At 63.0% G+C, this 112,283-nt stretch carries 108 protein-coding genes and 3 pseudogenes (2 of these 111 only partly in view); 62 read left to right on the forward strand and 49 right to left on the reverse strand.

The features are described from left to right. Nucleotides 1-949, reverse strand: partial view of an aminotransferase-like domain-containing protein gene (locus tag NLY37_RS06975; protein WP_023743134.1) — the 5' portion only. It extends 461 nt beyond the left edge of the window; only the first 949 of its 1,410 coding nucleotides appear in the window; its start codon is at nt 947-949; its stop codon lies beyond the left edge, outside the window. Nucleotides 950-1,042: 93 nt separating this feature from the next. Here NLY37_RS06975 and NLY37_RS06980 point away from each other — a divergent pair, with 93 nt between their 5' ends. Next, complete coding sequence (locus NLY37_RS06980) at nt 1,043-1,288, forward strand: DUF1127 domain-containing protein (protein WP_023743133.1); 246 nt, start codon at nt 1,043-1,045, stop codon at nt 1,286-1,288. Between the two features lie 15 nt (nt 1,289-1,303). On the opposite strand, the gene NLY37_RS06985 is transcribed toward NLY37_RS06980, so the two are convergent. The 5 genes from NLY37_RS06985 to purC form a co-directional block, all read right to left on the reverse strand. Beyond that, nucleotides 1,304-1,948 carry a Pr6Pr family membrane protein gene (locus tag NLY37_RS06985; RefSeq protein ID WP_023743132.1) on the reverse strand — a complete coding sequence of 215 codons (645 nt, stop codon included), beginning with the start codon at nt 1,946-1,948 and terminating at the stop codon, nt 1,304-1,306. A 4-nt stretch (nt 1,949-1,952) separates the two neighbouring features. Continuing rightward, nucleotides 1,953-2,363, reverse strand: a complete 411-nt coding sequence (locus tag NLY37_RS06990) for a hypothetical protein (RefSeq protein ID WP_023743131.1) — start codon at nt 2,361-2,363, stop codon at nt 1,953-1,955. Nucleotides 2,364-2,404: 41 nt separating this feature from the next. Further along, a complete protein-coding gene (purQ, locus tag NLY37_RS06995; RefSeq protein ID WP_023711489.1) occupies nt 2,405-3,073 on the reverse strand; it encodes a phosphoribosylformylglycinamidine synthase subunit PurQ in 669 nt (222 codons plus the stop codon). A gap of 1 nt (nt 3,074) precedes the next feature. After that, on the reverse strand, nt 3,075-3,317 hold the full coding sequence (gene purS, locus NLY37_RS07000) for a phosphoribosylformylglycinamidine synthase subunit PurS (protein ID WP_023669092.1): 243 nt from the start codon (nt 3,315-3,317) through the stop codon (nt 3,075-3,077). Between the two features lie 88 nt (nt 3,318-3,405). Next, a complete protein-coding gene (purC, locus tag NLY37_RS07005) occupies nt 3,406-4,200 on the reverse strand; it encodes a phosphoribosylaminoimidazolesuccinocarboxamide synthase (RefSeq protein ID WP_013532127.1) in 795 nt (264 codons plus the stop codon). A gap of 275 nt (nt 4,201-4,475) precedes the next feature. On the opposite strand from purC, the gene NLY37_RS07010 reads away from it, so the two are divergent. After that, nucleotides 4,476-4,796 carry a DUF1476 domain-containing protein gene (locus NLY37_RS07010; RefSeq protein WP_023669091.1) on the forward strand — a complete coding sequence of 107 codons (321 nt, stop codon included), beginning with the start codon at nt 4,476-4,478 and terminating at the stop codon, nt 4,794-4,796. A gap of 185 nt (nt 4,797-4,981) precedes the next feature. Then, a complete protein-coding gene (locus tag NLY37_RS07015) occupies nt 4,982-5,755 on the forward strand; it encodes an HpcH/HpaI aldolase family protein (RefSeq protein WP_023715987.1) in 774 nt (257 codons plus the stop codon). Between the two features lie 19 nt (nt 5,756-5,774). Here NLY37_RS07015 and NLY37_RS07020 read toward each other — a convergent pair whose 3' ends face one another. Next, on the reverse strand, nt 5,775-6,329 hold the full coding sequence (locus NLY37_RS07020) for an RBBP9/YdeN family alpha/beta hydrolase (protein WP_023708637.1): 555 nt from the start codon (nt 6,327-6,329) through the stop codon (nt 5,775-5,777). Between the two features lie 194 nt (nt 6,330-6,523). Here NLY37_RS07020 and NLY37_RS07025 point away from each other — a divergent pair, with 194 nt between their 5' ends. Continuing rightward, nucleotides 6,524-7,339: a VOC family protein gene (locus tag NLY37_RS07025; protein ID WP_023743130.1), complete on the forward strand. Its 816-nt coding sequence runs from the start codon at nt 6,524-6,526 to the stop codon at nt 7,337-7,339. Nucleotides 7,340-7,354: 15 nt separating this feature from the next. On the opposite strand, the gene NLY37_RS07030 is transcribed toward NLY37_RS07025, so the two are convergent. From NLY37_RS07030 to NLY37_RS07045, 4 genes are all read right to left on the reverse strand, one after another. Beyond that, nucleotides 7,355-8,083: a metallophosphoesterase family protein gene (locus NLY37_RS07030; RefSeq protein ID WP_023743129.1), complete on the reverse strand. Its 729-nt coding sequence runs from the start codon at nt 8,081-8,083 to the stop codon at nt 7,355-7,357. A gap of 8 nt (nt 8,084-8,091) precedes the next feature. Beyond that, nucleotides 8,092-9,393 carry an adenylosuccinate lyase gene (gene purB / locus NLY37_RS07035; RefSeq protein ID WP_023743128.1) on the reverse strand — a complete coding sequence of 434 codons (1,302 nt, stop codon included), beginning with the start codon at nt 9,391-9,393 and terminating at the stop codon, nt 8,092-8,094. A 59-nt stretch (nt 9,394-9,452) separates the two neighbouring features. Next, entirely contained in the window at nt 9,453-9,872 is a 420-nt protein-coding gene (locus NLY37_RS07040) for a hypothetical protein (protein WP_245261354.1), read from the reverse strand. A 101-nt stretch (nt 9,873-9,973) separates the two neighbouring features. After that, nucleotides 9,974-10,699: a DUF2259 domain-containing protein gene (locus NLY37_RS07045; RefSeq protein WP_023694137.1), complete on the reverse strand. Its 726-nt coding sequence runs from the start codon at nt 10,697-10,699 to the stop codon at nt 9,974-9,976. 137 nt (nt 10,700-10,836) lie between these two features. Here NLY37_RS07045 and NLY37_RS07050 point away from each other — a divergent pair, with 137 nt between their 5' ends. Further along, entirely contained in the window at nt 10,837-11,091 is a 255-nt protein-coding gene (locus tag NLY37_RS07050; RefSeq protein ID WP_023743127.1) for a DUF2171 domain-containing protein, read from the forward strand. A gap of 7 nt (nt 11,092-11,098) precedes the next feature. Here the strand turns inward: NLY37_RS07050 and NLY37_RS07055 are convergent, their stop codons facing one another. Together NLY37_RS07055 and NLY37_RS07060 are read right to left on the reverse strand one after the other, a co-directional pair. After that, nucleotides 11,099-12,118 (reverse strand): P1 family peptidase, encoded by a 1,020-nt coding sequence (locus NLY37_RS07055; protein WP_023739382.1) that lies wholly within the window; start codon nt 12,116-12,118, stop codon nt 11,099-11,101. Next, nucleotides 12,118-13,188 carry a branched-chain amino acid ABC transporter substrate-binding protein gene (locus NLY37_RS07060; protein WP_023743126.1) on the reverse strand — a complete coding sequence of 357 codons (1,071 nt, stop codon included), beginning with the start codon at nt 13,186-13,188 and terminating at the stop codon, nt 12,118-12,120. Before NLY37_RS07060 ends, NLY37_RS07055 begins: the two co-directional genes overlap by 1 nt. A 180-nt stretch (nt 13,189-13,368) precedes the next feature. Between NLY37_RS07060 and NLY37_RS07065 the strand changes: the two genes are divergently transcribed. The 8 genes from NLY37_RS07065 (at nt 13,369) to NLY37_RS07100 (ending at nt 21,181) form a co-directional block, all read left to right on the forward strand. Beyond that, nucleotides 13,369-13,896: a flavin reductase gene (locus tag NLY37_RS07065; protein WP_023743125.1), complete on the forward strand. Its 528-nt coding sequence runs from the start codon at nt 13,369-13,371 to the stop codon at nt 13,894-13,896. Then, the gene (locus NLY37_RS07070; RefSeq protein ID WP_023743124.1) at nt 13,893-14,822 is read left to right on the forward strand and encodes an AAA family ATPase; all 930 of its coding nucleotides are present in this window, start codon (nt 13,893-13,895) and stop codon (nt 14,820-14,822) included. Before NLY37_RS07065 ends, NLY37_RS07070 begins: the two co-directional genes overlap by 4 nt. Before the next feature lie 4 nt (nt 14,823-14,826). Then, a complete protein-coding gene (locus tag NLY37_RS07075) occupies nt 14,827-16,092 on the forward strand; it encodes a vWA domain-containing protein (protein ID WP_286441947.1) in 1,266 nt (421 codons plus the stop codon). 59 nt (nt 16,093-16,151) lie between these two features. Further along, nucleotides 16,152-16,490, forward strand: a complete 339-nt coding sequence (locus NLY37_RS07080) for an XdhC family protein (RefSeq protein WP_023669077.1) — start codon at nt 16,152-16,154, stop codon at nt 16,488-16,490. Between the two features lie 2 nt (nt 16,491-16,492). Then, nucleotides 16,493-17,197 carry an XdhC family protein gene (locus tag NLY37_RS07085; protein WP_023743122.1) on the forward strand — a complete coding sequence of 235 codons (705 nt, stop codon included), beginning with the start codon at nt 16,493-16,495 and terminating at the stop codon, nt 17,195-17,197. Then, entirely contained in the window at nt 17,194-18,804 is a 1,611-nt protein-coding gene (locus tag NLY37_RS07090; RefSeq protein WP_023743121.1) for an NTP transferase domain-containing protein, read from the forward strand. The genes NLY37_RS07085 and NLY37_RS07090 overlap by 4 nt, the downstream gene beginning before the upstream one ends. A 185-nt stretch (nt 18,805-18,989) precedes the next feature. Beyond that, nucleotides 18,990-19,901 (forward strand): alpha/beta hydrolase, encoded by a 912-nt coding sequence (locus NLY37_RS07095; protein ID WP_245271017.1) that lies wholly within the window; start codon nt 18,990-18,992, stop codon nt 19,899-19,901. 74 nt (nt 19,902-19,975) lie between these two features. Then, nucleotides 19,976-21,181: an epoxide hydrolase family protein gene (locus NLY37_RS07100; RefSeq protein ID WP_245271016.1), complete on the forward strand. Its 1,206-nt coding sequence runs from the start codon at nt 19,976-19,978 to the stop codon at nt 21,179-21,181. 36 nt (nt 21,182-21,217) lie between these two features. Here NLY37_RS07100 and NLY37_RS07105 read toward each other — a convergent pair whose 3' ends face one another. Then, entirely contained in the window at nt 21,218-22,276 is a 1,059-nt protein-coding gene (locus NLY37_RS07105) for a DUF1176 domain-containing protein (RefSeq protein ID WP_023697587.1), read from the reverse strand. Between the two features lie 124 nt (nt 22,277-22,400). On the opposite strand from NLY37_RS07105, the gene NLY37_RS07110 reads away from it, so the two are divergent. Continuing rightward, nucleotides 22,401-22,907: a DUF1993 domain-containing protein gene (locus NLY37_RS07110; protein WP_023743118.1), complete on the forward strand. Its 507-nt coding sequence runs from the start codon at nt 22,401-22,403 to the stop codon at nt 22,905-22,907. 58 nt (nt 22,908-22,965) lie between these two features. On the opposite strand, the gene NLY37_RS07115 is transcribed toward NLY37_RS07110, so the two are convergent. After that, nucleotides 22,966-23,130 (reverse strand): hypothetical protein, encoded by a 165-nt coding sequence (locus tag NLY37_RS07115; protein ID WP_023706483.1) that lies wholly within the window; start codon nt 23,128-23,130, stop codon nt 22,966-22,968. A 326-nt stretch (nt 23,131-23,456) separates the two neighbouring features. Here NLY37_RS07115 and NLY37_RS07120 point away from each other — a divergent pair, with 326 nt between their 5' ends. The 3 genes from NLY37_RS07120 (at nt 23,457) to NLY37_RS07130 (ending at nt 26,497) form a co-directional block, all read left to right on the forward strand. Continuing rightward, nucleotides 23,457-23,999, forward strand: a complete 543-nt coding sequence (locus tag NLY37_RS07120) for a hypothetical protein (RefSeq protein WP_023706484.1) — start codon at nt 23,457-23,459, stop codon at nt 23,997-23,999. Nucleotides 24,000-24,114: 115 nt separating this feature from the next. Continuing rightward, nucleotides 24,115-25,182, forward strand: a complete 1,068-nt coding sequence (locus NLY37_RS07125; RefSeq protein WP_023743116.1) for an aldo/keto reductase — start codon at nt 24,115-24,117, stop codon at nt 25,180-25,182. A gap of 52 nt (nt 25,183-25,234) precedes the next feature. Continuing rightward, nucleotides 25,235-26,497 carry a cysteine desulfurase-like protein gene (locus NLY37_RS07130; protein WP_023743115.1) on the forward strand — a complete coding sequence of 421 codons (1,263 nt, stop codon included), beginning with the start codon at nt 25,235-25,237 and terminating at the stop codon, nt 26,495-26,497. Nucleotides 26,498-26,501: 4 nt separating this feature from the next. Here NLY37_RS07130 and NLY37_RS07135 read toward each other — a convergent pair whose 3' ends face one another. The 5 genes from NLY37_RS07135 to NLY37_RS07155 all read right to left on the reverse strand — a co-directional run bounded on the left by NLY37_RS07135 (nt 26,502) and on the right by NLY37_RS07155 (nt 32,186). After that, complete coding sequence (locus NLY37_RS07135; protein ID WP_023743114.1) at nt 26,502-27,530, reverse strand: histone deacetylase family protein; 1,029 nt, start codon at nt 27,528-27,530, stop codon at nt 26,502-26,504. Then, nucleotides 27,527-28,030 (reverse strand): GNAT family N-acetyltransferase, encoded by a 504-nt coding sequence (locus NLY37_RS07140; RefSeq protein WP_031193711.1) that lies wholly within the window; start codon nt 28,028-28,030, stop codon nt 27,527-27,529. The genes NLY37_RS07135 and NLY37_RS07140 overlap by 4 nt, the downstream gene beginning before the upstream one ends. Nucleotides 28,031-28,239: 209 nt before the next feature. Then, on the reverse strand, nt 28,240-29,169 hold the full coding sequence (kce, locus tag NLY37_RS07145; RefSeq protein WP_023743112.1) for a 3,5-dioxohexanoate:acetyl-CoA acetone transferase: 930 nt from the start codon (nt 29,167-29,169) through the stop codon (nt 28,240-28,242). Between the two features lie 10 nt (nt 29,170-29,179). Further along, complete coding sequence (locus tag NLY37_RS07150; RefSeq protein WP_023743111.1) at nt 29,180-30,553, reverse strand: aminotransferase family protein; 1,374 nt, start codon at nt 30,551-30,553, stop codon at nt 29,180-29,182. Nucleotide 30,554: 1 nt separating this feature from the next. Next, on the reverse strand, nt 30,555-32,186 hold the full coding sequence (locus NLY37_RS07155; RefSeq protein WP_023743110.1) for a N,N-dimethylformamidase beta subunit family domain-containing protein: 1,632 nt from the start codon (nt 32,184-32,186) through the stop codon (nt 30,555-30,557). 169 nt (nt 32,187-32,355) lie between these two features. On the opposite strand from NLY37_RS07155, the gene NLY37_RS07160 reads away from it, so the two are divergent. The 6 genes from NLY37_RS07160 (at nt 32,356) to NLY37_RS07185 (ending at nt 36,575) form a co-directional block, all read left to right on the forward strand. Then, nucleotides 32,356-32,604 carry a ParB N-terminal domain-containing protein gene (locus NLY37_RS07160; protein WP_023694150.1) on the forward strand — a complete coding sequence of 83 codons (249 nt, stop codon included), beginning with the start codon at nt 32,356-32,358 and terminating at the stop codon, nt 32,602-32,604. A gap of 115 nt (nt 32,605-32,719) precedes the next feature. Further along, on the forward strand, nt 32,720-33,676 hold the full coding sequence (locus tag NLY37_RS07165; RefSeq protein WP_023756447.1) for an alpha/beta fold hydrolase: 957 nt from the start codon (nt 32,720-32,722) through the stop codon (nt 33,674-33,676). Nucleotides 33,677-33,863: 187 nt separating this feature from the next. Next, nucleotides 33,864-34,262, forward strand: coding sequence for a GFA family protein (locus NLY37_RS07170; RefSeq protein WP_023743108.1), 399 nt, complete (start codon nt 33,864-33,866; stop codon nt 34,260-34,262). 116 nt (nt 34,263-34,378) lie between these two features. Beyond that, nucleotides 34,379-34,570 (forward strand): hypothetical protein, encoded by a 192-nt coding sequence (locus NLY37_RS07175; RefSeq protein WP_023669058.1) that lies wholly within the window; start codon nt 34,379-34,381, stop codon nt 34,568-34,570. A gap of 280 nt (nt 34,571-34,850) precedes the next feature. After that, complete coding sequence (locus NLY37_RS07180; protein ID WP_023684920.1) at nt 34,851-35,915, forward strand: glycoside hydrolase family 25 protein; 1,065 nt, start codon at nt 34,851-34,853, stop codon at nt 35,913-35,915. A 153-nt stretch (nt 35,916-36,068) separates the two neighbouring features. Further along, the gene (locus tag NLY37_RS07185; protein WP_023669056.1) at nt 36,069-36,575 is read left to right on the forward strand and encodes a DUF2314 domain-containing protein; all 507 of its coding nucleotides are present in this window, start codon (nt 36,069-36,071) and stop codon (nt 36,573-36,575) included. Here NLY37_RS07185 and NLY37_RS07190 read toward each other — a convergent pair. Next, nucleotides 36,565-37,523: pseudogene (locus NLY37_RS07190) on the reverse strand (LysR family transcriptional regulator). The gene NLY37_RS07185 and the pseudogene NLY37_RS07190 sit on opposite strands and share 11 nt — an antisense overlap. 104 nt (nt 37,524-37,627) lie before the next feature. On the opposite strand from NLY37_RS07190, the gene NLY37_RS07195 reads away from it, so the two are divergent. From NLY37_RS07195 to NLY37_RS07205, 3 genes are read left to right on the forward strand one after another with little or no spacing between them, the layout of a single operon-like run. Then, nucleotides 37,628-37,801 carry a hypothetical protein gene (locus tag NLY37_RS07195; protein WP_198024961.1) on the forward strand — a complete coding sequence of 58 codons (174 nt, stop codon included), beginning with the start codon at nt 37,628-37,630 and terminating at the stop codon, nt 37,799-37,801. A gap of 28 nt (nt 37,802-37,829) precedes the next feature. Further along, on the forward strand, nt 37,830-38,438 hold the full coding sequence (locus tag NLY37_RS07200; RefSeq protein WP_023743106.1) for a class I SAM-dependent DNA methyltransferase: 609 nt from the start codon (nt 37,830-37,832) through the stop codon (nt 38,436-38,438). Beyond that, nucleotides 38,435-39,319 carry a DMT family transporter gene (locus tag NLY37_RS07205; RefSeq protein WP_023697600.1) on the forward strand — a complete coding sequence of 295 codons (885 nt, stop codon included), beginning with the start codon at nt 38,435-38,437 and terminating at the stop codon, nt 39,317-39,319. The genes NLY37_RS07200 and NLY37_RS07205 overlap by 4 nt, the downstream gene beginning before the upstream one ends. A 20-nt stretch (nt 39,320-39,339) precedes the next feature. On the opposite strand, the gene NLY37_RS07210 is transcribed toward NLY37_RS07205, so the two are convergent. Next, nucleotides 39,340-40,281 carry a phosphoribosylaminoimidazolesuccinocarboxamide synthase gene (locus tag NLY37_RS07210; protein WP_023743105.1) on the reverse strand — a complete coding sequence of 314 codons (942 nt, stop codon included), beginning with the start codon at nt 40,279-40,281 and terminating at the stop codon, nt 39,340-39,342. A gap of 163 nt (nt 40,282-40,444) precedes the next feature. Here NLY37_RS07210 and NLY37_RS07215 point away from each other — a divergent pair, with 163 nt between their 5' ends. From NLY37_RS07215 to NLY37_RS07235, 5 genes are all read left to right on the forward strand, one after another. Beyond that, nucleotides 40,445-41,416 (forward strand): DUF3592 domain-containing protein, encoded by a 972-nt coding sequence (locus tag NLY37_RS07215; RefSeq protein ID WP_023743104.1) that lies wholly within the window; start codon nt 40,445-40,447, stop codon nt 41,414-41,416. 27 nt (nt 41,417-41,443) lie between these two features. Then, on the forward strand, nt 41,444-41,965 hold the full coding sequence (locus NLY37_RS07220; protein ID WP_023743103.1) for a hypothetical protein: 522 nt from the start codon (nt 41,444-41,446) through the stop codon (nt 41,963-41,965). A gap of 4 nt (nt 41,966-41,969) precedes the next feature. Further along, complete coding sequence (locus tag NLY37_RS07225) at nt 41,970-42,575, forward strand: hypothetical protein (protein WP_245271015.1); 606 nt, start codon at nt 41,970-41,972, stop codon at nt 42,573-42,575. A 130-nt stretch (nt 42,576-42,705) separates the two neighbouring features. After that, entirely contained in the window at nt 42,706-43,170 is a 465-nt protein-coding gene (locus tag NLY37_RS07230; protein ID WP_031246558.1) for a DUF488 domain-containing protein, read from the forward strand. After that, the gene (locus NLY37_RS07235) at nt 43,171-43,956 is read left to right on the forward strand and encodes a DUF8758 domain-containing protein (protein WP_156933979.1); all 786 of its coding nucleotides are present in this window, start codon (nt 43,171-43,173) and stop codon (nt 43,954-43,956) included. A gap of 70 nt (nt 43,957-44,026) precedes the next feature. Here the strand turns inward: NLY37_RS07235 and NLY37_RS07240 are convergent, their stop codons facing one another. Next, nucleotides 44,027-47,791, reverse strand: a complete 3,765-nt coding sequence (locus tag NLY37_RS07240; protein ID WP_023743098.1) for a vitamin B12-dependent ribonucleotide reductase — start codon at nt 47,789-47,791, stop codon at nt 44,027-44,029. Between the two features lie 730 nt (nt 47,792-48,521). Between NLY37_RS07240 and gltX the strand changes: the two genes are divergently transcribed. Continuing rightward, complete coding sequence (gene gltX / locus NLY37_RS07245; RefSeq protein WP_023743097.1) at nt 48,522-49,895, forward strand: glutamate--tRNA ligase; 1,374 nt, start codon at nt 48,522-48,524, stop codon at nt 49,893-49,895. Here gltX and NLY37_RS07250 read toward each other — a convergent pair. Then, nucleotides 49,813-51,009, reverse strand: a complete 1,197-nt coding sequence (locus NLY37_RS07250; RefSeq protein WP_023706503.1) for a DUF2865 domain-containing protein — start codon at nt 51,007-51,009, stop codon at nt 49,813-49,815. The genes gltX and NLY37_RS07250 overlap by 83 nt on opposite strands. Nucleotides 51,010-51,213: 204 nt before the next feature. On the opposite strand from NLY37_RS07250, the gene NLY37_RS07255 reads away from it, so the two are divergent. After that, nucleotides 51,214-51,852 (forward strand): DUF1287 domain-containing protein, encoded by a 639-nt coding sequence (locus tag NLY37_RS07255; RefSeq protein WP_023706504.1) that lies wholly within the window; start codon nt 51,214-51,216, stop codon nt 51,850-51,852. On the opposite strand, the gene NLY37_RS07260 is transcribed toward NLY37_RS07255, so the two are convergent. Together NLY37_RS07260 and NLY37_RS07265 are read right to left on the reverse strand one after the other, a co-directional pair. Beyond that, the gene (locus NLY37_RS07260; protein WP_023743096.1) at nt 51,840-54,164 is read right to left on the reverse strand and encodes an NADP-dependent malic enzyme; all 2,325 of its coding nucleotides are present in this window, start codon (nt 54,162-54,164) and stop codon (nt 51,840-51,842) included. The genes NLY37_RS07255 and NLY37_RS07260 overlap by 13 nt on opposite strands. Nucleotides 54,165-54,323: 159 nt before the next feature. Beyond that, on the reverse strand, nt 54,324-55,103 hold the full coding sequence (locus NLY37_RS07265) for an SDR family oxidoreductase (protein ID WP_023706506.1): 780 nt from the start codon (nt 55,101-55,103) through the stop codon (nt 54,324-54,326). Between the two features lie 120 nt (nt 55,104-55,223). Here NLY37_RS07265 and NLY37_RS07270 point away from each other — a divergent pair, with 120 nt between their 5' ends. Together NLY37_RS07270 and NLY37_RS07275 are read left to right on the forward strand one after the other, a co-directional pair. Continuing rightward, on the forward strand, nt 55,224-56,039 hold the full coding sequence (locus NLY37_RS07270; RefSeq protein ID WP_023709329.1) for a UDP-2,3-diacylglucosamine diphosphatase: 816 nt from the start codon (nt 55,224-55,226) through the stop codon (nt 56,037-56,039). Nucleotides 56,040-56,143: 104 nt separating this feature from the next. Continuing rightward, nucleotides 56,144-57,358, forward strand: coding sequence for an MFS transporter (locus NLY37_RS07275; protein WP_023694172.1), 1,215 nt, complete (start codon nt 56,144-56,146; stop codon nt 57,356-57,358). Here NLY37_RS07275 and dgcA read toward each other — a convergent pair. Continuing rightward, nucleotides 57,329-58,312 (reverse strand): N-acetyl-D-Glu racemase DgcA, encoded by a 984-nt coding sequence (gene dgcA, locus NLY37_RS07280; RefSeq protein WP_023706508.1) that lies wholly within the window; start codon nt 58,310-58,312, stop codon nt 57,329-57,331. The two genes, NLY37_RS07275 and dgcA, sit on opposite strands and share 30 nt — an antisense overlap. Before the next feature lie 77 nt (nt 58,313-58,389). Between dgcA and NLY37_RS07285 the strand changes: the two genes are divergently transcribed. Genes NLY37_RS07285 through NLY37_RS07300 form a run of 4 tightly spaced genes read left to right on the forward strand, consistent with a single transcriptional unit; the run spans nt 58,390 to nt 62,464 of the window. Then, nucleotides 58,390-59,577 carry an MlaE family ABC transporter permease gene (locus NLY37_RS07285; protein WP_023708615.1) on the forward strand — a complete coding sequence of 396 codons (1,188 nt, stop codon included), beginning with the start codon at nt 58,390-58,392 and terminating at the stop codon, nt 59,575-59,577. Nucleotide 59,578: 1 nt separating this feature from the next. Next, nucleotides 59,579-60,397 (forward strand): ABC transporter ATP-binding protein, encoded by an 819-nt coding sequence (locus NLY37_RS07290; protein WP_023706510.1) that lies wholly within the window; start codon nt 59,579-59,581, stop codon nt 60,395-60,397. Nucleotides 60,398-60,411: 14 nt separating this feature from the next. Further along, entirely contained in the window at nt 60,412-61,785 is a 1,374-nt protein-coding gene (locus NLY37_RS07295; protein WP_023743095.1) for an MlaD family protein, read from the forward strand. A 37-nt stretch (nt 61,786-61,822) separates the two neighbouring features. Beyond that, complete coding sequence (locus tag NLY37_RS07300) at nt 61,823-62,464, forward strand: ABC-type transport auxiliary lipoprotein family protein (RefSeq protein ID WP_502882097.1); 642 nt, start codon at nt 61,823-61,825, stop codon at nt 62,462-62,464. 168 nt (nt 62,465-62,632) lie between these two features. Here NLY37_RS07300 and NLY37_RS07305 read toward each other — a convergent pair. Both NLY37_RS07305 and NLY37_RS07310 read right to left on the reverse strand, forming a co-directional pair. Next, a pseudogene (locus NLY37_RS07305) lies at nt 62,633-63,121 on the reverse strand (RNA ligase family protein); the annotation flags it as partial. 135 nt (nt 63,122-63,256) lie between these two features. Then, the gene (locus NLY37_RS07310) at nt 63,257-69,466 is read right to left on the reverse strand and encodes a kinesin (protein ID WP_286441968.1); all 6,210 of its coding nucleotides are present in this window, start codon (nt 69,464-69,466) and stop codon (nt 63,257-63,259) included. Nucleotides 69,467-69,779: 313 nt separating this feature from the next. Here NLY37_RS07310 and NLY37_RS07315 point away from each other — a divergent pair, with 313 nt between their 5' ends. From NLY37_RS07315 to NLY37_RS07325, 3 genes are all read left to right on the forward strand, one after another. Continuing rightward, nucleotides 69,780-70,118: an Hpt domain-containing protein gene (locus NLY37_RS07315; protein ID WP_023688665.1), complete on the forward strand. Its 339-nt coding sequence runs from the start codon at nt 69,780-69,782 to the stop codon at nt 70,116-70,118. 157 nt (nt 70,119-70,275) lie between these two features. Continuing rightward, nucleotides 70,276-70,596 carry a 2Fe-2S iron-sulfur cluster-binding protein gene (locus NLY37_RS07320; protein WP_023673507.1) on the forward strand — a complete coding sequence of 107 codons (321 nt, stop codon included), beginning with the start codon at nt 70,276-70,278 and terminating at the stop codon, nt 70,594-70,596. Between the two features lie 104 nt (nt 70,597-70,700). After that, nucleotides 70,701-71,732, forward strand: a complete 1,032-nt coding sequence (locus NLY37_RS07325) for an NAD(P)/FAD-dependent oxidoreductase (protein WP_023673506.1) — start codon at nt 70,701-70,703, stop codon at nt 71,730-71,732. Between the two features lie 20 nt (nt 71,733-71,752). Here the strand turns inward: NLY37_RS07325 and NLY37_RS07330 are convergent, their stop codons facing one another. Together NLY37_RS07330 and NLY37_RS07335 are read right to left on the reverse strand one after the other, a co-directional pair. Continuing rightward, nucleotides 71,753-73,237, reverse strand: a complete 1,485-nt coding sequence (locus tag NLY37_RS07330) for an MDR family MFS transporter (protein ID WP_023742510.1) — start codon at nt 73,235-73,237, stop codon at nt 71,753-71,755. A 234-nt stretch (nt 73,238-73,471) separates the two neighbouring features. Next, entirely contained in the window at nt 73,472-74,092 is a 621-nt protein-coding gene (locus NLY37_RS07335) for a DUF922 domain-containing Zn-dependent protease (RefSeq protein WP_031208961.1), read from the reverse strand. Between the two features lie 148 nt (nt 74,093-74,240). Here NLY37_RS07335 and folP point away from each other — a divergent pair, with 148 nt between their 5' ends. The 3 genes from folP to folK are packed head-to-tail and all read left to right on the forward strand — an operon-like array spanning nt 74,241 to nt 75,965. Next, nucleotides 74,241-75,086: a dihydropteroate synthase gene (gene folP, locus NLY37_RS07340; protein ID WP_023742509.1), complete on the forward strand. Its 846-nt coding sequence runs from the start codon at nt 74,241-74,243 to the stop codon at nt 75,084-75,086. 17 nt (nt 75,087-75,103) lie between these two features. Further along, nucleotides 75,104-75,463, forward strand: a complete 360-nt coding sequence (gene folB, locus NLY37_RS07345; protein ID WP_023673502.1) for a dihydroneopterin aldolase — start codon at nt 75,104-75,106, stop codon at nt 75,461-75,463. Continuing rightward, the gene (gene folK / locus NLY37_RS07350; RefSeq protein ID WP_023685987.1) at nt 75,447-75,965 is read left to right on the forward strand and encodes a 2-amino-4-hydroxy-6-hydroxymethyldihydropteridine diphosphokinase; all 519 of its coding nucleotides are present in this window, start codon (nt 75,447-75,449) and stop codon (nt 75,963-75,965) included. The genes folB and folK overlap by 17 nt, the downstream gene beginning before the upstream one ends. Here the strand turns inward: folK and NLY37_RS07355 are convergent. Beyond that, nucleotides 75,962-76,510, reverse strand: a complete 549-nt coding sequence (locus NLY37_RS07355) for a DUF924 family protein (RefSeq protein WP_023673500.1) — start codon at nt 76,508-76,510, stop codon at nt 75,962-75,964. The genes folK and NLY37_RS07355 overlap by 4 nt on opposite strands. Then, entirely contained in the window at nt 76,510-78,357 is a 1,848-nt protein-coding gene (locus NLY37_RS07360) for a monovalent cation:proton antiporter-2 (CPA2) family protein (RefSeq protein WP_023742508.1), read from the reverse strand. The genes NLY37_RS07355 and NLY37_RS07360 overlap by 1 nt, the downstream gene beginning before the upstream one ends. 160 nt (nt 78,358-78,517) lie before the next feature. Here NLY37_RS07360 and NLY37_RS07365 point away from each other — a divergent pair, with 160 nt between their 5' ends. The 3 genes from NLY37_RS07365 (at nt 78,518) to NLY37_RS07375 (ending at nt 81,226) form a co-directional block, all read left to right on the forward strand. Next, a complete protein-coding gene (locus NLY37_RS07365; protein ID WP_023706171.1) occupies nt 78,518-79,507 on the forward strand; it encodes an AraC family transcriptional regulator in 990 nt (329 codons plus the stop codon). Nucleotides 79,508-79,567: 60 nt separating this feature from the next. Next, the gene (locus NLY37_RS07370) at nt 79,568-80,776 is read left to right on the forward strand and encodes an MFS transporter (RefSeq protein WP_023688655.1); all 1,209 of its coding nucleotides are present in this window, start codon (nt 79,568-79,570) and stop codon (nt 80,774-80,776) included. A 183-nt stretch (nt 80,777-80,959) separates the two neighbouring features. After that, the gene (locus NLY37_RS07375) at nt 80,960-81,226 is read left to right on the forward strand and encodes a hypothetical protein (RefSeq protein WP_023673496.1); all 267 of its coding nucleotides are present in this window, start codon (nt 80,960-80,962) and stop codon (nt 81,224-81,226) included. Nucleotides 81,227-81,568: 342 nt separating this feature from the next. Here NLY37_RS07375 and NLY37_RS07380 read toward each other — a convergent pair whose 3' ends face one another. The 4 genes from NLY37_RS07380 to NLY37_RS07395 form a co-directional block, all read right to left on the reverse strand. Continuing rightward, entirely contained in the window at nt 81,569-82,117 is a 549-nt protein-coding gene (locus NLY37_RS07380) for a hypothetical protein (protein WP_023742507.1), read from the reverse strand. Between the two features lie 82 nt (nt 82,118-82,199). Continuing rightward, nucleotides 82,200-83,264, reverse strand: a complete 1,065-nt coding sequence (locus NLY37_RS07385) for a YcjF family protein (RefSeq protein WP_023742506.1) — start codon at nt 83,262-83,264, stop codon at nt 82,200-82,202. After that, entirely contained in the window at nt 83,261-84,739 is a 1,479-nt protein-coding gene (locus tag NLY37_RS07390) for a YcjX family GTP-binding protein (RefSeq protein ID WP_023742505.1), read from the reverse strand. Before NLY37_RS07390 ends, NLY37_RS07385 begins: the two co-directional genes overlap by 4 nt. An 87-nt stretch (nt 84,740-84,826) precedes the next feature. Further along, complete coding sequence (locus NLY37_RS07395; RefSeq protein WP_023742504.1) at nt 84,827-85,330, reverse strand: SixA phosphatase family protein; 504 nt, start codon at nt 85,328-85,330, stop codon at nt 84,827-84,829. A gap of 255 nt (nt 85,331-85,585) precedes the next feature. Here NLY37_RS07395 and dksA point away from each other — a divergent pair, with 255 nt between their 5' ends. Next, nucleotides 85,586-86,002 (forward strand): RNA polymerase-binding protein DksA, encoded by a 417-nt coding sequence (dksA, locus tag NLY37_RS07400; protein ID WP_023673491.1) that lies wholly within the window; start codon nt 85,586-85,588, stop codon nt 86,000-86,002. A gap of 176 nt (nt 86,003-86,178) precedes the next feature. Here dksA and NLY37_RS07405 read toward each other — a convergent pair whose 3' ends face one another. Then, nucleotides 86,179-86,895: a flagellar biosynthetic protein FliO gene (locus tag NLY37_RS07405; RefSeq protein WP_023742503.1), complete on the reverse strand. Its 717-nt coding sequence runs from the start codon at nt 86,893-86,895 to the stop codon at nt 86,179-86,181. A 205-nt stretch (nt 86,896-87,100) separates the two neighbouring features. Between NLY37_RS07405 and cckA the strand changes: the two genes are divergently transcribed. Both cckA and NLY37_RS07415 read left to right on the forward strand, forming a co-directional pair. Further along, entirely contained in the window at nt 87,101-89,671 is a 2,571-nt protein-coding gene (cckA, locus tag NLY37_RS07410) for a cell cycle histidine kinase CckA (protein WP_023742502.1), read from the forward strand. A gap of 84 nt (nt 89,672-89,755) precedes the next feature. Continuing rightward, entirely contained in the window at nt 89,756-90,466 is a 711-nt protein-coding gene (locus tag NLY37_RS07415) for a purine-nucleoside phosphorylase (RefSeq protein WP_023742501.1), read from the forward strand. Nucleotides 90,467-90,471: 5 nt separating this feature from the next. On the opposite strand, the gene NLY37_RS07420 is transcribed toward NLY37_RS07415, so the two are convergent. Then, nucleotides 90,472-90,774, reverse strand: a complete 303-nt coding sequence (locus tag NLY37_RS07420) for a ribbon-helix-helix domain-containing protein (RefSeq protein ID WP_023670924.1) — start codon at nt 90,772-90,774, stop codon at nt 90,472-90,474. A gap of 220 nt (nt 90,775-90,994) precedes the next feature. Here NLY37_RS07420 and NLY37_RS07425 point away from each other — a divergent pair, with 220 nt between their 5' ends. The 3 genes and pseudogenes from NLY37_RS07425 to NLY37_RS07435 all read left to right on the forward strand — a co-directional run bounded on the left by NLY37_RS07425 (nt 90,995) and on the right by NLY37_RS07435 (nt 93,619). Continuing rightward, the gene (locus tag NLY37_RS07425) at nt 90,995-91,390 is read left to right on the forward strand and encodes a VOC family protein (protein WP_023684616.1); all 396 of its coding nucleotides are present in this window, start codon (nt 90,995-90,997) and stop codon (nt 91,388-91,390) included. Nucleotides 91,391-91,471: 81 nt separating this feature from the next. Then, nucleotides 91,472-91,996: a twin-arginine translocation pathway signal gene (locus NLY37_RS07430; RefSeq protein ID WP_023670927.1), complete on the forward strand. Its 525-nt coding sequence runs from the start codon at nt 91,472-91,474 to the stop codon at nt 91,994-91,996. A 50-nt stretch (nt 91,997-92,046) separates the two neighbouring features. Then, nucleotides 92,047-93,619, forward strand: a pseudogene (locus NLY37_RS07435) (GMC family oxidoreductase). A 65-nt stretch (nt 93,620-93,684) separates the two neighbouring features. Here the strand turns inward: NLY37_RS07435 and NLY37_RS07440 are convergent. Together NLY37_RS07440 and NLY37_RS07445 are read right to left on the reverse strand one after the other, a co-directional pair. Further along, nucleotides 93,685-95,598: a PhoX family protein gene (locus NLY37_RS07440; RefSeq protein ID WP_023742500.1), complete on the reverse strand. Its 1,914-nt coding sequence runs from the start codon at nt 95,596-95,598 to the stop codon at nt 93,685-93,687. Nucleotides 95,599-95,715: 117 nt separating this feature from the next. Next, a complete protein-coding gene (locus NLY37_RS07445; protein WP_023742499.1) occupies nt 95,716-96,111 on the reverse strand; it encodes a hypothetical protein in 396 nt (131 codons plus the stop codon). A 313-nt stretch (nt 96,112-96,424) separates the two neighbouring features. Here NLY37_RS07445 and urtA point away from each other — a divergent pair, with 313 nt between their 5' ends. From urtA to NLY37_RS07475, 6 genes are all read left to right on the forward strand, one after another. After that, complete coding sequence (gene urtA, locus NLY37_RS07450) at nt 96,425-97,735, forward strand: urea ABC transporter substrate-binding protein (protein ID WP_023684621.1); 1,311 nt, start codon at nt 96,425-96,427, stop codon at nt 97,733-97,735. A 112-nt stretch (nt 97,736-97,847) separates the two neighbouring features. Continuing rightward, the gene (urtB, locus tag NLY37_RS07455) at nt 97,848-99,464 is read left to right on the forward strand and encodes an urea ABC transporter permease subunit UrtB (protein WP_023742498.1); all 1,617 of its coding nucleotides are present in this window, start codon (nt 97,848-97,850) and stop codon (nt 99,462-99,464) included. After that, on the forward strand, nt 99,461-100,693 hold the full coding sequence (gene urtC / locus NLY37_RS07460; protein ID WP_023670933.1) for an urea ABC transporter permease subunit UrtC: 1,233 nt from the start codon (nt 99,461-99,463) through the stop codon (nt 100,691-100,693). The genes urtB and urtC overlap by 4 nt, the downstream gene beginning before the upstream one ends. A 4-nt stretch (nt 100,694-100,697) precedes the next feature. Beyond that, nucleotides 100,698-101,444 carry an urea ABC transporter ATP-binding protein UrtD gene (urtD, locus tag NLY37_RS07465; protein ID WP_023730167.1) on the forward strand — a complete coding sequence of 249 codons (747 nt, stop codon included), beginning with the start codon at nt 100,698-100,700 and terminating at the stop codon, nt 101,442-101,444. A gap of 69 nt (nt 101,445-101,513) precedes the next feature. Then, nucleotides 101,514-102,209, forward strand: coding sequence for an urea ABC transporter ATP-binding subunit UrtE (gene urtE, locus NLY37_RS07470; protein WP_023688639.1), 696 nt, complete (start codon nt 101,514-101,516; stop codon nt 102,207-102,209). Nucleotides 102,210-102,739: 530 nt separating this feature from the next. Further along, nucleotides 102,740-102,916 (forward strand): hypothetical protein, encoded by a 177-nt coding sequence (locus NLY37_RS07475; protein ID WP_023670936.1) that lies wholly within the window; start codon nt 102,740-102,742, stop codon nt 102,914-102,916. 91 nt (nt 102,917-103,007) lie between these two features. Here the strand turns inward: NLY37_RS07475 and NLY37_RS07480 are convergent, their stop codons facing one another. From NLY37_RS07480 to NLY37_RS07515, 8 genes are all read right to left on the reverse strand, one after another. Further along, complete coding sequence (locus NLY37_RS07480) at nt 103,008-104,153, reverse strand: GGDEF domain-containing protein (RefSeq protein WP_023742497.1); 1,146 nt, start codon at nt 104,151-104,153, stop codon at nt 103,008-103,010. 315 nt (nt 104,154-104,468) lie between these two features. Next, nucleotides 104,469-105,272, reverse strand: coding sequence for a DUF72 domain-containing protein (locus tag NLY37_RS07485; protein WP_023742496.1), 804 nt, complete (start codon nt 105,270-105,272; stop codon nt 104,469-104,471). A gap of 28 nt (nt 105,273-105,300) precedes the next feature. Continuing rightward, nucleotides 105,301-105,765 carry a GNAT family N-acetyltransferase gene (locus tag NLY37_RS07490; RefSeq protein WP_023726687.1) on the reverse strand — a complete coding sequence of 155 codons (465 nt, stop codon included), beginning with the start codon at nt 105,763-105,765 and terminating at the stop codon, nt 105,301-105,303. 34 nt (nt 105,766-105,799) lie between these two features. Next, nucleotides 105,800-108,721: an excinuclease ABC subunit UvrA gene (uvrA, locus tag NLY37_RS07495; RefSeq protein WP_023739983.1), complete on the reverse strand. Its 2,922-nt coding sequence runs from the start codon at nt 108,719-108,721 to the stop codon at nt 105,800-105,802. A gap of 783 nt (nt 108,722-109,504) precedes the next feature. Further along, on the reverse strand, nt 109,505-109,726 hold the full coding sequence (locus NLY37_RS07500; RefSeq protein WP_033003135.1) for a hypothetical protein: 222 nt from the start codon (nt 109,724-109,726) through the stop codon (nt 109,505-109,507). A gap of 146 nt (nt 109,727-109,872) precedes the next feature. Beyond that, nucleotides 109,873-110,481 carry an ATP-dependent Clp protease proteolytic subunit gene (locus NLY37_RS07505; protein ID WP_023734315.1) on the reverse strand — a complete coding sequence of 203 codons (609 nt, stop codon included), beginning with the start codon at nt 110,479-110,481 and terminating at the stop codon, nt 109,873-109,875. Nucleotides 110,482-110,510: 29 nt separating this feature from the next. Then, nucleotides 110,511-110,978: an SRPBCC family protein gene (locus tag NLY37_RS07510; RefSeq protein ID WP_023734316.1), complete on the reverse strand. Its 468-nt coding sequence runs from the start codon at nt 110,976-110,978 to the stop codon at nt 110,511-110,513. Further along, on the reverse strand, nt 110,975-111,289 hold the full coding sequence (locus NLY37_RS07515) for an ArsR/SmtB family transcription factor (RefSeq protein ID WP_023670944.1): 315 nt from the start codon (nt 111,287-111,289) through the stop codon (nt 110,975-110,977). Before NLY37_RS07515 ends, NLY37_RS07510 begins: the two co-directional genes overlap by 4 nt. Nucleotides 111,290-111,422: 133 nt before the next feature. Here NLY37_RS07515 and NLY37_RS07520 point away from each other — a divergent pair, with 133 nt between their 5' ends. Both NLY37_RS07520 and ssb read left to right on the forward strand, forming a co-directional pair. Further along, nucleotides 111,423-111,824 carry a hypothetical protein gene (locus tag NLY37_RS07520; protein ID WP_023734317.1) on the forward strand — a complete coding sequence of 134 codons (402 nt, stop codon included), beginning with the start codon at nt 111,423-111,425 and terminating at the stop codon, nt 111,822-111,824. Between the two features lie 210 nt (nt 111,825-112,034). Next, nucleotides 112,035-112,283, forward strand: the 5' end (the start) of a protein-coding gene (gene ssb, locus NLY37_RS07525) for a single-stranded DNA-binding protein (RefSeq protein WP_023670946.1). Its footprint extends 285 nt past the window's final position; 249 of the gene's 534 nt are visible here — the first part of the coding sequence; the start codon lies at nt 112,035-112,037; the stop codon falls past the right edge of the window.

Here is a 112,283-nt window from a genome sequence, read left to right on the forward strand (position 1 = left end):
AGCCGCCGCGAACACCTGCCGCGACCGATTTCGACAGACCGCCGGCGACAATGGTGCGCTCGGGCGCATATTCGGCAATGAGCGGCGTCGGATCTTCGGTCAGGCCGCCATAGAGATCGTCCTCGATGACGATGACATTGTACGCGCGCGCGACCCGGGCGATCGCCTCGCGGCGCGAAACCGACAGGATCGCCAGGGTCGGGTTCTGCACCGTCGGCATCAGGAAGATCATCTTCGGGTGCTTTTGCGCGCAGACGCGTTCGAAATCCTCGGGATCGAGGCCTTCCACGTCCGATGCGACAAGTGCAATGCGCCGCCCGATCAGCCCGGCGCTGCGGGCGATCTGCGAATAGGTGAGGTGCTCGAAGGCGACATAGTCGCCCGGTGTGGTCAGTGCCGCAATCGCCGCCATCACCGCGGCATGTGTGCCAAGCGTGGGAACGATGGTGTCGGCTGCCGGACGGAACGAATTGCGCGACAGCCAGCGGGCGCCGGCCTCGAACCAGCGCTCCGGAAAATCCCTGGTGTAGCTCGAAATCTCGTGCGGGTGATCCTGCACCGTGCGAAGCAACATGTCGGCGACAATGGCGCCCTGGCCGATGTCGGGCGCGGCAGTGCTGTCAAAACGCAGCTTGCCGGGCGGCGCATCGACATAGCGCGTGCCTTGCACGGCAGGCTCGGCGAATTCGGGTGACGCTTCCGATTGCTGCGGCAGCACATAGGTCCCGCGACCGACTTCGCCGCTCACCAGGCCGCGCTCGCGCAGCAGCTGATAGGCTCGGCCGATCGTGCCGACCGTCGTGCCGATATCATAGGCGAGATCGCGCTGCGGCGGCAATTTTGCCCCGGCATCGATGACGCCCTTGTCGATGTCCGACTCGATGCTGTCGGCAAGGCGCTGGTAAAGCGGGCCGGAACCGATGGTGAGGTCAGGGAGCCAATTTGTCATGGTGACAATTCTGTATATTGCACCAGATCGGGTGTCAATGCATATCTGAACCGTACCAAGATGGGTACAATTTGCAAGGTTGGCAGAAAGACAATGGATACAATCGAGACAATCCGCTGCGCGGGCATTGAATTGGTCGGGCCGCGCCCGTCCAGCCGGCGAGGCTTTGTCGGCCGGATCGTGCATGTGGTCAGATCGCTGGCGCGATGGATCGACGTGCTGATCGAGCGCCGTCGCGGCCGCCTGGCCTTGCTGGAAATGACCGACGAGCAGCTCAGGGATATCGGTGTTTCGCGTGGCGACGCCTACCGTGAAGGGATCCGACGGCTCTGGGACTGACCCGGAGCCGGTTCGTCAACGACGGGTGCGCGGAGCCCTGACGCGTGAGACGCCCTTATCGGCAAGCACGGCGAGGATGCACAGCACCAGGAAAACACCGGTGACGGCCAGCGCCGCAAGGGCGACGTTGGCCGCGCCGTTTTTCGCAACGTCGAGGAACGGGTAGGGCACTTCGCCTGCGATCGGTGCGCGCGCCAGCGCATAGGCGAGATAGGCGATCGGATAGGCCATCCACCACGAAATGTCGCTCCAGCGTGTCCTGCCGTCAGCGCCTGCAACAAGCCACCACAGCACGAACAGCACCGGCGTCACATAGTGCAGCAGCACGTCACAGAGCAGGAACAGCCCCTGCGGCTGCCAGAGCTGCGCTAGAACTGTCGCGTAGACGATGAAGACCAGGGCGATGGAAGCCGCCACGCCCGCCCGCATCCGCGGCCCGGCAAAGGCCGGCAGCCAGGCGTAGCCCGAAGGCGACAGCAGCGAGACATGGACCAGCACTGCACCGATGTTGGTCAGGATGGTGAAGAAGCTGAACAGAAAGACGATGGAGCCGAGAAAACTGCGGCCGGCTTCCATCGATGCCGGGATGGTGATGCACGCTTGCAGGACAAGCCCGGCCAGACCGATGATCAATCCCGCAAACTGCAGGAAGCGGCCCATGGCGTCAGGCGGCCGCGTTGCAGGAGGGGTTGCCCGTTTGCCAGCGCGCAATGTCGGATCCGATGCGCGCGCCGAGCGGATCGTCCATCAGCGGACCGAACACGTCGACGCGGCTGGAATTGCCTTGCGCCTGGACGACCAGCAGCGGCTTGCCGCCATAATGCTTGGCCGGCACCAGCAGGAAGCGGGGCGTGCCGCTGAACGAATTCAGCTCATTGGCCATCTGATAGGATTTGAAGGCGGGATCCTTGCTGGCGATCCAGCATTTGTGGGCCGATATCGCCACCTGTTCCATGACCAGCAGCGAAGCGCTCTTGCCCGTGGCGACCGGCGCGCTCTTCGGGCTGGACTGGCAGGACGCCAACGCCAAGCCGGCAGCAGCCAGGAGACCTAGGCGAACAGTCGTCAGTCTCATGGTCAACCGCCCCCGCGTTTTTAAAGGAATTCGAAGAGATATCAGGCGGCGATGCCGAGCGCGCCTTCGAACAGGGCGCGGCCGTCGCTTCCGCCATGCGCTGCCTCGATCAGGTTTTCGGGATGCGGCATCAGGCCGAGCACATTGCCCTTCTCGCTGACGATACCGGCAATGTCGTTCATCGAGCCATTGGGATTGCTGCCCTCGGCATAGCGAAACACCACCTGTCCTTCGCCTTCGAGACGGGCAAGCGTGTCGGCGTCGGCGAAATAATTGCCGTCGTGATGCGCCACCGGCGTGCGGATGATCTGACCCGGCTGGTAGCGGCGGGTGAACATGGTGTTGGCGTTGGCGATTTCGAGCTTCACCTCCCGGCAGACGAATTTCAGCGAGGCATTGCGCATCAGCGCGCCGGGCAAAAGGCCAGCCTCGACCAGGATCTGGAAGCCGTTGCAGACGCCGATGACCATGACGCCCTTGGCCGCCTTTTCCGCCACCGCCCGCATGACCGGCATGCGCGCCGCAATGGCGCCGCAACGCAGATAGTCGCCGAACGAGAAGCCGCCGGGAATGGCGATCAGGTCCACATCAGGGATTTCGGTGTCGGTCTGCCAGACGGTCGCCGGCGCCTGCCCGGAAATCTTGGTCAGCGCCGCAATCATGTCGCGGTCGCGGTTGAGGCCGGGGAGAAGAACGACAGCTGATTTCATATCAAGCGATCTCCACCGCGTAATTCTCGATCACCGTGTTCGCCAGTAGCTTGTCGCACATGGCTTTCAGATCGGCTTCGGCCTTGGCCTTGTCGGTCTCTGAAAGTTCGAGGTCGAAGACCTTGCCTTGCCGCACCTGGCCGACGCCGCCGAACCCCAGTCCGGACAGAGCGTGCTCTATGGCTTTTCCCTGCGGGTCGAGCACGCCGTTCTTGAGGGTGACGGTGATACGGGCCTTGATCATGCTGGACAGGTTCCTGTTCGAAGACTTAGCAATTCCAGGAAAAGTCTGAAGCGGTTTTTCGTCCGGAATTGCGTCAAGAAATGAAGACTTAGTGCGGCTTGCCTTTGAGTCCATCGGTCGAGGCGACGAGCACCGGGCCGGTCGGGCGCGGCGGCTCGTTCTCGTTCATGATGCCAAGGCGGCGGGCAACTTCCTGATAGGCTTCGACGAGGCCGCCCATATCGCGGCGGAAACGGTCCTTGTCGAGCTTGTCCTGCGTTGCCACGTCCCACAGCCGGCACGAATCCGGCGAGATCTCGTCGGCAACGACGATGCGCATCATGTCGCCCTCGAACAGGCGGCCGCATTCGATCTTGAAATCCACGAGTTGGATGCCGACACCCATGAACAGGCCGGAGAGGAAGTCGTTGACGCGGATGGCCAGCGCCATGACGTCGTCGATCTCCTGCGGGCTTGCCCAGCCGAAAGCGGTGATGTGTTCTTCCGACACCATCGGATCGTCGAGCGCATCGGCCTTGTAATAGAATTCGATGATCGAGCGCGGCAGAACGGTGCCTTCCTCGATGCCGAGGCGCTTGGACAGCGAGCCGGCGGCCACATTGCGCACCACCACTTCGAGCGGAATGATCTCGACTTCCTTGATCAGCTGCTCGCGCATGTTGAGCCGGCGGATGAAGTGGGTCGGAATGCCCATGCGGTTCAGATGGTTGAAGATGTACTCCGAAATGCGGTTGTTGAGCACACCCTTGCCGTCGATGACCTCATGTTTCTTCTTATTGAATGCGGTCGCATCATCCTTGAAGAACTGGATGAGTGTGCCCGGTTCCGGTCCCTCATAGAGGATCTTGGCCTTGCCTTCATAAATGCGGCGGCGATTTTTCATCTCATTTTTCTCTGGATTTGCGGGCAGGCGGCAAGCGACCAGTTCCTGTCCGTCTGCCTAAATTGGTGCGGCGACGGGTGGGGTTCAATGCCGGGTCTATCCCAATCACAGCGTTTGCTCAATCGGCAAATCCTTCCCATCTACCGCTTTCAGGAATGAAATGCCGCAGCGCAGCAAGTGATGTAGCATATTGACCGGCCCGCGCCCTTTTGGTTTGTGCTGCGGCAGCACACATATCCATCGCCAACGCGAATCGAATTCATCGGAGGGAAGCCATGAGCAGCATGAAAGACCGCGAAGAGGGTTTTGAGCGCAAATTCGCCTTCGACGAAGAACTTCGCTTCAAGGCTTCGGCACGCCGCAACAAGGCGCTTGGCCTGTGGGCAGCCGAAAAGCTGGGCAAGTCCGGCACTGACGCCGACGCCTATGCCAAGGAAGTTGTGGTTTCCGACATCGAGGAAGCCGGCGATCACGACGTATTCCGCAAGATCCGCAAGGATTTCGACGCCGCCGGCGTCGACCAGTCGGATCACCAGATCCGCCGCACCATGGACGAACTGATGGCGCAGGCGATCGAGCAGATCAAGAACACCTGACCGGACCGAAGCAGGTTCCGCAAAAGTGTCCTGCGTTTTGCGACAGAACCTGCGACAAACCTGGAATGACTGGACCAATCGACCGCCCGGCTCAGCCGGGCGGTTTTTCTTTGCCTTTTCAGCCTTTTCCGGCTGAAACTGTGCGTAGGCCTGTTACAAGGCTCTACCCAACGAGGAAAGCACCCATGTCCCTGAAGTCACGCCTGGCGGCGGATGAAACGCTGTTCACCGCCTGGTCCGGCGTTCCGGACGCTTTGACGGTCGAAATCATCGCCAAGCAGGGTTTTGACGCCGTCACCCTCGATATGCAGCATGGCGGACACCACGAAGACTCGGTCTTGCGCGGCCTGGTGCCGGTGCTGGCCGCCAACAAGCCGGCGCTGGTGCGCATTCCGGTCGGCCGCTTCGACATGGCCAGCCGCGCCCTCGATTTCGGTGCCGAGGCGGTGATTGCACCGATGGTGAATTCGGTGGCCGATGCAAAACTCTTTGCCGCAGCGATGAAATATCCGCCGATGGGCGAGCGCTCCTGGGGCCCGACCTATGCCTTTCCGCGCCACGGCAAGGGCGACCATGCTGAATGGCTGCGCGACACCAATCAACGCACCATGGCCTTCGCCATGGTCGAAACCCGCGCCGCGCTCGATGCGCTGGACGGCATTCTCGACACGCCGGGCATTGACGGCATCTTCCTCGGTCCATCGGATTTCTCGATCGCCTGGTCGAACGGCGCCACAGTCAATTCGACGCTGGAAAGCATGATGGAAACCGTCGCCTCGATCGCCGAGCGGACGCGCAAGGCGGGCAAGCATGCGGCGATCTACGTCGTTGAGCCGGCGATTGCCGGCCGCGTCGTGGCGATGGGCTACCGGCTGCTGGCCATGGGCTCGGACCATGCGCTGATTTCGCTCGGCGCAAAGACACTTATCAAAAGCATGAACGATTCGATAAAGGGCTGAGGCGTGGTGCCTTGCCCGGTCAGGCCTTGAGGTCGGTCAGGAACTTGGCGAAGGTCATCGACCCTTCCGGCCACGGGCCGAAGCCGGCATCCTCATTGAGGTGACCGGTTTCGCCGGCATCGATGAACAGCGAGCCCCAGGCGGCGGCAATGTCCTCGGCAACCTCGAAGGCGCAGAACGGATCGTTGCGGCTGGCGATGACGATGGACGGGAAGGGCAGCGGTTCGCGCGCATAGGGACCAAAGGTCATCAGGTGACGCGGCCTTATCTCCGGGTTGGCGACGTCGGGCGGCGCGACAAAAAACGCGCCGGCGACCGGCTTCCTGAACTGCGGAATGGCCTGCACCGCGGCCGCCACGCCCAGGGAATGGGCAACGATCACCACCGGCCGCTCGGCCTCGTTGACAGCGTTCGCCACGCTCGCCGTCCAGTCCTCGCGCACCGGCTTCGACCACTCCGCCTGCTCGACCCGGCGCGCCGTCGACAGTTTCGACTGCCAGCGTGTCTGCCAGTGTTCGGGGCCGGAATTGGTGTAGCCCGGCACGATCAGAATATCTGCGTCTTTGACTTTCATGGCGCTGAGATAGCGAGCGGCCGTGTCTCGTGCAACCCGCGCTGACGCATGCGGTGCATCACAATCGTGAACAACCTGTTCGATTCTTTCCATCTTGTGTGAACGATCAGGATCGACGATTTGAGGCAGGAAGAGATGGACAACAGAATAGACTGGTGGCGCGGCCTGGGATAATGCGCTGAACGGAGAGTTTTATGAGCGAACTGCCTTTTGCCGCGACGACCCCCGTCAGCGTGTCACGCGTGGGCCTGAAGGCGCGCGACGCCGAAGGACTTGCCGATTACTACCGGGCTGTTGTCGGCCTGCAGGAATTGAGCCGCGCCGATGGCGCCATCACGCTGGGCGCTGCCGAGCGCCAGCTGCTGGTCATCGAGCCTGACGCAGCGGCCAAGCCCGACGATCCGCGCAGCGCCGGCCTTTTCCACACCGCTTTCCTTCTGCCCAGCCGCGCCGATCTCGGCCGTTGGATAAACCATGCCGCCGCCAACAAGATCCGCATCGAGGGCGCCTCCGACCATCTGGTCAGCGAGGCTTTGTACCTGACCGACCCCGAAGGCAACGGCATTGAAGTCTATAGGGACCGTCTGCCGCAGGAGTGGAAGTGGAACGGCGACAAGATCGCCATGGCGACCGAGCGGCTGAATCTGGCCGCCGTGGTTGGCAGCGTGCCGGCCGGTGACGCCGGCTGGCAGGGCGCGCCGCAAAACAGCATTATCGGCCATGTCCATCTGCGCGTCGGCCGGCCGGAAGATGCCGAGGCCTGGTGGCACGACGAATTTGGCTTCGACACGGTCGCTAAGTATGGAGGGCAGGCGGTGTTCCTGTCGTCGGGAGGCTACCACCATCATATCGGTGGCAATTCGTGGCACAGCGCCGGCGCCGGGCGCCGCGATCCGTCCCGCTCAGGGCTGGCCTGGGTCGAGATGCGCTCGGACAAGACAACCGCTGACATCACACGGGAAGATCCGTGGGGCACGGTGATCCGCACCGTACCAGGCGCCCCAGGCTGAGCGTCTGCTCGGTTCTTACAAGGAATTGGCGGCGTAGCCCGTCAGCAGCCCATGCGCCCAGCTGTCGAATCCGGTCGCCGTGGCGCGGCCGGATGCTTCGGTCCAGTCATAGCTGACCGTATGATGGCTGAACGACCATTGTCTGTCCTTGCGCGTGGCAAGGGCATAGCGGGCATCCGGACTGCCGGTCACAGTCAAACCTGGGAATGCCTGGACGCCGACACTGCCGGGATTGAGGATTGTCCGGTTGTCCGACAAGCGCACAACGCGCGGCGTATGTGTATGGCCGCACAAGGTCAGCCCGGCGCCGGCGCTGCCCAGCTTGTGCCTGATCTGCTTTTCATTGGACGGGTGGAAGTGGCTGCCTCCGTCTTCCTCGAGCAGGAACACGTCGTCGTCACTGGGGCTGCCATGGCAAAGCAGGATGTCCTGGGCAGGCGACAGGGTGACCGGCAATGCGGAGAGCCAGGTCAATGACGCCTGGGACAGGCGTTGGTGGGTGAAAGCATCGACGTCTTCCAACCCGGAAGCAGGCGGCTCGACCAGCACACGGTCGTGATTGCCGCGCACGGTCGGCCAATTCTGCGCCATCAGATATTGCGCGGTTTCTTCAGGCCATAGCGGCCCGGAAAGACAATCGCCCAGATTGACGATGATGTCGGGAGAAGCGTCTTTGATCTGCGCATGAACCGCCTCAAGCGCGCGCAGATTCCCATGGATGTCGGAAAGGACGGCCAGCCGCATCGAAAAACCTATCCGAAAACCCGCTTGAAGATCGTGTCGACATGCTTGGTGTGATAGCCCAAGTCGAATTTCTCGCGGATCTCGGCTTCGGGCAGCGCTGCGGTGACTTCCCTGTCGGCCAACAGTTCCTCAAGGAAATCAGCTCCATGTTCCCATACCTTCATGGCGTTGCGCTGCACCAGGCGGTAGGCATCCTCGCGACTGACGCCGGCTTGCGTCAGCGCCAAAAGCACGCGCTGCGAATGCACAAGGCCACGGAACTTGTTCATGTTCTTCAGCATGTTGTCGGGATAGACCAGCAATTTGTCGACGACGCCGGTGAGCCGCGACAGCGCGAAATCCAGCGTTACCGTGGCGTCCGGCCCTATCATGCGCTCGACCGAGGAATGCGAGATGTCGCGCTCGTGCCAGAGCGCCACATTCTCCATCGCCGGCAGCGCCATGGAGCGCACCATGCGGGCAAGGCCGGTGAGGTTTTCGGTCAGCACCGGGTTGCGCTTGTGCGGCATTGCCGACGAGCCCTTCTGGCCCGGCGAAAAATACTCTTCCGCTTCCAGCACCTCGGTGCGCTGCAGATGGCGGATCTCGGTCGCCAGCCGCTCGACCGACGAGGCGATGACGCCGAGCGTGGCAAAGAACATGGCATGGCGGTCGCGAGGGATGACCTGCGTCGACACCGGCTCCGGCTTCAGCCCAAGCTTTTTCGCCACATGTTCTTCGACATAGGGATCGATGTTGGCGAAGGTGCCGATCGCGCCCGATATGGCGCAGGTGGCAATATCCTCTCGCGCGTGCACCAGCCGCTCGCGGCAGCGTGAGAACTCGGCATAGGCCTGCGCCAGCTTGACGCCGAACGTGGTCGGCTCGGCATGAATGCCGTGGCTGCGGCCGATGGTGACGGTGTCCTTGTGCTCGAAGGCCCGGCGCTTCAGCGCGGCGAGCAGGCCGTCGAGGTCGGCCAGCAGGATATCGCTGGCGCGGCCGAGCTGCACCGCAAGGCAGGTGTCGAGAACATCCGATGAGGTCATGCCCTGGTGGATGAAACGCGCATCCGGCCCGACGAATTCGGCGAGATGGGTGAGGAAGGCGATGACGTCGTGCTTGGTGACGGCCTCGATCTCGTCGATCTTGCCGACGTCGAATTGGGCGGCGCCGCCTTTTTCCCAGATGGTTTTGGCGGCTTCCCTGGGAATGACGCCGAGCTCGGCCAGCGCATCGCAGGCATGGGCCTCGATCTCGAACCAGATGCGGAAGCGGGTTTCCGGCGACCAGATGGCGACCATTTCCGGCCGGGAATAGCGAGGGATCATCCGTCAGTCCTGATATGTCGGTGGTTAAGTGCGCCTCCTATCAGAGGCGGACCGAATGCTCAACGCTGCTGGCGTGCAAACCAAACGCTGGCGGCGGCAAGCGCGATGAATCCGAGCGGAAAATAGAGCCTGATACCCAGCACCACGAACTGGTAGAGCGCCGTCAGCGAGGTGAAGACCAGTTCGAACGCCCACCGGGCGGTGAAGGCCTCCGCGTGCCATTCGGCATAATAGGAGCGGTATTGCAGCGCAAACAACCCGCCGGTGAAGGCGAGCGTCGTGGCAAGCAGGCAGACGAAGGCGGCGGCGAACGCCACCTCCCAATGCCGGTCGAGCGAGACCAGCCGCGCCGCGAACAACCCGACGGGAAAGGCCAATGCCGCGCCGGTCGCAAACAGCAGGGCGACGAAGCGGATCTTTTCCGGGGTCTCCCAATTGTCGAGCCAAAGACCGGTCAGCGCGCTGGCGCCCATGGCCATCGCCCACAGCAAGGCGCCGAGAAGCGCGGTGCCCGTCGATGGTACGGCGCGGCTGACGCGATTTCCGGCGCGCTTGCGCCAACTGGATTGATCGAGCGATGTCACAGGCGTCCGGTCACGGCGATCCAGCGAAAATCCGGCCCTTCGAAGCCGTATTGGCGCACCGCGATCAGCACCGCATAGGCGCTGATGCCGTCCATCGAAAATGTCTGCACCGCGCCGATCCTGTAGCCGTTCGGGCAGCCACGGCTTTTCGGGATCGATTTATCCTCATGCAGCAGATGGGTCTGGCCGCCATCCCTGGCCTCGATCCGCAGCAAGCGAAAACCGTTGATCTCGCCTTGGCTCTGGCAGCTTTCGGTGTCGTTCATGCCGATCTCGTCCAGCCGGAATTCCAGCGGCGGGTCGACCGGCGAAAAGATCGGCCGTGGGTTGACCACCATGCGGAACGGGTCGGCCGACAATTCGGTCACCGGGTTGAAGCCGGCGGTGATGCCGCGGTTGGCGGTAAGCTCGGCCTGGGCAATGATTGCTTCGCCTTTTTGCCTGGCTTGCTGACGGGCCGTCTCGAGCGAGGCGGTCTCATCCTCCAGCCGGACCCGGATTGGCGTGCCCTTCAGGAACGTGTCGTCGGCGGTGTTGATGTAGTGGCGATTGGCATAGGGAAAGCCCGAACCGTCTGCCACACCATATTCCTCGAAGGCGAAGACGCTGCCATCCTTGCTGAAGCCGAGGATTTCAAGCTCGGCGACATCGCCCGCTTGGGCGGCCATGGCGGATGCCAGATGGACCAGCAGGCAAACGCCAATCAGGACGAGATTTCGCATCGGGGTTCCGCTCCGCCTGCCGTGGTTCGATCGTTCCCTATCACGAGACAGTCAAAACATCGTGCTATTCGAAAGGCGATGCATCCAATTTCGCCTCTGTTTGTTATCGTCGATCGTTTTCAAAAGGAGAACACCCCATGACTGAGGCCAGCAAGATTCGCGAGCATATGGAAGTGGTCGGCGCCGACGGCGTTCACATCGGCACCGTCGACAGGGTCGATGGCGAGCGGATCAAGTTGACCAAGGCCGACCGCGGCGAGGGCGCCCATCAGGGGCATCACCACTACATTCCCTTGAGCCTGCTTGCCGAGGTCGAGGGCCAGAAAGTCTGGCTGTCGGCAAATTCGGATGTCGCGGTCAGCTTCGAGGAAGAAGAGTCCGACCCGACCTGACTGAAAATCAGCGCGACGACCACACCGCAAACAGGTCGCCTTCGGCCGGCGTCGCGGCATGGATGCCGCGGCTGATTGCGCGCGCCATGGTGGCGCCGGCAGTGGCAAAGAAATCGACGGCATCGTCGGCGCTGAGTTCTATGCCGCTCTTCCCCGTCGCCAGCGCGAACACCAGATCGCCGTCGGCCGGCGTGTGCACCGGCCAGATGGCGCGCACGAAGCCGTCATGCGCTGAAATGGCCAGCCGCTTGGCTGCCGCCTTGGTCAGCACGGCATCGGTGGCGATGACGGCGATGGTGGTGTTACCACCGGCCTCGACTTGTCCACCGACACGCTTGTCGCGGTATTTCAACAGGATCCGCCTGGCGTCGTCCGGCATCGGCGAGGGATAGCCGAGGCCTCCGAACTCATCGCCGATCTCGAAGGGTGCCGCCCAGAAATAGCGTGTACGCGCAATCGTCACCGAGCCGGTCGGGTTGGCGGCGGCGAGCGCGCCGATGGTGATGCCGCTGTCGAGCGCGGTCGAGGCCGAGCCGAGGCCGCCCTTCAGCCCGGAGCTTAGCGCGCCGGTGCCGGCGCCGATTGTGCCGAGCGGAAAGTCGACTGTTGCCGCCTGGGCGGCTTCGTAGCCGAGGTCGCGGTAGGGAGGATAACGGCCCCAATCCTTGTCGCCGCCATTGCGCAGGTCAAACAGGATCGCCGCCGGCACGATCGGCACCCGAAAGCCGCCGACATCGACGCCAATGCCTTTTTCACGCAACGCCGCCTGCACGCCCGACGCGGCGTCGAGGCCGAAGGCCGAACCGCCCGAAAGCACGACGGCATGAACCGCCTCGATGGAATTGTGCGGTTCGAGCAAATCGGTCTCGCGCGTGCCCGGCGCGCCGCCGAGGATCTGCACGCCACCGACCGCCGGTTCGTCGCACAATACGGTGGTGACGCCCGATTTCAGCGTGGCATCCGACGCGTTGCCGACGCGCAAGCCGGCGACATCGGTGATCAGATTGCGCGGCCCGGTGCGAAACATCAATTCGTCTCCGCCGGCACGAAACGCGTCCCGTCGAAGCGGAAGGCGCGATAGAGGTTTTGGCTCAGATCGCCTTTGTCGTCGAACCGCAGCGGCCCGATCGCGGTGGTGAAATCATGCCCGGTTAGCGCGTCGGCCAGCCCCTTGCCCGAGGTCTGGGGCGCGGCCGAGGCCGCCTTGGCAATCTCCACCGCCGCGTAGGCCGGCAAGGCATAGCCATCCGGCGCGATGTTCTTGGCCGTAAACGCCGCCAGCACCTTGGGATCGGCGACATCGGCCCATTCCGGCGGCGCGATCATCAGCGTGCCGGCGGCGTAAGGCTCATCGCCGGGTGGCGTGCGCAAATTCTCGCCGCCGGCAAAGACAATGCCGGCCTCGAGCTGGCCGGCGTCGCGGCCCATAATGGCGATGTCGTCGCCGTCGCCACCGGCAAAGACATGCGTCGCGCCCGCCTTCTTCAGCCGGCCGATCAGCCCGATCTGGTTGTCGAGCTGCGGCCGGAACGTGTCTGTGAAGACCGGCTTCAGCGCCGCCTGTTCGGCCGCTGCGCGCAGCGTCTCGGCGATTTCGCGGCCATAGATGGTCCCGTCATCGACGATGGCGAACAATTCGCTCTGCCACAGCCGGGTCAGGATGCCGGCCACCGCATTGCGCTCGTCGTCGCCGCGTGGCCCCAGCCGGTAGACCGGCCAGCCGGTTTTGGCGCGGCGATCGGTCAGGCTTTCGGTGCGCACGCCAACGGTGATGACCGGTATGTCAGCGTCCTTGAGGATCGGCAGCGCCGCCTGGATCGCCTCGGTGCAGAGGAAGCCGACGACGATATCGACCTTCGCAGCGGCGAATTCCCTGGCGGCGGCAGCCCCGCCATCGGCGGTGCAGGCATCGTCGACCGTCTTGATCTCGGCGCCGTTGGCTTCTGCTGCCAGGGCAGCACCCGCCTCGATCTGCTTGCCCAGGATCGCCGACGGACCGGACAGGGGTGCGGCGACGCCGACAAGCAGCGTCTGCGCGCCGGCGCTTGCCGGCAGCAGCCAGAGCAGTGCCGCTATTACAGCTGTTGGGGGTCGCATTCTGACGACGAATTCCTCCGTGCCGGTCGCATGCTTCCAGCGTCTCTTCCGCCAAGACCTAAAGGCTGCCCGCCCCAGGCGCAACACGGGAATTTGCGGATTGGCGTCAACCACTTCGCTTGTGGCCTATTGTGTGCCGCCATATATAACGCTTGGATTCCCGCTTATGGAAAATCATCGGTGTTGAAGTTGAACGACATAGGGCCTCAGGCCTATCGCGACGCGATGGCGCATTTTGCCGGCCACGTCCATGTGGTGACCACCGACGGGCCCGCCGGCAAACGCGGCACGACGGTGATTGCCGCCTGTTCGGTGTCGGACACGCCGCCAACCGTGCTTGTCTGTCTCAACCGCGAGAATGCCAAGAACGAGCTGTTCGTGCAAAACGGCCGGTTTGCGCTGAACACATTGGCTTCGCACCAGCAGCCGCTATCGGTGGCGTTTTCAGGCCTGACCGGGCTGTCGGCCGATGAGCGTTTCGGGCTCGGCGAGTGGGACGTCATATCGACGGGCGCGCCTACCCTGAAGGGCGCTCTCGCCGTGTTCGACTGCGAATTGATCGACACCAAGGATCTGGCCACCCATCGTGTGCTTTTTGGCAAGGTGACAGGCCTGCGCATGGGCGATAATTTGCGGCCGCTGATCTATCACGCCCGCGACTACCACGTGCTGCAAAGCGGGGCAGAGGCGGCAACGGAGAAAGAATGACCGAGCTGAAACCGCGCCCCGCGCCGCGGACGATCGACGAAACGCTCGATCTCCTGACCGGCGCGGACTACGTCGCGGACCGCTCGCTGGCAACGGTGCTGTTCCTGTCCCTGCGCATGCAGCGGCCGCTGTTCCTTGAAGGGGAGGCCGGCGTCGGCAAGACCGAGATCGCCAAGGTGCTGGCGCACGCACTCGGCCGCCGGCTGATCCGCCTGCAATGCTATGAAGGGCTCGACGTCTCGTCCGCTGTCTATGAGTGGAATTACGCCGCGCAGATGATAGAGATCCGCATGGAGGAGGCGGCAGGCTCGGTCGACCGCTCCGACATGGAGCGCAATGTCTTTTCCGAAAAATACCTGATCCGCCGCCCGGTGCTCGATGCGCTGACCGGCAAGGCGGGTGCGGCCCCGGTGTTCCTGATCGATGAGCTCGACCGCACCGACGAGGCTTTCGAAGCATTCCTGCTCGAAATCCTGTCCGATTTCCAGGTGACGGTGCCCGAGCTCGGCACGATCAAGGCGGAGGAACCGCCGATCGTCATCATCACCACCAACCGCACGCGCGAAATCCACGACGCGCTGAAGCGGCGCTGCCTCTATCACTGGGTCGACTATCCCAATGCCGAGCGCGAGTTGGAGATCGTGCGCCGCAAGGTGCCGCAGGCCAACAGCCGACTTTCCGCGGAAGTGGTGTCGTTCATCCAGAAGCTGCGCCGGGTCGAGCTGTTCAAGGCGCCGGGTGTCGCCGAAACCATCGACTGGGCCGGCGCGCTGACCGAACTCGACAAGGTGGCGCTTGATCCCGAAACCGTCTCCGACACGATCGGCGTTTTGTTGAAATACCAGGACGACATTGCCCGCATCGGCGCGGGCGAGGGCCGGCGCATCCTCGATGAGGTCAAGGCCGAACTGGCGGCGGCGGAGTAGGGCAGTGAAGGCGCCGGGTGCTTACCCCAAAGAGACCGAACCCAGAGAGGCGACGGAAGACGGGCGCATCGCCGACAACATCGTCTATTTCGCCCGCACCTTGCGCAAAGCGGGCATGCGCGTCGGGCCGGCTTCGGTCAAGGATGCGATCGAGGCGGTGCTGGCCGCCGGCATCGGTTCGCGCGACGATTTCTACTGGACGCTGCATGCCGTGCTTGTGTCGCGGCACGAGGATCACCCTGTTTTCGACGAAGCCTTCCGGCTGTTCTGGAAATCGCGCGAGCTGATCGAGAAACTTCTGGCGATGTTCTCGCCTGTGGCGCCCGACACCAGGGAGAAGCAAAAGCCGCGCGCGGCAGAAAACCGCGTCAGCCAGGCCATGTTCGAAGGCCACGAGAAGAATCGGCCGGTCAGGGAAATCCCGGAGATCGAAGTCGACGCCCGGCTAACCTTCTCCGGGAATGAAGTGCTGCGCGGCAAGGACTTTGCCCAGATGAATGCCGACGAGATGGCAGACGCCAAGAAGGCGATTGCCCGGCTGCGGCTGCCGTTCGACATGGTCCGTACCCGACGCTTCAAGGCAGACCTGCATGGCCGCCGTATCGATCCACGCGCCATGATGCGGTCGGTCGCCCGAACCGGCGGCGAACTGATCCTGCCGAAATTCCGTTCCGCCCGCAAGGTCCATCCGCCGCTGGTCGTGCTTGCCGACATCTCCGGCTCGATGAGCCAGTACACGCGCATCTTTCTGCATTTCCTGCATGCGCTGACCGAAAAACGGCGGCGCGTGCACACCTTCGTCTTCGGCACGCGACTGACCAATCTCACGCGGCAGATGCGCCATCGCGACCCCGATGCCGCCCTTGCCGACTGCTCGGCGGCGGTGAAGGACTGGTCGGGCGGCACCCGCATCGGCGATACGCTGGCGGAGTTCAACAAGCACTGGTCACGCCGCGTGCTCGGGCAGGGCGCGGTGGTGCTGCTGATCACCGACGGGCTGGAGCGCGACGATGTCGCCGGCCTGTCGGAGGAGATGGATCGCCTGCACAAATCCTGCCGGCGGCTGATCTGGCTGAATCCCCTATTGCGCTTCGACGGTTTCGAGGCCCGCGCCCGCGGCGTCAGAGCGATGCTGCCTCATGTCGACGAGTTCCGCTCGGTGCACAATCTCGATGCGCTGGCCGACCTCTGCGCCTCGCTGGACAAGAAATCGGCCGCTTCGGTCGATCCGCGTCGCTGGCTGGACGCTGGTGTCAGGCGCGCCGCATAGCCATATTGGATTCCGAAAAACAGGCTCCCAGAGAAAAACAGACTTTGAGGCAAGCGATCATGGACAACAGCATCTATCTCGATGAGGCCCGCGACCCCTTGATCATCGCGGAAGGCTGGATGAAGGACGGCAAGGATGTCGCCATCGCCACTGTGGTCGAGACCTGGGGTTCGGCGCCGAGGCCGGCCGGCAGTCATCTGGTCATTGACGCCGAAGGCAATTTTCACGGCTCGGTCTCGGGCGGCTGCGTTGAGGGTACCGTGGTGAGCGAGGCGATGGACGTCATCGACTCGGGGAAAGCGAAGATGCTGGAGTTCGGTGTTGCCGACGAAACCGCCTGGCAGGTCGGCCTGTCCTGCGGCGGCCGCATCAAAGTCTATGTGGAGCGGCTCGGTTAGGCATGGATCCCTACGCTCTCAAAGCCCTCAATGCCGAACGCCGTGCCCGCCGTGCGGCGATCCTGGTGACCGATCTCGGCGACGGCCGCGACCGCATCGTGCGAGAAGGCGACCAGGTTGCCGGCGATCTCGGGCAAGCGATCGCCAAGGCTTTCCGCACCGGCAATTCGGGTTCGGTCGAGGCTGAAGGGCGCACCTTCTTCCTCAACGCGCATTTGCCGCAGCCGCGCCTAGTGGTAGTCGGCGCCGTCCATATCAGTCAGGCGCTGGCGCCGATGGCCAGGATCGCCGGCTATCCCCTGGAGATCGTCGATCCGCGCACCGCCTTCGCCACCCCGGACCGTTTTCGCGATGTAGCACTCCATGCCGAATGGCCGGAGGATGTGCTGAAACGCCAGCCGCTCGACAGCTATACGGCGCTCGCCGCCGTCACCCATGATCCGAAGATCGACGATTTCGCACTGAAGGCCGCGCTCGACGCCAACTGTTTCTATGTCGGCGCACTCGGCAGCCGCAAAACACACGCCAGGCGCGTCGAGCGCCTGCTGGCGCTCGGCGCCAGCGCCGACCAGATCGCCCGCATCCACGCACCGATCGGTATCGACATTGGCGCGGCGAGCCCGGCCGAGATCGCCGTCGCCATCCTGGCGCAGACGATCCACGCCTTTCGCTCGCGCGGGCTGGAATCGAAAGGCGCTGCGGCGTGAGATTCGGTCCGGTTCCAATCGACAAGGCGCAAGGCGCGGTGCTGGCGCATGCCACGACGGCGGGCGAGCGGCGTTTCCGCAAGGCGCACAGGCTGAGCACGCAGGACGTGGCGGTGCTGAAGGCGGCCGGCATTACCGAGATCGTCGTGGCGGTGCTTGCCGCCGATGACCTCAGCGAGGATGCGGCGGCCGAAAAGATTGCTGCCAGCATGGCCCACCGCAACATAGAGGCAAAACCGGCCGCGACCGGCCGCGTTAACCTCCATGCCAAGGCCGCCGGTCTCTTCACCGTCGATGCCGCCATGATCGACGCCATCAATGCGGTCGACCCGACCATCACCATCGCCACGCTGGCGCAGCACGCGCCGGTTGAGCAGGGCCAGATGGTGGCGACGGTCAAGATCATCCCGTTCGCCGTTGCCTCGGCCCTTGTCGATGCGGTGACAAAGATCTGCGCCGGCGGCGAGATCTTCGCCGTCAACGCCTACCATCCGGTGCGCATCGGCGTCATCCAGACGGTGCTGCCCGGCATCAAGGCGAGCGTGCTCGACAAGACGCTACGCGTCACCGAAGCGCGGCTGGCACGCTCCGGCGGCCGGCTGACGACGGAGCGCCGCACGCCGCACGAAATTGCGCCCGTCGCCGAGGCCGCCGCCGCGCTGGCGCGCGACAACGACATGGTGGTGATCTTCGGCGCCTCGGCGATGAGCGATTTCAACGATGTCGTTCCGGCGGCGATCGAGGCAGCAGGTGGCACGGTGATCCGCGCGGGCATGCCCGTCGATCCCGGCAATCTGCTGGTGCTGGGCACGCTCGACGGCAAGCGCGTCATCGGCGCGCCCGGTTGCGCCCGCAGCCCCAAGGAGAACGGTTTCGATTGGGTGCTCGACAGGCTGATCGCCGGTCTCGACGTCACCGCCAAGGACATCGCCGGCATGGGCGTTGGCGGCCTCTTGATGGAAATCCCGACCCGGCCGCAGCCGCGCGAGCCGCTGCCGGCGAGAGCCGGGCTGAAGGTCGAGATCGTGCTTCTGGCCGCCGGTCGCTCCAGCCGCATGGGCGGGCCGAACAAGCTTCTGGCGCTGTTCGACGGCAAACCGCTGGTGCGCCGGACAGTCGAGCGCGCACTGGCCTCGAAGGCAACCAGCACCGTTGTCGTCACCGGCCACCAGCGTGAGCGGGTGCACCAAGCCTTGACCGGCCTCGACGTGATCTTCGCCGACAATCCGGATTTTGCCGACGGCCTTTCCTCGTCTCTAAAAGCCGGCATTGCCCGCGTTGGAGCCGAGGCGGCCGGCGCCATGATCGTCCTCGGCGACATGCCGGGTATCTCATCGGCCGATCTCGACCGGTTGATCGAGGCCTTCCGTAGGGACGGCGGCCGCTCAGTGGTGCGTGCCGCCCATGACGGCCGCCGCGGCAATCCGGTGCTGCTGCCACGCGCGCTGTTTGGAGGCATCGCTCACCTCGAGGGCGACACCGGCGCCCGCCATCTGGTCGAGGCCGAGGGACTGGATGTCATCGACGTCGAGATCGGCGACGGCGCGGCGATCGATGTCGACACCCGCGAGGCGCTGGAAGACGCCGGCGGCGTGCTGCAGGATTGACAAAGCGAAGCCGAAAAACGCATGCCTTTAGCATGGCTCTCTCTTTACTTGCCTCAGCGCTTCTACCCCCCTCTGGCCTGCCGGCCATCTCCCCCTCAAGGGGGGAGATCAGCAGCCTCGATGGCGGCGTCTATCCTGCAGCTTTGAAGATTGGCGGAAGGCGGCGTGATATCCAATCTCCCCCCTTGAGGGGGAGATGGCCGGCAGGCCAGAGGGGGGCGGCCGCGCTCCATAGCCTTCTGATTTCGCTCTTTTTCCTGTTCTCTGCCGCTCACGCCGACGCGCTCGAACTAAAACCCTACAAGGATGACCTCTTCGCCTATCCGGCGACGCTCTCGTCCACGGACAAAGGCGCCTACACCGTCATCGACTATCGCGAGATGCGCGACATCAACGACCGCGACGAGGTGCCGGAAAAGCGCGTGCAGGCTAAGTATACCGACACCGGCGTGCGCAAGGTGCAGCGGGATTTGATGCTGAAAACCGATGCCGGCGATGTCAGGCATGTCGCCGTAGGCAAGACCGAAGGCGCCGGTATCATCGTGCTTTACCTGCACGGGCAGGGCGGCAGCCGCAAGCAGGGCGTCGACGACTTCACCTTCGGCGGCAACTTCAACCGAATCAAGAACCTGATGGCCGGCAATGGCGGCCTCTATCTCTCACCCGATTTCACCGATTTCGGCGACAAGGGCGCGGCCCAGGTCGCGGCGCTGATCGGCCACTATGCCGAGGCCTCGCCGGACGCGAAAATCTTCGTCGCCTGCGGCTCGATGGGTGGTGCGCTGTGCTGGAAGCTGGCCGGCCGCAACGATACGGGACGGCGCATCAACGGGCTGCTGCTGCTCGGCTCGCTATGGGATGACAGTTTCCTGTCGAGCCCGGCCTACAGGCGCCATGTGCCGGTGTTCTTCGGCCAAGGCAGCAAGGATCCGGTCTTTCCCGTGGAGAAGCAGGAGGCCTTCTTCCGCTCGATCACTGCGAACTCGAAAGCCTATCCAACCCGGTTCGTCCGGTTCGAGACCGGCACACATGGCACGCCGATCCGCATGGTCGACTGGCGCCAAACGCTGAACTGGATGCTGTCGAAGGCGCCCTGAGGCATATCGCCCAGAGGTGCCCCTTGGTTTTGGCAATCATGGTTCGGCCGATATCCTCTTAGGTGTAGGCTGATATGATCCAACAGATCGGAAGCACAGCGATGGACGCCCACCCCTTCAAGATCCAAATTCCGAACGAACAACTTGAAGATCTCCAGCGCCGGCTTAGCGCAACAAGATGGCCAATTCCGCTAAGCGAAGCGGGCTGGAGCGATGGGGCCGAGCTGCCGTTCATCAAGCGCCTTGCGGATTACTGGCGAGACCGCTTCGACTGGAGAGTGCAAGAGGCGCGGCTGAACCGGCTGCCGCAATATCTGACGAGGCTGAACAACCTAGATGTCCACTTTGTCCACCAGCCAGGCAACGGACCGGCGCCGCTGCCGCTGATCATAACGCATGGCTGGCCCGGCTCGTTCATCGAAATGGAACACGTCATTCCATTGCTGGCAGACCCAGCTGCCCATAGTGGTGACCCGGCCGACGCTTTCCACGTGGTAGTTCCCTCCTTGCCCGGATACGGCTTTTCCCAGGCGCCGACGGAACCAGGCTTCCATTCCGGCCGCATCGCGGAGTTATGGGTACAGTTGATGCGCGGGCTCGGCTACGACCGCTTCGCTTCCCAAGGAGGCGACATCGGCGCGGGCGTTTCCGCCTGGATGGCACGGCTCCATTCCGAAAGCGTGCTTGGCGTCCACGTCAATTACATTCCCGGGAGCTATCGGCCACCCTTGGGTGCAGGTCTGCCACCTGTCACCGTTGAGGAGCAGGCCTTTCTGGAAAAGGCCGCGGCCTGGACGGCAACGGAGGGCGCCTATGCCCATCTGCAGGGCACGAAGCCTCAGACGCTTGCTTATGCTCTGACAGACTCGCCGATCGGTCTCGCAGCCTGGATGATCGAGAAGTTCCGTAGCTGGAGCGATTGCGACGGTGACGTGGAGCGCACCTTCGGCATGGACACGCTCCTTACGGATGTTTCTCTCTATTGGTTCAGCAACGCGCTCACCTCGTCCTTGCGACTCTACAAGGAGAATCGACTGTTCCCTCTTGCGTTCGAGACGCTGGAACGCGTTTCGCCGCCATTTGGGGTAGCGCTTTTCCCTCGCGAGTTGCCGATGCCGCCTCGATCCTGGGTGGCGCGGGTCTTTGACGTTCAGCGATGGACATCGATGCCGCGAGGCGGCCATTTCGCTGCGCTGGAGGAACCGAGTCTTCTGGTCGAGGACATTCGCGCCTTCTTCCGGCCGATGCGTTCGCGGCCTGAAACGAGAAGGCGAATGTGAAGGACTGCTTGAGCGCGGCGGTTCCTGCTAAGACCCCTACGGCGCGGTGTTGTAGTCGACCACCGTCTGCGGGTTCTCCTCGCCATCGTAAGACGCGTCCACATCATATTGGACGAGGGAGAAATCGCCGTTACGGAACAGGTATATCCCCTTGTCCGAGGCGTCGCCGATGCCGCGCCATTTGTTGAACGTGGTCAGCGTCTTGGCTTCTTCGTCATATTCGGAATTGGCCGCCCAGCCGGTTGTGCGGAAGCCGATGATATCCATGCCCAGCAGTTTGCCGTCGCTGTCATTGTTCTCGTAACGGATATCCATTTCGGGCTCGGTGAACTGCAACTGCCGCACGCCCGATACTTCGTCGGTCATGTAGTAGACCGAACTTGCGTTATAGGCTGCCGCTTGGCAGTAGAACTCGAAAAGCCGCGTTTCCTTGTCGGGATCGCTGGCAGCCGCGTCCTTTGCCTTGTATTTGATCGAAAAGATGTTCGGCTCCTCGCCGAGAAATTGCTTGTCACACTGATCGCCATAATCGGCGGCGAACAGTTTCTTCACCTGCTCGAGTGCGGTGTCCTTCTTCGGCGGCGGCGGCCCGTCACCACAGCTTGGCGGCAGCGCCCCCTCGAAATCGGCCTTGGATGGCTTCAGCGCGCCCTTGTCGATAAAGATTGGTCGGAACGGCGGGGCCTGGATCTGAGCGCTGACCTGGCGCAGCGTGTAGCAGCCGGCGAAGACTGCTTCCTTGCCGTCCTTGTCGGTGGCGCGGATGGCCACCGGGACACTGTAATAGATGCTGCCGGCGGCACCTTCATCGGAAATGGCGCCGGTTTCCACGTCGACCTTGTCGGTGCCGTCATAGCCCTTGACGAAAGTGTCGAAATCCTTTGCCGGCTTGGTATCGCCGTAGTAAGCCCAGGCGCGGGCGAATTCGTGCCGATTGATGGCACTGTAGAGCGAACGGACCACCGCTGCGGCATCCGACCTGTCGTCGACATAAGGTGCCTGGTCATCGGTCGCCGGGTCATCATCGGCCAACAAAGCTTGGCTGGATACAGCAAGGGAGAAAAAAGCGGTCGCTGCCAGAAAGACAAGTCTCATCGGGGATCTCCACCACGACAGGATTCTATCACATCGATTGCGGCGACGTGGTGACGCTTGAAAAATCCTCCGGGAAGGCGCTACGTCCCGCCGTCGGCGCTTCAGCCGCAATGGAGATTTGAACGTGACACTATCGATGTATGAAGCCTCGGTGCCGGTGTTTTCGGCCAGGCTGAAGGCGCTGTCCGGCGTGCTGTCGGCGGCCGAACAGAATGCAATCGAGCGCAAGATCGACCCGCAGGTGTTTTTGACCGCGAGGTTGGCGCCCGACATGTACGCGCTGGTCAGGCAGGTGCAGGTCGCCACCGACCACGCCAAGGGCGCGCCATCAAGGCTGGCCCGTCGCGAGGTGCCGAAATACGAAGACAATGAAGCGACCTTCGCCGAGCTTCAGGCGCGCCTGACCAAGACGCTCGATCTGCTGGCGTCATTCTCGGCCGCCGAATTCGATGGTTCGGATGAAAGGGTGGTCGAACTGAAGTTTGGCCAGCGCGAAGCCTCGATGCCCGGCATGCAGTATCTGCTGCATGTCGCCATGCCCAACTTCTATTTCCACGTGACCACCGCCTACGACATCCTGCGCCACAATGGCGTGCCGCTGACCAAGGGCGCCTATCTCGGTAATCGTTGACGAATTCGGCATTCCGAGGTTTCCCGGTCGCTGCCGGGAAACCTCGTCTCGCGCTGGTTCAGCGCACGGACATTTCGCGGGCTATGCGCGGGAAGTCGGCCGGCTTGATGCCGATGTCGGCGCGGTCGGCATTGCTCATCGAGTGCAGCAGTGCCAGGGCGGAACGATAACGCAGATGCTCCTGCGGACGCGGACGGGCAAACATTTCAGTGAAGAACCCCATGATTCGGCCCCTAGTTGATCCTCCACATCTTCGAGTATAGGCAAATTATGAAGATTGTGCAGTGCAGCATTTGCATGGCAGCCATGCCGGGGGCGCAATTTTTTCGGCACAATTGGCTCACCCGCTGAAACTTATGACTGGTGCCGACCGTACGCATAGACGCTGGCACATGGCCGGCTTTTCCTCGCCACTCCTGGCGAATTTCCGGACTGCATGCAAATGCAGTCCGGCTTTTTGTTGAGCTGCACCATCAACCGGTCGCGCAAGCCCGGCGAACGCCTAAACTGGTTAAGATCAGCGGCATTCATTTTTAACGAGCCGGTTCTATGCTGCGACCGGCTCTGTTCGCACGCTTAAACGAGGGGGAGGCTGACATCGGCGCCAAGCGGGATTTCGCTTCCTTGCTCGACGATCTGTTCGTTGCCTCCGACAAGGATGAGGCGGCGGAAGAGACGAGCGCCCGGCCGTCGATCCCGTTCGACTATCTCTCCGTGGCCGACGAGCTTCATTCCGGCCGCATCAAGGTCTCGGGCGAAACGTTCGCAGCCGAATACCGCGAGGCGGGAGCCGATCTCGCCGCCGAATTCGCAGCCCTTCTCGATCATGCCAAGCTGGCGCTGGCCGGCGAAGAGGCAAAGCCCGAGGAAAAGCTGCCGCCGATCGACCCTGACGCGATCGCCGTCGAGCTCGGCCTCGATCATCCAGTCAAGAACGCCGATCTCGGCCGCATGCGCCGCAGCTTCGCCTTCGCCAACCACCCCGACCGCGTCGCGCCGCATCTGCGCCAGCGCGCAATGATCCGCATGCAGGTGGCCAACATGCTGATCGACGAGGCCAAGCGGCGCGCTTTGGCTGGCGTCCGGCGCTGACTTTCCAGGGTTCACGCAAAAGTCGGTCCGCTAAGGGTTGGAGAGCGGCGCCGCTTTCCCTATAGATGCGGCTTCCTTCCAGCGTAGCCGCGCAATTCCCGCCGGAGAAAATTCGATGCATAAACGCCGTCTCGGTCGGACCGATCTTCTTGTGACCCAGATCTGCCTGGGGTCGATGACCTGGGGCGAGCAGAACACCGAGGCCGATGGCCATGCGCAGATGGATCTGGCTTTTGAGCGCGGCGTGAATTTCATCGACACCGCCGAGCTCTACCCGATCCCGCCCAAGGCTGAGACGCAGGGGCGCACGGAAAAGATCATCGGCAGCTGGATGAAGGCCAAGGGCAACCGCGACAAGGTGATCCTGGCCTCGAAGGTGGTCGGCCGCACCGCCAACAGCTGGTTTCGTGGCGACCGTCCGTCGAAATTGGTGCGCGCCGATATCTTTGACGCCATCGACAAATCGCTGTCCAAGCTCGGCACCGACTATCTCGATCTCTATCAGCTCCATTGGCCGGAGCGCGACATCCCCTGGGGCGCCAACCCGACCCGCGTGGGTGCTGTGCCGCGCCGTGCCGATGCCATTGGCGCGCCGGCCGGCGAGACACCGATCGCCGAGACACTCGCAGTCTTCGAGGAGCTGGTGAAGGCGGGAAAGATCCGCCATCTCGGCCTGTCGAACGAAAGCTCCTGGGGCGTCATGCGCTTCATCGCCGAGGCCGACAAGGGCGTCGGCCCGCGCATCGTTTCGCTGCAGAACGCCTACAATCTGGTCAACCGCACGTTCGAGGTGAACCTCGCCGAGGCCTGCGAACGCGAGGATGTCGGCTTTCTCGCCTATTCGCCGCTGGCGCAGGGCTATCTCACCGGCAAATACGACCATGGCGCACGGCCGCAGGGTTCGCGCTCGCAGCTGTTCAACCGCGGCCAGCGCTACGAGACGCCAAATGCGGCGGAGGCGCAGCTCGCATACAACAAACTGGCGCGTTCCTTCGGCCTTGAACCGGCGCTGTTTGCCAACGCCTATGTCGCCAGCCGGCCTTTCGTCACGTCCAGCATCATCGGCGCGACGACGATTGCCCAGCTTGAGATGGCGCTGTCGTCAGCCGATGTGACCTGGACCGACGAGATGCAGAAGGGCGTGGATGCGATCCACCAGCGCGTCGGCAATCCGTGCCCATAAGCAGACCGTTTGGCCGGGATTGCCGAGCAAAGACAAGGGGAAGGGGACAGCCATGGATTTTCCGATCGAGACCGTCAGGGGAAAATTTCCGGCGCTGGACCTGACCGATAAAGGCCGCCGGCGCATCTATCTCGACAATCCGGCCGGCACGCAGGTGCCGCAAGCGGTCGCCGATGCCGTGGCGCGCTGCCTCTTGACCACCAATGCCAACCTCGGCGGCTATTTCGAAACCACGCTTGCCGCGCAACAGGTGGTCGACGACGCTCATGCGGCGATGGCCGATTTTCTCGGTGCGGCAAGCCATGAGGAAATCATCATCGGCGCCAACATGACGACGCTGACCTATCACATGTCGCGCACGCTCGGCCGCGGCTTCAAGCCAGGCGACGAGATCATCGTCACCCGCATGGACCATGAGGGCAACGTTTCGCCCTGGCTGCAGCTAGCCGAAGACCTTGGCCTGGTCGTGCGTTTTCTGCCTTTCGACGAGAAGAGCTGGCAGGTCGAGGAGGCGGCGCTGAGCGCTCTGCTCACCGACAAGACGCGGCTTGTTGCGCTGAACTATGCCTCGAACCTCACCGGCTCGATCAACCGGGTGAAAGCGCTGACGGCCATCGCCAAACAGGGCGGCGCGCTGGTCTATGTCGATGCCGTGCAGTTCGCGCCGCATGGCTTGGTCGACGTGCAGGAGCTCGGTTGCGATTTCCTGGTCTGCTCAGCCTACAAATTCTTCGGCCCGCATATGGGCATTCTTTGGGGTCGTCGCGACGTCATCGACGCGCTGCAACCCTACAAATGCCGCTGTTCGTCCAACGGCCTGCCGGAGCGTTTTGAACTCGGCACGCCGCAGATCGAGCTGATGGCCGGACTTACCGCAGCGGTCGATTACTTCGCCGAACTCGGTGCTGCGGCCGGCGAGGGCGGTTCGCGAAGGCAAAAGATCGCGAAGGCATACGAAGTCTCGATCGCCTACGAGAACCCGCTGGCGCTGAGGCTGATCGATGGGCTGTCCGCCATTGAGGGCCTGACCATCCGCGGCATCACCGATCAGAAGCGTGTCATTGAGCGCGTGCCGACCGTGTCCTTCACCGTCGACGGCATCGTGCCAGAGACGATCGTGCGGCAGATGAATGCCGAGAACATTTTTCTATGGTCGGGTCACAACTACGCCTGGGAGATCGTCCACCATCTCGGCATTCCGGCCGAGCAGGGCGTCGTGCGCATCGGTATTGCGCACTACAACACGGCGGCAGAGATCGACGAGACGTTGGAAAGCGTGCACCGGGTGATCGCCATGCTGAGGCAGCAGCGCTAGTCAGCTATCGCTGTTTGCCGCCGAAACCGGTGAGGAACGCCGTGAGATTGTCGCCGAGCGCGTCGCAAAGATAGCCGCCTTCCTGGACGATAACCGTCGGCAGGCCGAGCTTGGCAATTGCCTCGCCGATCCGCGAGAAACCGGGCGTGGTCACCGAAAGCCCGCCGAACGGATCGCCCTCGAACGCATCGAGACCGAGCGCCACGACCAGCGCGTCCGGCGAAAAGGCGCGGATACGCTGGAACGCCACTTCGAGGGCTTCCAGAAACGCCGCGTCGGCTGATTTGCGCGGCAAGGGCAGGTTGAAATTATAGCCGAGGCCCGGACCTTCGCCGCGCTCGTCGGCATGACCCCAGAAGAACGGGTAGAAGCGCACCGGATCGGCATGCAGCGACACTGTCAGCACATCGGCCCGGGCATAGAAGATGCCTTGCGTGCCGTTGCCGTGATGCAGGTCGACATCGAGGATCACCACCCGCCCCACTTGCTTGCGCAACACCTGGGCTGCGACCGCCGAATTGTTGATGAAGCAAAAGCCGCCAGCGACATCGGCAAAGGCGTGGTGGCCGGGCGGCCGGCAGAGCGCATAAGCGGCAGGCGCGCCCGATATCACCGCTTCGGCTGCCTCGACTGCACTCCAGGCGCTCCACAGCGCGCTGTGCCAGGTTTCGGCGGAGATCGGGCAAGCGGTGTCGGCCATGTGGTAGCCGGCCTGGCCGACCGCCGAGGCCGGATAGGACCCTGTGCGGGCCAGTGGATGGATGTTGGGGATGACTTCCGCGGATGCGCCCTCGATGCGCTGCCAGCGCGCAAAAATGTGTTCGAGGAAGGCGAGATACTCCGGCGTATGCACGGCCGCCACCGGGCCTAGGCCATGTTCCCTGGGCCGCTCGATCATCAATCCGGCGGATTTTGCGCCGGCTAACAATCGCTCTACCCGCTCCGGCTGTTCGGGATTGGGCTGCGGCGCACCGCTGGACAGAAAGGCCTTCGGGTCGTGGCGTTTCTGCTCCTCGGCAAAGAAGGCTTTCATTCCGCGTCCCCATCCTGCGCTGCATCGGCAAAGGCGAAAAAGGCATCGCCAACAATCTTCTGCGTCTGCTCGTAGCTCGACCAGGCGATGCCCAGCCGCTCATAAAAAGCCTTGGCGCCGTCATTGTCGGTGTCGACGGACAGCCTGAGATAGGCGCCGCCATCCCGGCGGCAGTCGAGCGCGACCCGGCGCAGCAGTCTTTCGCCGATCTTGCGGCCGCGAAACCGGTCCTCGACATAGAGGTCCTGGATATAGACGCCGGGCCGCCCCATCCATGTCGAGAAGATCGGGAAATGCAGGCAGAGCCCCGCAAAATCGCCGCCGATCTCGGCGATCAGGGTGGAGAAGGCGGGTTTGTCGCCAAAGCCGTAGCGGCGGAGATCGTCGGCAGTGGACGTGATCTCCTGATGCGCGCCGATATGGGTGCCGAGCTTGAGCAGCGCGGCATGGATGGTGTCGACGTCGTCGATGGTGCCGGGGCGGAGGGTGACTGTACTCACGATAGGCAAGGCGCCCAGGCACCCCCCTCTGTCCTGCCGGACATCTCCCCCTCAAGGGGGGAGATTGGCAGCTTTGGCGCTGCCATCCATTTTGCAACGATTGAGATTGGCGAAGGCCGCAGTGACATCCGATCTCCCCCCTTGAGGGGGAAATGGCCGGCAGGCCAGAGGGGGGTGTGCCAGAAGGCCATCATCGCAGATCAATCATCTCAAAACGCCACCCTATCACCGCCCTTCAGCGCCAGCATCTCGCGCGCCTCGGTCGGCGTTGCGACCTCCAGCGACAGGCCATCGAGAATGGCGCGTATCCTGCGCACCTGATCGGCATTGGATTTCGCCAATTGCCTTCCATCGTAGAGACTGTCCTCCAGCCCGACGCGGACATTGCCGCCCATCGCCGCCGCGATCGAGATCAGCGGCATCTGGTGGCGGCCGGCGGCGAGCACCGAGAACTGGTAGCTGTCGCCGAACAGCTTGTCGGCGATGCGCTTCATATGGATGAGATTGTCGGGATCGGCGCCGATGCCGCCGAGAATGCCGAGCACGAACTGGATGAACAGCGGCCCCGACACCAGCCCGCGGTCGCGAAAATGCGCCAGCGAATAGAGATGGCCGACATCGTAGCATTCGAACTCAAAGCGCGTGCCGCAGCCCTTGCCGAGCTTTTCGAGCACGCCTTCCATATCGGCAAAGGTGTTCTTGAAGATGGTGTCGCGCGTGGCTTCGAGCAGCTTTGGTTCCCACTCGTGCTGCCACTCCCTTGGCTTGTCGAGCATCGGGAACAGCGCGAAATTCATCGAGCCCATGTTCAGCGAGCACATTTCCGGCTCGGCCCGCAGTGGTGCCGCCAGCCGCTGGTCGAGCGTCATCAGCGACGAACCGCCGGTGGTGATGTTGATCACCGCATCGGTCGCTTGCTTGATGCGCGGCAGGAATTGCATGAACACCTCAGGATCGGCGGTCGGCCGGCCGTCTTTGGGATCGCGGGCGTGGAGATGCAGGATTGAGGCGCCGGCCTCGGCCGCCGCGATGGCGTCAGCCGCGATCTGGTCCGGCGTCACCGGCAGATAGCGCGACATGGACGGGGTGTGCACCGAGCCAGTGACCGCGCAGGTGATGATGACTTTCCTCGGCGCCATTCTTTAGCCCTCAGCCTTCGACCGGCAGGTCGAGTTCGGCGGCCAGAACTTCCAGCGAATCGCCGATGATGGAAATGATCTCGCCGACCTCTTCAGCCGTGACGATCATCGGCGGCGCCACCATGAAATTGTCGCCGTCGACACCGCCCTTGACCCTGCGGCCGTAGATGATCAGCCCGCGCTCGTAGGCGAGGTCGAGCAGGCGCTGCGTGGTTTTCTTGCCCTGCTCGATCGGCCGCAGCGTGTCGGGATCGGCAACCATCTCGGCGCCGGTGAGCAGGCCTTTGCCTCGGACATCGGCGATGAACGGAAAACGCTTCGCCAGCCCTTTCAGCCCGTCCATCAGCACGTCGCCCATCGCGGCGGCATTGGCGATCAGGTCGAGGCGGTCCATCTCGCCGAGCACGGCGAGCCCGGCCGCGCAGGCGAGCGGATTGCCAGCATAGGTGTGGCCATGCTGGAAGCCGCCCGACGCCAGCAGCGGCTCGACCAGCCGCATCGGGGCGGCCAGCGCGCCGAGCGGCGCATAGCCGGAGCCAAGCCCCTTCGACAGCGCGACGATGTCGGGCTTGCAGTTCCAATGGTCGCCGCCAAGGAATTTTCCGGTGCGGCCGGCGCCGCTCATCACTTCATCATGGATGAGCAGGATGCCGTAGCGGTCGCAGATCTCGCGTATACGCGGATAATAGCTGTCCGGTGCGACGAGGGCCGAAGTCGCCGCACCGCCGATCGGCTCCATGATGAAGGCGAGCACGCTGTCCGGGCCCTCGGCCTGAATCTTCTCCTCCAGCATGTCGGCATAGCGGACGCCGCGCTGCTCCATCGAAAGATTGTCGCGGTCGCGCCATGCCGTCGGCGCCGGCACGGTCGGCATCACCCGCATCATCGGTGTGAACGTTTCGGCCAGCGCATCGTCGCCGGTTATCGAAAGCGAACCCAGCGTGCCGCCATGATAGGAGGGAAAACGCGTGATAACTTTCCAGCGCTTCGGCTGGCCGGTCGCGACCGCCCATTGCCGCGCCAGCTTGATGCAGGATTCCGTCGCCTCCGAACCGCCGGAGACGAAGAAGATTCGGTCCATGCCCTCCGGCAGTTTGCCGGCGAGCTCCCGCGCCAGTTCTTCCGCCGGCTCGTTTTCGAAATGCAGGCGGTAGGCGAAGGTGGCGCGGTCCATCTGCCGCTTCATGGCGTCGAGCACGTTGCGGTTGGAATGGCCGATATTGGCGACCATCGGTCCGCTCGATCCGTCGATGAAGCGGCGGCCGTCCTGCGTCCACATATAAATGCCTTCGGCGCGGTCGATCAGCGGCCGGCGCAGGCTGGAGAGGTAGAACAGGTGCGAGGGCGCGCGCGTTCCTGAACCAGTTGATGAGGGCTTCTGCATGTCAGGACTTTCCGAGGTAGCGATCGATTACATTCCTGGTCACGCGCTCGACCATCGGGTCCTGCCTGAGCAGGCCGGCGACCCATTCGCAGCTTCCGGCGTGGAAAACCTCGCCCTTGCCGCGCGGGAAATTGACGATCATGCCGTTGCCGCGTTTGACCTTTTCCAGATTGGCGTCGGTCGCCTCGCCAAACAGCGTTTCGGCCGTAAAGCGGCCATCCTCGTCGGTGAGAAACTGGTCCTCGATCGGGATATCGGCGCTTTCCTCGACCTGGCTCGCCATGCCGACGGCCAGCACCTGCAGCCCGTCAGGCGCACCGCTGTCCGGTGTCGGATAGGGCAGGCCGCCGCGGATCTCGAAATCGAGCCCGTCGACCTCATAGCCATAGACATGACTGTCGGCGCCAAGCAGGTCGCCATAATAGATTCCGGTGCCGGCAAAGGCCCAATGCTCGGGCCGATAGACCGGAAAGCCGCGCACGCCGCGCGGCGCGCAGCCGCCCCAGCCGGCATAGACGCCCCTCGTTGCGTTGAGGCCGAAGGTCAGAGCGCCGGGACGGCCGATCTCCGGCGCTTCCCAGGAGTTGGTGGCGCGGGTGACGTCGCCGCCATAGGCCGGGTCTTCGGCCCGCGCGCGGTATTTGTAACAGACCTGCCGGCGGCCTTCGTCCTCCAGCCTTGTCTGCCACATGAAATTGCCGGCAAAGCGCGCCGCATGGCCGCCGCGCTCGACGTAGCTGTCGACGGCGTCCCGCATTTCCCAGGTCCAGTACTCGTCATGGCCGACGAAGACCACGCAGTCATAGCCATCGAGGATTTCGGGCGAGAAGTGCAAATCGTGCTGGCTGGCGAGATCGACGCCGTAGCCGGCGCGCTCGGCAAAGCGGAAGAAGTGGCAGTCATAGCTCGCCCAGCCGGAGGAGGTGTATTTCTTCGAATGTCCGGTGGCGTACGCCCATTCCATGTGCGGATAGCGCGGCACTGTTTTCGGCGGCACCGCGACCTCCAGGGGCACGCGCGGCGCGTCCTTGGGCAGCACGACAAAGCCGCGGCACCACGGCCGCTGCGTCGACACCATGCGCGCATACTGGTCGCGGCCAGGTCCGGTGATACCCTGATAGGCGTTGGAGCCGCCCCAGGTGTTGTAGGACAGCCAGGTGCCCGTCGCCGCCACCTGCAGCACGCGACCGGGTTTTCTGCCGGGCAGGGGCGCGACGATGATGAGGTGATGGCAATGGATAGGCTCGCGCCCGTCCGCCGTCAGCGTCAGCCGATAGGCGCCGGATGGCCAATCGTCGCCGATGCGAAATTCGAAAGACGCCTCCCAGCCGCAGCCTTCGACCGAGCACTGGTCGGGCGTATCCTGCCAGCGCGCCGAAAGCCCCGTTTGCTCGAAGACCTTTGTCTCGCTGCCGCCGTCGCGGACAATGACAATGCTGAAGCGCGGCGCCGTCGAGCTGACATGCATCGTCACGGTCTCGCCGGCGCGGTAGGAAAATCGATCAGAATAGCACCAGATCTCGCCCCGCTCGCCGTCCATTCCCGGCCATTCATAGTAATGGCCGCGCACTGCCTCGCGGCGCTGCTCGGGCGTCAGTCCGAAATCGGGAAATTCGGTTGGCAGATGGGTCATGAACACCGGAAAAGTGACAGGCCGCCATTTCGGCCATCTGCCGGCCAAGCGTCAAATGGAAACGATCGGGCCAGCAATTGCATACGACACAATTGCTTGGCCGCTCTTGGCCGCACCCGGCAAACCGACTATCTCAGGCGAGGCGGTATGTTCCGCCTCGGGAGCCGGCATGCTGAGAGTGCAGAAGGTCAAGGTCGATGACATCTACGTGCCGACGGCGCGCAAGAAGACGCTGCATCCCGAAACGGTCCGGCACCTGGCCGAAGACATACTGGAAAACGGCATGAAGACGCCGATCCAGGTTCGCAATGACGGCAAGCGCCACATCCTGGTCGAGGGCCTGCACCGGCTGGAAGCCGCCAAATGGCTCGGCGAGACCGAGATCGACGCCTATCTGGTCCAGGCCAAGCGCCACTGAGGCGCGCGACCCGATCGAAAACAGCCAAACCGGTCATTCTTCCGCGGATTTTTTCGCAGGGCATGTCGGCACGCGGCGTGCTCGCTCGTCCTTGGGCGAACCCGAGGAGACCGACATGTCCAGACGAATCTATTTCGCCATTCTTGCCTCGGTCGCTGCCTTGTTTGCAGCGCCCGGCCCAGCCAATGCAGAGGAGACCAAGCCCGCCATGACCACCGAAGCAACAGCCATGCCGAAGCCGGAAAAGTCCGGCTTGCTGCCGATCGACGGCCTGAATTACTACTATGCCGTCTATGGCAAGGGAGAACCGCTGCTTCTGCTGCATGGCGGCCTTGGCACGTCGGACATGTTCGCGCCGCTGCTGCCGAAGCTGGCGGAAAACCGCACCATCATTGCCGTCGACCTGCAGGGCCATGGCCGCACCGCGCTCGGCGAGCGACCCTTCAGCCTGGAGGGGATGGGCGACGACATGGCTGGTATCGTCAAGGCGCTCGGCTATGACAAGGTCGACGTGCTTGGCTATTCGCTGGGCGGCGGCGTCGCCTTCCGTATGGCCGTTCAGCATCCCGAGACGGTGCGCCGGCTGGTCCTGGTCTCGACCGGCTTCGCCGCCAATGGCTTCTATGACGAGATGCGCGGCCAGCAGGCGCAGGTGAGCGCGGCCGCCGCCGATTTCATGAAGGACACGCCGATGTACAAATCCTACGTCGCCGTCGCCCCACGTCCCGACGATTTCCCTAAACTGCTCGATGCGCTGGGCAATTTCATGCGCAAGGATTACGACTATTCCGCCGATGTGGCGAAGCTGAAGATGCCAGTTATGCTGGCCTATGGCGACAGCGACATGTACAAGCCCGAGCACGAGATCAGGTTCTACCAGATGATCGGCGGCGGGCTGAAGGATGCCGGCTGGATGCGTGAGAACCTGTCGCAGAACCGGCTGGCCATCATTCCCAATCGCACCCACTACGACGTCTTCTTCGCACCGGAGCTGACGGCCGCGGCACTGCCCTTCCTCAATGGCGAAACCAAGGTGAAGACCTGGGACGAAGTCCTCAGCGAAACGAAATAGCTTGCCTGAAAATACATGCCGGCCGTCTCGAAGAGGTGGCCGGCTTTTTTGTGCCTGCGAAACCACGAAGCCCTGGCGCAGCCATTAGTCCTATCGGCGCAATCGATGGCGCCATCAGGGCTTTTCAATTGACCGAAAGGTACCTGTCGATATCATCAAGAGACCTTCAGTGCGATGGGTTCGAATGATGACGAAATACCAGGGCGGATGCCATTGCGGGGCAGTGCGCTACGGCACCGAGGCGGCGCCGCTCAACCAGCGCGTCTGCCACTGCCGGCGCTGCCAGAAGGTCATAGGCGCGGCGTTCAACGCCCGCCTTTTGTTTCGCATCGACGATGTCACGGTCGAGGGGCAGGTGGCGACGGTCAACACCTCTCCGGACCTCAAGCGCGGCTTTTGCGCCGCTTGCGGCACCACGCTGTTTTCCCGACGCGACTCCGCCGGCATCGTCGGCATCACCACCGGCTCGCTCGACGATCCCTCGCTGTTCAAGCCGGAAATGCATATGTGGACCGCCTCGAAGCAGCCCTGGCTGCAGCTAGATGACGGCCTGCCGCACCATGAAGGCGCGCCGCCTCCGAACTGACGCCGGCCTTACCGGAAATTAATCCCGAAACCACGACATAGCCGGCAAAGCGTCATTGGCGGGCCATGATTGCCTGCCTATCTGTCGTCTGCGGGCCGGTATCGAGGAGACGACCGATGAGCGACAGAATCAGCACCCTGGACGAGCTTTTGAGCGATCCGATGGTCCTCCTCGTGATGGAGCGTGACCGCGTGCGCCCCGAACAGGTTCGCCTGCTGCTCGAACGTGCCCGCCGCCCGGCCGCCGACGCCGTGCCACCGGCGCATGTGGTGGCGAAAAGCTGCATGCAGCAATGGCTGGGAAGGTAAGGCTTCCCCTTCTCCCCTTGTGGGAGAAGGTGGCCGAGCGAAGCTCGGTCGGATGAGGGGTGTTCCAGGGAACGCCAACGCCTCACTCCGCTGGAACACCCCTCATCCGTCTCGGCGCTACGCGCCGATCCACCTTCTCCCACAGGGGGAGAAGACAAGAGGGCCAATTCCTAATAACTTGATTCAAACTTTGTTGGTAATTTCTCGTTAGTAATCGAGGCCGGTTTGTCCGGCGGCGTCTGTTTGCCTTCGGTCTGTTGTGTTTTGCGTACAGGTCCAGATGCGGATTTCAGGCGTCGTCAGTTTCATGTTGGCATCGCTGTGGCTTGCCGGCTGTTCGTCCACAGCGGGCGTCGATGGCTTGCAGCCGTCGAACGAGACGACCAGTTCGGTCGTGCGTCCGAGCGCGCCGGTCACAGCGGCTCCGGCGGAGACCGCCGACCTCGCGCCGATGCGGTCCGACATGGTGGCCGACAACGCTGTGGCCGACAATGCGCCGCCCTTTTCCATGGTCGAGGAAGAAGAGGCCATCGTCGCGGGCACGCCGCAGGGGAGCACCAGACCACAGCTCGAGCCCGCCGCTCTGATGTCTGCGCCGAAGCGGTTGACGCGCGCGGCGCCGGCCATGCTGGCCTCGCCGGTCACCCGCTACGGTTTCCGCGACGCCAAGCCGATCAATTTCGGCAAGGCTTCGCCACGCTACCTTGCCGTCCACGGCGTCGACGTCTCGCGCTGGCAGGGCAATGTCAACTGGGGCAAGCTGCGTGCCCAGGGCGCCAACTTCGCCTACATCAAGGCGACCGATGGCGGCGACCATCTCGACCCGATGTTCATGAAGAACTGGCGCAATGCCGACGCCGCCGGGCTGAAGCGCGGCGCCTATCATTTCTTCTACTGGTGCCGCACCGCGGGCGAGCAGGCCGACTGGTTCATCCGCAATGTGCCGAGGGTCGAAGGCGCGCTGCCACCGGTGATCGATGTCGAGTGGAACGGCGAATCTTCCTGCAAGCGGCGGCCGTCGCGGGCCACCGTGCTGGAAAAGATGAAGGTGTTCATGGACAAGCTGGAGCGCCATTACGGCCAGCGGCCCATCATCTACACCGCACCGGATTTCTATCGCGACAATCTCAAGGGTGCGTTTCTCGATTATCCGTTCTGGCTGCGCGCCGTGGCGCGGCATCCCTCAAAAGTCTATCCCGGCCGCAAATGGCTGTTCTGGCAGTACTCCGGCTCCGGCCTGTCGCACGGCGTGACCGGCCGCATCGACCTCAACGTCTTCCATGGCGACGAGCGCGCCTGGCGGGCATGGGCAGGCGGGCAGACGACCGTCGCCGACGCCGACTGAACGTCAGGCCGGTGCCGGTGCGCCTGCGCTGCCTGCCGCTGCGCCTTGGGTTGAATTTTCAGCGTCTCGCTAACGATCCGCTCACTGTGTCCTTTAGCGGTATCGCAACAGCCTTCCGGTAACGTGCCCGTGATCGGGTTTTCGGAGGGATCCATGCGCAATCCAGTTGTGGCTGTCGCTCTTGCCGCCGCTGTCGGCTACGGGTTTTTCAGCTCGCTCGGCCACATGCCGGGCGGAAGTGGCACTTCGCTGGCCGAGTCGAAGCAGAACGTCGTGTCCTATTCCACCGAGGACAAGGCGATGCAGGCCGCCAAGGACAGCGGCCGCTCGACCCTCAAGCGCTTCCACGAACTGATGGACGCCGGCACACCCGGCACCTACACGGTAAAATTCCCGCTGACCCAGAACGGCGCCACCGAGCATATCTGGCTGCAGCTGGTCGGCTACAGCGACGGCTCCTATATCGGCCTGCTCGCCGACGTCCCGGTCAATGGCAACAAGTACAAGATGGGCGACAGGATGACGGTGACCGAGGCCGACGTCGAGGACTGGATGATCAAGAACGGCAAGGTGATCTATGGCGGCTACACCACGCGCCAGGCGCTTGCGGATATGCCGAAGGAACAGGTTGCAAGATACGGGTTGACCTTCAAGGACTGAGGGTTGAGGCGGGGGCGAGTTTTATCGCGGTGCCTAGAGGGCTGTCGCGCTTTTCGCGTTCGCGTATCTCTGCCGTCTGCGCCAGCACCCAGTCGCGAAACACCTTGATTTTGGGCGCGTTGCGGCGGCTCTCCAGATGCACCAGCCAATAGCCGTCGCCGTCCGATCCAAGCACGCCGAATGGCTGTATCAACTGGCCCTTTTCCAACAGGGCGCTGTAAAGGTTTTTGGTCAGGATCGCGGCGCCCTTGTCGGTCAGCGCCGCCATCGCATCATAGGCCTGCGTACCCAGTTTCGGGCCAGCGATGACGCGATCGGGCTCGAACGGCACGCCGGCAGCCTTGAACCAGATTTCCCACCAGGGATCGTCGGCACAGCATAGCGGCAGTTGGTAGAGATCCTCGGGCGGTGGATGCCGCCGACGCTTTCGGCGAGTCTCGGGCTGAGCATCGGCGTATAGTCCGCCTTGAACAGATAGTGAGCCGTCAGGCCCGGCCATTTTCCACTGCCGGTGCGAATGCCGACATCCATGTCGCCGCGCGTGAAATCGACCAGCCCGTGCGATGTATTCACCTTCACGGCAAGATCGGGATGCATCAGCTGGAATGTTCCAAGCCATACGGCCAGCCAGTTCGATGCGAAGGTTTCCATGGTCGTCACCGACAGCACGCCGGTCGCTCCACCCTTGGTGGCGACCCATGCGTCGGCCAGGGTCGAGAACGCGCCTGTTGCGTGCGGCGCCAGCTGCTGTCCGGCCTCGGTCAGCGCGATCTGCCTTGTTTTTCTTATGAAAAGCGGCGTTCCGGCACGTTCTTCCAGCACCTTTATCTGATAGCTGGCAGCTGATTGGGTCATGCCGAGTTCTTCGGCTGCCTTGGTGAAACTGCCCAGCCGGGCCGCGGCTTCAAAGACCCTGATGGCTCCTAATGGTGGTAGTTCCCAGCTCATGACGCATCAATCCCGCTGATGCATACTACGCGACGTTCGATTGGAAACCAAGCCCGGAAAACGGCATGCTGCATTCATCGGATCAAAAACCTGAGGATACGGCAATGACCACCACCATCGCTCTCTACAACACGCTTCGCCGGCCGGTGCTCGACCTCATCACCGCGCCGTTCAGACCTCGCAAGCACGGCCTGCTCGACCGCCGCTCGCTGTCGAATCATTTCCTCAGGGATATCGGTATGCTTGACGGACGCGTGCCTCCCGGCACCATTGGCTAAGCAAGCTCTTTGACCAGGGGAGGAAAAGATGACTGTGTTATCCGAGGATCTGGCGAAGAGCCGACAAACGATCAACGCCTATGAGGACTATGCCGAACGCTACGACGCTCTGGTGCGGCACGTTCCGAACCAAAGAGAACAGAAATGGCTGAAGCGCCTGGTGAAGATCGCCGGCAAAGGCGGCCGCATACTGGAAGTCGGCTCGGGACCCGGATACGATGCGGACTTCGTCGAAGGGCTCGGTGTCCAGGTTCGGCGCACCGACGCAACGAAGCGGTTTCTCGAGTTGCAGGCCGCGCGCGGCAAGCATGGTGAATTTCTCGATCTCATCACCGACGATCTCGGCGGCCCCTATGACGCGGTGCTGGCCTTGTGCGTCCTGATCCATGTGCCGCGCGAGCAAACTGACCAGGTGCTTGCCAAGATTGCCGGGGCGCTGCGGCCGGGCGGCGCCTTCCTCGTCTCGATGCGCATTGGCGATGGCGAGAAGGGCGGCGAATATCATACGGTCTACTGGCGCAGGGACGACTTCGCGGCCCGACTCGAAAATGCCGGGCTGGTCCTTGTCGGAGACGAATTCAACTTCGGCCGCGATCGCGAAGAGTGGACCACCTTCCTCGCTGTGAGGCCGTCATGACGCGCCGCGGACTGTTTTTGTTCGTGCTGCTCAGCCTCCTGTGGGGCATTCCCTATTTGTTGATCAAGCTGGCGGTTGCCGAGGTGTCGGTGCCCTTCCTGGTCTTTGCCCGAACAGCCGTCGGCGCGCTCGCGCTGCTGCCCTTCGTCCTTGTCCAGCGCAGTTTCGGATGGCTGAAGACACATTGGCGGGCGGTCGCCGCATTCTGTCTGGTCGAGATGATCCTGCCATGGGGGCTGATCACCCATGGCGAAGTCAGCATCGACAGTTCCACCGCCGGACTGCTGATTGCCATGACGCCGGCCGTAACCGTCGCGCTCTCAAAGCTGATGGGCTCGGATGAGCGGCTGGGGATACGCCGCTGGACCGGCCTTTTCCTCGGTTTTGCCGGTGTCTTCGTGCTGGCGCTGCCGACCTTGGGTGGCGGATTTCTCGCGGTCGTCGAGATTCTCATGGCCGCGGCCTGCTATGCCTCGGGTTCGATCATCGCGTCGCGCTGGCTGAACGATGTGCCGGCAACCTCGCTGACGGCAGTCTGTCTGGCAGGGGCCGCGCTGATCTACGCGGTGCCGGCGGCGTTGGCCTGGCCGGCGGCCATGCCGTCGACAACGGTGGTTGGCGCAATCCTCGGTCTTGGCGTGTTTTGCACGGCGATTGCCTTCGCCACCTACTTCTTGCTGGTGCGGGAGATCGGCCCCGAACGGGCGGTCGTCATAACCTATGTGGCGCCCGCCGTCTCCGTGGCAGCCGGCGTGCTCGTCCTTTCAGAGCCGCTCGATATCGGCATTGTCGCGGCCTTCGCGCTCATCCTGTGCGGATCATATCTCGGCACGTGGCGCGCTCCGCCAGAACCGTCCGTGTCCGCGACCTCGGCAAGTTGACCCGCGGCCGCCAGCCGCCGTCAGAAATAAGGGCGCAGGTTCTCGCGAATGCGGTCCAGCACCGTCTTTCCCGAGATATCGGCGGTGAAGGTCTTGCCGGTGATGGTCTCAAAGGCCTGCGTGTAAACCCGCGATGTCTGCTCGATGAGCTCGGCGGGGATTTTCGGAATACGGTCCTTGTAGGGATCGCAGCGCGCGGTTACCCAGGCGCGAATAAAGTCCTTGTCGAAGCTTTGCGGCCGCTCGCCTGCCTTGAAGCGCTCCTCATAGCTTGCCGCAAGCCAGTAGCGGCTGCTATCGGGCGTATGGATTTCATCGGCAAGGACGATGGCGCCATCCTTGTCCGTGCCGAACTCGTATTTGGTGTCGGCCAGGATCAGGCCGCGCTTGGCGGCCAACGCCTTGCCGCGCGCAAACAGCGCCAGCGCGTAGCGCGAGACGGTGTCCCATTGCTCTTCCGATAACAGGCCGCGCGTCAGGATCTCATCGCGCGTCAATGGCTCGTCGTGACCGCCATCGAGCGCCTTGCTGGTCGGCGTGATGATGGCTTGCGGCAGCTTCTCATTGTCGCGCAGTCCGTCCGGCAGGCGGATGCCGTACATATCGCGTTCGCCGTCCTTGTATTTCGTCAGCACCGAAGTGCTGGTGGTGCCGGCGAGATAGTCGCGAACGACGATTTCCACCGGCAGAATGTCGAGCCTGGTGCCGACGACGACATTGGGGTCGGGATAATCGAGCACATGGTTGGGGCAGATGTCCGCCGTTTCCTCGAACCAGTAGCGCGCCGTCTGCGTCAGCAGCTCTCCCTTGAGCGGTATTGCGGTCAGGATCACATCGAAGGCGCTCAGCCGGTCGGTGGCGATGATGATGCGGCGGCCATCCGGCAGATCGTAATTCTCGCGGACCTTGCCTTTGTAGTGGTTCGGGAGTTCCGGAATGAAGGCATCCGAGAGAACGCGCAGTGCTGTCATCCTGGTCTCATGGCTCCTAACAGTTTGGGCGACTCTTAACAAAGTTGAGGGGGCTTCGATACCCGAGGAAGGGCGGTTCGTCCTTTGCGAATAATCAAGACATTGCCTTCGCCGTGCTATCTATTTGCAGCTTCCGGCACTCCTGGGGGACGCGGTGGACGTAGAGCTCAAATTTCTGATTGTCGGATTTGCCTGCGCGATCGCGGGCGGTCTGTCGTTCATCACCTTCGTCAAATGGCGCGAGGTGCAGGCGATGAGCCACTGGCTGCCGGCGACGGGCAAGATCATCTCGTCGCGCGTCGAGGCGCGCGAAGTCAGAAGGTCGGGCGTCGGCTCGGACAGCAGCGACACCACCGAGATGCGCAATTTTCCGGCGGTCACCTTCGAATACAAGGTCGGTAAAAAGAAATTTCAAAGCTCGCGCTACAGCGTGAAGGAGAATCTGGGGAATTTCGAAGTCACCGAAACCCTGGCGCAGTTTCCCACCGGCGCTGAAGTGACCGTCTTCTACAATCCGGCCGATCCGGGCAAGGCCGTGATCGAACGCACCCTGCCGGACGGCGCCTTCAAGTTCATGGTCAAGCTCTCGGCCGGGCTGGTGATCGGCACGGTGGTGCTGGTGTTTTCGCTCGGTGGCGTGCTGGAGGCGATCCGGCCGCACCTGCCCAAGCCGCAGAACCTCGGCGCCGGAGCGCTGCTGCTGTTCATGGGCCTGATGATCCTGCGCATGGCCTTCGTCCAGAAGTCGCTTGCCGAGCAGGCGGCAAAATGGCCGGTCGCCCCCGGCCGCATTGACTCCTCGGGCCTGCAGACGCTGCGAAGCTACAGCAGCCATCGACGCTGGAGCACCGTCTTCAAATCCCGCATCGTGTACAGCTACGGCGTCGCAGGCCAGCACTACACCTCAGACCGCGTCACCTTCGGCGCCACGGTCACCGCTTCAATGCCCGGCCTCGTCAGCGGCCAGGCGCGCAGCTATGCCGAGGGCGGCAAGGTCGACGTGCATTACGACCCAGCCAACCCCGCCTCGGCAGTGCTCGAATGCAGGGTGCGCGGGCTTTGGCTGCTGTGGGTCTGTTCGGCCGCGTTTTTGGGCGGCGCGGCTTGGCTGGTCGGTTTTATCTGAGGCGCCACTTTCATGACGAGACATCCAATGATCGTTCGCAGGCTGGCCGTCGTTTGCCTGGCTCTGCTCGGCGCCGTGCAGGCAGCGAGCGCAAGAGAGTGTCTGCTAAGCCACGCCACCTATCGCGAGCCGCGTTCGGGCGCGGTGTTGCAATTCCGGTCGCTCGACAATGAACCGGCGGCACTGACGGCCGAAGTGTTTTCGGTGACCGTCCCCAACACCGACACGCGCTTGCCGGCCGACATCACCTGGACCAATGGCAAAAATTCGTTTCCGCTCGGCACCATCCGCCATGCCTGCACCGACGACGACCGCGAAGCGGGGCTGGAAGACGGCAGCGGGATGTGCCGGATATGGATGGGCCAGGTCTATGCCTTGACCGGAGGCGGAGCCGAGCAGCTGAATTCACGCGAAGCGACACCGGCGCCCAAAGGGCTGTTGCTGCCCGATTTCGGCGCGGGCTTCACCGAATTTGCCGATTTCGCCAATGCCAATCCGGACGGCTCGGCGTGGGACGCCTTCACATTGACAGGATGCAGCGATGAATAGCGTCATGAGACCGATTGTCTGGATATGCACGCTGTTTGCCTCGGCGACGATATCAGCCGCAGCGCGGGCGGACGAGCCGGCGCCATCGCGCCCGCCGATCGACAAATGCGTCTGGGAAAAGCTGGCCGACAAGACGATCGGGCTGGCCGCCTGGGTGCAGCGCTGCGATTTCGGCTTCCGCCAGATTCATTTCGAATTCGTCGGCAACGCGCTCGCCATCAAATACAGCGATGGCGGCGCGCCCGATCCGCTGGTCGAGGTGTTCGACATCAAATCAGGCGAAACCGCCGAGGCCGCGGTGTTGCGCCTGTTGCTGGAAAAGACCGACAAATCAGGCAGCGCCCGCTGCGTGCTGACGCCCTACACCGAGGGCACCGTGCCCACCGGCGTCAAACGCTACACATTCAGCCCCGACGCCGCCTATCCCATAGAGCTGAAAGCGCTTGCCAATGACGAAGTTCCCGAACCGCCCTGCGGCGACTGGGGCGAAATGCCGGATGGTATTCAGTATTTCGAGGCGCCGGCGGGTGAGGGGCGGAGGGTGCTGTTCGTTCGGGCGGGGCAGGACGAGCCGCTGTTCGACGATCAGACGCTGCGGATGTTGCCGTAGGGTCTATGTGCGCGAAACCGACTGTAACCGTGCCGTGCGCCCTGACCTGCGAGCTAATGGTTGATCGTGCGTCACGCTTCGGACAAGTTTGATCGCCTATGACCACTACAACAGACAATGAGATGTACCAATGGCGCTGCTGACGATTGGCTATGAAGGTTCTGAAATTGACGACTTCGTATCCGTACTGAAGGCGGCGAAGGTCGAATTGCTTGTCGACGTGAGAGATCTACCTTTGTCGAGAAAACCAGGCTTCTCCAAAAATTCGCTCAGGAGCCATCTCGAAAACTCTTCGATCGACTATAGGCACACAAAAATCCTTGGTGACCCCAGAGAGGGGCGGTTGGCTGCTCGGAGCGGTGATCGTCCGCGGTTTGAACGCATCTTCAGAAACCATATCGCAAATGAGGCAGCCGGGAAAATTATCCGTGAATTAGCACTGCAGGCGGAGACAAAGAACATTTGTTTAATGTGTTTTGAAAGGGATCACAAAGACTGCCATCGATCGATTATTTGTGAAGAGATATTGAAAGTTAAGAAGAGTTCAATTAAAAATATTGGTGTTCCGAAGGGCTTTCGTCTAAAGGCTGCGTGATTGGCATCTCTCTCTCGGCGTGACTCTGCAGTGATTTTGGTAAAGGCGGCGCCACGAGTTGGAGAAACTCACGGCGAGCTGGTCTGTTGTGCAGGGCTAGATTTCAGCGGTAACTGGATTCGGCTATATCCAGTAGCTTTCCGGACGCTAGAAGATGCTCAGAAGTTCGGTCGGTGGGATACCATTGAGTACGGCTGGAGCCTTCCTAAAGGCGACCAAAGAAGAGAGAGCCGAAGGCTAGAGCATAAATCTCTCGTAATAACAGGCAGTTTGTCCGAAAAATCACGGGCTCAATTCTTAGCGCGGCATGTCGTTCCTAGCCTCAACACTGAACTGGAGGAAGGTCGAAGTCTGGCGCTTGTTCGACCGAAGAATGCTGAATTCGTGATTGAAAAAAAAGATCGCGCTACATTTGAGGACGAGAAAGCGCGATTTCGTATGTGGCATGACCAGGAGGCTAATAGCCTGTTTGGATTTCTGGATAAGAGCTTAGTTCCGTATGAGCCGGCTCCATTTCTTTTCAAATATAAATACGAAACGATGGACGGGTTGCGGGAAGGAACTTGTCAGGATTGGGAGATAGAAGCCACTTTTCTCAAGTGGCAACGGCTCTATGGCGAGACCGACACGCTTCAAAAGATGACCGAAAGATTTGGGGTTGAGTACTCGAGAAAAGGTTTTGTTCTCGCGATGGGTACTCACAAAGCCTATCCGCAATGGCTAATTAATGGCGTGATCCGGCTCGACCACGGAGTTGAGAACGAAATCCAACAATCGCTTTTTTAAAGGCCTATACGAAATCGGCCCGATCTTGCGACCGGGCCGATGATGTTGCGTTTTAGCGCTAGGACTTTCCTCAGCTGCACCCGCTCGTCGAGCCGCAGGTATCGCACTTCTCGCAGGTGCCGTTCCGCACCATGGTGAAGTTGTGGCATTCCGAGCATTCGTTGCCGGTGTAGCCTTGCATCAAGGATTGCTGACGCCGCGTAGAGGCAAGCGCCTTTGCCTCGGCCGCTTCTTTCGCTGCTTCGTCGGTGAACAACCCGGTGGGATCGGCTGCCTCCTCGGAAACAATATCTTCGACCAATTCCTTGGCTCGCTCCTCATAGTCGCGCTTGTAGGCGATGGCTTCGTCGCTTGCTGGTTTAAGCGCCAGCACATTGGAGCCTGAGAACGCAGTTGGGGTGACCCGGGCAGGGGCCGCGGCAGGTGATCCGGCAAAACCCTTGGGTTCGCCACCTAGGCCAGACACCAACTTGACCGGCGAGGCGCCGCGGGTAAGGCCCTTCGAGAACGGCGTCGCCTTGCCTTCGTTGATGCCGCGTCCGAGCGCCGTCTTGTCGAAATCCGACTGGTCGACATGGGCGAGGTCGTGGCGGCCGAGGTAGGACACGGCGAGTTCGCGGAACACGTAGTCGAGGATCGACGTCGCATTCTTGATCGCGTCGTTGCCCTGCACCATGCCGGCCGGCTCGAATTTGGTGAAGGTGAAGGCCTCGACGAATTCCTCGAGCGGCACGCCGTATTGCAAGCCGAGCGAAATGGCGATGGCGAAGTTGTTCATCATCGCCCGGAAAGCAGCGCCTTCCTTGTGCATGTCGATGAAGATCTCGCCGATGCGGCCGTCATCGAATTCGCCGGTGCGTAGGTAGACCTTGTGGCCGCCGACGACTGCCTTCTGGGTGTATCCCTTGCGGCGGTTCGGCAGTTTTTCACGATCGCGGTAGAGGCGTTCGATGACGCGTTCGACGATCTTCTCGGTCACTTGCACGGCGCGCTGTGAAGCGGGCGCAGCGATCAGCTGCTCGACCGCGTCGTCCTCGTCATCCTCGCTGTCGGCGAGCAGCGACGAATTGAGCGGCTGCGACAGCTTTGAGCCGTCGCGATAGAGCGCGTTGGCCTTCAGCGCCAGCTTCCACGACAGCATGTAAGCGCCCTTGGCGTCTTCCACCGTCGCATCGTTGGGCATGTTGATGGTCTTGGAGATGGCGCCGGAGATGAAGGGCTGTGCCGCCGCCATCATCTGGATGTGGCTGTTGATGGACAGCGAGCGCTTGCCGATCTTGCCGCACGGGCTGGCGCAGTCGAACACCGCGAGATGCTCGGCCTTGAGGAAGGGCGCGCCTTCCAGCGTCATCGCACCGCAGACATGGATGTTGGCGGCCTCGATGTCCTTCCTGGAGAAGCCCAGCGCCGGCAGCATCTCGAACGAGAAGTCGTTGAGCTGCTCATCGGTGAAGCCGAACGTCTCCTTCACCCAGTCGGCGCCGAGCGCCCACTGGTTGAAGACGAACTTGATGTCGAAGGCCGACTTCAGTGCTGCGTTAAGCGCCGCGATCTTGTCGTCGGTAAAACCCTTCGCCTTGAGCGAGCCGGGGTTGACCGCCGGCGCCTGGTTCATGTTGCCGTGGCCGACAGCGTAAGCCTCGATCTCGGCGATCTGGCTTTCTGAATAGCCCAGCGTGCGCAGCGCTTCCGGCACGGCGCGGTTGATGATCTTGAAATAGCCGCCGCCGGCGAGCTTCTTGAACTTCACCAGCGCGAAGTCGGGCTCGATGCCGGTGGTATCGCAATCCATGACCAGGCCGATCGTGCCGGTCGGCGCAATCACGGTCGCCTGCGCGTTGCGGTAGCCATGCTCCTCGCCGAGTTCGATGGCGCGGTCCCAGGCAGCCTTGGCGTGCGCGGCCAGTTCCTGCTGCTTCAGGTCGGACGCGACCAGCGGCACCGGATTGACGGCGAGCTTCTCGTAGCCCTGCTTTTCGCCATAGGCGGCACGGCGATGGTTGCGCATGACGCGCAGCATGTTCTGCGCATTGCTGTCGTAATCGGCGAAGGCGCCGAGCTCGCCGGCCATCTCGGCCGAGGTGGCATAGGCAGTGCCGGTCATGATGGCGGTGAGCGCTGCGCAGATGGCGCGGCCCTCGTCGGAGTCATAGGGGATGCCGGACGTCATCAGCAGGCCGCCAATGTTGGCATAGCCGAGGCCGAGCGTGCGGTATTCGTAGGACTGCTTGGCGATCTCCTTCGACGGGAACTGCGCCATCATCACCGAGATTTCGAGGACGACGGTCCACAGCCGCACCGTGTGCTCGTAGGCGGCGATGTCGATCGTGCCGTCGGCATTGCGGTAGGGCAGCAGGTTGATCGAGGCCAGGTTGCAGGCCGTGTCGTCGAGGAACATGTATTCCGAGCACGGATTGGAGGCCCGGATCGCACCGGCCGAAGCGCAGGTGTGCCAGTCGTTCATCGTCGTGTTGAAATGCAGGCCCGGATCGGCCGAAGCCCAGGCGGCGTAGCCGATCTTTTCCCAGAGGTCGCGTGCCTTCAGCGTCTTCAGCACCTTGCCGTCCTTGCGGGCGGTCAGATGCCAGTCGGCGTCGTCCTCGACGGCGCGCAGGAAGTTGTCCTTCAGCGACACCGAATTGTTGGAGTTCTGGCCGGAAACGGTGAGGTAGGCGTCGGAATCCCAGTCGGTGTCGTAGGTCTTGAACGACATCGCGGTGTAGCCCTGCTTGGCGAACTGGATGACGCGGTAGATGTAGTTCTCCGGCACGGCCGACTTCTTGGCCGCCTTGATCTCGCGCTTCAGCGCGGTGTTGATCGACGGGTCGAAGCAATCGTCATCATGGCCTTCGCAATTGATGCAGGCCTTCATGATCGCTTCGAGATGTTTTTTCACGATCTTGGAGCCGGTGACCAGCGACGCCACCTTCTGCTCTTCATTGACCTTCCAGTCGATGAATTCCTCGATATCGGGATGGTCGGCGTCGACAATGACCATCTTGGCCGCACGACGCGTGGTGCCGCCCGACTTGATGGCGCCCGCCGCGCGGTCGCCGATCTTGAGGAAGCTCATCAGGCCGGACGAACGGCCGCCGCCCGACAGCTTTTCGCCTTCGCCCCGCAGCATCGAGAAATTGGAGCCGGTGCCCGAGCCATATTTGAACAGACGCGCTTCACGCACCCACAGGTCCATGATGCCGCCTTCGTTGACGAGATCGTCCTGCACGCCCTGGATGAAGCAGGCATGCGGCTGCGGATGCTCGTAGGAGGACTTCGACTTGGTCAGCTTGCCGGTGAACGGGTCGACATAATAGTGGCCCTGGCTCGGGCCATCGATGCCGTAGGCCCAGTGCAGGCCGGTATTGAACCATTGCGGCGAGTTCGGCGCAACGCGCTGGGTGGCGAGCATATAGGCGAGTTCGTCGCGGAAGGCGCTGGCGTCTTCTTCCGACTTGAAGTAGCCGCCCTTGTAGCCCCAATAGGTCCAGGTGCCGGCCAGCCGGTCGAAGACCTGGCGGGCGTCGATTTCGGAACCGTAGCGCTCGGCTTCCGGCAGCTTGGCAAGCTCGGCCTCGTCGGCGACGGAGCGCCACAGGAAGGAGGGGACGTCGTTCTCCTCGACCTTCTTCAGGCGCGCGGGCACGCCGGCCTTGCGGAAATACTTCTGCGCCAGGATGTCGGCGGCAACCTGCGAGAACTGCGCCGGCACATCGATATTGTCCAAGCGGAACACCACCGAGCCGTCCGGATTCTTGATCTCCGAAAGCGCCTTGCGGAATTCGATCTCCGCGTAAGCTGATTGGCCTGGCTTGGTGAAACGACGCTCGATGCGCATTGGTCCGGTCCCTTTTGTCTATATATAGCGCTTTTCCTCGGGGATTTCTGCCCCCAATGCGAAACGCGCATGTCCGCCGTCTGCCGGCGTTCGAAAACACCGGCTCTCCTTGTGGCAGTCTTCGTCGCCTTGCCGGTCGAGCTTCTTACGAAGCCGCTGTTCCAACTCTGCGCCGAACCCTGCGGGTCCCTCAAAACTGAATTTTTCCTCGATTCCCTCGACCGAGGGAAATTCACACTATCTAGCGTCGAACCTGCCTGCAAACACTAAATATAGTGTTAACAGACAATTTATTCCAGTCCGACAAATCTCCCTTTTCGCTCCCGAAGCCCCCACGATCCAACGCTTCCGCCAGCCTCGTAAACAGGCGGAAATCATGGCCAAAACGCACAAAATCCGGGGAAATGACCGGGCTCGAAACTCTCCGGTCGCGCCCTCAACAAGAGCACATGGCACATAAAAGGCGACTCGGTTTGCGTCGTCAAGGATTCGTTTGCGTAGCTTTTGTGACCCCAACATCTTGTGTGTCACATATGTGGATAACGGGGACAAAAAGCGGCTGAGGAAAGCCCGATTCTGCCGGCGTGGACCGCTGGTGAGCGGTTCACCCAGGCAGGCCCGGCCGGATTCTGGCTCACAGCCTTTTCATTTTAGCTGGCGTGCATTATGTCTTTGGCCTCGCGCGGGGGCGCGTCTTGTCAATTCCAAGAGCATCCGTTACGCCCCGCCCATGACAGTTACCGTCCGTTTTGCCCCCTCACCAACCGGCCGCATTCATATCGGCAATGCCCGCACCGCCTTGTTCAACTGGCTGTTTGCCATGAACAACAAGGGCCGTTTCATCCAGCGCTTCGACGACACAGACATTGCCCGCTCGAGGCAGGAATTTTCCGACGCCATCCTCTACGACCTGCACTGGTTGGGGATTTTCCCCGATGCCACCGAATACCAGTCGCGGCGCTTCGAAACTTACGACGCGGCAGTGGAGCGGCTGCAAAGGGCCGGCGTTGTCTATCCCTGCTACGAAACCCCCGAAGAACTCGACCTGCGCCGCAAGGTGCGCCGCACGCGCGGCCTGCCGCCGGTCTATGGCCGCGAGGCGCTGGCGCTTTCGCAGCAGCAGATCGCCGAATACCGGTCGGACGGGCGCCGGCCGCACTGGCGCTTCCTGCTGCCGAACTTCACCAGCGATCCGCTGCAGCCCGAGCGCACCGAAATCCACTGGAACGATCTGGTGCGCGGCGAGGAAACCGTCGATCTGGCCTCACTGTCCGATCCGGTGCTGCGGCGCGAGGACGGCACTTATCTCTACACGCTGCCATCGGTCGTCGACGACATCGAGATGGGGGTCACTCATGTTATCCGCGGCGACGACCACGTCACCAACACCGGCGTGCAGATCGCGCTGTTCAAGGCGCTAGGCGCCGAGCCGCCTGTCTTCGGCCACCACAATCTCTTGACCACGGCCTCGGGCGAGGGCCTGTCGAAGCGCAGCGGTGCGCTGTCGATCGAGAGCTTGCGCGAGGAGGGCATCGAGCCAATGGCGGTTGCCTCGCTGGCCGTCCTTGTCGGCACCTCGGAAAATGTCGCGGCGGTGCATGACATGCCGGCACTGGCCGCGCGCTTCGATCCCGCCGCCACGTCGAAATCGGCGGCCAAATTCGACCCGGACGAGCTGTTCGTGCTCAATCGTGCGCTCATGCACCACATGCCTTTTTCCGAGGCGCGGGACCGGCTGATCGTGCTCGGCATCTCCGGCGACAAGGCCGAGCCGTTCTGGCTGGCGGTGCGCGGCAATCTCGACCGGCTGAGCGACGCGGTCGGCTGGTGGCGTATCCTTGCCGACGGCCCGCAGCCGGCGCCGGAATTTTCCGACGAGGATCGCGACTTCCTGCAGCAGGCCTTCGACCTGCTGCCGGAAGAGCCGTGGACCGGCACGGTCTGGAAAGACTGGACGGCCAGGATCAGGGAAGCCAGCGGCCGCAAGGGCAAGGCGCTGTTCATGCCGCTGAGACTGGCGCTTACCGGACTTGCTTCCGGGCCGGAGCTTGCAGATCTATTGCCGCTGCTGGGTCGGGAAGGAACGCTGGCCCGACGACCCTGACCTTGCGCTGGTCCGGCGGGATCAGCGACACCGGCGACACCACCGGCTTGACGGCAAGGCGCTTGATGGCGGCGCGGTCGAGCCCGCCTTGTACGTTCGCCAGCGTCTCCGGATCCGCGCCCGGATCGGGTTTGGCCGCCGGCACCGGAATGAATGGCGTTGTCTCGGTATCAGGCTGCGATTGCTCGGGCGGTAGCGGGTTGCCGCCGATGATCTCGAAATTTCCGGCCTGCGCATTGCAGCCACAAGCCAGCGGCCGCGACATGTTGGGCTGTTTGTAGAGATAGGCGGTCGGCAACTCGCTGTAGGGCCTGCCGGTCGCCGACGACGTCATGTTGGCCGAATCGTCTTCCATGCCGCGCGAATAGAACACCTGCATTTCGGTGCCGGGGCAGCTCGATTCGCAGTTCTTCTGGTCGCGCTCGAAATCGCCGAGCGAAGCCGAGTTCGACATCGGGAAGAAATAGCCGTCGCAGGTGCGCACGCAGCTCGTATGGAACTCGCCGCCGACCGTCGGGAAATCCGGCACGCCGGGCTGATTGAGCACCCGGCGCACATTGCGCTCCTCGCCGGGATCGTCGGGCTGATCGAGCGTGTCGATCTGCCGGTTGCCGCCGAAAAGCTGGTCGAACAGATTGCCGTCGTCGGGTTCGCGGCTGGCTTCCTGCAGCGGCTCCCGACGCGGCGCGGGCTCGTCACGGCAGCCATTGGCGTCGAGCGCGGCCAGGATGCGGCCGCGGTCGCGCCGCGAGCCGCCGCCGGCAAGCTGCGCGCGCTTGGCTTGCAACGCATCGAGATTGGCGTTCATGCGATCGATGCTGCTGTTCAGCGCGGCACATTGGCTGACATTGCGCGAAAACAGCGAAAACCCGCAATTCGCATCGCTCGCACGACCGCGCACCTTTGATAGCTGTTCGAACTGGCGGGAGATGGCCTTGTCATACTTCCGCACCATGCTGGAATTGCCGCCGCCATTCGATGAAGAAGCAAGCTCGGCTTCCAGTTGACGGCAAACGCGGGAGGCGGCCTGCGGTTCAGTGGTGGCGACGGCCGAAAGCACAAGCGCGCCGAGCAGCGCAGCCAGATGCTTCAGCCTCCATCGTCCGCCCGTCATTGCCCGAAACCCCGCTTGCCTGCCTGTCTACCGGATTCGCGGTTAACCGTTCCCTCAATCTACAACCAAAGATGGTCTTAGCCCATAGACGCGTTGCAGGAGGGGTTTGGTTAGAGCGGCAACTGTGCGGTCTCACCGCTGCATGAAAAAGGCGCAATCGCCCCGGAATTATCCCACGATCCAGCAATGCCCCGGGGAGCTGGCATGATCGCGATTACCGGTCGAACCGCGCTGCAGTTCGGTCTGTTGTGCCTGGCGGCGCCCGCAGCCTTGGCGCAGGAAAATCCAGCCGCTCCGGACTGGCGCAGCAAATTGGTCGAAGCCGCGCGTGAGCAGATCGGCGTCACCACATTCTACGACCCGACCTATGTCCGCCTCGGCTATCCCGGCGGCGACGTCGCGCCGGATAGGGGCGTGTGCACGGATGTTATCGTGCGGGCCTATCGCCGCGCCTTCGAGCTCGACCTGCAGAAGCTGGTTCACGAGGACATGGCGGCCAATTTCGCCGCCTATCCCAAGACCTGGGGTCTGAAAGCGACCGACCGCAACATCGACCACCGACGGGTCGGCAATCTTGCCGCAATTTTCGGGCGCAAGGGAGTTTCCTTGCCCGCCAGCGAGTATCCTCCCGACTTTCAGCCGGGCGATATCGTCACCCAGATGCTGCCCGGCAACCTGCCGCACATCGTCATCGTCTCATCCGAACGCTCGGCTGACGTGCCGGAACGAGCGCTGGTCATCCACAATATCGGGTCGGGCGCCCGCGAGGAGGACACGCTGTTCGCCTTCAAGCAGACCGGGCATTACCGCTTCGCGCCTGCGTGGGAAACTCAGCCGAAATGAACCACCGCCTGCGCCTTGTGCGCCGCCTCGACCACTGCCAGCGCCGTCATATTGACGACGCCGCGCGACGTCACCGACGGCGTCAAGATATGCGCCGGCTTGTCGGTGCCAAGCAGGATCGGCCCGACATGCAGCGCGTCCATCATCGTGCGCAGCGCGGTCAGCGTGATGTTGGCGGAGTCGAGGTTGGGGAACACCAGGAGATTGGCTTCGCCCTTCAGCCGCGAATGCGGATAGACGCGCTGGCGCAGATGCTCCGACAGGGCTGAATCGGCATGCATCTCGCCGTCGCATTGCAGCTCGGGCGCAACGCGCGCCAGGATCGCCGCCGCATGCCGCATCTTCAGCGCGCTGGGGGAATCGCGCGAGCCGAAATCCGAATGCGACAGCAGCGCTGCCTTCGGCTCGATGCCGAACCGCTGGATTTCCTCCGCCGCCAGAATGGTCATTTCGGCGATCTCCTCGGCCGTCGGGTCGACCGAGACATGGGTGTCGGTGAGGAAGATGATGCCGCGTTGCGAGATCAGCATCGACAGCGTCGACAGGTCGCGGTCCTTGACGCCTGCGCGTGGTCCGATGACCAGCGTCACATTGCGCAGATGCCGCTCGAAGCGGCCCTCGAGGCCGCAGATCATGGCGTCGGCATCGCCGCGCTTCAGCGCCAGCGCGGCAATCACCGTATTGTCGGTGCGCACCATGGTGCGCGCGGCCTCCGTCGTCACGCCGCGCCGGCCGGCAAGCTCGATCAACAGGTCGACATAATGGCGGTAGCGCGGATCGTCTTCCGGGTTGATCAGGCCGAAATCTACGCCCGGCTTGATACGCAGGCCGTAGCGCTTCAGCCTGACCTCGATGACATGCGGGCGGCCGATCAGGATCGGCTCGGCAATGCCTTCCTCCAGCACCACCTGGGCTGCGCGCAGCACGCGCTCGTCCTCGCCGTCGGCATAGATTACGCGCTTGGCGGTCGACGCCTTGGCCGACGAAAACACCGGCTTCATCACCAGGCCGGAGCGGAAGACGAAGCGGTTGAGCTGGTCGATATAGGCGGCGAAGTCGGTGATCGGCCGGGTCGCGACGCCGGTGTCGCAGGCAGCCTTGGCCACCGCCGGCGCGATGCGCAGGATCAGGCGGGGATCGAAGGGCGAGGGGATAAGGAAGTCGGGTCCGAAGATCGGCGTCTCGCCGGAATAGGCGCGGGCGGCGACGTCGGATGGTTCTTCGCGGGCAAGCGCGGCGATCGCCCGGACCGCGGCCATTTTCATCTCCTCGTTGATGGCGCTGGCGCCGCAATCCAGCGCACCGCGGAAGATGTAAGGAAAACAAAGCACGTTGTTGACCTGATTGGGGAAATCGGAACGGCCGGTGCAGATCATCGCGTCGGGACGAGCGGCGCGCGCGACCTCCGGCATGATCTCGGGATTGGGGTTGGCCAGCGCCAGGATCAACGGCTTAGGCGCCATATGATCAAGCAATTCCGGCTTCAGCACGCCGGCGGCCGACAGGCCGAGAAAAACGTCGGCGCCAGGGATCACATCGGCCAGCGTGCGCGCCTCGGTGTCCTTCACATAGGGGTCTTTCCAACGATCCATCTCGTCGGTGCGGCCCTTGTAGGCGACGCCGAAGCGGTCGGTGACCCAGATGTTCTCTACCTTGGCGCCAAGCGAGACCAACAGGTTGAGGCAGGCGAGCGCTGCCGCACCGGCGCCTGAGGTGACGATCTTGATGTCGGAAATGGTCTTGCCGGCGAATTCCAGCCCGTTGAGCACGGCGGCGGCGACGATGATGGCGGTGCCATGCTGGTCGTCATGGAAGACGGGAATGCCCATGCGGGCCTTCAGCTGCGCCTCGACCTCGAAGCATTCGGGCGCCTTGATGTCCTCGAGATTGATGCCGCCGAATGTCGGTTCCAGCGCCGAGATCGTCTCGACCATGCGCTCTATGCCCGGCGCGTCGATCTCGATGTCGAAGACGTCGATGCCGGCGAATTTCTTGAACAGCACCGCCTTGCCTTCCATCACCGGCTTGGAGGCGAGCGGGCCGATATTGCCGAGGCCGAGAACGGCCGAGCCGTTGGAGACGACGCCGACCAGATTGGCGCGCGCCGTGTAGTCGGCGGCGGTCGCCGGATTGTCGCGGATTTCGAGGCAGGGGGCGGCAACACCAGGCGAATAGGCCAGCGCCAGATCGCGCTGGTTGCCGAGTGGCTTGGTCGCCTGGATCTCGAGCTTTCCCGGCCTTGGATGCTTATGGAAGTAGAGGGCGGCTTCGTCGAGGTCCGAACGTGCCGTTTTCTTGTTCTCGCCTTCCATGCGGCCGCTCCCTCAAACCTGCTTTGCAGCCTTTTAGCACGCAAAAATGGTTTTTCGCGACGCCAAATGACGCAAGGGCGGCTAAAACAACCGGGGCCGGAGATATCGAACTATTTCAAACAATTGCGCTGAAATGCTGCCGATTATCCATCGAGCCCTTTAGAACGCGCTGACATAGAGGCCGCCATCGACCGGGATGTTCTGACCGGTGAGATAGCCGGCATGGACCGAGCACAGAAAGGCGCAGATCTGGCCGAACTCTTCCGGCGTGCCGAGCCGCTTGGCCGGAACGTCGGCGCTGATGCGGGTCTTGCGCGCTGCGGCCGCTGCCGGGTCTTCCATCGTGCCGGCCTCATGCGGGCCGCGCAGCCGGTCGGTGTCGAGCTTGCCCGGCAGCAGGCTGTTGATGGTGACGTTGCGGTCGATCACCGTTCGTGCCACGCCGGCGAGGAACGAAGTCAGCCCGGCTCGCGCGCCGGACGACAGATCGAGGCCGGGAATCGGGACGTAGACCGACAGCGAGGTGATGTTGACGATGCGGCCGAAGCCGCGCTTGGCCATGCCGTCGATGACGGCCTGCACCAGTTCGATCGGCGTCACCATGTTCTGCGTCACGCCTTCGAGGATCTTTGCGCGGTCGAGTTCGCGGAAATCGCGCAAGGGCGGGCCGCCATTGTTGTTGACCAGGATATCCGGGTCGGGGCAGGCGGCAAGGAGCGCGTGCTGCACGTCGGGTTTCGAGACGTCGCCGACGATCTCGGTCACCTTCACGCCGTAGCGTTCGCGCAGTTCGGCTGCGGTTTTTGCCAGCAACTCGGCATTGCGGCCGTTGACGACGAGATCGCAGCCGGCCTCGGCCAGCGCCATGGCGCAGCCGCGGCCCAGCCCTTTGCTCGATGCGCAGACGATGGCCTTCTTGCCCTTGATGCCCAGATCCATGACGATTTTCTCCTGTGAATGGCGCGGCACGCTAGCCCTTTGGCTGGCCCAATCGCAACCGTCATACGGTTGTTGCATGAATCGGGGCATAGCCTGCGCGAAAGCAACGGTGACGATCTGATGTCCGGTACAGAAACCCGCACTTTCCGCAGCATGTTCATATCCGACCTGCATCTCGGATCGAAGGCGGCCAAGGCCGAGTTCCTGATCGATTTCCTGCGGTATCACGACGCCGATATCATCTATCTCGTCGGTGATATCGTCGACGGCTGGCGGCTGCGGCGCAGCTGGCATTGGCCGCAGAGCCACAATGACGTCGTCCAGAAACTGCTGCGCAAGGCGCGCAAGGGCACCTCGATCACCTATATCGCCGGCAATCACGACGAATTCGCGCGCCAGTTCCAAGGCGTGCATTTCGGCGGCATCGTCGTTGCCGACCGCGCCATCCACGAAACCGCCGATGGCAAGCGCCTGCTGGTCATCCATGGCGACCAGTTCGACACCGTCGTCCACAATGCACGCTGGCTGGCCTATCTCGGCGACTACGCCTATGACGCCGCGATGGTGGTCAACCGCGTGGTGACGAGGCTCCGCCATTTGCTGGGTCTCCCTTACTGGTCGTTCTCGTCCTGGGCCAAGGTCAAGGTCAAGAAGGCGGTGAACTTCATCGGTTCGTTCCAGACGGTGCTGACCGAGGAGGCCCGCCGCTCGCATGTCGACGGCGTCATCTGCGGCCACATCCATCACGCCGCGATCGAGACTTATGAGAATGTGCAGTACATCAACACCGGCGACTGGGTGGAGAGCTGCACGGCGGTGGTCGAACATTTCGATGGCAAGATGGAGATCATCCACTGGGCGCTGGTGCTGCCCGAAGCACCGGACGAGCCGTTCATCCCCTTGCTGATCGAAGACAGGGTCGTCGAAGCGGCATAACCCTCCTGTTAATCGACTGGTCCAGGCAGTTTCGGACCGCTTTCGCGCATGTTAAGGGATCGATCTGCGTTGCAGCCCTTTGTGCAGCGTAATTGGATCGATTCATGTCGCTGCCGCCGCTCTCGCCCGAACAACTCGTCAAGCCGCGCCATTTCGAACTGCGCATGAGTCTGATCTTCGCGACATTATTCGTGTCGCTGGGAACGCATGTGCCTTATTTCCCGCTGTGGCTGCATGCCCAGGGTTTCCACGCCGAGCAGATCGCCATCATCCTGGCGGCGCCGATGTTCCTGCGCGTGGTGACAACACCCCTGCTGACCGCGCTGGCCGACCGGGCGAAGGACAGGGCGGATGTCTATATCGCGCTGGTGGCCGCGACGATGGTGCTTTCCGCCGGCTATTTCCTCAACCCGACCTACGCCATGGTGCTTGCCGTATCGCTGGCGCTGACGGTGGTGTGGACGCCGCATTCGCCGATCGCCGATTCGCTCGCGCTGTCGGGTGTGCGCCGCTTTGGCTCGAACTACACCGCGATGCGCAAATGGGGCTCGATATCCTATCTCTGCGCCAATGTCGCAGGCGGCTTTATCCTCGCCTGGACGAGCCCGCAGGCCGTGCCGGTAATCATCTTTGCGGCATTGTCTGCCGCGCTCGTCGCCGGATTGCTGGCGCCGCGGCTTGGCCGCCCGCGCCGGGCTTCGCCGCTATCTGCCGCCGACATCCAGCATCAGGCGCCGAGCCTTCTCAATCCGTATTTCCTGTATTTCACCCTCGGCGTCGGCATCATCACCGCCAGCCATGCCTTCCTCTACGGCTTTGTCTCAATCTACTGGAAATCGGTCGGCATCAGCGATTCCGTCGTTGGCCTGCTGTGGGCCTGGGGCGTGGTGGCCGAGGTCTGCATGTTCGTGTTTTTCAACCGTATTTTTGCCTCCGTCTCAGTCGTCAAGGTGATGCTGATCGCCGGCGTCGGCTCCATCGTGCGCTGGATCGCCTTTCCGTTGATCTGGCCACTCGGGCTTGGCGTTGCCGGTTTCTTCGGCGTCCAGACCCTGCATTCGGTGTCGGTGGCGATGGTGTTGATCGGCCTGCAGAAGATGATCGGCGAAACGGTTTCGGAAGAACGCACGGGTGCGGCGCAAGGCATTGCCTATTTCTTCAACGGCTTCTTCATGGCGGCGGTGACGCTGGCGTCCGGCCCGCTTTATGAGCGCTACGGCGTCGACGGCTTCCTGGCGATGATCCCGATCGCCATCATCGGCCTGGCGCTGATCGGGCTCGCCGCGCGTTCAGCCCCACAGCATCCTGTCAGGCGGTAACACCAGCGACCCCTGGTACACGAGGCCGGGCTGGCGGTCGCGGGCAAGCAGCAGCGGACCGTCGAGGTCGACGAAGTCGGCGCCTTGCGCCAAAAGCACTGCCGGCGCCATCGCCAGCGACGTGCCGACCATGCAGCCGACCATCACGCCGAATCCCAGCTCCCGGGCGCGGTCGCGAAGGGTAAGGGCGGCGGTCAGGCCGCCGGATTTGTCGAGCTTGATGTTGATGGCGTCATAGAGGCCGACAAGCGCTTCGAGGTCCTTCGCCTCGTGGAGGCTTTCGTCTGCGCAGATCGGCACCGGATGCGCGATGTGGCGCAGGATGGCATCATGGCCGGCGGGAAGCGGCTGTTCGATCAGGGCTATCCCATGTTCGGCGGCGAAAGCGAGATTCTCGATGATGTTGGCATCGGTCCAGCCTTCATTGGCGTCGAGGATGATGCGGCTGTCGGGCGCCGCTTCGGTCACGGCGCGGATGCGGGCCATGTCGTTGTCGCCGCCAATCTTGACCTTGAGCAGCGGCCGCCCGGCATTGGCGCGGGCTTGCGCCGCCATTGCCTCCGGCTCGCCCAGCGACAGCGTGTAGGCCGTCTCCAGCGCCGACAAGGGCACAGCGTGGATGGCGTCCGCGACCGCAACGCCGCTGATCTTGGCCTCCAGGTCCCACAAGGCGCAATCGATGGCGTTGCGGGCAGCACCCGCCGGCACCGCATCGAGCAGGTCCTTGCGGCTGATGCCGCCTTCTATCTGCCGGCGCATGGCCTCGGTGGCGTCGCGCACCCCCTCCATGGTCTCGCCATAGCGCTTGTAGGGGACGCATTCGCCCCATCCGCGATTGTCCCCATCGCTGATCGTGCAGGTAATGACTTCGGCTTCGGTCTTCGACCCGCGCGAGATGGTGAAGGTGCCGGCAATGGGAAAACGCTCGGCCTCAACCGAAATGACACGCGCCATAATTTTCTGCTCCGGCTATGCGACAACGCGTCGTCGGCAAATCGACAGGTACGACCCGTCAGGCTAAACAGGACGCCATGTTGACCATCGGCAAACGCGACGCAAGCGGCAACGCCGCCAAGGAGGCCGACCACCAGCCCCGCGTTGCGGTCGGCGAGGAGGGCGGCGTCCTCGGCTGCGCTTTCTCCGGCATCTGGACGACGACGACAGTGGCGCTGATCGACGCCGAGATGCGCAAGATCGAGCAGCGCAAAGGCTTCCAGACGCTCGCTTTGGATCTCTCCCACATCGAGAAGATGGACACCGCCGGCGCCTGGCTGATCGATCGCCTGGTCAGCGTCTTCGAAAAGAAGGGTGTCGAGATCAAGATGCAGGGGCAAAGCGATGTCGCCTCGATCCTGCTCGGCGCCGTTGGCGAAGCTGTCCGGCGCGAGCCCGAATCGCGCGGCGTCCGGCGCCCCAACATCATCCTCCGCGGGCTGGAGGCGGTCGGCCGCCGCATCTATGAGATGCGCGACGATTTCCTCGCCTCGATGAACATCCTCGGCGCCACCATCGGCGGCGCCCAGATGAAGCTCGGGCGCGGCCATGCCATCAATCCGGCGGCGATCTTCAACCAGATCGATCGCATGGGGGTCGGCGCCATCCCCGTGGTGGTGCTGATGTCGGCGATCGTCGGCGCCATCGTCGCCCAGCAGGGCGCCTACCAGCTCAATTATTTCGGCGCCAACATTTTCGTTGTCGATCTGGTCGGCGTGCTGATCCTGCGCGAACTCGGCGTGCTGATGACCGCCATCATGATCGCCGGCCGCTCCGGCAGCGCCATCACCGCCGAGATCGGCTCGATGAAGATGCGCGAGGAGGTCGACGCGCTGAAGGTCATCGGCCTCAACCCGATCGGCGTGCTGGTGTTTCCGCGCCTGGTGGCGCTGGTGATCGCGCTGCCCTGTCTCACCATCGTCGCCAATTTTGCCGCTCTTGGCGGCGGCATCCTAGCCGCCTGGCTTTATTCCGGTATTGCGCCGACGGCCTTCATCGACCGGCTGCGCGGCGCGATCGATATCAGCACCATCTTCGCCGGGCTGATCAAGGCGCCGTTCATGGCCATGATCATCGGCACCATTGCTTCCGTAGAAGGCATGAAGGTCGGCGGCAGCGCCGAATCGCTGGGTCTGCACGTCACTGCCTCGGTGGTGAAGTCGATCTTCGTCGTCATCATCCTCGATGGCCTTTTCGCCATCTTCTACGCGTCGATCGAGTTCTGACATGATGCGCAGAAACTCAAAGGCGACCAAGGCTGTGCAGGGAACGGGCGAAAGCGATATCGTGCTGTCGGTGCGCGACATCACCGTTGCCCTGGACGACAAGCTGATCCTCGACAAACTGGCGCTCGACATCAAGCGCGGCGAAATCCTCGGTTTCGTCGGCGCCTCGGGCGCCGGCAAATCGGTGCTGCTGCGCACGATTCTCGGCCTGCTGCACAAGCAGTCCGGCACGATCAAGCTGTTTGGTCTCGACCTCGAAAAGGCCAGCGACATCGAACGGTTGCGCATCGACATGCGCCTTGGCGTGCTTTTCCAGCACGGCGCCCTGTTTTCGGCGTTGACCGTGCAGGAAAACGTGCAGGTGCCGATGCGCGAATATCTCGATCTGCCGAAGAAACTGATGGACGAGCTGGCCTTGCTCAAGATCGAACTGGTCGGCCTGCCGCCGGACGCCGCGCAAAAATTTCCCTCGGAGCTTTCGGGCGGCATGATCAAGCGAGCCGCCCTGGCGCGGGCGCTGGCGCTCGACCCCGACATCGTCTTCCTCGACGAGCCGACTTCCGGCCTCGACCCGATCAGCGCGTCCGAATTCGACGAACTGGTGGTCAAGCTGCGCGATACGATGGATTTGACGGTCTATATGGTGACGCACGATCTCGACACGCTGTTTACCGCTTGCGACCGCGTGGCGGTGCTCGGCAACAAGAAAATCCTGGTCGAAGGCACGATCGACGACATGCTGAAAAGCGAAGAACCGTGGGTCAAATCCTATTTCCGCGGAAAACGGGCTCGGCAACTTGATCTTGCCGCGCGCGCATAGACATAAGTGGGGCAATGGAAACCAGAGCCAACTACGTAATTGTCGGCATTTTCACCCTGGCTGCGATCCTGGCGGCGTTCGGGTTCGTCTATTGGACCGCCCAGATCGGTGATCGCGGCGAGACGGCGGAGCTGCGCGTGCGCATTCAGGGTTCGGCCTCCGGCCTCGGCCCCGGCAGTCTGGTGCTGTTCAACGGCGTCAAGGTCGGGGTGGTCAAGCGCGTCTATTTCGACCGCAATGACCCCAATGCCGCCATTGCTACGACCGAGATCGACCAGACAACGCCGCTCACCAAATCGACGCAGGCCGATATCGGCATCGCCAGCCTTGCCGGCCAGGTCAACATCGAATTGAAGGGCGCCGATCCCAAGGAACCGAACCTGCTGGAAGAGGCGGCAAAGGAAGGCAGGACGGCCGAGATCATCGCCAATCCGTCAGCGGTCACCAACCTGCTGCAGACGGCGCAGAACATCTTCACCCGCGCCGACAAGGTGCTTTCCGACCTAGAAGGTTTCACCAGGGATGTGCGCGGGCCGCTGACCCAGACCGTCAAGAACGCCCAGACATTTTCCGATGCGCTGGCCAGGAATGCCGACGGCATCGACAAGTTCCTGACCGCCGTCAGCGCGCTGTCGGATGAGCTGAAGGGTGTTTCCGGCAAGCTCGACGGCACGCTGAAGGCTGCCGAAGGCCTGCTCAATGCCGTCGACAAGGACAAGATCAAGAGCATCGTCGCCAATGTGGACGCCGTCACCGCCAATCTGAAGGAGACCAGCGGACAGCTCGACGGAGTGATCAAGAACGTCGATACCGCGGTCGGCTCGGTCAACGATTTCGCCACGCGCACGCAAGGCACGCTGGCAAAGGTCGACAATGTGCTCGACGGCATCGATCCGGCGCAGGTGCGCGTGGCGCTCGCCAACATTAAGAAGGCCAGCGAAAATGCCAACAAGGCCGCCGCCGACATCGCCAAGGTGACCGACAAGTTCGCCGACCGGGCCGACGACATCGACGAGACGATCAAGGACGCCAAACAGCTTGCGTCGCGCCTCAACGATGCCTCGGTGCGCGTCGACGGCATCCTGAAAAGGGTCGATACGCTGCTCGGTTCGGGCCAGGCCGACGGCGTCATGGCCGATGCCAGGGACACGCTGAAGTCGTTCAAGCAGGTCGCCGACACGCTGAACGCCCGGCTTGGCACGATCACCGACAACATCGCGCGCTTCTCGGGCCAGGGCCTGTCGAATGTCGAGGCGCTGGTCCAGGACAGCCGGCGTTCGATCAGTCGCATCGAAGAGGCGGTGACCGATCTCAGCCGCAACCCGCAGCGCATCCTGTCGGGCGGCGACGGCGAGGTCCGGCAGTTCGATGGCAGGGCACGGCGTTGACTTCCGTGCCCGCCCGCAGCAATTACATGGACCGCGGATGCGGATTCATCATACGATCCGGGGACAGTGGGGATCACGCGTGACGTTCGGGTTGGGTGGGTATAGATCGGCGGCCGTTTTGCTTGGCCTGACGCTGGCTGGTTGCGCGGCATTGGGAGGCAAGCCGGCGCCACTCGATACGTTCGAGCTGTCCGCCCCGTCGATCGACGCCCATGGCCACAGCCGCCGCCAGATCCTGATCGCCCAGCCATCCGCGCTCAAGGCGCTGGACAGCCAGAACATCGTCATCAAGCCGTCAGATCGCTCGATCCAGTATCTCAAGGGCGCGCAATGGGCCGACCGGCTGCCGCTGATCGTGCAGGCGAGGCTCGCCGAAACCTTCCAGCGCTCCGGCAGCTTTGCCGGCGTCGGCAAGCCGGGCGAGGGGCTGGCGATCGACTACCAGGTGATCGTCGAGATCCGCTCCTTCGAAGTCCGCGTCAATGGTGGCGAGCATGCCGAGGTCAATCTCTTCGTACGCATCCTGAACGACCGCAACGGCGAGGTGCGCGCCTCGAAGAGCTTTACCGCATCCGCTCCCGTCTCCGGCAGCGGCAATCCGGCCTATGTCAACGCGCTCGACAGCGCCTTCGGCGAGGCGGCGAAGGATATTGTGGGCTGGACGGATTCGGTTATCTGAGCGAACCCGGCGAGGCGCTTGAGACCCAGGAACCTTAGCCGCCTGCCAGACGGTTGGTGACCATTCTGCCTTCATCCAGTGGGTTTCACTCTGGACATGTCCTGCCCGTACATATTTGCCCATGCGAATGGGCATGTCTGCCTCAGCAAATGCTTCGGCAACCCTAGCCACAAAGCCTTCTTGCTTGGCCTTATCCAGGGACGCAGCCAGATTATCGAAGAGGTTGGGGCTGAAAGGCCCACGATAGAGCGTGGGAACAGGAGTGATGCCCAGTTCCTCAAACCGGGCCAGGGTCAAATCCCACGGTTGAATCTCGGTCCCGATGATCCATGCAAAGCCAAGAAAAAATGACGGCAGCGCATCATACGCAACCGAATGTCGGGCATAGAGGTTCTCGCCCACAATCCGTTCATCGTCAGCAAGTTGCGGTGAAACATTTGCTGCAAATGCCTTCAGCCAGTCTCGGGATGGATGATAACGGCTATCGGGACTGCGCGCGTGAGAGCCATCGCGATGAAGGGTTGTGTTCTCTCCATCCATCTTCTCGGTGACCACAAGATCAGCCACCCTTAGTCCTTCAAGCGACGCCATGACCTTGTCGTCGCTGGTGGCTCCGACCGATATCGGCAGATGAAAGGTGCGACCGTATTTCCTCATGCTGGAGGCATAGCTTGCAGCCCATCGCGCCAGCAAGGGCAGCCTGAGTTCTTTGCGCTCGTCATTGTTCGATCCATGACAAACGAAAAAGGCGGGAAATTTCCCGCCTTTTTCATTTTGATGCAGCAATCGTAGCTAGTGCAAACGGCCGCTCGCATGGGCCAGCATGGTGTAGACCTTGCCGGTGTCCGACGTCAGGTAGGTCTGCGCCATGATGTTGTCGCGGTCGTTGCGCGAGACGTCCTTGAGCAGCTTCTCGAAATCGTCGCAGTAGCGGTCGACGGCGGCGCGGAACTCCGCCTCGGCCTGATATTTGCGGCGGATTTCGTCAAAGGTCTGCTGGCCCTTGAGCGTGTAGAGGCGGCGCGTGAACACGTCACGCTCGCCGCGCCGGTAGCGGTTCCACAGCTCGATCGAGGCGTCGTGGTCGATCGCCCGGGCAATATCGACCGAGAGCGAGTTGAGCGACTCCATGACATGCAGCGGCGAGCGCTGGGCGGGAGTTGCGCGCGGTGCTTCCGCGGGCGCTGCCGGCCTGGCGACTTCCTCCTCGCGCGATGCTCCGGTCAGGAGATCGCGCACCCAGCCGCCTTGCGGCGTGCGGGCGTTGGCGTCGCGCTGGCGCGGTGCTTCGGCAGGGCGTTCGATATCGAGCGTGCCACGGAGGCCGCCGAGCGGCGCCTGCGGAGCAGGGCGCTCCGGCTGTGGCGCCGGCGGCGGGCGGCGTACCGGCTCGGCCGGGCGCTGCACTGGCGCCTGAGGCGCCGGGCGCAGGGCGCGCGGTTCGGCATTGTCGCCGCCACGTCCCGATTTCGCAACGATATCCGAAAGTTCCTTGAGCGCGTTGATCTGCTCGGCAACGGCACGGCGGATCGCCGAGGTCGATTCCTTGGCCTCTTCCGGCATTTCGATGACGCCCTTCTTGAGCTCGGCGCGGGTGAGGTCGAGCTCGCTCTTGATCGAGCTTGCGGTGCGCCGCATCTCCTCGGTCGCATCGGCGAACCGGCTGGTTGCCGAATCGACCACTTCCGTTATGGCGATGCGGATCTTGTCGGCTGATGCCAGCGTCTTGCCTTCGGCATTCTGCATCGTCTGGCCGACAAGGTTTTCGAACGAACGCATCACCTTCTCGAGGTCTTCCGACTTCTTGACCAGGCCGACGGCGAGATCTTCGAGCGACGATTGCCGCTCAAGCGTGTGCTCCAGATTGCTCTGCGCCGAGCTCAACAGATCCGAAGCCGAGGACAGCAAGCGGCTGTGCTCGTCGAACTTGGTGGCGATCGAGGCCACTTCGCGCAGGGTCGACGACGACAGTTCGGTAAGCCGCGTCGTGTTCGAATCGACCAGGCGTGCCGAGCTGGCGAAGGTCTGCGCGGCCTTTTCGGTGGTTGCCGCGAAGCTTTGCGTGCTGCCGCTCAGACGTTCGTCAACCTGGCCGAGGTTGATCGCCGCCTGTTCGATCAGCTCACCAAGCTGCGAGCTGGAGACGCTCATGCGGCCGATGAGGTCGGCGACGCTATCGGCGAGCGACGAGCGCGCGCCTTCGACGGCCGACAGCGTTTCGGCGGTGCGGCTGGCGAGCGCGTTGACGAGGGCGGCATTTTCGCTGCGCAGCTTCTCGGTCGCGCGTTCGGTGACCTCTTCCATGCTCTTTTGCAGTTCCGAGCCGCCATGGGCGAAGCGCTCGACCAGCGGCCGCGCGGTTTCGTCCAGGATCTTCGCCATCTCGGCCGAACGCGCCGCCAGCATCGTGTTGAGCTCGCGGGTATTGGTGCCGATTGTCTTGGCAGCGTCGTTGGTGCTTTGGCCGATGTGCTGGCCGACCGCGGTAAAAGTCTCCGCAATCGTGTTGGCGCGCGAGATCAGCTGAGCTTCTGCGCTGGAAACCTGCTCGTTGAGCTTCTGGCCCATCGTCTCCGTCGTATAAAGAAGGCGGTTCTCGACGCTGGCGACCTGTTCCTCGACGCGCGAAGCTGCGGACGCAACGCTCGCGGCCAGCCGCTCGTCGGCCCCGGCCAAAGCCTGCTCCATCTCGCGGGCGTGGACGGCAAGTTCCTGGCCGGTCTGGCGTGCACGTTCGGCAACACGCTGCTCGGTGCTGGCGAAGGCGCCGACGATGTTGTCGGCATGCTCGCCGATCGTCGAAGTGGAGTCGGCGATGCGCGACACCAGGCGGTGATCGGCCTCGTCGAAGATGCGGCTGATCTCGGTGGCGCGGGCTGACAGCGCGTCCGAACCCTCGGCGATGCGCGAGATCAGCTGTTGGTCGGCGGCGTCGAAGATGCGGCCAAGGTCCGAGGCGCGGGCGGCCAGCGCTTCGGCGGATTCGCCGATGCGCATGCTCAGCCGCTGGTCGGCACCCTCGAAGTTACGCAGGATGTCGCCGGCGCGGTCGGCCAGCGACTGCGCCGTCTCGACCGCGCGGGCGACCAGCTTCTGGTCGGCGGCGTCGAACGTGCCGGCGATCTCGCCGGCGCGGGCAGCCAGCCGTCCGGCCGTTTCTTCGGCGCGGGCGAGCAGCGAGTTCGACGTCTCGTCATGCCGGGCAAGCAGCACGCTCGTCGTGTCTTCGGCGCGAGCAAGCAAGGCATTCGTCGTATCCTCGGCGCGAGCAAGCAGGGCGCTCGATGTGTCCTCGGCACGGGCGTGCAGACGGCGATCCGCGTCCTCGAAGGTCCGGGCGATGTCCTCGGCCCGGGCCAAAAGGGCGGCCGAGGTCTGCTCGGCACGCTCGGCGATCTTGCGGTCGGCATCACTGAAGGCAGCACCGGCCTGTTCGTGCAGCGCGCTGGTGACTTCCATCACCTTCTCACGGAGCGCGCCGGCAACGAAGACGGCGCTGTTTTCAAGCACGCTGCGGACATTGTCGACACCCACCGACAACGCGCGCTCCATGGTTCCGGCGCGCTCTTCGATGATGCCGGTCTGCTTGCTGAAGGCCTGCTCGATTTTCTCGACATCGGCAGCGATTGCCGCCGAGATATCGGTGCTTCTGCCGGCAATCTGGTCGATATGGCCCGACAGAGAGCGGTCGACGTCCTTGCGTATGTCGGCGAGCTTTGCCAGATCGTCTTCCAGCGCCTGGGTCAACATGTTGCGGCCTTCGGCCAGCTTGCCGACATGGCCGGCGATGATGTCGTCAACCTCACCGCGGCTTGCCGACAGCTTCTGCAGGTCGGCTTCCAGCGCACGTTTCAGGATGTCTCGGCCCTCGGCCAGTTTCTCGACCTGGCCTGCGACCAGTCCGTCGATGCTCGACCGGCTCTCGGCCAGCTTGGCGAGGTCGTCCTCGAGAGCCTTCGACAGCATCGCGCGATCCCGGACGAGCTTGTCGCTGTGACCCTCGATCAGGCTGTTGACATTTTCCAAATCCGCTTCCAGCACCCGTGCGAACTCGCCACGGTTTTCGCTCAGCTTCTGCGACTGGTCGGCAATGGCGCTCCTGATCGCATTGAGATCGGCTTCGAGCGCCCGTGTGAGGATGTCGCGGCCCTCGGCGAGCTTCTCGACCTGTCCGGCGACCAGCCCATCGATGTTGGAGCGGCTCTCCGCCAGCTTGGCGATGTCGTCTTCCAATGCCTTTGAGAGCGCCGAACGGTCCTGGACGAGCCTGTTTTGATGATCGGCCATGATGCCGCTGACATTGTGCAAATCGTCCTGAAGCGCCTGGGATAGCGTCGAACGATCCTGGACAAGCCGGCTCGAGTGGTCGGTGATCAGGCTGTTAACATTCTGAAGGTCATCCTTAAGCGCCTGGGATAGCGTCGAACGATCCTGGACAAGCCGGTTCGAGTGGTCGGCGATCAGGCTGTTCACATTTTGCAGGTCGGCCTCCAATGCCTTGGAAAGCTGACCGCGCTCTTCCGCCACCTTGTCGGAATGACCCGCGATGGCACCCTTGATGGTGTTGAGGTCGGCTTCGAGCGCGCGCTTGAGGATATCGCGCCCCTCGGCCAGCTTCTCGACCTGGCCGGCGACCAGCCCGTCGATGCTCGACCGGCTCTCGGCGAGCTTGGCGAGGTCGGCCTCGAGCGTCTGTGACAACAGGCCACGATCGTCGGCAAGCCGGCTCGAATGGTCGGAGAGCAGGCCCCTGATGCCGGATAGGTCGTTCTCCAGCGCCTTGCTGAGTTCGGTGCGGTCCTCGGCCAGTTTCGCCGAGTGGTTCTCGATCACGCCCTTGATGCCGATAATGTCGTTTTCGAGCGCCTTGGTCAGGATGGCGCGGCCTTCGGCGATCTTTTCAACCTGGCCGGCGACCAGCCCGTCAATCGAGGCGCGGCTGTCGGCGAGCTTGCCGAGATCGGCTTCCAGGGCGCGCGACAGAATGTTGCGGCCTTCGGCCAGTTTACCGACATGGCCGGCGACCATTTCGTCAATGATCGTACGGGCTTGCACAAGTTTTCCGGAGTCTTCATGCAAAGCCTGGTTGAGCCGGTTGCGGCCTTCTTCAAGCCGCTCGAGATGGCTGCCCAGCGACGCGTCGATGGCGGCGCGCGACTCGTTGACCTTGCGCAGATCCTCTTCCAGGGCGCGCGAGATCAGGTTGCGGCCTTCGGCCAGCTTCTGCACCTGGTTGGTTACGGCCGCATCGATGCCGGCACGGCCCTCGGCGAACTTCGCCAGGTCCGCCTGCATGGCAGCCGCCATGCGTTCGCGGCTTTCGGACAGCTTGCGGCTGTGGTTTTCGACGGCGTCCTCGATGCCGACACGGGCATCGGCAAGACGCTGGATGTCGGTGTCGAAGGAGCGCGACACGACATGGCGGGCGGCTTCCATGCGGCCGGCGAAATCGCTGGCGCGGGCTTCGAGCATCGACGAGGTCGACGAGACGATGTCGGCCATGTCGGCGCCGATCTGGGTCTTGCCCTGATCGATCATCGCCGACAAATGATCCTTGCTCTCGGCAAAGGTGTGGGCGATCTCGCGGGCGCGCTCGACCAGCGTTTCGTTGATCTGGCGGGCGCGCGCCTCGAGCGCGGCGTTGAGCTTCTGCGTGCCGGTATCGAGTGCTTCGGCGCGGGTCTGGAATTCGCTGATCAGCGCCTGGCCGCGCTCGGCCAGCGTCCGCTCGATGCCGTTCAGGCTGGACTCGAATTCCGAGCTCAGGGTGCGGGCGGCGCCGCCAAGCAGCGACACCATGCCTGTGGTGCGGTCGTCGAGCAGGTCGGTCAGCGACCGGGTCAGGCCGTCTGTGGTGTCCGTCAGCTTGGCGATGCGGGTGTCGAGCAGCGAAGCAAAGGCTTCGCCCGATGTCGACAGCCGGTCGGTGATCGAATCCAGCCGGGTTTCGACGGAATCGAAGATCGACATCGAGCTTTCATTGATGCGGTCGATCAGCGTGTCGCCGGAATTGGTGATCGTCATCGACAGCTTGGTCGACGCGTTGAGGATAGAGTCGCGAATAATGTCGGAGGCGGCGCCGATCTCGTCCTTCAGCGTTTCATGCGCGCCGGTGATCGAGGCGCGCACGCGCTCGGCATGAGTGACGACGGCTTCGCGCTCGCTGCCCAGCCCGTCGACCAGCGACCGGATGCGCGATTCATTCTCCGAATAGGAGCGTTCGATCTGGTTGACCTCGCTGTGGACCAGCGTTTCGAGCTCGACGGCGCGCGCCAGCGTGCGCTCGATGCCTTCGCCCATCGCCGCCACTTCACGGCGAACGGCCTGGCCGATCATCATCACGCGGTCTTGGGCGAGGTTTTCCGGCTCCGCCAGACGGAAAGCCACCTCCGTCATCGACTGCGCGGCAATGCGCATTTCCTGCGCGCGGCGGATCATCGCCGCGAAGGCCCAAAACAGGACGACCGGTATGATTGACGCGATCGCCAGACCGATCAGTTCAGGGCGGGCCAGGATTTGATCGAACGTACGAATTTTCCAGATGCTGGGGCCAAACAGCAGATTGGCGAGGCCGCCGGCGCCGGCGATCCAGGCCAGCGACACGAACGCCACGACCCAATAGATCGTGCTCGACGCGCGCCGGTTGAGGCTGTGCAGCAGCGTCTTGTAATCTTTCTGGCGGTCATCGTTTGCCGGCTTGAAGCCGGCTGGCTGAGCGCTGTTGCGCGATTCGACCGGGCGCAGCTCGGCGGGCTTGGCTGCCGGCTTCGCACTCTGGTTTTGTTGGACGGGCGCGTTTTGAGCGGGGGCGGGCTTCTGGGGGCGGCCTTCGCGCGCCAGTTCGTCCGCGGCCTGCGATATCTGCGCTTCCAGATCTTCCATCGACGCCGCGATATCGAGATCGCCGCTGCCGTCTCCGCTGAGATCGAGGTCTAGTGCCTTTTCGAGTTCCCTGGCTACGTCGCTGTCGAGAGTTCTGGTCGTCGTTGGTTTCTTCGCCATGCCTTCGCTACCCTGTACTAGCTGCCGAGGGACTTCTTATTTTTGCCTGATTCTGGCTCGTCTTATCCCACGCAGGAGGCTGAAAATGGACCTTCGTATCGTAATGACACACAGGGGTAAAGAAAACATGCATTCCGCGAGATACGTAAAACTTTAAATATAAGGTTAACGACAACGTGATCTAACCGCCTCAACGGCAACAATTTTCCAGCCCATTCATTAACGCGTTGGCGACGGTAATCGCCTAGTTTTTTCGGCGATCGGCACAAGGAGTTTCAAATTGGTACGCGGTGAAAGCGGCATTGCCTTCTCAATGCCGGGCGGCGATGCGTCGGGACCGGCCCGTTCGCGCCCAGTGGATCTGGCCCATCTGGCCCGTCAGACTATGGGCGATCGCGCCCTCGAACAGGAGGTATTGGCGCTGTTCGTACAGCAGGCGCTTTCCGTCCGCGACAGAATAGTCGATGCCGATGTCAGGGAGCGACTGCTTCTGGCGCATGGGCTGAAAGGTTCGGCGCGCGGGGTCGGCGCCTTTGCCATCGCCGACTGCGCCACCTCGATCGAACAGCAGCCGGAAGATGCGCGCATCCTCAAGCGCCTCGGCACCCTGATCGAGGAAGTGCGCGATTTCATCGCCGCCATCAGCCGGTAATGGCTGCCGCTCGGCAGCGGCCACCGGGATGAATCGACGGGGCCAGGGCGTGCTTTGGCCAGCTTTCCGAAAAAACGTCACAAAGCGGCGCTTTCGCGCCGCAGTTGACTTGTCCGGTGGAGTGATTATCTCGGCTGGGACTCCCTTCAGGTGATAAATGACCAAGCTGACCTTCATTGCCCATGACGGCACTCCTTTCGATGTCGAGGCCGAAAACGGCTCGACCGTCATGGAGAATGCGATCCGTAGCGCGGTGCCGGGCATCGAGGCAGAATGCGGCGGCGCCTGCGCTTGCGCGACCTGCCATGTCTATGTCGACGAAGCCTGGACGGCCGAGGTCGGCGAGCCGGAGGCGATGGAAGAGGACATGCTGGACTTTGCCTATGACGTCCAGCCGAACTCGCGCCTGTCCTGCCAGATCAAGGTGCGCGACGCGCTTGACGGCCTCGTCGTGCGCGTGCCGGCTCGCCAGGGTTGATCTCCCGTACCATCTGATTTTTCCCGCCGCCGCTTGGCAGCGGGCCAATGCTCATGCAGTCTCGCGCCAGTTTCGCCCCAGTCTGACAATGAGGCTCGCCTGGCATGACCGATGTAATCAAGACGGACGCACTCATCGTCGGGGCGGGGCCGGTCGGCCTGTTCGCGGTGTTCGAACTCGGCCTCTTCGACATGAAGTGCCATCTGATCGATATCCTCGACCGGCCCGGCGGCCAATGCGCCGAACTCTATCCGGAAAAGCCGATCTACGACATTCCAGGCTGGCCCTCGATCTCGGCGCAAGGGCTGGTCGACAGACTGCTGGAGCAGATTCACCCGTTCAAGCCGGATTTTACCTTCAACCGCATGGTCTCCAGCCTGGAAAAGCTGGACGACGGCTCATTTCGGGTCACCACCGACGAGAACGAGGTGTTCGAAGCCAAGGTGGTGGTGATCGCCGCCGGTGGCGGCTCGTTCCAGCCCAAACGGCCGCCCATTCCCGGCATCGAGGCCTATGAGGGCAGGAGCGTCTTCTATTCGGTGCGCCGTATGGAGGAATTCCGCGGCCACGACCTCGTCATCGTCGGCGGCGGCGATTCCGCACTCGACTGGACGCTGAACCTGCAGCCGGTGGCAAAAAGCGTGACACTGGTCCACCGGCGCGCGGAATTCAGGGCGGCGCCCGACAGCGTCAACAAGATGTATGCCATGCAGGAGATGAAGCAGCTGGAGTTCCGGGTCGGCCAGGTGAGCGGCCTGACCGGCGCCGACGGCGAGCTGGCCTCTGCTACCATCAAGGGCGGGCCTGACGGCGACATCGAGGTGCCGTGCACGCGCATGCTGCCGTTCTTCGGCCTGACCATGAAGCTCGGCCCGATCGCCGAATGGGGGCTCAACCTTCATGAGAACCTCATTCCGGTCGATACCGAGAAATTCCAGACTTCGGTGCCAGGCATCTTTGCCGTCGGCGACATCAACTGGTACCCAGGCAAGCTGAAGCTGATCCTGTCGGGTTTTCACGAGGTGGCGCTGATGGCGCAGGCCGCCAAGCGCATCATCAGCCCCGGTGAGCGCATCGTCTTCCAGTACACGACGTCGTCGACCAGCCTGCAGAAGAAGCTCGGCGTCGTGGAGTAGGTCCTACAGGGCTTTCCGGATCACTCCACCAGAACGACTGGCGCCTCGGCGTCGTCGCGGCCGCGCAGTGACTTCTCCGGCATCAGCGCCAGCGTCATCAGCGCCAGCACGAGCGTGACGGCCGCGGCAAGGAAGATCATCATGAAGGGCGTCGCCGAGACGATCTGTCCGGCAGCCGGCGCGCCTTCGCCGGCAAGCGGCAGGCCATAGCCGAGCGCGACGGCGCCGAGCATGGCGACGCCGAGCGCGCTGCCCAGCGAACGCAGGAAGGTCAGCACGCCGGTGGCAACGCCGAGATGCGCGCGGTCGACGGCGTTCTGCACCGATACGGTGGCGACCGGGAAAGTGGTGCCGCTTCCAAGGCCGATGCAGATGGTCAAGAGCTCGACCACCAGCAGCGAGGCGCGGCCGGCGACCAGGCTGAGCACGCCAAGGCAGATAATGGCGAAGAGAACGCCGACCATGGCTATACGCTTGTAGTGGAAGAAGCGCGGTATCGTGCGGCCGCTGAAGGTCGCGCCGGCGACCGTTCCGAGCAGCAGGCCGAGCATGGCAAGGCCCGACTGGCTGACCGACAGGCCGATGATCGACTGCAGATAGACCGGCAGATACACCGACAGGCCGATATTGGCGGCCTGCAGCAGGAACATCGACGCCGTGCCGGCAAGCACGATCGGATTGCTCAGCACTTCAAGCGAGATCAGCGGCTCGGCCGCACGCATCAGCCGCAAAGCGAACGCAGCCCAGAAGACCGCCGAACAGGCGAGCAGGCCGACGATCTCGCGCGAAGCCCATGGATAGGCGCTGCCGCCCCAGTTGAGGGCCAAAAGCAGCAATGCCGTCGCCACCACCAGAAGCAGCGCGCCCGGCGCGTCGATGCGATGCCGCTTTGCGGCGACCGGCAGTTTGCGCAGCGGCTTGTTGATGATGGCCATGGCCAAGATGCCAAGCGGGATGTTGATCCAGAAGATCAGCGACCAATGGAGATGTTCGGCAAATCCGCCGCCGAGCAAAGGCCCGGCGATGCTGGCGACAGCCCAGGTGCCCGAAATCCAGGCGGCATAGCGCGCGCGTTCGCGCGGCGGCACCAGGTCGCCGATGACGATCTGCGCCAGGGCGAACAGGCCGCCGCCGCCCGCACCCTGGATCGCCCGGCCGATGACCAGCACGAACATGTTGGGGGCCATGGCGCTGACCAGCGATCCCAGAAGGAAGATCAGGATCGCCGCATAGACGGTCGGCCGGCGGCCATAGACGTCGGAAATCTTGCCGTAGAGCGGCGCCATGGCCGTCGCCGTCAGGAGATAGCCGGTCACGATCCACGGCAGGTAGTCGGCATGGCCGAGCGAACGCCCGATGGTCGGCATGGCCGGCGCGACGATTGTCTGGTCGAGCGCCGCCAACAGCATCGACAAAAGGATGCCGGCGATGATGACGTTCTTCTCGCTTTCCGTCAGCGGTGCGGCGGGAGGCAGCCTAGCCGGCTTGTCGACAGCCTGGTCCATATCATTTCATCCATAAAGTTTGAGAGCGATTGCGCGGCGCCAAATGGCCGCTCCGCTACGCGCCGCCTCAATTGGTCTTTGATCTGGTGTTTCGAAGCTCGCGCCTTGCCAGCCTGACATATCTTGCGAGCCTGACATATGTCGTCCCGTATAGGCCGATTTCGACCTATGCCCGAAAATTTTCTGGGGCTGGCCTCATGTTTCGGCAGAATTGGCTTGGTATCAGTCCGTGTTTCAGCCGGGCGGAAGCTGGCCCTTCTCGACGCGCTGCATGCGGTAGCGCAGCAGCCGCAGGATGCGGCTTTCGAAATTCACGCCTTCGACGCGGTCGAAGCGCAATTGGTCCTGGTCATGCCTGGCGAGTTCGGCCGCGGTGATCTGCGCCGCCTTCGCCTTGGCCCCGGCGCAGGTCTTTTGCGCAAAGCTCGCGTTCAGCGCGTCTTCGAGCAGACGGCCGTGGTTCTTGGCGATCTCGACATGACGCTCCTCATGGCGCTTGATGTCGGCCGACAGCGTGTCCCAGAACAGCCTGACATCGGGATCGGCCTTGCGCGGCCTGCGCCACTCCGGAAGGATGACCTTGACCTTGACGGTAACGGCGGCCTTGGCGATGCGGCAGGTGTCTGCGGTTTGCGCGTAGCTGATGCGGGTGGTGAACGCCATCTGGGTGGCGCCCGGATGCCGCATCCCGGTGCTTTTCACCTCGGGTCCATGCTTCGACAATTGCGTCTCGATGTCATCGAGCGTGCTGCCGCCGATGGCAAAATAGCTGTAAGTCTTCACCAGATTGGCAGCATTCGCCGGCAGGACGGTCAAAGCCAGCATCAGGGCGCAGAGCAGGGGTCGTTTCATCATGTTGCCTCTTCACTCACCTTGCTTTACGGCCGTTGCCGGCGCAACGGAATTGATCTTCCACCGATCACGCATCGTTGATGGATTGCAAGCGCTCGATGAGCCACATGCCAATGAGCCACATGCCAATGAGACACATGGTTGAAGGACAATGACGACAAGGCGATGGCAACTGGCGCATAAGTGCCATCTCGACCTTGGCGAGAAAGCCATTGTGGTCGGCATTCTCAACGTCACGCCCGACAGTTTTTCGGATGGCGGACTGTTCATCACGCCTGACCAGGCGGTGGCGCAGGCGCACCGCATGGTGGAAGAAGGCGCCGCCGTCGTCGATATCGGCGGGGAATCGACGCGCCCCGGCGCCTCGCCCGTGACGCCTGAAGAAGAGCAGGCCCGCATCCTGCCGGTCATCGCCGCGCTCGCCAGTTCAGGCGAAGCCCTGATTTCGGTCGACACCTATCGCGAGGAAACCGCGCGCCTCGCCGTCGCCGCCGGCGCGCATATCGTCAACGATGTCTGGGGCTTGCAGCGTGAACCCGGCATCGCCCGCGTCGCCGCCGAGACCGGCGCCGGACTGGTCATCATGCATACCGGGCGCGGGCGGCAAAAACTGCCCGACGTCATCGCCGACCAGTTTTTGTTCCTCAAGGCTTCGCTGGAAGTCGCCAGGCGCAGCGGCGTTGCGGACGATCATATCGTACTCGATGCCGGCTTCGGCTTCGCCAAGGAGACGGCTGAGGAAAACCTCGACCTGATGGCGCGGTTTTCCGAGCTTAAGGAGCTCGGTTTTCCCTTGATGGCCGGCACCTCCAGAAAACGCTTCATCGGCACCGTCACCGGCCGCGAAGCCGGCGCGCGCGCCGCCGGGACGGCAGCCACCAGTGTCATTCTGAGGCTGAAGGGCGCCGATCTGTTTCGCGTCCACGATGTCGCAATCAACGTGGACGCACTGGCGGTCGCCGATGCTATGCTGGCGCGCGAAAAGCCAGGACGCTGAGCCCAGGACACTAAGAAATGTACGTCATCCGCATGAAGAACTGCGCCTTCTTTGCCCGGCACGGCGTGCTGGATGAGGAAGAGGCGCTTGGCCAGCGTTTTTATGTCGATGCCGAGTTGACGGTCGAGCCCAGCCGCCCGCTGGAGGATGATTCCATCGAGGACACCGTCAATTACGGCATCGCCTTCACGGTGATTGAAAAGATCGTCACTGGACATCGCCGCTTCCTGATCGAGGCGCTGGCGCTCGAAGTGGCGAAGGCGCTGACTTCACGGTTCCCGCAGATCAGGAAGGCCGAGATCACCGTGCGCAAGCCCAACGCACCGGTGCCCGGCGTGCTCGATTATGTCGAGGTGACCGTTGTCTGGCCAGAGTAACAATAACACGGTCTATCTCAGCCTTGGCGGCAATCTCGGCGATCCCTCGGCCTCGATGGCGGCGGCGCTGCGCCTGCTCGACGCCGACGAGAGCACGCGCGTCGTCGCCGTCTCCTCACTTTACCGCACGCCGCCCTGGGGCAAGCTCGACCAGCCGGATTTCCTCAACGCCGCTGCCGAAATCTCGACCTCGCTGGCGCCAAGGGCGCTGCTCGACCTCTGCCTCGAGGCCGAGCGCAAGCTGAAGCGGGTGCGCGAGGAGCGCTGGGGTCCGCGCCTGATCGACATCGACATATTGGTGTTCGGCGACCGCACAATCCACGAAACCGGGCTGGAGGTGCCGCATCCCCGAATGGTGGAGCGCGCCTTCGTGCTGGCGCCCTTGGCAGAGATCGCGCCGGATCTGGCGGTGGGCGGCAGGAGCGTGACCGAGCGGCTCAGCGCCGTCGATACGTCAGGCATAGAGCGGCTGGCTTCCGGCCGCGATTGGTGGCTGGGTTAACCGGAGAAGCCGCCGCCATCGAGAAATGCCTGTTCGTCCGCCGTCGTCTCGCGGCCAAGCATCTTGTTCCTGTGCGGAAAGCGGCCGAAGCGCTGGATGATGTCGCGGTGCTCGATGGCGTATTTCACATACTCCGGCGCCCTGGCGGTGGTGAGCTCGACCGATCTGTCCTGGTCGGCGGGCAGTTCCGAATGTTCGTAGGGCAGGTACAGGAAGACGCGCAGGTTTTCTTCCAGCGAAAGGTCATGGCCGGCCGCAATCGCCTTGGCGGCAAAGTGCCGTGCCAGCGGATCGGTGGCGTACATATGGCCTGAGCCGCGAAAGCAGTTGCGCGGAAACTGGTCGAGCAGGATCATCAGCGCCAGCGAACCCTCGGCATGCTCCGACCATGCGTCGCACTCGCGCCGCGCGGCGGCAAAGTGCAGGTCGAGAAACCTGCTGCGGAAATCCGCGTCGAAGACGTCGTTCTTCTCGAACCACGCGTCTTCGCCGGCCTCGCGCCAGAATTTGGTGACGGCGAGCGCGCGCTCATCCGATGCGGTCATCAGCTTTCCCCCTGATCGGCGGGCTCGGGCTTGTGCAGCACGCCGGCCGTCTCTTCGTTCAGCGCCTGGCCGGGCCGGCGCGGTTGCGTCAGCGGCGTCGGGATCGGCGTGCCGGTATTGCCCCTGAGGAAACGTTGCCCGGCGCGGACGCCTTCGGCCAGCTGCGTCTCCAGTCGGGCATTGTCGCGCCGTCGCACATCCTCGATGACATCGGCGACATCTTCCGGCTCGACGCCCAAAACCTCGAGCGCGGAACCGCCGAAGACGAGGGCCGATTCGAAGGTCTCGCGCAGCTGGAAGTCGACCCCGGCGCGGATGAGCGACAGGGCGGTGCCGCGATCGAAGGCACGCGCCAGGACAGTCAGCAACGGGAACTCCGCCTTGATCAGTTCCGCCATGCGCACCGTGGCGTCCGGCTTGTCGACGCAGATCAGCACGGCGCGCGCGCGGCCTGCACCTGCGGCGCGCAGAATGTCGAGCCGCGTGCCGTCGCCATAGTAGACCTTGAAGCCGAAATCGGCGGCCGCCTGTATCATTTCGACATCATTGTCGATGATCGACACATCGATGCCGCGCAACAAAAGTGGCTGGCTCGCGATCTGGCCGAAACGGCCGAAGCCGATGACCAGCACGCTGCCGGTAAGGCCGTCGGCGATGTCGACGCCTTCAAGCGACTGCTCGTCGCGCGGCGTCAAATATTTGAGCGCAATGATGGCCAGCGGCGTCAGCACCATGGAGATGATGATGATAGCGGTCAGCGTTGCGTTGGCCCGGCTGTCGATGATGCCAACCGCCGCTGCGGCCGAATAGAGGACGAAGGCGAATTCGCCGCCTTGCGCCATGATCACGGCGCGTTCCAGCGCTTCACGATGACCGCTCTTCAGCATGCGGGCGACGAGGTAGATGCCGAGCGCATTCATCGCCATGTAGGCGACGACATAGACGGCGATCAGCCGCCAGTTGTCGGCCACCACATGCAGGTCGAGCGACATGCCGACGGCGAGGAAGAACAGGCCAAGCAGGATGCCGCGGAATGGCTCGACGTCGGCCTCCAGCTGGTGGCGGAAGGTCGATTCCGACAACAGCACGCCGGCCAGGAAGGCGCCCATCGCCATCGAGAGACCGGAAAGCTGCATAACCAGCGCCGACCCCAGCACGACCAGAAGTGCTGCCGCCGTCATGACTTCGCGCGCCTTGGCGTCGGCCAGGATGCGGAAGAACGGATTGAGCAGATAGCGGCCGGCCACCACCAGCCCGACGATGGCGCCAAGACCGATGCCGATTTCGGTCAGCCTCTGCTGCAGGGTCATCTCGCTGCCGCCCGGCGCCAGGAAGGCGACCAGCGCCAGAAGCGGCACGATTGCCAGATCCTCGAGCAGCAGGATGGACACGATGCGCTGGCCCTTGGGGCTGGCCATCTCGCCACGCTCTTCGAGAAGCTGCATGACGATCGCCGTCGAGGTCAGGACGAAGCCGGCGCCGGCAACGAAGGATTGCGCGATCGGAAAGCCGCCGGCGAGACCAACACCGGTAAGCAGCAATGCGCAGACGCCGACCTGCAGCGCGCCGAGGCCGAAAATCTCGCGGCGCAGGCCCCATAGCCGCGACGGCTGCATCTCCAGCCCGATGATGAACAGGAACATGACCACGCCGAGTTCGGCGACATGCAGGATGGCTTCCGATTCGGAAAAAATGCCAATACCGAACGGGCCGATGACCACGCCCGCGGCGAGATAGCCGAGGATCGAGCCCAGCCCCATGCGTTTGAAGATCGGAACGGCGACGACGCCTGCGGCAAGCAGCGCCACCACCTGAATGAGATCGCTGCCCGATGCTTCCGCTGCCATGCCTCTTGTCCCTGTGTCCGACAGCACTCCTTGCATGCACCGGGAGCGGGAGGCAAGGGCGGGAAGCCTGCCAGAATGGGTAGGGTGCCGTGGCAGCGATTCCCCGGTGGAACAACAGTCTGCGCTTGCCTGTCGGACGGCCGGTATCTATATCTGGCAAATGCCTGATTATTCGTCCCGGCCGTCGCCGCTGCCACATATCCCGATGGATGCGCTCAGCGAAGTTCTGCAAGACTTTCGCTTGAGTGGTGTCAACTATGGCCGCTGCGAACTCCGGCACCCATGGAGCATAGACTTTCCGCAACAACAACTGCTTCGTTTTCACTTTGTCGGCCAGGGTCCATGCTGGATTCACACCGAAGCGCAAGGCTGGCAGGAGTTGCGCGATGGCGATCTGGTGCTGCTGCCGCAAGGCATCGCCCATCGGCTGGCGAGTGCGCCGGACGTGGTGGGCGATTCGCTCGAGGGCTGCCAGGTGATCAAGTTGGGCGGCAACGTTTGCGAAGTGATACGGCAGGGAACGGGCGCGACAAGCACCCTTTTCTGCGGCTCCATGTCTCTCGGCTCCTATGCGCTCAATCCGTTGATCACGTTGATGCCGCCTCTCATCAAGGGTTGCGACGTGGCCGGCAATGACCCGATGGTCGGCCCTTTGCTGGCGGCCATGACGGTGGAGGCCGCGCAACCGCAGATGGGCAGCGCCACCATCCTGTCGCGTATGGCGGATTTGCTGACAGCCAGGCTCATACGCTGCTGGGTCAATTGCAACGGCGCCTCGACCATCGGTTGGCTTGCAGCCATCCGCGACCCCCATATAGGGCGCGCTCTGGCGGCCATGCATCGCGATCCCGGCCACAACTGGACGCTGGGAAGCCTGGCCGGCGTGGCAGGCCAATCGCGTTCGATTTTCGCCGAGCGCTTCAGCGCGGTATTGGGTGAGGGCGCTGCACATTATCTCGCCCGCCTGCGCATGCAGCTTGCCCGCGAATTGCTGGGCCAAAACGGCTTGTCTGTTGCCGAAGTCGCTACCCGTTTGGGCTATGATTCCGAGGCGTCCTTCGCCCGCGCGTTCAAGCGCATCACCAATGTCTCGCCAGGCGTTGTGCGCCGCACAATTCCCGGACGAATGGATATGAATTTCGGATTTTAAGGTACATAACATCCGGGCGGACTCGCCTATCTAAGATCTCCAAACTGTGGAGATCTTCCCGTGACTGACACAACATTACAGCTTGAAGACGCCGCCATTGGCCTTGATGCCGATGCACCAGCCGCGTGGAGCGCGGCCACCTGGTTCGCGGTCCTTTCATTGGCGGCCACCAGCTTTGCCCTGGTGTCTGCTGAATTCTTGCCGGCAGGTCTGTTGACGCCGATGGCGCGCGATCTCGGCATCAGCGAGGGAACGGCCGGACAGGTCGTCACCGCCACCGCTTCCGTTGGCGCCGTGACGGCCATGTTGAGCAATGTTCTCATCGGTCGATTGAACCGCAAGGCGGTGCTGGTTGGCCTCATGGCCCTGGCGGTCGGTTCCAATATTCTTGCGGCGCTGGCGCCCAATTTCTGGCTGCTGTTGCTGGGCCGGGCCGGGTTGGGGATCGCTCTTAGCGCTTTCTGGGCACTTTCCGTTGCCGTCGTGGCGCGGCTGGTTGGCGCCAATGCGACAGGTCGCGGCATGGCGATCGTCACCCTCGGCGTCTCGCTCGCCACCATTGCCGCGCCGTCGATGGGTGCGTTGATCAGTGACTGGCTGGGATGGCGCAGCGCCATGGCCATGACGGCGGGGCTGGCCGCGCTTGCCATGCTGCTGCAGCTTCTCAGCCTGCCGACCTTGCCTGCGGCGGCAAGCAACAGCCTTGCAGACGTCTTTCGGCTGACACGGCGGCGTGGCATCCAACTCGGCATGCTTGCCATTGTTCTGCTGATGACCGGGCATTTTGCCGGCTCGGTCTATGTGCGCCCGTTCCTCGAACAGGTGACGCTCCTCACAACCGGGCCGATTGCCCTGGCGCTGCTCGGGTTCGGCATCGCCGCTGTGATCGGCAATATTGCCGGTGGCCGCCTGGCCGACACCAACATCCACATGGCCCTCGCAGTTACCGCCGCGTTGATGGCGTTTGCGGCACTCGCTTTGGTGCTTTGGGGCGCGCAAACCGGCGTTGCCTTCGGCTTTGTTACGCTGTGGGGCTTCGCCTTCGGCATGGCGCCGGTGGTGCTGCCGACCAATATGTCCCGCGCGGCGCCTGATGCGCTGGAAGCAGCAGGCAGCCTGATGGTCACTTCCTTCCAGGTTGCCATCACCGTCGGCGCGGTTGTCGGCGGTTATGTCGTGGACACCTATGGCGCTACGGGGCCTTTGACCCTAACCGCCGTCCTTGCCGCGGCGACGGCCGCACTGGCGCTGCTGCAGCCTCGTGGCTGAAACCTTGCTTCGTCTGACACGGGCGGCCTCAATCAGGCCGTCCGCGCCGTTGCAGCAGCGCTGCACAAGTTCATGCGCCGCACACGTTGCGTTTTGCCGCAATCGGCGGCTATGGGACGCCAGGCTTCGGCCGTTGGAAGGCAGCGACGATCAAGTTCTGCCTTCGTGAGGAGAATGACTGACATGAAGAAGTTTTTGCTCGTCGGCGTGGGTGTCGCCATGCTTGCCGCATCGGCCTGTTCGAAGGCGCCTGAATGCACGCAGGAAATCGCGGCCAAGAAGGCGCAGGAAATGACCGCCGCGCTGCAGGAAGCGATCACCAAGGATCCGACGAAGGCCGCCGACCTGACCGCCAAGGTGCAGGCGGTGACGACAAAATATCAGGGCGCCACCACGCCGGCCGACGCCTGCAAGGCCTATGACGAGCTGACGGCCGCCATCAAGGGCTGATTCTTCGTTCGGAAATTGAGGAAGGCGGTGGCTCGAGTAGCCGCCGCCTTTTTGCTGGTGTTCTTAAAGCGCATCGCGCTGACACGGAGGACCGCCGGCACGCACAGGACCCTGACACGTTGGCCTTGCTGTGGCTTGGGCCGTCGGAGACGCTGACATCGTCGGTTGCGCGCCACATGTCCGATCGCGGCAGAAAGGTGCCGCACCGAGCGGCCCGTGCTTGAGGAGCGCCAACCCGGCCGCAAGGTGGCCTGTCATTTCCCGACATCGAGCTGAGCGGAATCGCTCAGCTATCGCGCAGTGCAACCCCGTTCCGCGCTTTTTGGGGGAACCGCTTGAGAGTCAGTTTTTGGCGATGGAGCCAACTTCGACGGCATCGACGCGCTTGAGGCTCATACCGATGACCGGCACCAGCTGCTGGTCGACGCGCACGGCGATGGTCACCGTCATCGAATTGTCGTCGGGAATGCGGGCCTGCATCACGCCGCGCAGCTGGTTGCGGTTGATGGTGAAGACGACTTTGCGGGCATCGACCACGTTGCCGCCGATGATGTCCAGGCCCGACCCCGCGGCGCCGCCCATGAAACTGCCCTTGTAGTCGCGGCCCTTGCGCTCGACGGTCGCCGACATTTTCTGGGTGAAGACACCGACGCGGCAGTCGCCATCGAGCGTCATGCCGGTCTTGTTGTCCGGCGTCGAGCCGTCGAAGCTGCAGGTGAACTTCGTGCCCTTGTATTTGCCGGCGATGATTTCGCCCGGGCCGACCCATTTGCCTTCAACGGTGCGGAAGAACTGCTTGTCGGGCTCCGCTGCAAAGGCTTTCCCGGTCGGGCCCAGAGGTGCTGCAAGCGCGACCAGGGGCAGGACGCAGGACAAGATTACGCTTTTCATAGACGACACCCGGCAACAAGGAGGCTGTTGTTGGACGACCATGAACAAGATTGGTTAATGCTTGGTGACCGCGAGAGGGCGTTCACTTGGTCGAGGCGGGTGCTTCATTCTCTTTTCTGGCCGCAAACGAGGTCAGCGCCGACAGGAAATCGCCCATACCCGGCCGCCTGCCGGCAATGAAGGGCAGGGGCCGCGCCGTCTCCATGGCAGCAATGCCGATACGCGCCGTCATCATGCCGTTGACCACGCCTTCGCCGAGTTTCGCCGAAAGCCGTGCGGCAAGGCCATGGCCGACGATCTGCTGGACGAAGCTGTCGCCGACGGCGATCGAGCCGGTCACCGCCAGATGGGCAAGAACGCTGCGCGCCAGCCGGAAAAAGCCCAGCGTGCCCGGCCTGCCGCCGTAGAGTTCGGACAAGCGGCGGATCAGGCGCCCGGCCTCGAACACGACATAGGCAACGTCTACGAGTGCGCGGGGGCTGACGGCGGTGACCAGCGACACGCGTTTGGCTGCTTCGAGGATCATCACCTTGGCTCTCGCATCGAGCGGCCCGAGAATCTCGGCTTCGGCCAGTCGCACCAGATTGCCGCCATCAATGATCTCGCCGCGCAATTCGGCCAGGGAGCGCCTGCCGGCCGCGGTTTCGGGTTTCGCAGCGACAAAGGCCGAAAGCTCTTCGACGACGGCCCTTGCAGCCTTCGGATCGTCGCGCGCCACGGCATCGAGCGCCCGCTTTTGCAGTTTTTCGACCTCGGCCAGCCGGGCGATAGCCAGGAATTCGCGCACCAGCACGACTGCGAGGGCCAACACGGCAATTGCGGCCATTCCCGCTGCCAGCCACCCCAGCCACTCTGCGCGCTCGAACAGGTCGCGGATGAGTTGGTCGGTCCACAGGCCGACGGCGAGCGAAACCAGCACGCCGACCGCGCCGAAAAACAGGCTGGCAAACAGCGAGCGCCTGCGCGGCGCGGTCGCCGGCGGCGGTTCGGCGGCGACAATGTCCGGCTCATCGAAGACATCGATCTCGGCCGGCACGACGACGGTGCGCGGCTTGCGCGGCGGCTCGGCATGAGGGCGGCGCGTTTCCTGCTTCGGTTCGGCCTCCGGCTCGATGCGGAAAGCTGCCGGTCTGCGGGGCGCGGTCATGCCAGATGGTCTCCGATCAGGAACTGCAAGGCGCGGTCTAGCCTGATATGCGGCAGCGACAGCGTGACGCCTTCAGCGGTGCGTTCGAGCTTTGGCGGGCGAAAGCGCACGAAACGGATCGCCGGATCGTCGCTGCTCTGCCGGTGGTCGGCTTCCGAAACGTCGAAAACCGCGTCAATTTTCTCCGGCAAGTCCCCGGGAAATATGGCGGTTTCGGCTTTACCATCAAAGGTTTCGCCGTTGATCTTCTCGCCCTTCAGCGGCGTGCCGATGATCACCGGCAGGGTTTCGCGGCCTTGCTTGACCGTGCCTTCGCGCGTCGCGCGCACCGCCGCCATGGCGACCACATCGACATCGGCGCCGGTGAAATTTGCCCGCGCCACGGCGCGGTCGGCAAGCCGCCGCACGATTGCCTGCAGCCGGTCATGGCTTTCGTGATGCAAATGGTCGGCCTTGGTCGCGGCAACCAGGATGCGGTCGATGCGGCGTGAAAACAGGTCGGTGAGGAAATTGCCTCGGCCAGGACGGAAACAGGAGAGGATTTCGGTCACCGCGCGTTCCAGGTCGGCCATCGCGCCGGGGCCGGCGTTCAACGCCTGCATGGCGTCGATCACCACGATCTGGCGGTCGAGGCGGGTGATGTGTTCGCGGAAGAACGGTTTCACCACATGCGTCTTGTAGGCCTCGTAGCGGCGCTCCATCATCGCTTGCAGCGAGCCGGAGCGCGGCCGTTTCTCACCCTTGAGCAGCAAGGGCGCGAAGGTCAGCGCCGGCGATCCCTCGAGGTCGCCAGGCATCAGGAAACGGCCGGGCGGCAAGGTCGAAAGCGCCCGCTCGTCGAGCTTGCAGGCCTTGAGGTAGGCGGCAAAACTCTCGGCGAGGCGCCGCGCCGTCATCTCGTCGGCGTCGGCATTGGGTTCGATCCTCGCCGACAGCGCCCGCCAGTCCTGCGACAGGTCGGCCCGCACCGGCAGCATCGCCATCTCGAACGCCTCGCGCGAAAAATCTGCGAAGGATTTGCCGAGCAGCGGCAGGTCGAGCAGCCATTCGCCGGGGTAGTCGACGATGTCGACCGACAATCGGCCGCTGGAAAACATCCGGTTCCAACCGGAGGCAGACTCATATTCGATGGTGAGCCTGAGTTCCGAAATGGCGCGCGTCGAGTCCGGCCAGACACGGTCGTTGACCAGGGCGGAGATATGGTCCTCGTACTGAAAACGCGGCACGGCATCGTCCGGCTGTTCCTCGAGGAAGGCGCGAGCGATCCGTCCCGACTTCTGCGCCTCGAACAGCGGCAGGCGCCCGCCATGGATGAGATTGTGGACGAGAGCCGAGATGAACACCGTCTTGCCGGCCCGGGACAGGCCGGTAACGCCCAGCCGAAGCGACGGCGAAAAAAGCCCGCTCGCACGCCCCGACAGCGTATCCAGGGCAATTCTCGCTTCGTCGGTGAAAGTGGTCAGCGATGATGCCAAAATCTGTTCTCTCAGGCGTGCTCTCTTGCGCCGATATAGGCTTTGCGGTTCAAGTTTGAAATGGCGCCCGGCCTCGGCCGGCTCGGCTCAGAGATCGACGGGCGTCAGGAAGGCTTCGAGGTAGCCCGCGCCTTGCGCAGCCTCGGTGAGGGTGCCGTCGAAGCGCACGACCGCAAGGCCGGAGGTCGGGAAACCATGGTTCATGATGGCCCGAGCAGCCTCGTCGCCGTCGCCCGAGACCGCCATGGCAAGGTCTTCCGTCATCGGATTGTGGCCGATGACCAGCAGCGAGCCGGGGCCGCCATTGCTGCGGATGATGGCGAGGTAGCCGGCGGCATCCTCGCTGTAGAGCGTGTCTAAGAACAGCACCCGGCCGGTATCGGTGTGGCCGGCGATGCCTTCCAGCGTCTGGCGCGCCCGCTTGGCGTTGGAGCAGAGCGTGATATCGGGGATGTAGTTGCGGGCACGCATCGCCGTCCCCATCATTTCGGCATCGGCAATGCCGGATGCGTCGAGCGGGCGATCGAAGTCGCGCACGCCGGGCAGGGCCCAGCCAGCCTTCGCATGCCTCAACAGATACAGTCTGCTCACCGGACCCCCAATGGTGTGCTGCCCACCAATGACACAACTGGATTAGCCACGAGAAAGGCCTGAGGCACAATGGGCGCCGCCGCCCAAGCGCAACGAATCATGTGCGAATTCGCCCGCGCCCCTGCTATGGAAGGCTTTGCTACGGATCGCCCGCGCGGGCATTAACAATTGCGTGAAACGCGCGCGGATTACGCTTGTGCAGCCTTCTCTGCGCGAATATATAGGCGCCAAATTTGGGGTTGTTGGGTGAGTCGAATGAACGATATCGTTACAGCCAATTATGTACCCTCCGAAGACGAGCCGTTCATGAACGAACGGCAGAAATCCTACTTTCGCCTGAAGCTCGTCACCTGGAAGACCGACATACTGCGCGAAGCGCGCGAAACACTCGAAATCCTGCAGCAGGAAAACGCCAACCACCCCGATCTCGCCGATCGCGCTTCCTCGGAAACCGACCGCGCCATCGAGCTTCGCGCCCGCGACCGCCAGCGCAAGCTCATTTCAAAGATCGATTCGGCGCTGCAGCGCATCGATGAAGGCACTTACGGCTATTGCGAGGAAACCGGCGAGCCGATCGCGCTGAAGCGTCTCGACGCGCGTCCGATCGCGACCTTGTCGATCGAAGCGCAGGAGCGCCACGAACGCCGCGAGAAGGTCTATCGCGACGATTGAGCCGCTGCCGTCAGGCAGGACTGTTTCATCGAAATGGCCGGGTTTCCCGGCCATTTGTGTTTTTAGCGAAGGGTTTAATCGCACGAAGTTAAAGCGCGTCGAGCTGAACGGATTTGTGCGACGCGCTTTAAGCGGCGTTCCGATCGGGAATCGGCAAGATGACGGTTCGCCGGGCTTTATCGTTTCTGGCTGGCGAGTTCGCCGAGCAGCTTGGTCATCTCGTCGTCGAGAGACTGCGGTGCCTTCGCAGCCGGCTTGCTTGCCGGTTTGGGGTGCGAATCGTCGAGCGAGACCTCGAGCTCCCGCATCAGGGTATCGTCGATGGACTCATGCTTCGGTGGCGGGGCCTGCCGGGCAGTATTGGCGGCGGAGCCATAGGCCGGCAGCGGTGTCACATTGCTCGCCTGGTAGATTTGAGCCGGTTTCGGCGCCGGCGCGGCCTGGCGCGGCGGAACGGCGGCCGGAGCAGCCCTTACCGGTTGCGGCGGCGGCGCCTGCCTTGCGGGCGCGGCGGGAGCGGGTTGTGCTGCGCGCGGACGCGGCGCCTGTTGCTGCTGGCCAACACCGCCATCGCCGGTCAATGCCGGACGGCGTGGCGCTGCAAGTCTGATATCGCGCTCGACGACAACGTCGGTTGGGCCGCCGATCAAAAGCAGGTGTTCGATGTCGTCGCGACGGATGAGCACCAGCCGGCGGTGGCTGTCGACCGCCGTGGCGTCCATGACCGCCAGCCGTGTCTTGCGGTTCCTGCCGCCGGCAACGAAGGTGCCGAAGGTCAGGTTGCGGACCAGCCTGATGATGATGAGCACGATGACCAGCAGGACAAGGGCAGCAAACGTCCACAGCAGCGCTGCGGCATATCCGGGACCCGCCACATTATCCAGCCACTGCATCGGTGCCCCCAATCGGCTTTTGAAGTGGAGGGACACTAGACCGTTGCGGCCAGCCACCGCAAGTTGCCTTCACGCTTCGTGAACAGCTTGAAAACACCGACGCGTCATTTTTATCCGACATTTGCCGCCAAGGCCTTTTCCGGATTAGGAGAATGTGATTCAACCGGCCGGGGGCGGTGTCGGACAACTCACGAGCAGGGGGCATATGGCCAGGGAAACGCGCGGCGATTTCTATCCGGTACCGATCGTCGATCAGAACACGCGGCCAGGCGCGGTTACCCGGCTCATCGTGTTCATCATCGTCCTGACCGGGGCCGCGATCGTTTTCGGCATTTTCCGCGAGCGTCTTGGCGATCCGTTCCTGCTCGGCATGCTGGGCGTGCTTGCCATGATCGGCGTCGGCTTCCTGTTCGCCACGGCCATCGGCTTCGTGCAGATCGCGCCGCGTTCGACCGGGGATGAACTGTCGAAGGCCTTCGTCGATTCGATGTCGCAGGGCCTGATCGTCACCGACACCAAGGGCCGCGTCGTCTACGCCAACCGGGCCTACGCCGAGATGACCGGTGCTGCGTCGGCCGCCGATCTGAAGACGGTCGAAGGCCTGCTTTCCGATGTCCCCGAAGCTTCGGTGACCATATACCGGCTGGCCTCGGGCTTGCGCGATGGCCAGGCCGGCGACGGTGAGTTCCGGCTAGCACAGTCGATCCGGCCGGGCGCCGAACCCGGCGCGCGCTGGTACCGGGCGCGGGCCCGGACCTTCAGCGTTCCCGGTCAGCGCCTGCCGATGCTTGCCTGGCAGCTTGCCGATATCTCGCAGGAACGGGCCGAGCAGGAGCGTTTCTTCCTCGACTTGCAGAAGGCCATCGACCATCTCGACCATGCGCCGGCCGGTTTCTTCTCGGCCGACCAGGAAGGCCGTGTCACCTACATCAACGCCACGCTCGCCGAATGGCTGGGCATCGATCTGGCGAGCTTCACCCCTGGCGCCGTGACACTCCCGGAAATCGTCGCCGGCGACGGCATGGCGCTGGTGCGCTCGGTCAAGGCCGATCCCGGCACCACCCGCAACGCCGTCATCGATCTCGATCTTACGACGACGACCGGCGAGGCGCTGCCGGTGCGCTTCATGCATCGGGTATCGGCCAGCCGCGAGGGGACCAACGGTCCGACCCGCACCATTGTGCTCAACCGCACACAGGGCGAGGACGCATCGGCGGACCTTCGTGCTTCGGAAGTGCGCTTCACCCGTTTCTTCAATTCGACGCCGATGGCCATTGCCGCCGTCGACAATGGCGGCCGCATCCTGCGCACCAACGCGCCGTTCCTGTCGCTGTTTTCCTCCGTCGTCGACGGCGACGCGGTTGACCGCCGCGTGCGGCTGGACACCGTGATCCATGAGCGCGACCGGCCGGCCTTTGCCGCCGCCTTCGAGAAGGCGCGGCTGAGGCAGGCCGACATCGAGCCGATCGACACGCTGCTGCCCGGCAATGAGGAGCGTCACATCCGCTTCTACGTCAACGCCGTCGCCGACGGCACCGGCGAGGGCGCCGAGGAATCGGCTATCGTCTATGCCGTCGAGACCACCGAGCAGAAGGCGCTCGAGGGCCAGATGGCGCAGAGCCAGAAGATGCAGGCAGTCGGACAACTCGCCGGCGGCATCGCCCACGACTTCAACAATGTGCTGACTGCCATCATCATGGCGTCGGATCTTTTGCTGACCAATCACCGGCCGTCGGACCCGTCCTTCCCCGACATCATGAACATCAAGCAGAATGCCAACCGGGCGGCCTCGCTGGTGCGGCAGTTGCTCGCCTTCTCGCGCAAGCAGACATTGCGGCCGGAAGTGCTGAACCTGACCGACGTGCTTGCCGATCTCCGGATGCTGCTTGCCCGCCTGGTTGGCAACGAGATCAAGCTGAAGGTCGACCACGGCCGCGATTTGTGGCCGGTCAAGGTCGATATCGGCCAGTTCGAGCAGGTGGTGGTCAACCTGGCCGTCAACGCGCGCGACGCCATGCCGGCTGGCGGCGACCTCACCGTGCGCACCCGCAACGTCACCGCCGAACAATGCAAGAGCTTCTCCTACCGCGAGCTCACGCCTGCCGACTATGTCGTGGTCGAGGTCGAGGATAGCGGCTCGGGCATTGCCCCGGACGTGCTGAAGAAGATTTTTGAGCCGTTCTTCACCACCAAGGAAGTCGGCAAAGGCACCGGCCTTGGCCTGTCGATGGTCTATGGCATCATCAAGCAGACCGGCGGCTTCATCTTCTGCGATTCCGAAATCGGCAAGGGCTCGACCTTCCGCATCTTCCTGCCGCGTCACATCGTCGAGGCGAAAAAGCCCGGCGACGTCAGCGAGGCGCCGGTTGCGCCCGTGAAAGCCGCCGACAGCGCCAAGGACCTGTCGGGCTCGGCCACGGTGCTGCTGGTCGAGGACGAGGACGCCGTGCGTATGGGCGGCTCCCGGGCGCTTACATCGCGCGGCTACACCGTCCACGAGGCGTCCTCGGGCGTCGAGGCGTTGGAAGTCTTCGAAGCGCTCGGCGGCAAAGTCGATATCGTCGTGTCCGACGTGGTGATGCCGGAAATGGACGGACCGACGCTGCTCGGCGAACTGCGCAAGCGCCAGCCCGACATCAAGTTCGTCTTCGTGTCCGGCTATGCCGAAGACGCTTTCGCCAGAAACCTGCCGCCGGACGCGCAATTCGGCTTCCTGCCGAAGCCGTTCTCCCTCAAGCAACTGGCCACTGTGGTCAAGGATGTATTGGAGTCCTAGGGCGCCCTAATTCAAAGCTTGCGCAATGACGTGACACTGCCATTATTGCAGGCGAAACGGGCGGCGGGTTTTGGGGAGCATGTCGTGACGCCGCACAACGAGGCTGCCAGGGGCGACTATGCCGCAACGGTGCTGTTGCCGGGCGATCCGCAACGCGCCGAGTGGATGGCAAAGACATTTCTTGAGGCGCCGCGCTGCGTCAACCGCCGCCGGGGCGTACTCGGCTTCACCGGTCTCTATCGCGGCCGTCCCATCAGCATCCAGGCCACCGGCATCGGTGTCCCGTCCTTCCTGGTCTATGCGCATGAACTCCTGGATGTTCACGGCGTAAAAACGCTGATCCGCACAGGCACCTGCGGCGGCCTGACACCCCGCGTGCCGCTGCGCTCCTTGGTGATCTCGCAGTCGGTGCGCGCCGAAAGCGACCAAAGCGGCCAGGTCTTCGGCCTCTACGATGCTGCCGCCGGGCCCGATCCCGGCCTGTTCGCCCACGCTTTGGCCTGCGCCGCCCAGCTCGGCATCGACCACCAGGCCGGGCTGACCATCTGCAGCGATGTCTTCTACCACCCTGAAGGGCGCGACCGCTTTGCCGAAGCGCAGGCGCTTGGGGCTCTCGCTGTCGATATGGAAACCAGCGCACTCTACCGAATCGCGGCGCATTTCGGCGCCCGCGCGCTGTCGCTGCTGACCGTCGTCGACAACATCGTGACCGGCGAACAGACTGCCTATTCCGAACGTCAGGCGCTGTTCACCGATATGGCGCGGCTCGGGCTCGACGTTGCGGCGGAACGCTAGCTTCCTCAGGCCGCTTCGCGCTTCGGCGTCAGCTCATCCATGTCTGGCCGGTGACCGCGCAGATAGAGCGCGCAGGTGGTACGCAGCATCGACGCGAAGTTGGGAATGGCGCCGTTGATCTCGATCGCCTCGTCATAGAGTTTTGAGATGAACTTCGGCGTCGTCAGGCCCTGGCTGTCGGCAATTTCGTCAAGCAGCGCCCAGAACGTTCCTTCAAGCTGGATACTCGTAGAGTGACCGTCGATGCGGATCGACCGGTTGATCTGTCGATAGCCTTCCGGATCCTGCCCGGCAAAAACCCTGCACATCCTTACCTCCCGATATTGTTGGTTTTGGGCGCAGCGTGTCGCGCCTTCAAGTTGTGGTTGTCCCTGCATGTTCGGCCTTGTGGGCCGAATCGGCAATCGGACTTTCGTCTTTAGGCGCAGGCATAGCAGCGATTGCAAATTTAGCCGTGGTAACCGGCTGCCACCACCTTTCGCGCGTGCCGCCCATAATCGCCTCCAACATGCAGCGGCGGAGACTGATTTGGCGAAGGCAATCCATTCCATGATCCGGGTTCTCCAAGAGGCCAGATCCGTCGATTTCTACAGAAACGCTTTCGGGCTCGACGTCGCCGACAGGCTGGATTTCGAGACATTCACGCTGATTTACCTTGCCAACGCCGAAACGGGGTTCGAGCTCGAACTCACCGTGAACAAGGGCCGCACCGAGCCTTATGGGCTTGGCGACGGTTACGGCCATCTGGCGGTCTCGGTGTCCGATCTCGACAGCGAACACGACCGGATCGGCGCGCTCGGCCTCAACCCCAAGAAGATCGTCGAATTCAACCGCGACGGATCGCTGATCGCCCGCTTTTTCTTCATCGAGGACCCCGACGGCTACAAGATCGAGGTTCTGCAGCGTGGAGGGCGCTTCCAGTAGGGGATTATCAGCCGCATTCAGCCCGCGCGGCGCCAGCAACGGCGCTGTTCAAGGGCGCAAACAGCAAGCAGGGAGGAACAAATGGTCACGATCTATGACGCGAGGCTCTCACGTCGTGAACTTCTCAAACGCGGCGGCATCGGCGCGTTGCTCGTCATTTCCGGCAGCGCCGTCATCAGCCCTGAAAATGCCTGGGGGCTCGAGACATCGGCGCTCAAGCCCGAAACCATGGCGACGCTGATCCAGATGGCGCGCGACATCTATCCGCACGATCAGGTGCCCGACAAATACTACGCCATCGCCGTAAAAGGCCATGACGAGCAGGCCGGCAAGGACGCTGCCTACAAGACGATGATCGAAGACGGCATCGCCGACCTCGACAAGAAGTCGGGCGAGGGCGGCTATCGCGGCCTCGGCTGGGAGGAGCAGCGCGTCGCCGTGCTGCAGCAGATCGAGGCGACGCCGTTCTTCCAGTCCATCCGCGGCGGCCTCGTTGTCAGCCTCTACAACCAGCAGGAGGTGTGGCCGATCTTCGGCTACGAGGGCGAATCCTACTCCAAGGGCGGCTACATCGCGCGCGGTTTCGACGACATAGAGTGGCTCTGAGCCCTCCGTCGTTTTGAAACCCCGCAAACAGGAATTCATGGGAGGAAACCATGGCAGCTTCATTTGATCTCAACAACGACGGCGTGGTCGTGATCATCGGCTCCGGCGCCGGCGGCGGCACGCTCGGCAACGAACTCGCCCAGAAAGGCGTCGATGTCGTCATCCTCGAGGCCGGCGCGCGCCACGAATACGAGGATTTCATCAACGACGAGTGGGGTTCCTTCAGCCAGCTCGCCTGGACGGACAAGCGCACAACCTCAGGCGACTGGCGGGTGTCGAAGGATTTCCCCAGTTTGCCGGCCTGGATCGTCAAATCGGTCGGCGGCTCGACCACGCACTGGGCCGGCGCCTCGCTGCGCTTCCAGGAGCATGAGTTCAGGACGCTCTCGACCTACGGCAAGCTGGAAGGCGCCAACCTGCTGGACTGGCCGGTCACATTGGCCGAGATGGAGCCGTACTACGCCAAGGCGGAAGCCAAGATGGGCGTCACCGGCACCAATGGCTGGCCGCGCCTGCCCGGCAACAACAATTTCAAGGTGCTCAAGGCCGGCGCCGACAAGCTCGGCTATAAGGAATGTCATACCGGCAACATGGCAATCAATTCGGTCGAGCGGGACGACCGCAACTCCTGCCAACAGACCGGCTTCTGCTTCCAGGGCTGCAAATGGGGCGCCAAATGGTCGACGCTCTATACCGAGATCCCCAAGGGCGAGGCCACCGGCCATCTCGAAGTCCGGCCGAATGCCATGGCGATCAAGATCAACCACGACGTCTCAGGCAAGGTGACCGGCGTCGTCTATGCCGACAAGGACGGCAAGCTGCAGGAACAGAAGGCCCGCATTGTCGCCGTCGCCGGCAACTCGATCGAAAGCCCGCGCCTGCTGCTAAACTCCGAGTCAGCGAAGTTTCCGCAAGGGCTTGCCAATTCGTCGGGGCAGGTCGGCAAGAACTACATGCGCCACACCACCGGTTCGGTCTACGCCATTTTCGACCAACCGGTGCATATGTATCGCGGCACCACCATGGCCGGCATTATCCGCGACGAGGCGCGGCACGATCCCTCACGCGGCTTTGTCGGCGGCTATGAATTCGAGACGCTGTCGCTCGGCTTGCCCTTCATGGCCGCCTTCCTCAATCCCGGCGGCTGGGGCCGTTCATTCACCACCGCGCTCGACCACTATGATCACATGGCTGGCCTGTGGATCGTCGGCGAGGACATGCCGCGCGCGGAAAACCGCGTCACGCTGCACAAGGACGAGAAGGACGCGCACGGTATGCCGATCGCGGACGTGCATTTCGATGATCATCCCAACGACACGGCGATGCGCAACCATGCCCTACAAGCAGGCCACAGCGCTTTACGATGCGGTCGGCGCGACGCGCTCCTTCCCGACGCCGCCCTATCCCTCAACCCACAATCTCGGCACAAACCGGATGAGCGAAAAGGCGGAAGACGGCGTCGTCAACAAGCACGGCCAAGCGCACGACATCAAAAACCTGTTCGTGTCGGACGGCAGCCAGTTCACCACCGGTGCGGCTGAAAATCCGACGCTGACGATCGTGTCGCTGGCTATCCGCCAGGCCGAATACATCGCTTCGCAAATGTCGGCCAAGACGATCTGAGCCGTCCTCCGGGATCGCTACGCGGAACGCGCATGGCGCGTTCCGCCCTTTTTTCCTAGGACTCACTATGCGCCGACCGGCTGTCCGTCCTTGCGGCGGATGGCGACGACGGACGGTCGCGGCAGCTGGCCATCCCTGAAGTCGGGCCACAGCGTCTGCGCCTTGTCGAGCGTCTCTGCATCTTCCGCAGGGTGCTGCACCGACAGGAACAAAGTCGTGCCGTCCGGCGTGAAGCATGGGCCGGTCGCTTCGGCGCCATGCGGGCAGGTGAACAGCAGCTTCGGCAGGCCGCGCGCCGCACCTTCGGTGTCGACGCCATAGACGCCGTCCGGCAGGTCGAAATCATTGGCGCCGTCCGTCGCCACCCACAGCCGCCCCGCCGGGTCGAAGGTGATGTTGTCGGGGCAGACGAACCAGCCATTGTCCGACGTATCCGGATGAAAAGTGGCGCCGACCTTGGCATCTTTCGGGTTGCCGCAGAGCACGAACAGGTCCCAGGCATACTTTTCCGCCGTGTGGTCGGCATCCGCGCCGCGGCCGCCGGGCGGGATCAGTTCGACAATATGGCCCCAGAGATTTTCCGGCCGCGTGTTGGCCGGATTGACCTTCGACTGGTCGCGCTTCTTGTTCTTGGTCATCACCGCATAGACGCGGCCGGTCACCGGATTGGTCTCAATGTCCTCGGGCCGGTCCATCGGCGTGGCGCCGAGCGCATCTGCCGCAAACCGCGTCTTCAACAGCACCTCGGCCTGGTCGGCAAAACCGTTCTCGACGGTAAGCTTGCCCTGGCCGTGCACCAACGGCAGCCACGTCATCGAGCCATCGGCATCGAAGCGGGCGACCGACAGCACGCCATCGTCGAGCAGATCGGCGCCGGAGGCCGGGTTGGCCTTGTCATAGGCCTTGGCCGAGACGAAGCGGTACATATATTCGAAATAGTCGTCGTCACCCATATAGACGACAACGCGGCCGTCCTTGTTGAGGACCACGGTCGAGGCCTCATGCGACATGCGGCCAAGTGCCGTGCGCTTCACCGGCCTGGACTGAGGATCGTAAGGGTCGATCTCGACCACCCAGTCGAAGCGGTTGGCCTCGTTCGGTTCCTTGTCGAGGTTGAAGCGGTCATGGAAGCGGCCGCGGCCATAGATGTCGGAGCCATCGAAGCCGTAACGGTCAAGCAGGTCGGCGATCGGCGCCCTTTTCGGGTCGCCGCCGAAAATGTCGGACACGCCTTCCTCGCAGGTCAGCACCGTACCCCAGGGGGTGAAACCGCCGCTGCAGTTGTAGCTGGTGCCGAGCACTTTGGTGCCAGTCGCGTCGGCCGAGGTCTTCATCAGCGCATGGCCGGCAACCGGTCCGGAAACGGTCATTTCGGTGTTGGCGGTGATGCGGCGGTTCAGCGGACTGTCGGCTACGGTTTCCCACTTGCCGTCCTTCAATTGCACCTCGACGATCGAATGGCCCATCGCGGCCATGCCGAGATCGACCTGTTCCCTGGTCATCGTCTTGCCGGCATCGCCCTCGGTCATCCCCGGAAACATCACATTGGGCGAGATGTATTCGTTGTTGACGCAGAGCAGGCCATGATCAGAATTCACCGTGCCCTTCGGCAGCGGCATGAAGGCGATGTAGTCGCAATTGTAGCCGAAGCGCTTTTCCTGTTCCTCCGCCGCGACCTTGTTGCCGTCGAATTCGGCGAGGCCAGCTGCAAGCGGATCGCCCCAGCGCGCGACGATGGTCGTCTCATAGCCTTCGGCGGCGGCATGGGTCTTGTCGTAGACCCGCTTCAGCTCGGGAAAGCCGAGCGTCGACTGCGCTGCGGCGGCATGCGTTTCGCCGGCAAACAAGGAGCCGACAAAGCTGCCGCCGGCAATCAGCGCGCCGGAGGCGAGGCTGCCTTTCAAAAGAGACCGGCGCGAGACGCGCTCGGCAATGATTTCGCGGATGAAGGGGGAGGATGAAGACGGTGTATTGGCCATGGTGTCTGCCTCTCAGGGTGGATGTTACGGCGCACCGTTGCCCTAGTCTGCTTAGGCAACATTCACATGACATAGGAGGAAGGTTTTGCCGCAACTGGGCGCGGCACTACGCATCGCTCAGCCCTTGGTGCAGGTCGAGGCGGTGAAGGCGCCGTCGGGCTGCTTCAGAATGATGTCGAATGACGGGGCGGTCTCGCCGTCCAGTGTTGCCTGTGTCATGGAGACGGAGTTGCCACCGGTGGTATAGCCGCCCAGCGGCCCGAGCCAGGTTATCTCGCCATTGGCATTCATCTGATAGTTGTAGCCTTGCGTCCCGGTGCCGAATGTCACCGGGCCGGTATAGACATTGCCCTTGATGGTGATGTCGCCGAGGTTGAGGAAGGCGCCGAGCAGGTAGACCTCGCAATGATAGGTGCCGTCCGGAAGCTTGCCCTCGCCGAAATCGGCGCGCGCGGCGCCGCTCGTTGCCATCAGCAGCAGGATGCAGGAAATGCGGGAGATGCGAGATGTCATGACGTCTCTCTTTTGAAGGGCGAGCTTGCCCTATTTTTGCGCGGTGCCGCAACATTGTTCGCCCGGAAACCACGGCCGGAGATCAAAAACTAGGCATTTGTCTCAATTGGGCGAAAATTAAGCAAAAGTCGTGTGCGCTGCGCAAATTTGCCTCAATCAATTTTACCGGCTGCCTTTGTTGTTTCTCCAGGCTAATATACCAACCGGCTGATAACGCTCGGCTATTCCATCTTTATGAGCGGCGCCTTCGCGTTTGGCACGGCAGTTGCTTTGCATTGTCGCGGTGCAATCAAACAGCTTGGGAGTCTTCGGTATGAGGGGTAATTTCTCCACAATAACAAAAATGTTTTCGGCGGGCGTGATCGCCGCCGGCCTGTCGATGTCGTCTCCGGCCAAGGCCGCCGAAGACACGATCAAGGTCGGCATTCTGCATTCGCTGTCGGGGACCATGGCGATTTCGGAGACGACGCTGAAAGACGCCATGCTGATGCTCATCGAAGAGCAGAATGCCAAGGGCGGTCTGCTCGGCAAGAAGCTCGAGGCGGTCGTTGTCGATCCGGCCTCCAACTGGCCGCTCTTCGCCGAAAAGGCGCGCGAGCTGATCTCGAAGGACAAGGTCGCCGCCGTGTTCGGCTGCTGGACCTCGGTGTCGCGCAAATCGGTGTTGCCGGTGTTCTCGGAACTCGACAACATCCTGTTCTACCCCGTCCAGTATGAGGGCGAGGAAAGCGAGCGCAACGTGTTCTACACCGGCGCCGCCCCAAACCAGCAGGCGATTCCTGCCGTCGATTATCTCATGAGCGAGGACGGTGGCTCGGTGAAGCGCTGGGTGCTGGAAGGCACCGACTACGTCTATCCCCGAACCACCAACAAAATCCTCGAGGCCTATCTGAAGGCCAAGGGCGTCGCCGCCGAAGACATCATGGTCAACTACACGCCGTTCGGCTTCTCCGACTGGCAGACCGAAGTCTCCGCAATCAAGAAATTCGGCTCGGCCGGCAAGAAGACCGCCGTCGTCTCGACCGTCAATGGCGACGCCAACGTTCCGTTCTACAAGGAACTCGGCAACCAGGGCATCAAGGCCGAGGACATCCCGGTCATGGCCTTTTCGGTCGGTGAGGAAGAACTGGCCGGTCTCGATACCGCGCCGCTGGTCGGCCATCTCGCTGCCTGGAACTATTTCGAGAGCGTCGACACACCCGAAAACAAGAAGTTCATCGCCGACTGGCACAAGTTCATCAAGAATGACAAGCGCACCACCAACGACCCGATGGAAGCTCACTATATCGGCTTCAACATGTGGGTGAAGGCGGTCGAAAAGGCTGGCACCACCGATCCCGACAAGGTCATCGACGCCATGGTCGGCGTGTCCGTGCCGAACCTCACCGGCGGCTATTCGACCATGATGCCGAACCATCACATCACCAAGCCGGTGCTGATCGGCGAGATCCAGGCCGACGGCCAGTTCGAGACCGTGTCGCAGACGCCCGGCCTCGTGATGGGCGACGAATGGTCCGACTATCTGCCCGATTCCAAGGACCTGATTTCGGATTGGCGCGCGCCTCTGTCCTGCGGCAACTTCAACGTTGCCACCGGCAAATGCGGCGGCAAGGGCACGAACTGATCCCTCCCGGGACTGACCGATCGTGGACGCGTCCACGATCGGTACCGCCAAGCGTCCGGGCGCTTCAGCCCGCCCGGACGCGGAATTTCCCCACAGAAGAGTATCTGAACGGATGATCCTGTTGCGCACTCTCGGCCTCATGCTGGTGTTCCTGGTGGCAAGCCTATTGCCGTCGAACGCAGCCGAAGCCGATCTGCGCGCCATCGTCGCCAAATTCGCCACGGGCACGGGCTTTGCCGCCACTGAGGCTGTGGTGCGCGAACTTGCCGCCACCGGCGATCCGCTGGTTGAACGGCCGCTTGCAGCCCTCGCCGAAGGCAATCTCTACATTCGTAAAGCCGATTCAGCCGTCTTCGTCGGCAGTGAGGCCGCCGACAGCGTCACGCTGCTCGACCCGCTGAGCGGCGAGAAAGCCGGCGACGCCGCCAAGGCCGACATCACCAAGATCAAGGTCAACAACACGCTGCGCCGTGTCATCCGAGATGCGCTGGGAACGCTGACGTTGCGCGCGAGAGATCCTTCTGTTCGCATCGCCGCCGCCGACACCATGTTCAAGACCCCCGATGCCGCCAATATCGAGCCGCTCGATGCAGCCATCGCCGCCGAGACCGACGCCAAGGTCAAGGCATTGTTCGAACAGGCGCGCGCGGCATCGGTGCTGGTCTCCGATAAGCCGGAGGCCGACAAGCTTGCCGCCATTGCCCTGATCGGCGCGCGCGGCGACCGCGACGCGGTCTCGCTGCTCACCGCGGTCGAGGCCAATGCGCAAGGCGCGGTCAAGGATGCCGCGACGGCGGCAATCGCCAGCATCAATTCGAGCCTGGCGCTGTGGGATGCCGGCCAGAACATATGGTACGGCATCTCGCTTGGCTCGGTGCTGCTGCTGGCCGCCATCGGCCTCGCCATCACCTTCGGCGTCATGGGCGTCATCAACATGGCGCATGGCGAGATGGTGATGCTCGGCGCCTACACCACCTTCGTCGTCCAGCAGGTGATCCGAACCTCATTCCCCGGCCTGTTCGACTGGTCGCTGGTGATCGCGCTGCCGCTCGCCTTCCTGGTTGCCGCTTCCGTCGGCCTGATCATCGAGCGCGGCGTCATCCGTTTCCTCTACGGCCGGCCGCTGGAAACGCTGCTCGCAACCTGGGGCGTCTCGCTTGTCCTGCAGCAGGCGGTGCGCTCGATCTTCGGACCGACCAACCAGGAGGTCGGCAACCCCTCCTGGATGTCGGGATCGTTCGATGTCGGCCAACTCGCCGTCACCTGGAACCGCCTCTGGATCCTGGTGTTCGCGCTCACCGTCTTCGGCGTGCTGCTCTTTGTTATGAAGCGCACGCCCTGGGGCCTTCAGATGCGCGCCGTCACCGCCAACCGCCGCATGGCCGCCTCGATGGGCATCAGGACGCCTTGGGTCGATGCGCTGACCTTTGCGCTCGGCTCCGGCATTGCCGGCATTGCCGGCGTCGCGCTCAGCCAGATCGACAATGTCTCGCCCAATCTCGGCCGCGGCTACATCATCGACAGCTTCATGGTCGTGGTCTTCGGCGGCGTCGGCAATCTCTGGGGCACGCTGGTCGGCGCCTTCTCGCTCGGCATCGTCAACAAGGTTCTCGAACCCTATGCTGGCGCGGTGCTCGGCAAGATCGTCGTGCTGGTGCTGATCATCCTGTTCATCCAGAAGCGCCCGCGCGGCCTGTTCGCGCTCAAGGGCAGGGCGGTGGAAACATGATCACGGGACGCTTCTTCGCCGCGGGTGCCGACCGTCGCATCGCCATCACTATTTTCATCCTGCTGACGGCCGCCATTATCGTGCCGCTGCTCAACCTCGCAGTGTCGCCGCAAAGCGCGTTCTATATTCCGTCCTACATCGTCGCGTTGACGGGCAAGTACCTCTGCTATGCATTGCTTGCCTTGGCGCTCGATCTCGTCTGGGGCTATTGCGGCATCCTCTCGCTCGGCCATGGCGCCTTCTTCGCCCTCGGCGGCTATGCGATGGGCATGTACCTCATGCGCCAGATCGGCTCGCGCGGCGTTTACGGCAATCCGATCCTGCCCGATTTCATGGTGTTCCTGAACTACAAGGAATTGCCCTGGTTCTGGACCGGTTTCGACCACTTCTGGTTCGCCGCCATCATGGTGCTGGCGGTGCCCGGCCTGCTCGCCTTCGTCTTCGGCTGGTTCGCCTTCCGCAGCCGCGTCACCGGCGTCTATCTCTCCATCATCACCCAGGCGATGACCTACGCGCTGCTGCTCGCCTTCTTCCGCAACGACATGGGTTTCGGCGGCAACAACGGCTTGACCGATTTCAAGGATATTCTGGGCTTCAACGTGCAGGCCGACGCCACCCGCTCGGCCCTGTTTGCCGCCAGCGCCATCATACTCGCGCTCGCCGTCTTCATCACCTGGGCGATCGTCGGCTCCAAATACGGCAAGCTGCTGATGGCGGTGCGCGACGCCGAGAGCCGCACCCGCTTCCTCGGCTGGCGGGCGGAGAACGTGAAGCTGTTTGCCTTCACCGTCTCGGCTGTCATGGCCGGCATCGCCGGCGCGCTCTATGTGCCGCAGGTCGGTATCATCAATCCCGGCGAATTCGAGCCATCCAATTCCATCGAAGTCGTGATCTGGGCAGCCGTCGGTGGGCGCGGCACCATTGTCGGCCCGATCGTCGGCGCGCTGCTGGTCAACGCCGGCAAATCCTGGTTCACCGGCCTGCTGCCGGAGTTCTGGCTGTTTGCGCTCGGCGGCCTGTTCGTCGCCGTAACCCTGTTCCTGCCCAAGGGCATCGTCGGCATGTGGGATTCCTGGCGCGGTAACGCTCGGGCGATGCGGGCTGCAGCGATTGCAGAGGAAGCGGGCACAGACCCTGATGCCCCGCCGCCATCGAAGATCGTGCGCAGCGCAGCAACAACGCCCGGTGCCTGGTCCGCGTCCGGGCCTGAACCGCAGCCGGCGGAATAGAGCGATGTCGAAGTCCAACACCATCCTCTATCTCGACGGCGTCTCGGTCTCCTTCGACGGTTTCCGCGCCATCAACAATCTGTCGCTGGTGCTCGACAAGGGCGAGATGCGCGCCATCATCGGTCCCAACGGCGCCGGCAAGACGACGATGATGGACATCGTCACCGGCAAGACCCGGCCCGACGAGGGCGAAGTGTTCTTCGACGGCCAGGTCGATCTGACCCGGCACGACGAGGCGGAGATCGCCATGATGGGCATCGGCCGCAAATTCCAGAAGCCGACCGTCTTCGAAAGCCACAGCGTCGAAGACAATGTGATGCTGGCGCTGAAGGGCCCGCGCTCGATCTTTCCGGCGCTGTTCCATCGCCGCTCGGCCGCCGAAGCCAGACAGATCGACGACATCCTCGGCATCATCCGGCTGGGCGACAAGCGCCACGATCTGGCAGCCAATCTCAGCCATGGCCAGAAACAGTGGCTGGAGATCGGCATGCTGCTGGCGCAGGACCCGAAGCTGCTTTTGGTTGACGAGCCGGTCGCAGGGATGACCGATGCCGAGACCGAGGAAACCGCGCGGCTGCTCAAGGACATAGCGCGCGAGCATTCGGTCATCGTCGTCGAGCACGACATGCATTTCGTGCGCGAACTCGGCGTCAAGGTCACCTGCCTGCATGAGGGCTCGGTGCTGTCGGAAGGCTCGCTCGATTTCGTCTCGGCCGACGAGCGGGTCGTCGAAGTTTATCTCGGGAGATGAGCATGGTCTGGCGGGTGCAATTCCATCGCTTCGACTTTTCGTTCCTCCGCTTCTGGAGAAGGCGCTGACATGCTCGAAGTTTCCAACGCCACGCTCCATTACGGCGCCGCCCAGGCGCTGCGCGGCGTGTCGCTGACGGCAGGTGCCGGCAAGATCACCTGCGTGCTCGGCCGCAACGGCGTCGGCAAGACCAGTTTGATGAGATCGATCGTCGGCCACCACCGGCTGACGAGCGGAAGCGTTGCCTTCGAGGGGAAGGCGCTCGACCGGAGCGCGGCGTATGACCGCGCCCGGTCGGGCATCGCATTCGTACCGCAGGGCAGGGAGATCTTTCCGCTGCTGACGGTGCGCGAAAACCTGGAGTCCGGCTTTGCGCCGTTGAAGCGCGCCGACCGCAACGTGCCGGCGCATGTCTTCGAACTGTTTCCGGTGCTGAAGCAGATGCTGGGGCGGCGCGGCGGCGATCTCTCAGGCGGCCAGCAGCAGCAGCTCGCCATCGGCCGGGCGCTCGTCATGCGGCCGAAACTGCTGGTGCTCGACGAGCCGACCGAAGGCATCCAGCCCTCGATCATCAAGGACATCGGCCGCGCGATCCGCTATTTGCGCGATCAGGCCGGCATTGCGGTGCTTCTGGTCGAGCAATATCTGGATTTCTGCCGCGAGCTCGCCGACGAGGTCAACATCATGGACCGCGGCCAGATCGTCCACACCGGCCCGGCCGAAGATCTCGACCGGGCGGACGTCAGGAAGTTTCTGACGGTTTAACGCAGGTCGACGGCTGCACGGATCGTACACGTCGAAGATTGGCTGAAATGCCCACAATCACTTCGTCATTCTAGGGCGGAGCCAAGGAGCGGAGCGACGCGCGCAGACCCCAGAATCCATGCCGCGACATCAGCCAAAGAGTGCCGCGATGCAGAACAAGATCGCTTCTGCGGCACATGGCCATTCCACATTCTGCACCGTTAATGACGCTTCTTCGTCCCGGCATGGATCCCTGGGTCTTCGCTCCGCTTCGCGTCGCTACGCCCAAGGATGATGAAGTCGCGAAGGTCCGCGCCCGTTGCGTCGGACTTTCGTCCGAGGCCGCCACCTCTGGCACGCCGAATACTGCATGCTAGTCTTTCCTAGGCCTCGGTGAGTCGGCCGCTTCCGTATCAGTCTGGTTCTGTAGCAGATCGAGGGAATATGCTGGCTCAGCCTGCAAGTTCCACGCAAGCAAGCCACCCTAGCTTCCCTCGCAGTTCTGATTGTCGGTCAATGCGTTCAGATAATCTTGCCAGGAGAATAGGGCTATGGAACGGTTCGTCGAGGACCACCAGAAACGACGGCTGACAGAGCGTGTCGACATCATTACCGCCATCAACATTCTGCGCTCGCAAGGCTACCAGCAGGATGAGCTGATCGGCGAAATCACCAAGGTTTTCTACGTCGACCTCGACACTTACAACGAGATCGTCATAGCGGCCTAAAAACGCCTCGCGCCTGAACGGCCTCATGCGACGCGCTTTAGGTTGTTGTTTTACGTGTGGTGAGGTTCAGGCCGGCTGAATATCAGCCAGCCTACCCGGCGCGCCGGAAGGCGAGCACACGATTGCGGCCGCCGCGCTTGGCGCCGTAAAGCGCCTTGTCGGCGGCGCTGAGCACCTTGTCGAATTTGGTGCCGCCCTCGCTGCCGAAGGCGTAGCCGGCGCTGACCGTGCAGGAGAGCAGGCGGGTCTCGGTATCGATCCGGCGCATGGCAAAACTGGCCCGGATGCGCTCGGCTATGAATTCCACCTTTTCAGGCAAGGTGCGATCGAGCACCAATGCAAATTCCTCTCCGCCCATGCGCGCGGCGACATCGCCTGGCTGGAGATTGGCGGTCAAATCCTTGGCGAACAGTTTCAGCACCTCGTCGCCGGTGGCATGGCCGAACTCGTCATTTATGGCCTTGAAGCCGTCGAGATCGAACACGATCACGGCGGTGAAGGACCGGACCGGCGTTTTGCCATGCAGGTCGAACAAAGCGCGCCGGTTGAGCAGGCCGGTCAGCGGATCGGTCAGCGCTTCGCGGCGATGATGCTGCGCCAGGCGTCCCTGGTTGAGCGCCAGCGAGAGCGCGCCGATGCCGGTCATGCAGGCGATGACGACGATGAGGCTGAAATCCTCGGCCCAGTTGCTCGGCGCATGGCCAAGCACCAGCCTGCCATCCCAGACAAGTGCACCGGAGCACAGCACGAAGGAAATTCCGGTGGCGGTGTAGAGCCCGGCAATGCCGAGGATAGGGGCAGGGAACTCCGTACGACCCTTCCAGTATTCATAGGCCGTCGCAAACAGGAGCAGCGCGGCAAAGGCATTCTCCAGCATGAAGCCCAGCCCGTCATAGCCAAGCGCCATCGGCGGCAAGGCGACTGCCAGCGAGACGCCGGCGCCGACAGCAATGCGGGGCAGCGGTGACCTCCCTGTCGTGAACTGATGGGCCGCGCCCAGCATGGTCGCGAAGCCGAGCAGCAGGAACGTGAAGCTGGCGAGGCCGAGCAGGCGTCCGGGCGCGTCGATATAGGCCTGGTAGGCGAAGACGTCGGCGACGATCAGAAGCACGCTGACGGCCCAGGTCAGCAGGAATTTTTCCGAGCGCGCGGTAAGCCAAATGCCGAACAGCGTCAGGCCGAGGCAAGCGGCGGAAAACCCGACAGCCAACAGAAGGGAACTGTAGTCGAGCGACATGCCCTCGTCCTTGCGCGCGGCGGCCGGCCTCTAGAAAGGACCCGCACCGGATTTATGCAGGATGGAGGTATCGATAAGGTTACGATGCGCATAAGCTATCACGCTTCGGTTCATCGTAGCAATTCTGGGTTGAAACCCTTTTCAAGGGAAAGCGCTGACCGCTTTCCCGGGAAAACCGTTCCACACTTTTCCTGGAATTGCTCCTAATGCATGTCGCCCAGAAGTGTGCCGCGGTTCTGGGACAACGGCATGCATCAAGACAAAGACTTAAATCGCGTCGTATGAATCCGTTTCAGCGCGACGCGCTTTAACCGATCAGCTCACGCGCTTCATCAGCGCCATGGCGCCGAACGGCGCGCGCACCTTGCCCTCGGTGATGAAGTAGACGAACACATCGCGCGGTTTCACCGGCGCGTCGAAAGTCGGATCGGCGCGCCGCAGATCGGCCGGCTGCTTGCCTTGCGCCCAGGTCTTCACCCGCGCTGCCCATTCGTCCAGGCCATTCGGCGTATAGCAATCCGGATTGTCGTCGCTGCCGGTCTGCAGCCGCGCATAGATAAAATCGCCGGTGATGTCGGCGATACCAGGATATTTGGCATGGTCGGCATAGACGATCGCCGCCTTGTATTTGCGCGCCAGGCTCACAAATTCCGGCACGCTGAAACTGTCGTTGCGCACTTCCAGCGCATGGCGCAGCGCCACGCCATCCTGCTTTTCCGGCAGCAGCTTCAGGAAGGCCTCGAAATCATTGGCGTCGAACTTTTTCGTCGGCGCGAACTGCCACAGGATCGGGCCCAGCTTGTCGCCCAGCGCGGCAATGCCGGAGCCGAGGAAGCGCGTCATGGACTCGCCGGCTTCGCCAAGCACGCGCCGGTTGGTGACGAAGCGATTGCCCTTCAGCGAATAGACGAAACCGTCCGGCGCCTCGCCCGCCCATTTGACGAAGGTCGGCTCCTTGAAGCTGGAATAGTAGGTGCCGTTGACCTCGATGCTCGGTACCTGGCGGGTGGCGTAACTTAGCTGTTTGGCCTTGGAAAGCTTGTCCGGGTAGAAAGACGTATCCCAGGGTTCGAAAGTCCAGCCGCCCATCCCGGCGCGGATTGTTCCTTGGCTGATCATCGTCTTCCTCCCAGTTCTAAAAATGCGGTCAGGCTATTTTTCCAACCGGTTTGATCATGTCGACCACGGTCCATCCGGGACGGTGGGGATTGGCTCGGCGGCCCGTTTCGTGGAAGCCATAGGCCGTATAGATCTCGATGTTCCGCTCCATGCGCGAATTGGTGTAGAGCCGCACCTCCGGCACCCCCCATAGCCGCGCCTGTTCCTGGGCGAAGTCGAGCAGCGCGGTACCGAGTTTCCTCCCCTGAAAAGCGGGGGAGACCGCGACGCTGAAGATCATCGCATGATCGGGGTGGCGCTCAATAACGATCAGCCCGGCGAGCTCAGCGTCGCTCTCCAGCAGCCAGACCTCGCCTCGCTCGATGCGTGGCGCATAGCCCTCGGTGACTGGGATCGGCGGCGCGCCGAACAAGGCGGTGTAATGCCCATAGGCGGCTTCCGTCAGCGAAACGACTCCGTCGAGATCACCGGCAAGCGCCTGTCGGACTGTCATTCAAAGCTCTCCAGGCGCCCGGCCGGTCTGCCAGTCACTCCGCCGCTTCGCGCTTGCCTCCGGGGCGCCGTTCCAGCAGTTCCTTCAGGAAGTGGCCGGTGTAGCTGCGCTTTTCGCGCACGATCGCTTCCGGTGTGCCTTGGGCAACCAGCTCGCCGCCGCCATCGCCGCCTTCGGGGCCGAGGTCGAGCACCCAGTCGGCGGTCTTGATGACTTCGAGATTGTGCTCGATCACCACCACCGTGTTGCCCTGGTCGACCAGTTCGTGCAGCACTTCCAGCAACTTGGCGACGTCGTGGAAGTGCAGGCCGGTGGTCGGCTCGTCGAGGATGTAGAGCGTCTTGCCGGTCGCCTTGCGCGACAATTCCTTGGCGAGCTTGATACGCTGCGCCTCGCCGCCCGACAGCGTCGTCGCCTGCTGGCCGATATGGATGTAGCCGAGGCCGACCTGCTTCAGCGTCTCCAGCTTGTCGCGCACCCCGGGCACGGCGGCAAAGAAATCGACGCCTTCCTCGACCGTCATGTCCAGGACGTCGGCGATCGACTTGCCCTTGAACAGGACGTCGAGCGTCTCGCGGTTGTAGCGCTTGCCGTGGCAGACGTCGCACGTGACGTAGACGTCGGGCAGGAAGTGCATCTCGATCTTGATGACGCCGTCGCCCTGGCAGGCCTCGCAGCGGCCGCCCTTCACGTTGAAGGAGAAGCGGCCCGGCTGATAGCCGCGGGCCTTGGCCTCGGGCAACCCGGCAAACCAGTCGCGGATCGGTGTGAAGGCGCCGGTGTAGGTGGCCGGGTTCGAACGCGGTGTGCGGCCGATCGGCGACTGGTCGATGTCGATGACCTTGTCGAGGAATTCGAGGCCCTCGATGCGGTCGTGATCGGCCGGATGCTCGCGCGAGCCCATGATGCGGCGCGACGCCGCCTTGAACAGCGTCTCGATCAGGAAGGTCGATTTGCCGCCGCCAGACACGCCGGTGACGGCGGTAAAAGTGCCGAGCGGGATTTCGGCAGTGACGTTCTTGAGATTGTTGCCGCGCGCGCCGACGATCTTCAGCCGGCGGTTTTTCTTGGCCTCGCGCCTGACACCGGGCGTGGCGACTTCGAGCGCGCCCGACAGATATTTACCGGTGATCGAGTTGGGATTGGCCATCACCTGCTGCGGCGTGCCCTGGGCGATGATCTCGCCGCCATGAATGCCGGCGGCCGGACCCATGTCGACGACATAATCGGCATGCAGGATGGCGTCTTCGTCATGCTCGACGACGATCACCGTGTTGCCGATGTCGCGCAGATGCTTGAGCGTGTCAAGCAGGCGGGCATTGTCGCGTTGGTGCAGGCCGATCGACGGCTCGTCCAGCACATAGAGCACGCCGGTGAGGCCGGAGCCGATTTGCGACGCCAGACGAATGCGCTGGCTCTCGCCGCCCGACAGCGTGCCGGAATTGCGCGACAGCGTCAGATAGTCGAGGCCGACATCGTTGAGGAAGCGCAGGCGGTCACGGATTTCCTTGAGAACGCGCACCGCGATCTCGTTCTGCTGGTCGTTGAGATGTGGCGGCAGTTCGGTGAACCACTGGTCGGCCTTGCGGATCGACAGCTCTGTGACTTCGCCGATATGCTTGCCGGCGATCTTCACCGCCAGCGCTTCCGGCTTCAGCCGGTATCCCTTGCAGACCGGGCAGGGCGTCGCCGACATGAAGCGCTCGATCTCCTCGCGCATCCAGGCGGATTCGGTTTCCTTCCACCGCCGTTCGAGATTGGGAATGACGCCCTCGAACGTCTTGGTGGTCTTGTAGGAGCGCAGGCCGTCATCATATTGGAAGGTGACCTCGCGCTCGCCGGTGCCACGCAGGACGGCATCCTTTGCCTCTTCGGTCAGGTCTTTGAACTTGTCGCCGAGCTTGAAGCCGTATGCCTTGCCCAGCGCTTCCAGCGTCTGCGCATAATAGGGCGAGGTCGATTTCGCCCACGGGCTGACGGCGCCGTCGCGCAGCGAGACGTTTTCGTCCGGCACGATCAGGCTGGCGTCGATGGCGCGCTGATTGCCGAGGCCGTCGCAGGTCGGGCAGGCGCCGAACGGGTTGTTGAACGAGAACAGCCTGGGCTCGATCTCCGGAATGGTGAAGCCGGAAACCGGGCAGGCGAATTTTTCCGAGAACAGGATGCGCTCATGCGTCTCGTTCTTCGATTTGTTGACCGAGTCCTCGCCGGTCTGGCTGGCGTCGAGCGGCCGATCGGCGAACTCGGCCACCGCCAGCCCTTCCGCCAGCTTGAGCGCCGTTTCGATGGAATCGGCAAGCCGTGTCGCCAGGTCACCGCGCACGACGATGCGGTCGACGACGACGTCGATGTCGTGCTTGTACTTCTTGTCCAGCGCCGGCACGTCGGCGATCTCGTAGAAGACGCCGTCGACCTTGACGCGCTGAAAGCCCTTCTTCTGCAGCTCCAGCAGTTCCTTGCGATATTCGCCCTTGCGGCCGCGCACGATCGGCGCCAGCAGGAAAAGGCGCGTGCCTTCCTCGACAGCCAGCACCCGGTCGACCATCTGGCTGACCGTCTGGCTTTCGATCGGCAGGCCGGTCGCCGGCGAATAGGGGATGCCGACGCGCGCGAACAGCAGGCGCATGTAGTCGTAGATCTCGGTGACGGTGCCGACTGTCGAGCGTGGGTTCTTCGACGTGGTCTTTTGCTCGATCGAGATGGCCGGCGACAGCCCGTCGATCTGGTCGACATCCGGCTTCTGCATCATTTCGAGGAACTGGCGCGCATAAGCCGACAGGCTCTCGACGTAACGGCGCTGGCCCTCGGCATAGATGGTGTCGAAAGCAAGCGACGATTTGCCGGAGCCCGACAGGCCGGTCATGACGATCAGGCTGTCACGCGGCAGGTCGAGATCGACATTCTTCAGGTTGTGTTCGCGTGCCCCGCGAATGGAAAGGTATTTATGGTCGGCCATCGCCGGTCGCCGCCTCAGGTCTGGTGTCAGTGGGATCGGCGGGTTTTCCCGGCCATTCCCTATGTAGGTATTTTTGCCGCCACGTCGAGAGACGCCACACTTCTCGACCAAAGCCGTTTAACCGTCTTTCGCGCGAAGGGGCAAGCGGAAAGAACAAAGGCCGAACACGCTCCTGACAAAGCTGTGCAGAAACTGACAAGGGTGTTTCAGAAACTGACCCTGACGTAAGCTCCCGGCGATCACATTTTCCGTAACCGGCTATTCAAGGTTGACGTCGTCGAATCGGGGGCGCACTCTGCCGGAGTCAACGGAGCCGGCCGTCTTTGATGGCCTCGCCGCCCATAGCGGCCTGCGAGACGCCGCAGGTTTTTGCGATTTGTGCTTCGGATTGACACCAGTCGCAACGGACATAGGAGCGGAGCATGACGCCACCGGATAGTCCCTTGAGGCTCCACCTGCTAGTGGAGCCGCGGCGGGCATAAGTGCCAGGTAGTTTCAAGGCATTGGAGTGTATGCGTCCAAACGAACGCATCGCGTCAGTCCAACAAACCACCAGACAAACCGTGACCTGCCGAATCCCACAAAAATCAGAGACGGATAGTCGGATCGTCGGCTGAATGCCGCGAAGCATCCGAAGTCAAAGTCGGTATAACACTACCGGCAGTTTGGATTTGGAATCCAAGAAAAGCCCCGACCGTTAGCGGAAGCAACGGCGGGGCTGTTCTTTTGCGAGGAAGTCGTCGGCGCAGGCTTTCTCTCCCGTATAGTAGCTGGGAGAAGGGGCTACCGGCGCGGCGGCTTGATCCCACCCGTGCCGACATCGACAGTGATGCTGCCGGAAATCTTGACATCGGTGTCGCCGATCTTGAACGTGCCGTTCTCGCCGGCAGGCAGCGCGTCGTCCGGCTCCGGCTGCGGCGCGGGCTTGGCGATGCGGTAGTCGCCGGTCACGCCGGGCAGGGCGCCTTTCCGCGACGTGCTGGTGCTGCCCCCGGCAAAGGCCATGCTCGATGTCGCCGCCGTGATGGCAATGGCTATGGTCAGTCTGTTCAGGTGGTAGCGCATGGCAAGACTATAGTGCCGCGCTCAAGGCGAGGCCAGACCAGCGGCGTTGAAATTGAGGGAACACCGGCCTGCATTCAATCCGCCGATCAGGCCGCCGCCTTTTTGCGGGTGTCGAACACATGGTCGACGAGGCCCCACTCCTTGGCCTCCTTGGCGGTCATGAAGAAATCGCGGTCGAGCGTGCGTTCGACCTCTTCATAGGTGCGGCCGCAATGCTGCGCATACAGTTCCGTCATGTGCCGTTTGGTGCGCAAAATGCCTTCGGCATGGCGCTGGATGTCGGAGGCCTGGCCTTGGAAGCCGCCCAGAGGCTGGTGCAGCACGATGCTGGCGTTGGGGAGCGCGATGCGCCGGCCCGGCGTTCCCGCCATCAGCAGGAACGAGGCCATCGAGGCGGCAAAGCCCATGCACACCGTCGATACCGGGCAACTGACAAATTGCATCGTGTCGTAGATGGCGAAGCCGCTGGTCACCACGCCGCCCGGCGAGTTGATGTAAAGCGAGATCTCCTTGTCGGGGTTTTCGGATTCCAGCGACAGGAGCTGGGCGCAGACCAGCGCCGACATGCCGTCATTGATCTCGCCATTGACGAAGATGATGCGCTCGCGCAGCAGCCGCGAGAAAATGTCGAAGGCGCGTTCGCCGCGGCTCGATTGCTCGATCACCATCGGCACCAGATTGGCAAAGCCGCTCATCTCATTGTCTCCGTTTTGATTTTTCCGGTTCAGGCAGCGCACAGCAACAGGCGTGGCGCGTTGGCGGCGACAGGCGGTTTGGGCTTGTATGCGCGCAGCGAGAGCCGGCAGCCGGCGCCGGCCATCGCAACCGCAGGCGTCAGGACAAACCCGTCATGGACGATGCGCAGATGCGTGCCGCCGGAAACGGTGCGGGCGAGTGTGAAGGTGACGATGCTCTCCAGCTCCTCGCGGTCGGCGTCGCCGGAACGCTCGCGCCAGGAATAGCGCAGCAGGCGCCCCGGTTCGGCATCGAGCACTTCGCACTCGATCGGCTTCTCAGGCCGGGCAAAGGCAAAGCGGCTGCCGGTTTCCGGATTGATGTCGTTCGGCATCATCCATTCCGCCAAGAGGTCCGGCACGGTCAGTGCCCGCCACACCTTTTCCGGTGCGTCCGGCAGATCGCATTCGAAGGCGAGGGCATCTTTGGCGGTCTGCGTCTGCTTTTCGTCGGTCATTGGTCCATGTCCTTCAAAACGGCCTTCAGTCTTTCGATGCGCTCCGGCCAGAATGCGCGGTAGCGTTCGATCCAGCCGAGCAGCGGCTCGAGCCCTTGCGGATCGGCGCGATAGTAGGCGTTGCGGCCGGCGCGTCTTTCGCTGACCAGGCCTGCGCCGCGCAGCACGGCAAGGTGCTGCGACACCGCCGGCTGCGACACGCTCATGCCAGTGCGCAACTCCGACACGCTCATCTCGCCGGAAGTCAGCCGCTCGTAGACGGCGCGTCGCGTCGGGTCGGCCAGGGCGCGAAAAATCTCTGCTTCGATCATGGCAAAAGCATAAGTCGATACTTATCGATTTGGCAAGGGGTGTTTTGAATGCCCGGTATTGATTGGATCCTGCCGGGCCTCTAATCCACGGGGAACAAGATGGGCCGATCATCGCGAGGCAGGAGTAGTATTTATGAATTCCAACGTCGATCTTTCGTCCGCCGAGAACCTCAACGAGGCTCTGAGGCTCTATCGCCGCCTCGTCCTCGGTATAGGCGCCATCGCCGTCATCGGTTTCGTGGCCGTGATCTTGTTGGCCAAGTTGGGTACGGCGCTATCGCCGCCATACGGGATTTACATCTTCGGCGAAGGATTGGGGACCTGGGGCCTGATCGCGGTGGTAGCGGCGCTCGTCGCTCAGGTCTGGTGGCACGGGCGCGCGATCGGGAAATTGCTGAATGACCCGGCTCTGAAATCTGAACCTGCAGTCGGGCTGATGTCGGCACCAACCGTGATCGCACAGCGCGCCCATACCATGGGCATGGAGTGGAGCGGCTTTTTCGGTCCGTTGCGACCAGCTAAAAAACGGCGCTGACGACACCGCTTCTCGCCGCTGCGTGTCAGCTAAATCCACGCGCCCGCGTCGGCGATTGCTGCCATTCCTTGACAATCCGTGGTTAACAGTATAGGAACGAAAAGGGAACAAAAACCTTGTGGGAAAAGCCAGCCGCGGCAAGCCAGGATTGTCCGCGGCCTGTAAGGTGAACGACTTGAAATTTGTTTCGGATGAGCGCGGAGAAGTGTCATGGCGGGTAGCGTCAACAAGGTCATTCTGGTCGGTAACCTCGGCGCGGACCCTGAAATCCGCCGCCTGAATTCTGGTGACCCGGTCGTCAACATCCGCATCGCCACGTCGGAAAGCTGGCGCGACAAGAACTCCGGCGAGCGCAAGGAAAAGACCGAATGGCACAACGTGGTCATTTTCAATGACCAGATCGCCAAGGTCGCCGAGCAGTACCTGAAGAAGGGCATGAAGGTTTACGTCGAAGGCCAG

It is taken from the genome of Mesorhizobium sp. C395A (assembly GCF_030323205.1).
Classification (GTDB): Bacteria; Pseudomonadota; Alphaproteobacteria; order Rhizobiales; family Rhizobiaceae; genus Mesorhizobium.

Coding starts and splice junctions, on each gene's coding strand:
- NLY37_RS06980 (WP_023743133.1), top strand. CDS start 1,043: ATGGATACAATCGAGACAATCCGCTGCGCGGGCATTGAATTGGTCGGG.
- NLY37_RS06985 (WP_023743132.1), bottom strand. CDS start 1,948: ATGGGCCGCTTCCTGCAGTTTGCGGGATTGATCATCGGTCTGGCCGGG.
- NLY37_RS06990 (WP_023743131.1), bottom strand. CDS start 2,363: ATGAGACTGACGACTGTTCGCCTAGGTCTCCTGGCTGCTGCCGGCTTG.
- purQ (WP_023711489.1), bottom strand. CDS start 3,073: ATGAAATCAGCTGTCGTTCTTCTCCCCGGCCTCAACCGCGACCGCGAC.
- purS (WP_023669092.1), bottom strand. CDS start 3,317: ATGATCAAGGCCCGTATCACCGTCACCCTCAAGAACGGCGTGCTCGAC.
- purC (WP_013532127.1), bottom strand. CDS start 4,200: ATGAAAAATCGCCGCCGCATTTATGAAGGCAAGGCCAAGATCCTCTAT.
- NLY37_RS07010 (WP_023669091.1), top strand. CDS start 4,476: ATGAGCAGCATGAAAGACCGCGAAGAGGGTTTTGAGCGCAAATTCGCC.
- NLY37_RS07015 (WP_023715987.1), top strand. CDS start 4,982: ATGTCCCTGAAGTCACGCCTGGCGGCGGATGAAACGCTGTTCACCGCC.
- NLY37_RS07020 (WP_023708637.1), bottom strand. CDS start 6,329: ATGAAAGTCAAAGACGCAGATATTCTGATCGTGCCGGGCTACACCAAT.
- NLY37_RS07025 (WP_023743130.1), top strand. CDS start 6,524: ATGAGCGAACTGCCTTTTGCCGCGACGACCCCCGTCAGCGTGTCACGC.
- NLY37_RS07030 (WP_023743129.1), bottom strand. CDS start 8,083: ATGCGGCTGGCCGTCCTTTCCGACATCCATGGGAATCTGCGCGCGCTT.
- purB (WP_023743128.1), bottom strand. CDS start 9,393: ATGATCCCTCGCTATTCCCGGCCGGAAATGGTCGCCATCTGGTCGCCG.
- NLY37_RS07040 (WP_245261354.1), bottom strand. CDS start 9,872: ATGGCCATGGGCGCCAGCGCGCTGACCGGTCTTTGGCTCGACAATTGG.
- NLY37_RS07045 (WP_023694137.1), bottom strand. CDS start 10,699: ATGCGAAATCTCGTCCTGATTGGCGTTTGCCTGCTGGTCCATCTGGCA.
- NLY37_RS07050 (WP_023743127.1), top strand. CDS start 10,837: ATGACTGAGGCCAGCAAGATTCGCGAGCATATGGAAGTGGTCGGCGCC.
- NLY37_RS07055 (WP_023739382.1), bottom strand. CDS start 12,118: ATGTTTCGCACCGGGCCGCGCAATCTGATCACCGATGTCGCCGGCTTG.
- NLY37_RS07060 (WP_023743126.1), bottom strand. CDS start 13,188: ATGCGACCCCCAACAGCTGTAATAGCGGCACTGCTCTGGCTGCTGCCG.
- NLY37_RS07070 (WP_023743124.1), top strand. CDS start 13,893: ATGACCGAGCTGAAACCGCGCCCCGCGCCGCGGACGATCGACGAAACG.
- NLY37_RS07080 (WP_023669077.1), top strand. CDS start 16,152: ATGGACAACAGCATCTATCTCGATGAGGCCCGCGACCCCTTGATCATC.
- NLY37_RS07085 (WP_023743122.1), top strand. CDS start 16,493: ATGGATCCCTACGCTCTCAAAGCCCTCAATGCCGAACGCCGTGCCCGC.
- NLY37_RS07100 (WP_245271016.1), top strand. CDS start 19,976: ATGATCCAACAGATCGGAAGCACAGCGATGGACGCCCACCCCTTCAAG.
- NLY37_RS07105 (WP_023697587.1), bottom strand. CDS start 22,276: ATGAGACTTGTCTTTCTGGCAGCGACCGCTTTTTTCTCCCTTGCTGTA.
- NLY37_RS07115 (WP_023706483.1), bottom strand. CDS start 23,130: ATGGGGTTCTTCACTGAAATGTTTGCCCGTCCGCGTCCGCAGGAGCAT.
- NLY37_RS07120 (WP_023706484.1), top strand. CDS start 23,457: ATGCTGCGACCGGCTCTGTTCGCACGCTTAAACGAGGGGGAGGCTGAC.
- NLY37_RS07125 (WP_023743116.1), top strand. CDS start 24,115: ATGCATAAACGCCGTCTCGGTCGGACCGATCTTCTTGTGACCCAGATC.
- NLY37_RS07130 (WP_023743115.1), top strand. CDS start 25,235: ATGGATTTTCCGATCGAGACCGTCAGGGGAAAATTTCCGGCGCTGGAC.
- NLY37_RS07135 (WP_023743114.1), bottom strand. CDS start 27,530: ATGAAAGCCTTCTTTGCCGAGGAGCAGAAACGCCACGACCCGAAGGCC.
- kce (WP_023743112.1), bottom strand. CDS start 29,169: ATGGCGCCGAGGAAAGTCATCATCACCTGCGCGGTCACTGGCTCGGTG.
- NLY37_RS07150 (WP_023743111.1), bottom strand. CDS start 30,553: ATGCAGAAGCCCTCATCAACTGGTTCAGGAACGCGCGCGCCCTCGCAC.
- NLY37_RS07155 (WP_023743110.1), bottom strand. CDS start 32,186: ATGACCCATCTGCCAACCGAATTTCCCGATTTCGGACTGACGCCCGAG.
- NLY37_RS07160 (WP_023694150.1), top strand. CDS start 32,356: ATGCTGAGAGTGCAGAAGGTCAAGGTCGATGACATCTACGTGCCGACG.
- NLY37_RS07165 (WP_023756447.1), top strand. CDS start 32,720: ATGTCCAGACGAATCTATTTCGCCATTCTTGCCTCGGTCGCTGCCTTG.
- NLY37_RS07170 (WP_023743108.1), top strand. CDS start 33,864: ATGACGAAATACCAGGGCGGATGCCATTGCGGGGCAGTGCGCTACGGC.
- NLY37_RS07175 (WP_023669058.1), top strand. CDS start 34,379: ATGAGCGACAGAATCAGCACCCTGGACGAGCTTTTGAGCGATCCGATG.
- NLY37_RS07180 (WP_023684920.1), top strand. CDS start 34,851: ATGCGGATTTCAGGCGTCGTCAGTTTCATGTTGGCATCGCTGTGGCTT.
- NLY37_RS07185 (WP_023669056.1), top strand. CDS start 36,069: ATGCGCAATCCAGTTGTGGCTGTCGCTCTTGCCGCCGCTGTCGGCTAC.
- NLY37_RS07195 (WP_198024961.1), top strand. CDS start 37,628: ATGACCACCACCATCGCTCTCTACAACACGCTTCGCCGGCCGGTGCTC.
- NLY37_RS07200 (WP_023743106.1), top strand. CDS start 37,830: ATGACTGTGTTATCCGAGGATCTGGCGAAGAGCCGACAAACGATCAAC.
- NLY37_RS07205 (WP_023697600.1), top strand. CDS start 38,435: ATGACGCGCCGCGGACTGTTTTTGTTCGTGCTGCTCAGCCTCCTGTGG.
- NLY37_RS07220 (WP_023743103.1), top strand. CDS start 41,444: ATGATCGTTCGCAGGCTGGCCGTCGTTTGCCTGGCTCTGCTCGGCGCC.
- NLY37_RS07225 (WP_245271015.1), top strand. CDS start 41,970: ATGAGACCGATTGTCTGGATATGCACGCTGTTTGCCTCGGCGACGATA.
- NLY37_RS07230 (WP_031246558.1), top strand. CDS start 42,706: ATGGCGCTGCTGACGATTGGCTATGAAGGTTCTGAAATTGACGACTTC.
- NLY37_RS07240 (WP_023743098.1), bottom strand. CDS start 47,791: ATGCGCATCGAGCGTCGTTTCACCAAGCCAGGCCAATCAGCTTACGCG.
- gltX (WP_023743097.1), top strand. CDS start 48,522: ATGACAGTTACCGTCCGTTTTGCCCCCTCACCAACCGGCCGCATTCAT.
- NLY37_RS07250 (WP_023706503.1), bottom strand. CDS start 51,009: ATGACGGGCGGACGATGGAGGCTGAAGCATCTGGCTGCGCTGCTCGGC.
- NLY37_RS07255 (WP_023706504.1), top strand. CDS start 51,214: ATGATCGCGATTACCGGTCGAACCGCGCTGCAGTTCGGTCTGTTGTGC.
- NLY37_RS07260 (WP_023743096.1), bottom strand. CDS start 54,164: ATGGAAGGCGAGAACAAGAAAACGGCACGTTCGGACCTCGACGAAGCC.
- NLY37_RS07265 (WP_023706506.1), bottom strand. CDS start 55,103: ATGGATCTGGGCATCAAGGGCAAGAAGGCCATCGTCTGCGCATCGAGC.
- NLY37_RS07270 (WP_023709329.1), top strand. CDS start 55,224: ATGTCCGGTACAGAAACCCGCACTTTCCGCAGCATGTTCATATCCGAC.
- NLY37_RS07275 (WP_023694172.1), top strand. CDS start 56,144: ATGTCGCTGCCGCCGCTCTCGCCCGAACAACTCGTCAAGCCGCGCCAT.
- dgcA (WP_023706508.1), bottom strand. CDS start 58,312: ATGGCGCGTGTCATTTCGGTTGAGGCCGAGCGTTTTCCCATTGCCGGC.
- NLY37_RS07285 (WP_023708615.1), top strand. CDS start 58,390: ATGTTGACCATCGGCAAACGCGACGCAAGCGGCAACGCCGCCAAGGAG.
- NLY37_RS07290 (WP_023706510.1), top strand. CDS start 59,579: ATGATGCGCAGAAACTCAAAGGCGACCAAGGCTGTGCAGGGAACGGGC.
- NLY37_RS07295 (WP_023743095.1), top strand. CDS start 60,412: ATGGAAACCAGAGCCAACTACGTAATTGTCGGCATTTTCACCCTGGCT.
- NLY37_RS07300 (WP_502882097.1), top strand. CDS start 61,823: ATGCGGATTCATCATACGATCCGGGGACAGTGGGGATCACGCGTGACG.
- NLY37_RS07310 (WP_286441968.1), bottom strand. CDS start 69,466: ATGGCGAAGAAACCAACGACGACCAGAACTCTCGACAGCGACGTAGCC.
- NLY37_RS07315 (WP_023688665.1), top strand. CDS start 69,780: ATGCCGGGCGGCGATGCGTCGGGACCGGCCCGTTCGCGCCCAGTGGAT.
- NLY37_RS07320 (WP_023673507.1), top strand. CDS start 70,276: ATGACCAAGCTGACCTTCATTGCCCATGACGGCACTCCTTTCGATGTC.
- NLY37_RS07325 (WP_023673506.1), top strand. CDS start 70,701: ATGACCGATGTAATCAAGACGGACGCACTCATCGTCGGGGCGGGGCCG.
- NLY37_RS07330 (WP_023742510.1), bottom strand. CDS start 73,237: ATGGACCAGGCTGTCGACAAGCCGGCTAGGCTGCCTCCCGCCGCACCG.
- NLY37_RS07335 (WP_031208961.1), bottom strand. CDS start 74,092: ATGATGAAACGACCCCTGCTCTGCGCCCTGATGCTGGCTTTGACCGTC.
- folP (WP_023742509.1), top strand. CDS start 74,241: ATGACGACAAGGCGATGGCAACTGGCGCATAAGTGCCATCTCGACCTT.
- folB (WP_023673502.1), top strand. CDS start 75,104: ATGTACGTCATCCGCATGAAGAACTGCGCCTTCTTTGCCCGGCACGGC.
- NLY37_RS07355 (WP_023673500.1), bottom strand. CDS start 76,510: ATGACCGCATCGGATGAGCGCGCGCTCGCCGTCACCAAATTCTGGCGC.
- NLY37_RS07360 (WP_023742508.1), bottom strand. CDS start 78,357: ATGGCAGCGGAAGCATCGGGCAGCGATCTCATTCAGGTGGTGGCGCTG.
- NLY37_RS07365 (WP_023706171.1), top strand. CDS start 78,518: ATGCCTGATTATTCGTCCCGGCCGTCGCCGCTGCCACATATCCCGATG.
- NLY37_RS07375 (WP_023673496.1), top strand. CDS start 80,960: ATGAAGAAGTTTTTGCTCGTCGGCGTGGGTGTCGCCATGCTTGCCGCA.
- NLY37_RS07380 (WP_023742507.1), bottom strand. CDS start 82,117: ATGAAAAGCGTAATCTTGTCCTGCGTCCTGCCCCTGGTCGCGCTTGCA.
- NLY37_RS07385 (WP_023742506.1), bottom strand. CDS start 83,264: ATGACCGCGCCCCGCAGACCGGCAGCTTTCCGCATCGAGCCGGAGGCC.
- dksA (WP_023673491.1), top strand. CDS start 85,586: ATGAACGATATCGTTACAGCCAATTATGTACCCTCCGAAGACGAGCCG.
- NLY37_RS07405 (WP_023742503.1), bottom strand. CDS start 86,895: ATGCAGTGGCTGGATAATGTGGCGGGTCCCGGATATGCCGCAGCGCTG.
- cckA (WP_023742502.1), top strand. CDS start 87,101: ATGGCCAGGGAAACGCGCGGCGATTTCTATCCGGTACCGATCGTCGAT.
- NLY37_RS07420 (WP_023670924.1), bottom strand. CDS start 90,774: ATGTGCAGGGTTTTTGCCGGGCAGGATCCGGAAGGCTATCGACAGATC.
- NLY37_RS07430 (WP_023670927.1), top strand. CDS start 91,472: ATGGTCACGATCTATGACGCGAGGCTCTCACGTCGTGAACTTCTCAAA.
- NLY37_RS07440 (WP_023742500.1), bottom strand. CDS start 95,598: ATGGCCAATACACCGTCTTCATCCTCCCCCTTCATCCGCGAAATCATT.
- NLY37_RS07445 (WP_023742499.1), bottom strand. CDS start 96,111: ATGACATCTCGCATCTCCCGCATTTCCTGCATCCTGCTGCTGATGGCA.
- urtA (WP_023684621.1), top strand. CDS start 96,425: ATGAGGGGTAATTTCTCCACAATAACAAAAATGTTTTCGGCGGGCGTG.
- urtB (WP_023742498.1), top strand. CDS start 97,848: ATGATCCTGTTGCGCACTCTCGGCCTCATGCTGGTGTTCCTGGTGGCA.
- urtC (WP_023670933.1), top strand. CDS start 99,461: ATGATCACGGGACGCTTCTTCGCCGCGGGTGCCGACCGTCGCATCGCC.
- urtD (WP_023730167.1), top strand. CDS start 100,698: ATGTCGAAGTCCAACACCATCCTCTATCTCGACGGCGTCTCGGTCTCC.
- urtE (WP_023688639.1), top strand. CDS start 101,514: ATGCTCGAAGTTTCCAACGCCACGCTCCATTACGGCGCCGCCCAGGCG.
- NLY37_RS07475 (WP_023670936.1), top strand. CDS start 102,740: ATGGAACGGTTCGTCGAGGACCACCAGAAACGACGGCTGACAGAGCGT.
- NLY37_RS07480 (WP_023742497.1), bottom strand. CDS start 104,153: ATGTCGCTCGACTACAGTTCCCTTCTGTTGGCTGTCGGGTTTTCCGCC.
- NLY37_RS07485 (WP_023742496.1), bottom strand. CDS start 105,272: ATGATCAGCCAAGGAACAATCCGCGCCGGGATGGGCGGCTGGACTTTC.
- NLY37_RS07490 (WP_023726687.1), bottom strand. CDS start 105,765: ATGACAGTCCGACAGGCGCTTGCCGGTGATCTCGACGGAGTCGTTTCG.
- uvrA (WP_023739983.1), bottom strand. CDS start 108,721: ATGGCCGACCATAAATACCTTTCCATTCGCGGGGCACGCGAACACAAC.
- NLY37_RS07500 (WP_033003135.1), bottom strand. CDS start 109,726: ATGGCCTTTGCCGGGGGCAGCACCAGCACGTCGCGGAAAGGCGCCCTG.
- NLY37_RS07505 (WP_023734315.1), bottom strand. CDS start 110,481: ATGAGCGGCTTTGCCAATCTGGTGCCGATGGTGATCGAGCAATCGAGC.
- NLY37_RS07510 (WP_023734316.1), bottom strand. CDS start 110,978: ATGACCGACGAAAAGCAGACGCAGACCGCCAAAGATGCCCTCGCCTTC.
- NLY37_RS07515 (WP_023670944.1), bottom strand. CDS start 111,289: ATGATCGAAGCAGAGATTTTTCGCGCCCTGGCCGACCCGACGCGACGC.
- NLY37_RS07520 (WP_023734317.1), top strand. CDS start 111,423: ATGAATTCCAACGTCGATCTTTCGTCCGCCGAGAACCTCAACGAGGCT.